The organism is Syntrophomonas wolfei subsp. methylbutyratica (assembly GCF_001570625.1).
Taxonomy (GTDB): domain Bacteria; phylum Bacillota; class Syntrophomonadia; order Syntrophomonadales; family Syntrophomonadaceae; genus Syntrophomonas; species Syntrophomonas methylbutyratica.
This window is the reverse complement of record NZ_BBQT01000002.1, coordinates 1-115343: the sequence shown is the minus strand read 5'-3', so window position 1 is coordinate 115343 and position 115343 is coordinate 1. Positions and strand designations below refer to the sequence as shown.

General features: G+C 45.3%; 105 protein-coding genes, 9 tRNA genes, 1 rRNA gene, 1 other RNA gene and 1 other annotated feature (1 of these 117 running past the window's edge). Of the genes, 56 read left to right on the top strand and 60 right to left on the bottom strand.

From position 1 onward, the window contains the following. The 9 genes from AWB54_RS02205 to AWB54_RS02175 all read right to left on the bottom strand — a co-directional run. Positions 1–340: the 5' end (the start) of a peptidase MA family metallohydrolase gene (locus AWB54_RS02205; protein ID WP_061213009.1), read on the bottom strand. It extends 500 nt beyond the left edge of the window; the window shows 340 of its 840 coding nt (coding positions 1–340); its start codon is at positions 338–340; its stop codon lies beyond the left edge, outside the window. A gap of 70 nt (positions 341–410) precedes the next feature. Then, complete coding sequence (trxB, locus tag AWB54_RS02200) at positions 411–1319, bottom strand: thioredoxin-disulfide reductase (RefSeq protein WP_061213008.1); 909 nt, start codon at positions 1317–1319, stop codon at positions 411–413. A gap of 61 nt (positions 1320–1380) precedes the next feature. Further along, on the bottom strand, positions 1381–2721 hold the full coding sequence (locus AWB54_RS02195; RefSeq protein WP_061213007.1) for a M23 family metallopeptidase: 1341 nt from the start codon (positions 2719–2721) through the stop codon (positions 1381–1383). A gap of 211 nt (positions 2722–2932) precedes the next feature. Next, entirely contained in the window at positions 2933–4309 is a 1377-nt protein-coding gene (gene scfB, locus AWB54_RS02190; RefSeq protein WP_061213006.1) for a thioether cross-link-forming SCIFF peptide maturase, read from the bottom strand. Between the two features lie 71 nt (positions 4310–4380). Next, positions 4381–4524, bottom strand: coding sequence for a six-cysteine ranthipeptide SCIFF (gene scfA / locus AWB54_RS15170; RefSeq protein WP_081424864.1), 144 nt, complete (start codon positions 4522–4524; stop codon positions 4381–4383). Between the two features lie 66 nt (positions 4525–4590). Next, a tRNA-Gly gene (locus AWB54_RS02185) sits at positions 4591–4665 on the bottom strand. Between the two features lie 10 nt (positions 4666–4675). Then, entirely contained in the window at positions 4676–4942 is a 267-nt protein-coding gene (locus AWB54_RS15165; RefSeq protein ID WP_082735969.1) for a tyrosine-type recombinase/integrase, read from the bottom strand. A 9-nt stretch (positions 4943–4951) separates the two neighbouring features. Next, positions 4952–5377 carry a type II toxin-antitoxin system VapC family toxin gene (locus AWB54_RS02180; protein ID WP_011641845.1) on the bottom strand — a complete coding sequence of 142 codons (426 nt, stop codon included), beginning with the start codon at positions 5375–5377 and terminating at the stop codon, positions 4952–4954. Further along, entirely contained in the window at positions 5370–5618 is a 249-nt protein-coding gene (locus AWB54_RS02175; protein ID WP_235811061.1) for an AbrB/MazE/SpoVT family DNA-binding domain-containing protein, read from the bottom strand. The genes AWB54_RS02180 and AWB54_RS02175 overlap by 8 nt, the downstream gene beginning before the upstream one ends. A 369-nt stretch (positions 5619–5987) precedes the next feature. Between AWB54_RS02175 and AWB54_RS02170 the strand changes: the two genes are divergently transcribed. From AWB54_RS02170 to AWB54_RS02130, 10 genes are all read left to right on the top strand, one after another. Then, positions 5988–6452, top strand: coding sequence for a PstC family ABC transporter permease (locus AWB54_RS02170; protein WP_268873629.1), 465 nt, complete (start codon positions 5988–5990; stop codon positions 6450–6452). 44 nt (positions 6453–6496) lie between these two features. After that, positions 6497–6589, top strand: a complete 93-nt coding sequence (locus AWB54_RS16200) for a hypothetical protein (protein ID WP_235811070.1) — start codon at positions 6497–6499, stop codon at positions 6587–6589. Between the two features lie 170 nt (positions 6590–6759). Next, positions 6760–7854 (top strand): ABC transporter substrate-binding protein, encoded by a 1095-nt coding sequence (locus AWB54_RS02165; protein ID WP_061213003.1) that lies wholly within the window; start codon positions 6760–6762, stop codon positions 7852–7854. A gap of 388 nt (positions 7855–8242) precedes the next feature. Further along, positions 8243–9937: an ABC transporter permease gene (locus AWB54_RS02160; RefSeq protein ID WP_061213002.1), complete on the top strand. Its 1695-nt coding sequence runs from the start codon at positions 8243–8245 to the stop codon at positions 9935–9937. After that, a complete protein-coding gene (locus AWB54_RS02155; RefSeq protein ID WP_061213001.1) occupies positions 9913–10968 on the top strand; it encodes an ABC transporter ATP-binding protein in 1056 nt (351 codons plus the stop codon). Before AWB54_RS02160 ends, AWB54_RS02155 begins: the two co-directional genes overlap by 25 nt. Positions 10969–11222: 254 nt before the next feature. Then, on the top strand, positions 11223–12266 hold the full coding sequence (locus AWB54_RS02150; RefSeq protein ID WP_082735966.1) for an ABC transporter substrate-binding protein: 1044 nt from the start codon (positions 11223–11225) through the stop codon (positions 12264–12266). Positions 12267–12392: 126 nt separating this feature from the next. Then, positions 12393–14081: an ABC transporter permease gene (locus tag AWB54_RS02145; RefSeq protein ID WP_160328892.1), complete on the top strand. Its 1689-nt coding sequence runs from the start codon at positions 12393–12395 to the stop codon at positions 14079–14081. Next, positions 14071–15057, top strand: a complete 987-nt coding sequence (locus AWB54_RS02140; protein ID WP_061213000.1) for an ABC transporter ATP-binding protein — start codon at positions 14071–14073, stop codon at positions 15055–15057. The genes AWB54_RS02145 and AWB54_RS02140 overlap by 11 nt, the downstream gene beginning before the upstream one ends. 124 nt (positions 15058–15181) lie before the next feature. Continuing rightward, a complete protein-coding gene (locus AWB54_RS02135) occupies positions 15182–15820 on the top strand; it encodes a PHP domain-containing protein (RefSeq protein ID WP_061212999.1) in 639 nt (212 codons plus the stop codon). Between the two features lie 542 nt (positions 15821–16362). After that, complete coding sequence (locus AWB54_RS02130; protein ID WP_061212998.1) at positions 16363–18675, top strand: PAS domain S-box protein; 2313 nt, start codon at positions 16363–16365, stop codon at positions 18673–18675. Positions 18676–18777: 102 nt separating this feature from the next. Here the strand turns inward: AWB54_RS02130 and AWB54_RS02125 are convergent, their stop codons facing one another. From AWB54_RS02125 to AWB54_RS02110, 4 genes are all read right to left on the bottom strand, one after another. Continuing rightward, on the bottom strand, positions 18778–19518 hold the full coding sequence (locus AWB54_RS02125) for a hypothetical protein (RefSeq protein ID WP_061212997.1): 741 nt from the start codon (positions 19516–19518) through the stop codon (positions 18778–18780). 36 nt (positions 19519–19554) lie between these two features. Next, positions 19555–20283 (bottom strand): hypothetical protein, encoded by a 729-nt coding sequence (locus AWB54_RS02120; RefSeq protein WP_061212996.1) that lies wholly within the window; start codon positions 20281–20283, stop codon positions 19555–19557. A 97-nt stretch (positions 20284–20380) separates the two neighbouring features. After that, entirely contained in the window at positions 20381–21493 is a 1113-nt protein-coding gene (locus tag AWB54_RS02115) for an ABC transporter substrate-binding protein (protein WP_061212995.1), read from the bottom strand. A gap of 27 nt (positions 21494–21520) precedes the next feature. Continuing rightward, a complete protein-coding gene (locus tag AWB54_RS02110; RefSeq protein ID WP_061212994.1) occupies positions 21521–22414 on the bottom strand; it encodes an Ig-like domain-containing protein in 894 nt (297 codons plus the stop codon). 605 nt (positions 22415–23019) lie between these two features. Between AWB54_RS02110 and AWB54_RS02105 the strand changes: the two genes are divergently transcribed. Together AWB54_RS02105 and AWB54_RS02100 are read left to right on the top strand one after the other, a co-directional pair. Next, a complete protein-coding gene (locus tag AWB54_RS02105; RefSeq protein WP_061212993.1) occupies positions 23020–26511 on the top strand; it encodes an alpha/beta fold hydrolase in 3492 nt (1163 codons plus the stop codon). A gap of 152 nt (positions 26512–26663) precedes the next feature. After that, the gene (locus AWB54_RS02100; protein WP_061212992.1) at positions 26664–30719 is read left to right on the top strand and encodes an NHL domain-containing protein; all 4056 of its coding nucleotides are present in this window, start codon (positions 26664–26666) and stop codon (positions 30717–30719) included. A 240-nt stretch (positions 30720–30959) separates the two neighbouring features. Here AWB54_RS02100 and AWB54_RS02095 read toward each other — a convergent pair whose 3' ends face one another. From AWB54_RS02095 to AWB54_RS02025, 15 genes are all read right to left on the bottom strand, one after another. Then, on the bottom strand, positions 30960–33491 hold the full coding sequence (locus AWB54_RS02095; protein WP_061212991.1) for an Ig-like domain-containing protein: 2532 nt from the start codon (positions 33489–33491) through the stop codon (positions 30960–30962). 825 nt (positions 33492–34316) lie between these two features. Beyond that, positions 34317–34391, bottom strand: a tRNA-Val gene (locus AWB54_RS02090). 41 nt (positions 34392–34432) lie between these two features. After that, a complete protein-coding gene (locus tag AWB54_RS02085; RefSeq protein WP_061212990.1) occupies positions 34433–35713 on the bottom strand; it encodes an adenylosuccinate synthase in 1281 nt (426 codons plus the stop codon). A gap of 131 nt (positions 35714–35844) precedes the next feature. Next, a complete protein-coding gene (gene lonC / locus AWB54_RS02080) occupies positions 35845–37812 on the bottom strand; it encodes a Lon family ATP-dependent protease (RefSeq protein ID WP_061212989.1) in 1968 nt (655 codons plus the stop codon). Next, a complete protein-coding gene (gene rplI / locus AWB54_RS02075) occupies positions 37809–38255 on the bottom strand; it encodes a 50S ribosomal protein L9 (protein WP_061212988.1) in 447 nt (148 codons plus the stop codon). Before rplI ends, lonC begins: the two co-directional genes overlap by 4 nt. A gap of 2 nt (positions 38256–38257) precedes the next feature. Next, entirely contained in the window at positions 38258–39217 is a 960-nt protein-coding gene (locus tag AWB54_RS02070) for a DUF2232 domain-containing protein (RefSeq protein ID WP_061212987.1), read from the bottom strand. A 1-nt stretch (position 39218) separates the two neighbouring features. Next, complete coding sequence (locus AWB54_RS02065; RefSeq protein WP_061212986.1) at positions 39219–39539, bottom strand: MazG-like family protein; 321 nt, start codon at positions 39537–39539, stop codon at positions 39219–39221. Between the two features lie 158 nt (positions 39540–39697). Further along, positions 39698–39922: a 30S ribosomal protein S18 gene (gene rpsR / locus AWB54_RS02060; protein WP_011641906.1), complete on the bottom strand. Its 225-nt coding sequence runs from the start codon at positions 39920–39922 to the stop codon at positions 39698–39700. 18 nt (positions 39923–39940) lie between these two features. Further along, entirely contained in the window at positions 39941–40393 is a 453-nt protein-coding gene (locus AWB54_RS02055) for a single-stranded DNA-binding protein (protein ID WP_061212985.1), read from the bottom strand. A gap of 43 nt (positions 40394–40436) precedes the next feature. Beyond that, positions 40437–40730: a 30S ribosomal protein S6 gene (gene rpsF / locus AWB54_RS02050; protein WP_061212984.1), complete on the bottom strand. Its 294-nt coding sequence runs from the start codon at positions 40728–40730 to the stop codon at positions 40437–40439. A 281-nt stretch (positions 40731–41011) separates the two neighbouring features. Beyond that, a complete protein-coding gene (locus AWB54_RS02045; RefSeq protein ID WP_061212983.1) occupies positions 41012–41227 on the bottom strand; it encodes a hypothetical protein in 216 nt (71 codons plus the stop codon). Positions 41228–41289: 62 nt separating this feature from the next. Beyond that, on the bottom strand, positions 41290–41484 hold the full coding sequence (locus tag AWB54_RS02040) for a DUF951 domain-containing protein (protein ID WP_011641909.1): 195 nt from the start codon (positions 41482–41484) through the stop codon (positions 41290–41292). 83 nt (positions 41485–41567) lie between these two features. Further along, positions 41568–42605, bottom strand: coding sequence for a selenide, water dikinase SelD (gene selD / locus AWB54_RS02035; protein ID WP_082735962.1), 1038 nt, complete (start codon positions 42603–42605; stop codon positions 41568–41570). 51 nt (positions 42606–42656) lie between these two features. Further along, positions 42657–44051 carry an aminopeptidase gene (locus AWB54_RS02030; protein WP_061212981.1) on the bottom strand — a complete coding sequence of 465 codons (1395 nt, stop codon included), beginning with the start codon at positions 44049–44051 and terminating at the stop codon, positions 42657–42659. Positions 44052–44544: 493 nt separating this feature from the next. Continuing rightward, positions 44545–45186, bottom strand: coding sequence for a CvpA family protein (locus AWB54_RS02025; RefSeq protein ID WP_061212980.1), 642 nt, complete (start codon positions 45184–45186; stop codon positions 44545–44547). Between the two features lie 282 nt (positions 45187–45468). Between AWB54_RS02025 and AWB54_RS02020 the strand changes: the two genes are divergently transcribed. From AWB54_RS02020 to AWB54_RS02000, 5 genes are all read left to right on the top strand, one after another. Next, entirely contained in the window at positions 45469–46050 is a 582-nt protein-coding gene (locus AWB54_RS02020; protein ID WP_061212979.1) for a TVP38/TMEM64 family protein, read from the top strand. Between the two features lie 195 nt (positions 46051–46245). Continuing rightward, positions 46246–48294 carry a PAS domain-containing sensor histidine kinase gene (locus tag AWB54_RS02015; RefSeq protein ID WP_061212978.1) on the top strand — a complete coding sequence of 683 codons (2049 nt, stop codon included), beginning with the start codon at positions 46246–46248 and terminating at the stop codon, positions 48292–48294. Between the two features lie 17 nt (positions 48295–48311). Then, positions 48312–49499 (top strand): HD domain-containing phosphohydrolase, encoded by a 1188-nt coding sequence (locus AWB54_RS02010; RefSeq protein WP_061212977.1) that lies wholly within the window; start codon positions 48312–48314, stop codon positions 49497–49499. Beyond that, positions 49486–49752, top strand: coding sequence for a hypothetical protein (locus AWB54_RS02005; protein ID WP_061212976.1), 267 nt, complete (start codon positions 49486–49488; stop codon positions 49750–49752). The genes AWB54_RS02010 and AWB54_RS02005 overlap by 14 nt, the downstream gene beginning before the upstream one ends. Positions 49753–49897: 145 nt before the next feature. Beyond that, complete coding sequence (locus AWB54_RS02000; RefSeq protein ID WP_061212975.1) at positions 49898–50290, top strand: hypothetical protein; 393 nt, start codon at positions 49898–49900, stop codon at positions 50288–50290. Positions 50291–50321: 31 nt separating this feature from the next. On the opposite strand, the gene AWB54_RS15580 is transcribed toward AWB54_RS02000, so the two are convergent. From AWB54_RS15580 to AWB54_RS01940, 13 genes are all read right to left on the bottom strand, one after another. Then, positions 50322–50420: transfer RNA gene (locus AWB54_RS15580), tRNA-Sec, on the bottom strand. Between the two features lie 178 nt (positions 50421–50598). Further along, positions 50599–51261: a CBS and ACT domain-containing protein gene (locus AWB54_RS01995; protein WP_061212974.1), complete on the bottom strand. Its 663-nt coding sequence runs from the start codon at positions 51259–51261 to the stop codon at positions 50599–50601. A 127-nt stretch (positions 51262–51388) separates the two neighbouring features. Next, complete coding sequence (locus AWB54_RS01990) at positions 51389–52093, bottom strand: ABC transporter ATP-binding protein (RefSeq protein ID WP_061212973.1); 705 nt, start codon at positions 52091–52093, stop codon at positions 51389–51391. A 3-nt stretch (positions 52094–52096) separates the two neighbouring features. Further along, positions 52097–52864 carry an ABC transporter ATP-binding protein gene (locus tag AWB54_RS01985; RefSeq protein WP_061212972.1) on the bottom strand — a complete coding sequence of 256 codons (768 nt, stop codon included), beginning with the start codon at positions 52862–52864 and terminating at the stop codon, positions 52097–52099. After that, positions 52842–53810 (bottom strand): branched-chain amino acid ABC transporter permease, encoded by a 969-nt coding sequence (locus AWB54_RS01980; protein ID WP_061212971.1) that lies wholly within the window; start codon positions 53808–53810, stop codon positions 52842–52844. The genes AWB54_RS01985 and AWB54_RS01980 overlap by 23 nt, the downstream gene beginning before the upstream one ends. A gap of 8 nt (positions 53811–53818) precedes the next feature. Further along, positions 53819–54700: a branched-chain amino acid ABC transporter permease gene (locus AWB54_RS01975; protein WP_061212970.1), complete on the bottom strand. Its 882-nt coding sequence runs from the start codon at positions 54698–54700 to the stop codon at positions 53819–53821. Positions 54701–55073: 373 nt separating this feature from the next. Further along, entirely contained in the window at positions 55074–56252 is a 1179-nt protein-coding gene (locus tag AWB54_RS01970) for an ABC transporter substrate-binding protein (RefSeq protein WP_061212969.1), read from the bottom strand. A gap of 70 nt (positions 56253–56322) precedes the next feature. After that, a complete protein-coding gene (locus AWB54_RS01965; RefSeq protein ID WP_061212968.1) occupies positions 56323–57285 on the bottom strand; it encodes an acyl-CoA dehydratase activase in 963 nt (320 codons plus the stop codon). Beyond that, positions 57282–58382 (bottom strand): acyl-CoA dehydratase activase-related protein, encoded by a 1101-nt coding sequence (locus AWB54_RS01960; protein ID WP_061212967.1) that lies wholly within the window; start codon positions 58380–58382, stop codon positions 57282–57284. Before AWB54_RS01960 ends, AWB54_RS01965 begins: the two co-directional genes overlap by 4 nt. Beyond that, complete coding sequence (locus tag AWB54_RS01955; protein WP_061212966.1) at positions 58379–59380, bottom strand: acyl-CoA dehydratase activase-related protein; 1002 nt, start codon at positions 59378–59380, stop codon at positions 58379–58381. Before AWB54_RS01955 ends, AWB54_RS01960 begins: the two co-directional genes overlap by 4 nt. A gap of 45 nt (positions 59381–59425) precedes the next feature. Next, positions 59426–61321 carry a selenocysteine-specific translation elongation factor gene (gene selB, locus AWB54_RS01950; RefSeq protein ID WP_061212965.1) on the bottom strand — a complete coding sequence of 632 codons (1896 nt, stop codon included), beginning with the start codon at positions 61319–61321 and terminating at the stop codon, positions 59426–59428. Next, positions 61322–62734, bottom strand: coding sequence for an L-seryl-tRNA(Sec) selenium transferase (gene selA, locus AWB54_RS01945; RefSeq protein WP_061212964.1), 1413 nt, complete (start codon positions 62732–62734; stop codon positions 61322–61324). It abuts the gene before it with no gap. A gap of 60 nt (positions 62735–62794) precedes the next feature. Beyond that, complete coding sequence (locus AWB54_RS01940; RefSeq protein WP_061212963.1) at positions 62795–63835, bottom strand: YkvI family membrane protein; 1041 nt, start codon at positions 63833–63835, stop codon at positions 62795–62797. 143 nt (positions 63836–63978) lie between these two features. Between AWB54_RS01940 and yyaC the strand changes: the two genes are divergently transcribed. Then, a complete protein-coding gene (gene yyaC / locus AWB54_RS01935; protein WP_082735960.1) occupies positions 63979–64590 on the top strand; it encodes a spore protease YyaC in 612 nt (203 codons plus the stop codon). 8 nt (positions 64591–64598) lie between these two features. Here yyaC and AWB54_RS01930 read toward each other — a convergent pair whose 3' ends face one another. Both AWB54_RS01930 and AWB54_RS01925 read right to left on the bottom strand, forming a co-directional pair. Beyond that, a complete protein-coding gene (locus tag AWB54_RS01930; protein ID WP_235811059.1) occupies positions 64599–65012 on the bottom strand; it encodes a bactofilin family protein in 414 nt (137 codons plus the stop codon). Positions 65013–65044: 32 nt separating this feature from the next. Next, positions 65045–65959, bottom strand: a complete 915-nt coding sequence (locus AWB54_RS01925) for a M23 family metallopeptidase (RefSeq protein WP_061212961.1) — start codon at positions 65957–65959, stop codon at positions 65045–65047. A 434-nt stretch (positions 65960–66393) separates the two neighbouring features. Here AWB54_RS01925 and AWB54_RS01920 point away from each other — a divergent pair, with 434 nt between their 5' ends. Further along, on the top strand, positions 66394–67158 hold the full coding sequence (locus AWB54_RS01920; RefSeq protein WP_061212960.1) for an enoyl-CoA hydratase/isomerase family protein: 765 nt from the start codon (positions 66394–66396) through the stop codon (positions 67156–67158). Positions 67159–67397: 239 nt separating this feature from the next. Here the strand turns inward: AWB54_RS01920 and AWB54_RS01915 are convergent, their stop codons facing one another. The 11 genes from AWB54_RS01915 to rpmH form a co-directional block, all read right to left on the bottom strand. After that, positions 67398–68240: a ParB/RepB/Spo0J family partition protein gene (locus AWB54_RS01915; RefSeq protein ID WP_061212959.1), complete on the bottom strand. Its 843-nt coding sequence runs from the start codon at positions 68238–68240 to the stop codon at positions 67398–67400. Then, positions 68212–68994, bottom strand: a complete 783-nt coding sequence (locus tag AWB54_RS01910; RefSeq protein ID WP_061212958.1) for a ParA family protein — start codon at positions 68992–68994, stop codon at positions 68212–68214. The genes AWB54_RS01915 and AWB54_RS01910 overlap by 29 nt, the downstream gene beginning before the upstream one ends. A gap of 310 nt (positions 68995–69304) precedes the next feature. Then, entirely contained in the window at positions 69305–70159 is an 855-nt protein-coding gene (noc, locus tag AWB54_RS01905; RefSeq protein WP_061212957.1) for a nucleoid occlusion protein, read from the bottom strand. Positions 70160–70173: 14 nt separating this feature from the next. Continuing rightward, a complete protein-coding gene (gene rsmG / locus AWB54_RS01900) occupies positions 70174–70818 on the bottom strand; it encodes a 16S rRNA (guanine(527)-N(7))-methyltransferase RsmG (protein WP_061212956.1) in 645 nt (214 codons plus the stop codon). 9 nt (positions 70819–70827) lie between these two features. Further along, positions 70828–72702 (bottom strand): tRNA uridine-5-carboxymethylaminomethyl(34) synthesis enzyme MnmG, encoded by a 1875-nt coding sequence (gene mnmG / locus AWB54_RS01895; RefSeq protein ID WP_061212955.1) that lies wholly within the window; start codon positions 72700–72702, stop codon positions 70828–70830. A gap of 111 nt (positions 72703–72813) precedes the next feature. Next, on the bottom strand, positions 72814–74193 hold the full coding sequence (mnmE, locus tag AWB54_RS01890) for a tRNA uridine-5-carboxymethylaminomethyl(34) synthesis GTPase MnmE (protein WP_061212954.1): 1380 nt from the start codon (positions 74191–74193) through the stop codon (positions 72814–72816). Between the two features lie 241 nt (positions 74194–74434). Next, positions 74435–75064, bottom strand: coding sequence for an RNA-binding cell elongation regulator Jag/EloR (jag, locus tag AWB54_RS01885; protein ID WP_061212953.1), 630 nt, complete (start codon positions 75062–75064; stop codon positions 74435–74437). Next, positions 75021–75836 carry a membrane protein insertase YidC gene (locus AWB54_RS01880; protein WP_061212952.1) on the bottom strand — a complete coding sequence of 272 codons (816 nt, stop codon included), beginning with the start codon at positions 75834–75836 and terminating at the stop codon, positions 75021–75023. The genes jag and AWB54_RS01880 overlap by 44 nt, the downstream gene beginning before the upstream one ends. 89 nt (positions 75837–75925) lie before the next feature. Further along, a complete protein-coding gene (gene yidD / locus AWB54_RS01875) occupies positions 75926–76123 on the bottom strand; it encodes a membrane protein insertion efficiency factor YidD (RefSeq protein ID WP_338064089.1) in 198 nt (65 codons plus the stop codon). Next, the gene (rnpA, locus tag AWB54_RS01870) at positions 76104–76463 is read right to left on the bottom strand and encodes a ribonuclease P protein component (RefSeq protein WP_061212950.1); all 360 of its coding nucleotides are present in this window, start codon (positions 76461–76463) and stop codon (positions 76104–76106) included. The genes yidD and rnpA overlap by 20 nt, the downstream gene beginning before the upstream one ends. A gap of 41 nt (positions 76464–76504) precedes the next feature. Then, positions 76505–76639 (bottom strand): 50S ribosomal protein L34, encoded by a 135-nt coding sequence (gene rpmH / locus AWB54_RS01865; RefSeq protein ID WP_011641943.1) that lies wholly within the window; start codon positions 76637–76639, stop codon positions 76505–76507. Positions 76640–76947: 308 nt separating this feature from the next. On the opposite strand from rpmH, the gene dnaA reads away from it, so the two are divergent. The 13 genes from dnaA to AWB54_RS01800 all read left to right on the top strand — a co-directional run bounded on the left by dnaA (position 76948) and on the right by AWB54_RS01800 (position 91248). After that, positions 76948–78258, top strand: coding sequence for a chromosomal replication initiator protein DnaA (gene dnaA, locus AWB54_RS01860; RefSeq protein ID WP_061212949.1), 1311 nt, complete (start codon positions 76948–76950; stop codon positions 78256–78258). A gap of 144 nt (positions 78259–78402) precedes the next feature. Then, on the top strand, positions 78403–79545 hold the full coding sequence (gene dnaN, locus AWB54_RS01855; RefSeq protein ID WP_061212948.1) for a DNA polymerase III subunit beta: 1143 nt from the start codon (positions 78403–78405) through the stop codon (positions 79543–79545). 19 nt (positions 79546–79564) lie between these two features. Beyond that, positions 79565–80662, top strand: coding sequence for a DNA replication/repair protein RecF (gene recF / locus AWB54_RS01850; protein WP_061212947.1), 1098 nt, complete (start codon positions 79565–79567; stop codon positions 80660–80662). Positions 80663–80668: 6 nt separating this feature from the next. Beyond that, the gene (gene remB / locus AWB54_RS01845; RefSeq protein ID WP_061212946.1) at positions 80669–80908 is read left to right on the top strand and encodes an extracellular matrix regulator RemB; all 240 of its coding nucleotides are present in this window, start codon (positions 80669–80671) and stop codon (positions 80906–80908) included. A 14-nt stretch (positions 80909–80922) separates the two neighbouring features. Next, positions 80923–82824, top strand: coding sequence for a DNA topoisomerase (ATP-hydrolyzing) subunit B (gene gyrB / locus AWB54_RS01840; RefSeq protein ID WP_061212945.1), 1902 nt, complete (start codon positions 80923–80925; stop codon positions 82822–82824). Between the two features lie 15 nt (positions 82825–82839). Then, positions 82840–85278, top strand: coding sequence for a DNA gyrase subunit A (gene gyrA / locus AWB54_RS01835; protein ID WP_061212944.1), 2439 nt, complete (start codon positions 82840–82842; stop codon positions 85276–85278). Positions 85279–85327: 49 nt separating this feature from the next. Then, positions 85328–86212, top strand: a complete 885-nt coding sequence (gene pdxS, locus AWB54_RS01830; protein ID WP_061212943.1) for a pyridoxal 5'-phosphate synthase lyase subunit PdxS — start codon at positions 85328–85330, stop codon at positions 86210–86212. A gap of 74 nt (positions 86213–86286) precedes the next feature. Continuing rightward, positions 86287–86481: a binding site (T-box leader), on the top strand. A 120-nt stretch (positions 86482–86601) separates the two neighbouring features. Further along, positions 86602–87753 carry a pyridoxal-phosphate-dependent aminotransferase family protein gene (locus tag AWB54_RS01825; RefSeq protein ID WP_061212942.1) on the top strand — a complete coding sequence of 384 codons (1152 nt, stop codon included), beginning with the start codon at positions 86602–86604 and terminating at the stop codon, positions 87751–87753. 109 nt (positions 87754–87862) lie between these two features. Next, on the top strand, positions 87863–89455 hold the full coding sequence (serA, locus tag AWB54_RS01820) for a phosphoglycerate dehydrogenase (protein ID WP_061212941.1): 1593 nt from the start codon (positions 87863–87865) through the stop codon (positions 89453–89455). A 140-nt stretch (positions 89456–89595) separates the two neighbouring features. After that, complete coding sequence (gene serS / locus AWB54_RS01815; RefSeq protein WP_061212940.1) at positions 89596–90879, top strand: serine--tRNA ligase; 1284 nt, start codon at positions 89596–89598, stop codon at positions 90877–90879. Positions 90880–90951: 72 nt separating this feature from the next. Further along, positions 90952–91041, top strand: a tRNA-Ser gene (locus AWB54_RS01810). A 30-nt stretch (positions 91042–91071) separates the two neighbouring features. Continuing rightward, positions 91072–91165, top strand: a tRNA-Ser gene (locus tag AWB54_RS01805). Between the two features lie 6 nt (positions 91166–91171). Beyond that, positions 91172–91248, top strand: a tRNA-Arg gene (locus AWB54_RS01800). Positions 91249–91322: 74 nt separating this feature from the next. Here AWB54_RS01800 and AWB54_RS01795 read toward each other — a convergent pair. Then, positions 91323–91610 carry a type II toxin-antitoxin system Phd/YefM family antitoxin gene (locus AWB54_RS01795; RefSeq protein WP_061212939.1) on the bottom strand — a complete coding sequence of 96 codons (288 nt, stop codon included), beginning with the start codon at positions 91608–91610 and terminating at the stop codon, positions 91323–91325. Positions 91611–92047: 437 nt separating this feature from the next. On the opposite strand from AWB54_RS01795, the gene AWB54_RS16620 reads away from it, so the two are divergent. From AWB54_RS16620 to AWB54_RS01780, 3 genes are all read left to right on the top strand, one after another. Continuing rightward, complete coding sequence (locus AWB54_RS16620; RefSeq protein ID WP_201785606.1) at positions 92048–92164, top strand: MIT C-terminal domain-containing protein; 117 nt, start codon at positions 92048–92050, stop codon at positions 92162–92164. A 700-nt stretch (positions 92165–92864) separates the two neighbouring features. Beyond that, entirely contained in the window at positions 92865–93191 is a 327-nt protein-coding gene (locus AWB54_RS01785; RefSeq protein ID WP_061212937.1) for a DUF4258 domain-containing protein, read from the top strand. Beyond that, a complete protein-coding gene (locus AWB54_RS01780) occupies positions 93188–93622 on the top strand; it encodes a helix-turn-helix domain-containing protein (protein WP_061212936.1) in 435 nt (144 codons plus the stop codon). The genes AWB54_RS01785 and AWB54_RS01780 overlap by 4 nt, the downstream gene beginning before the upstream one ends. 284 nt (positions 93623–93906) lie before the next feature. On the opposite strand, the gene AWB54_RS01775 is transcribed toward AWB54_RS01780, so the two are convergent. Continuing rightward, on the bottom strand, positions 93907–95478 hold the full coding sequence (locus AWB54_RS01775; protein WP_235811069.1) for a diguanylate cyclase: 1572 nt from the start codon (positions 95476–95478) through the stop codon (positions 93907–93909). Positions 95479–95491: 13 nt separating this feature from the next. Next, on the bottom strand, positions 95492–96625 hold the full coding sequence (locus tag AWB54_RS01770) for an FIST signal transduction protein (RefSeq protein ID WP_061212934.1): 1134 nt from the start codon (positions 96623–96625) through the stop codon (positions 95492–95494). Positions 96626–97147: 522 nt separating this feature from the next. On the opposite strand from AWB54_RS01770, the gene AWB54_RS01765 reads away from it, so the two are divergent. From AWB54_RS01765 to AWB54_RS01750, 4 genes are all read left to right on the top strand, one after another. Beyond that, positions 97148–97224, top strand: a tRNA-Arg gene (locus AWB54_RS01765). Positions 97225–97268: 44 nt separating this feature from the next. Beyond that, a complete protein-coding gene (tadA, locus tag AWB54_RS01760) occupies positions 97269–97724 on the top strand; it encodes a tRNA adenosine(34) deaminase TadA (protein ID WP_061212933.1) in 456 nt (151 codons plus the stop codon). Next, positions 97711–97805 (top strand) — tRNA-Ser (locus tag AWB54_RS01755). The genes tadA and AWB54_RS01755 overlap by 14 nt, the downstream gene beginning before the upstream one ends. Positions 97806–97925: 120 nt before the next feature. Beyond that, positions 97926–99278 carry a DNA recombination protein RmuC gene (locus AWB54_RS01750; RefSeq protein ID WP_061212932.1) on the top strand — a complete coding sequence of 451 codons (1353 nt, stop codon included), beginning with the start codon at positions 97926–97928 and terminating at the stop codon, positions 99276–99278. A 2-nt stretch (positions 99279–99280) separates the two neighbouring features. Here AWB54_RS01750 and pgeF read toward each other — a convergent pair whose 3' ends face one another. Further along, positions 99281–100093, bottom strand: coding sequence for a peptidoglycan editing factor PgeF (gene pgeF, locus AWB54_RS01745; RefSeq protein WP_061212931.1), 813 nt, complete (start codon positions 100091–100093; stop codon positions 99281–99283). A gap of 488 nt (positions 100094–100581) precedes the next feature. Between pgeF and AWB54_RS01740 the strand changes: the two genes are divergently transcribed. Together AWB54_RS01740 and AWB54_RS01735 are read left to right on the top strand one after the other, a co-directional pair. Further along, on the top strand, positions 100582–101433 hold the full coding sequence (locus tag AWB54_RS01740) for a hypothetical protein (RefSeq protein WP_153014639.1): 852 nt from the start codon (positions 100582–100584) through the stop codon (positions 101431–101433). Positions 101434–101854: 421 nt separating this feature from the next. After that, positions 101855–101949, top strand: a tRNA-Ser gene (locus AWB54_RS01735). Between the two features lie 208 nt (positions 101950–102157). On the opposite strand, the gene AWB54_RS01730 is transcribed toward AWB54_RS01735, so the two are convergent. Both AWB54_RS01730 and AWB54_RS01725 read right to left on the bottom strand, forming a co-directional pair. Continuing rightward, on the bottom strand, positions 102158–102988 hold the full coding sequence (locus tag AWB54_RS01730) for a flavodoxin family protein (protein WP_061212929.1): 831 nt from the start codon (positions 102986–102988) through the stop codon (positions 102158–102160). A 195-nt stretch (positions 102989–103183) separates the two neighbouring features. Next, positions 103184–103789, bottom strand: coding sequence for a TetR/AcrR family transcriptional regulator (locus AWB54_RS01725; RefSeq protein ID WP_061212928.1), 606 nt, complete (start codon positions 103787–103789; stop codon positions 103184–103186). A 370-nt stretch (positions 103790–104159) separates the two neighbouring features. On the opposite strand from AWB54_RS01725, the gene AWB54_RS01715 reads away from it, so the two are divergent. From AWB54_RS01715 to AWB54_RS01640, 15 genes are all read left to right on the top strand, one after another. After that, on the top strand, positions 104160–104747 hold the full coding sequence (locus AWB54_RS01715) for a DUF4143 domain-containing protein (protein WP_061212926.1): 588 nt from the start codon (positions 104160–104162) through the stop codon (positions 104745–104747). 40 nt (positions 104748–104787) lie between these two features. Next, positions 104788–105960: a THUMP domain-containing class I SAM-dependent RNA methyltransferase gene (locus tag AWB54_RS01710; RefSeq protein ID WP_061212925.1), complete on the top strand. Its 1173-nt coding sequence runs from the start codon at positions 104788–104790 to the stop codon at positions 105958–105960. An 89-nt stretch (positions 105961–106049) separates the two neighbouring features. After that, positions 106050–106859, top strand: coding sequence for an XdhC family protein (locus tag AWB54_RS01705; protein ID WP_235811058.1), 810 nt, complete (start codon positions 106050–106052; stop codon positions 106857–106859). A 317-nt stretch (positions 106860–107176) separates the two neighbouring features. After that, an RNA gene (gene ffs, locus AWB54_RS01700) (signal recognition particle sRNA large type) lies at positions 107177–107442 on the top strand. Between the two features lie 138 nt (positions 107443–107580). Beyond that, a complete protein-coding gene (gene dnaX / locus AWB54_RS01695; RefSeq protein WP_061212924.1) occupies positions 107581–109080 on the top strand; it encodes a DNA polymerase III subunit gamma/tau in 1500 nt (499 codons plus the stop codon). A 14-nt stretch (positions 109081–109094) separates the two neighbouring features. Then, on the top strand, positions 109095–109421 hold the full coding sequence (locus AWB54_RS01690; RefSeq protein WP_061212923.1) for a YbaB/EbfC family nucleoid-associated protein: 327 nt from the start codon (positions 109095–109097) through the stop codon (positions 109419–109421). Positions 109422–109458: 37 nt separating this feature from the next. Then, entirely contained in the window at positions 109459–110052 is a 594-nt protein-coding gene (recR, locus tag AWB54_RS01685) for a recombination mediator RecR (protein ID WP_061212922.1), read from the top strand. 69 nt (positions 110053–110121) lie between these two features. Beyond that, positions 110122–110391, top strand: coding sequence for a DUF2508 family protein (locus tag AWB54_RS01680; RefSeq protein ID WP_061212921.1), 270 nt, complete (start codon positions 110122–110124; stop codon positions 110389–110391). A gap of 44 nt (positions 110392–110435) precedes the next feature. Continuing rightward, positions 110436–110702 (top strand): pro-sigmaK processing inhibitor BofA family protein, encoded by a 267-nt coding sequence (locus AWB54_RS01675; protein ID WP_061212920.1) that lies wholly within the window; start codon positions 110436–110438, stop codon positions 110700–110702. Between the two features lie 455 nt (positions 110703–111157). Beyond that, complete coding sequence (locus tag AWB54_RS01665; protein WP_061212918.1) at positions 111158–111838, top strand: hypothetical protein; 681 nt, start codon at positions 111158–111160, stop codon at positions 111836–111838. A 78-nt stretch (positions 111839–111916) separates the two neighbouring features. Further along, complete coding sequence (locus AWB54_RS01660) at positions 111917–113005, top strand: ferredoxin oxidoreductase (protein WP_061212917.1); 1089 nt, start codon at positions 111917–111919, stop codon at positions 113003–113005. Positions 113006–113025: 20 nt separating this feature from the next. After that, positions 113026–113781 (top strand): thiamine pyrophosphate-dependent enzyme, encoded by a 756-nt coding sequence (locus AWB54_RS01655; RefSeq protein ID WP_011639507.1) that lies wholly within the window; start codon positions 113026–113028, stop codon positions 113779–113781. Further along, a complete protein-coding gene (locus AWB54_RS01650; protein WP_061212916.1) occupies positions 113782–114369 on the top strand; it encodes a 2-oxoacid:acceptor oxidoreductase family protein in 588 nt (195 codons plus the stop codon). Next, on the top strand, positions 114362–114628 hold the full coding sequence (locus AWB54_RS01645; RefSeq protein WP_061212915.1) for a 4Fe-4S dicluster domain-containing protein: 267 nt from the start codon (positions 114362–114364) through the stop codon (positions 114626–114628). The genes AWB54_RS01650 and AWB54_RS01645 overlap by 8 nt, the downstream gene beginning before the upstream one ends. A gap of 286 nt (positions 114629–114914) precedes the next feature. After that, positions 114915–115343, top strand: a 16S ribosomal RNA gene (locus tag AWB54_RS01640); the annotation flags it as partial.

The window sequence follows — 115343 nt, the reverse complement described above, 5'->3', positions numbered from 1 at the left end:
TCCAGCCAATACTGCCGGCCAGGCTGGCGGTATCAGGATAAACCACCACTACGGTTTTCCCGGCCGGTTCCCGCCCAAATCTTTCCGCTACAGCCGAATAGGCTTCTTCTGATACCTGGACAATCATTTCTATATAAGCACTATCTTGGGCCATATATCTGATATCAAAATGTTCGCTTTGCATCCTTTCAAAACCGGCGGTCTTTAAATTTACTTCTTGTCCTACCATTACGCGCATGATGCTGTAGCCGTGCTTGTTTATCAGCAGCGTAAGCAGCAAGACCAGCAGGAGAAGCAAAATAAGACCCTTGCCGGCATCAAGCGACTTTATTCCCCACATTTCCCCCTCTCCTCTCTGAGCCTCATTATACTATGGGCTTGATGGCAGAGGGGCAAGCAAATAGTGGGTTCTATTCCTGCAAATATTCACTTGCGGCTATTCCTGCCAAAGCTCCTTCCCCAACGGCAGTTGCCACCTGTCGTTCCTTTTTGGCACGCACATCACCTGCGGCAAAAATTCCGGGAATAGAGCTCATCATATTATCATCGGTTACTATGTACCCCTCCCTGCTCTCCAGCATGCCGCCAAGCAGATCAGTTCCCGCTACCAGTCCTATGCTAACGAAAAGCCCTTCTACCTCCAGCCTTTCTTCTTCCCCGGTTTTTAGATTCTTCAGCAGCAGGCTTTTCATCAGGGCATCACCTTCTACCCGTTTTACTACCTGGTTTAATCTGAGTTCTATCTTCTCGTGATTCATCATTTTCTCCAGGGCTGTCTGGTTGGCCCTAAAACCTTCTCTACGGTGAATAAGGTAAACCTTGTCCGCAATTCCGGCCAGATAGAGTGCTTCTTTTACTGCCGAGTCACCGCCCCCTACTACTGCTACCGAAGTCCCTTGAAAAAAAGCTCCATCGCAGGTAGCACAATAAGAAACGCCGCGCCCCAGGTATTCCTTCTCTCCGTCTACCTCCAGTTCCCGACGCTTCGCCCCCATAGCTATAATTACGCTTTTGGCCTGGTACTCTTGCATATTTGTTACCAGCGTTTTTATTGCTCCAGACGCATTTTTTAAACCTATAACTTCCTCCATGCGGAGTTCAGCCCCGAATCTTTCCGCCTGAAGCCGAAAGCTCTCCATTAAATCCGCCCCACTTACACCAAAGGGAAATCCCGGATAATTATCAATATGATCAATCAAGGCTGCATTGCCGCCAAAGACCGATGATTCCAATACCAGGGTTTTTAATTTGGCCCGGCTGGTATAAATGGCTGCCGTTAAACCGGCGGGGCCGCTGCCAATTATCACCACATCATACATAGCTATTACCCCCTCTAAAAAATAAAAACCCCGACCCTTACGGTCAGGGTACATGCCTTTCTTAAGGCAAGTAGTTTAACGGATTTTGAAAAGACCCGCCGGACAATACTTCAAAATGCAGGTGGGGACCGGAACTCCTGCCGGTGGAACCCACTGTGCCAATCACTTCTCCCCGGGAAACACTCTGTCCTTCAGATACTGCTATACTGGAACAATGAGCGTAACGAGTAACCAGGCCATTATTGTGATTGATAACAATGAACTTACCATAATTGCCTTGATAGCAGGCCGAAGCGACATAACCGGCATCCGCGGCTCTTATACTGGTCCCACTGCGGGCTCCTATATCTAATCCCGTATGGCCTCTCCCTTTATAATACTGGTTAATAGGGCCATAAGTGGGCCATTCCAGGTTTCCTGAGCCGGAACGGGAAGCGACTTGCACTACCCGGTTGCCTTTGACGATTATCTTATCCACTGCTTCCCGCAAAATCTTCTCGTTTTTTACATCTTTTTCTTGAAGTACGCCATTGAGCTTGGTGGCCTGGTAAACCACTTGTTTTTCCCCGTTTTTACCCTCCTGTTTGACCCGCACCGAAGTACCGGCTGAAGTATCCACTACCACCTTGGTCTGGAAAGGAATGGCTTCCACTCTTTCCCCTTTAACCTGAGTCATTACCGTTATATAGGGCTTGCTTTTAACCAGCAGTAATTCCTGTCCCAGAGATAGCTTGTCGGAATTCAGGTTGTTGGCCACCACAATATCATTCACATACATATCATTGCGCCGGGCTATCAGCCAGAGGGAATCCCCCTCTTTAACCAGGTATTTCTCCGGATTATTAGTGCCAATCTTAATCAATTGATAAGCCTGTGGGGGTTCAATTATCTCCTGGGAAGGCACTTTGGTATCTCGCAATTCTACCTTTTCCGCAAAGGTAACTTCCAGCAGTTCTTCCCCCTCATCCAGCCAGGAATATTCTCTTTTTAAATTGTTCAATATTTTTTCCGCCAGTTCCCGATTTTTAACTGAAGCTACGGCCTTTCCATCTACCACAATGGAGGTGGCCAGGGATTCAAATTGCAGGTTTTTGCGAAGCTCTTTTTCCACTTCTTCCGCCGGAATAATATTCTCCCGCTTGGCAAAAACCTTTTCTATTTCCACCTGGTTAACCAGGTCTATGTCCTGCTGGCATCGTTTTCTTTCCTGAGCTATTATGCGTTGTAGCGCCAGATTAACCGCCTCGGGGTCATCGGTTTGGAACTTTTCCTGCTGGTCAATAAAGACTGAATAAGCTGGCATCTGTACTCCCAGTGAGGACATCACAAAAAGGAAAATAAGTCCACCTAAAATCAGTCCCAAGGGCGTGTAGCGGCGGTGTTGCTGCAATAAATTCAACATTTTTAGTCTCCATTTTAGTATTTTTTCATTTTTATCTTGCTATTGCTTCGACCAACCGGCCAGAAATTCCTGCTTTTTTACCCTTTTTTTCTCCCGGCGGGATTTACTGGCCTGATTTCCAGGGCTCCCTTCCACAATATATTGTATGCAGCCATTGCATCTTACGCAGATTTTGTTGTCCGAGAGAAGATGTCGAAATATTTAAAAATATTTATCGTGGGGGCAAATGCTTAAGCAGGTCTAGATAAATAGCTCCTTCGATTCTTTTTTTATGCATAGTACAGCTAACTGCATGCGGTTTACTTATATCTCCCTGGAAGTAGGCTCCGGCATGGCAGCCACCTCCACAGAAATACCGAGCCCAGCAACGCCGACACTCTTTGTTAACCAGCTGGTTTTCTTCGAAAACGCGGCGAACGGCGTAGTCTATTTCACCATTTTCTACATTACCCATGTAAAATCGAGCTTCCCCCACAAACTGGTGACAGGGATAGAGATCCCCTTCCGGAGTTACTGCCAGATACTCGATTCCTGCGCCGCAACCGGTGACTCGTTTAGCCAGGCAAGGGCCTTTCTGCAGGTCCAGGTTATAATGGAAAAAATGAATGTCCTGCCCTGATTCCCGGTATTCCAGCAAGATATCCGTCAGGCGGTCGTACTCCTTTAGTACCCGGGGCAAATCGTCACGGCTAATAGCCAGAGGGTTGTCCGCTCCCACCGCCGGTTCCAGCGAAACACAGGTAAAACCCAGTTCCAGCATATGGCGCAAGTCCTCGCTAAAATCCAGGTTGTCCCGGGTGAAAGTACCGCGCACATAATAGCTGACCGGTTCTTTCGTCAGCATTTCTTGTATTTTAGGTAAAACCAGCTCATAGCTCCCCTGCCCGTTATTAAGAAGCCGGTGCCGGTCATGGGTTTCTTTCCGGCCATCCAGGCTCATTATTACCCCGATTCCATGGTCAATAACAAAATCCTGAACCTCTTCATTAAGCAAAAGACAATTGGTGGTCAGGGTAAAGCTAAATCTTTTACCGGTTTCCTTTTCCCTTTCCCGGGCATAGGCCACCAAATCCTTAATAACCGGGAAAACCAGTAAAGGCTCACCGCCAAAAAAGTCTACCTCCAGGTTTTGTCTTTCCCCACTTTGCTCCAATAAAAAATCCAGGGCCTTTTGGGCCGTTTCCAGCGACATCAATGCTGGTCGCAAGCCAAAATTGCCCTGGCTGGCAAAACAATAGCTGCACTTCATATTACAGGAGTGAGCCATATTAAGACATAAAGCTTTTACGGATAACCGGGAAAGCTCTACTACGGGAACAGCAAATTCACTGAACAGGCTGCCGTTTCTCCAGGCATCTTCAATTTCCTGGGCAGCCTCAGCAATCTCTTCTGCCGGAAACTCCGCTTCCAGTTCGGCTAAAGCCCTCTCCCAATCACCCTGAAGAACGGCCAGTTTTTCCACCAAGTGATAGGCCAGCTCATCCAGCAAGTGAATAGCCCCCGTGTTTACATCCAACAGAATATTCTGTTCTTTATAGCGGTACAAATGAATACCCGCCGCAAAATCATATTCCCTCAAACCCCGCAAGCGTTTTCCTCCCCCATGCCATCTCCCGTTTCCGGGCATAAAAAAAGGGGCTGTTGCCCCTTTTGTCAGGACTAGTGTTTCTTACAATGCTGATTACCTACTGTACAAGATGTCTTACAGGCCGACTGGCAGGAAGTAGCACATTCGCGGCAATTTGTTTCCTGCCCATCCCGGAATAAAACCGGCTTTACCACCGTCACCAGATGCTTCTTCATAGTTCTAACCTCCCCCTATGTAAAAAAAATATCAGGCAGCAGAAATCATCGCTTGAGTTAAATAATTGGAGCGGGAAAAGGGGTTCGAACCCTCGACACCCGGCTTGGGAAGCCGGTGCTCTACCACTGAGCTACTCCCGCATCAACGTCATTATACACTATTGAAATTAAATTTGACAGAATTTTTGATAGAAGTTTTAGATATTATCGGGCATATTTGTTTCGGAGTCGGGGTTATGTGTTGGGAGAACATTACTGATATTCCATTTAGGTTTTCTGCACAATCTACCTTCCTTTTATTAATCACATGGGCATAAATTCTAAGTGTAGTAGCAGGATCAGCATAACCCAATAATTCCTGAATCGTCTTAACATCTTCGCCTTTTTCAAGTAAAAGCGTAGCAACTTCAAGCTGAATCCCTCATCTCTATAATCCTTTTTGGTTATCTATCCAGTATAAAATGAAACCTAGTTTTTGACTGGCCATCTTTATTTCAGGGTCACCCGTGACCAGTTCAGCTTGTTTTAATATGGCAGCTCCTATCGCAAAGGCATCCGCATATGCAAGTTTATTTTGCGCCTTAACAGCAGCGGCCGCTATAGTTAACTCAGAATCGGCAACAAGTATCTCAAGCGGCCAAGCAGAGAGAATATCCAAAACACGCTCGGCTTCTATTTTTCCATATTCTCGCCATACCCGATAATACACTTCCCCAACATTAATCCAGGTCATGTAAAGCTTGATCTTTTCATCCTGAGCCTGCCGCAATAATGCGAAAATTTCATCTGCGCAAGGTTCATCCTGCAGATAAGACAGTACAGCATAAGAATCGAAGATATAACTCTTACTCATTGTCTTCACCTTCCAGCATCATTTCCTCTTTTTTGAAGGCTGCACAGCTTACTGCAAGGGGCTGTTTCGGCTTCAGCATCCCCCTGGCTCCCGCAACGGGATCATCCGGCATAGGCATAATTACGAGGTGCCCTTCCCGTTCTGCAAGCAAAACATGGCCAGGTGCTTTGATACCGTATTTTTTACGAAACTCAGCCGGAATAACAACCTGCCCTTTCTGAGTTACCTTTATAGCTCCCATAACCGTTAACATCCCCTTTTACCTTTTTATGTTATTATATCGCATCTAACTTATGTGTGCTACAATATTATTATATGAAACAATATTTACTATATGACATACATTGATAAATTGCGGGATACTTATTAAGTTATTATTGCACTATTACTAAATATTTATGCCTTTTTATCGCTGTAGCTGTCAGTTCATTACTTTTCATATATCTGTATAACGCCTTCCTTTCTTGCTCCACAAAAAAACAGCCTATAAACGGCATCTATATCGGACCATAATGATCACTTCCTCTGGTTAGATTAAAGCTATTTCTTATTCACGTTAAAGCATATCCGGATAATCAGTAAAAGTCGTCGCCGGCAACCATCTTCGCTTTTGAATCATGTTATCCCAGATCTATTTCCTGTTTTTTCATCAATAAGCTCCTTATGTAATGCCTCGGCAAGGATATTCCTGGCGGAATTTGCTCCCGCCCCGTTGGCCGCAGTGCTGCGTCCGGTTTTAAACATGCTTGCCGGTATACCTTCAGTTGTTTATGGGTTCCTGGGGGCCGCAGTGCTCATTAAGTTTTTTGAACTAAAATTTGACCTGGCCAGCGGAGAATCCCTTTTTGCCGCTTCTTTGATTCTGGCCATCATGATCCTGCCCTTTATAACCTCTAACTCCGAGGCCGCCCTGCGTTCAGTAGCTCCTGAATACCGCCAGGCAGGTATGGCCCTGGGAGTATCGCGGGAATACCTGGCTCTGCGCGTTGTGGTTCCTCTGGCTCGAAAAGGTATGATGGGGGCACTGGTACTGGCATTTGGCCGAGCTATGGGTACGGGTACAAAAATGTTTTGAAAAATGTAAATGCTGGGTTTAATTCTGATTCTATCACTGCTGTTATGGGGCCGTCAGGTTGTGGCAAAACTACCCTGCTGCGCAGCATTAATCGTACGGCCGAGATGGAAGCAGGTTTTAAATGTGAGGGCCTTTAACACCATCTTGCAATATAACCGTTTGTATGATAGCGTATAATAAATAATCATTTAAACTAAATTAAACGGGCAACTGATTAAAAACCTTATAGGAGGGAGTGGTGCGCTCCGTCTTGATTAAGGATAGGGTTATATAAATAATTTTTATAAAAAAGGGGAATGGGTTAACAGTGAAAAAATTTGTAAGTTTGATGTTGTCATTGGTTTTGGTATTTAGTCTGGCTGGTTGTGGAGCCAAAACAGATACAAATAAAGATAATGGTGATGTTAAATCGACTGCTTATGTGGGACAGGATTGGTCATCCGAATATTATGATGAGTCAATGAAGGGAACGACTTTAAATCTTTATGGTGTAACCGATAATGTAAGACCAATTGTTGATGTTTTTCAGGAAGATACCGGTATAAAAGTTGAACATCTTACGATGCAAAATGGAGAGATTCTGCAGAGATTGGAGAACGAAGGCAAATCAGGTGTTTCCATTGCTGATTTGTGGTTTACAGGTGGCGCGGATACATTTATCAATGCATCCCAGAAAGACCTTTTGCTTCCTTATAAATCTCCCAGCGGAGAAGTTCTGGATGCTGCCATGAAAGATGCTGATGGATACTGGCATGGTACCTCCCTTACTCTCGTTAACTGGGTAGTTAATAAAGATCTGATTGCCCAAAAAGGCTTGAAAATGCCGGAAACCTGGGATGATTTGCTGCAGTCCGGCCTGAAAGGTGAAGTATCCATGCCCAATCCCGCTTCTTCAGGTACGGCTTATAATGTGGTTACCGCCATGCTGGAGGTTAAAGGAGAAGACGGGGGATGGAAATATCTGGACGAACTGATTGACCAGGTTCCATTCTTTACCCCGCGTGGCAGTGATCCCGCGAATCTAGTGGTACAGGGAGAAGCAATAGTAGGGATAAATGCCAGCAATGGAGATAGAGACCTGGAAGCAAATAATCCTCATGTTGCCCTGGTATATCCCACAGACGGAACAGGTTGGTGGCCGCAGCCGGTAGCTATTGTTAAAGGTACCAAGAACGAAGATGCGGCTAAAGTGTTTATTGACTGGATACTTTCCAAAAGAGGCATGGAAACCATTGCTAAAGAAAGAAATGCAGCCGTAGCCAGAACCGATGTGGAGCGACCGGAAGGTATTATAGATATTAATACAGTTAAGCTTTTTGCGACAGATTTTAAAGCAAATGCTGAAAATAGGGACATTATACTGGCCAAGTGGTCTGAATACGTCACTGCAGCCGGTAAATAGTCGGTAATATTTTGATAAAGAGTCAGAGTAGCGTAGTTATTCTGGCTCTTTATTTTTATTTGGTATCTGGTTGATTCTACTGCAAAAAGTTATTAATATTCATTGGCTTGTATAAATATACCGCTCGCAGTCTTCGCATGGGCAACACCTGCGGCTTGTCTCGCGGCTCAAGGGGTACACGCTAACCTCCCATCCATGGTCGTATAGCGCTCTCGCGACGTCCTGTCGCTCGCCCCCTTTCGCCTGCTCGCCTTCGCCGGGCGTTGCAACCATGCTTCGCCAACGCTCGCTTTGTATATTTATGCAACCCTTATGCAACAAAAGGGGTTTTCGCAGTGGAGTCATCTGGTTGAATTAGAAAAACGCCGTAAATTGAGGATTTTTGATAATGCAAAGCAGGCAAAGTTTTATATTCAAGCTTTTTTATATATTGATATCGCTTACTATCATCTATTTCGTACTATTGCCCATAGTAAGTGTGTTTGTTTATGGACTGTTATCGGGCAGCGGTACCGATTTGTCCAATCAAATACTACCACGGATATGGAAATATATGAAGAATAGCCTGCAGGTGGCCTTGTTTGTAACGGTAATTGCGACTTCATTCGGTCTGCTGGCATCTATTACTTTATGGCGCGTGAATTTCTGGGGCCGTAAGCTGATGCAGGTATTAGTGCTTATGCCCTTGATCAGCCCGCCCTTTGTAGGAACGGTGGCCTTTATCATGTTATTTGGCAAAAGGGGCCTTATTACTCATTCACTCCTGGGCCTGGAGATTAGCCCCTATGGGTTCCATGGGATTGTAACCATGCAATCCATCGGACTGGCTACTTTGGCTTATTTGCTTATATCCAGTGCAATCAGGAAAACGGATGTTTCCCCGGAAGAAGCTGCAAGGAATCTGGGGGCACCGGAAAAGAAGGTTTTTTTGACTATAACCTTGCCGTTAATGATACCTGAAATAACCGTAGCAGCCATGCTGGTTTTTTTGACTTCAATGGCGGATTTTGCAACGCCGATAATTATTGGGGGCGCCTACCAAACTCTGGCCTCGGATTTATATATTCAGATTACCGGCTTGTATAATGTGCAGATGGCTTCAATTACCGGCATCTTTCTCTTTATTCCCTGTTTTGCCGCTTTTTTTATTCAGCGTCATTATTCCGGTAAAAATCTGGTCTACAGCCAGTACGTTTCTCCTGAAAGGATCGAATACCAGCAGGTGAAACCGGTTGTGAAATTCATGCTGATCGGATTAAGCAGTCTGTTTGTTATATTTGTGGTTTTTCAATATGCATTTATTGTTATAGGTGCATTTACCGAACATTGGGGCTACAATTATGCCTTTAGCCTGCGGCATTTGGAGAATATTCTAAGCAAAAACCTGGCTTCATTTGTTAATAGTGTTAAATTGGCGGTTACAGTCGGTTTTATTTCCTCTTTGTTGGGAGTTTTGCTGGCTTATATTATAAAAACGAAGGATTATCCCCTGACCAGGCAGCTCGATTTGGTGGTAACTTTACCGGCTGCTACGCCAGGAATACTGCTGGGTATCGGTTATCTGGTGACTTTCAGATATCCCCTGCTGGGTATCGGCAAATATGTTTTACCCGGCTTTGAACCGGTAATTCTGCTTGGTACCGGCATTATAATTTATTTAATTTGTATTTACCGCTACATATATATTGGGATGAAAGCAGGCTACGCTTTGATGGAACATGTAAATCCCAATCTGGAACTGGCCGCGATTAATCTGGGTGCGAGTGAGCGCAGAGTCTTTTTCGATATCATGTTCCCCCTGCTGAAACCGGCATTTAATACCGCCTTTTTGAAAAATTTCACTTCCACCATGACAACATTGGGGGCAATCGTTTTTTTGTTATTGCCCAAGAATAAAGTAGCGGTGCAGCAAATCTTTCAAATAATGACCAGCAGTGAAATCGGTGCAGCCGCCATGATGGCCTTATTGCTTTCATTGCTGTCACTTGTTTTCCTGGCTGCATTTCAACTGCTCCTTAATTATGAAGAAATATTCAAACGTTTAAGGGAGGGCCGGCAATGGGTATCGAGCTTAAGGAAATAACTCAGAAATACGGTGATTTAATCGCAGTCAATAATGCCAATTTATTTATTGAAGATGGGGAAATGATTTCTCTCCTGGGACCTTCCGGGTGTGGCAAAACAACTTTGCTGAAAACAATTGCCGGGCTGCTTCCATTGCATCAGGGGTCAATCTTGTCCAATGAGAAGGATATAAGCAATCTGCCGCCTCAGGCCAGAAATGCAGCTATGGTTTTTCAAAACTACGCTTTATTTCCGCATATGACAGTAGCAGAAAATGTTGCTTACGGGCTCAAAATAAACAAATGCGCACTATCACTAATTAAAAAAAAGGTTGAAGAAATACTGGATATAGTTGAGCTGCCGGGATTAAATCAACGAAAAATCAGTGAGTTAAGCGGGGGGCAGCAACAACGAGTTGCTTTAGCCCGAGCCCTGGTTATTGAGCCTGCCATGCTGCTGTTTGATGAGCCGTTAAGCAATCTGGATCAGAATTTACGGGTTTCAATGCGGCGAATGATACGCAAGATTCAACAGGAATACAGAATTACCAGTATATACGTTACCCATGATCAAGAAGAAGCCATGTCCATTTCAGACCGAATTGTGGTAATGAAAGATGGTGTTATCCAGCAAATAGGCCTGCCCGGTGAAGTCTATCTGAACCCCCGGAACAGATTTGTGGCGGAATTTATGGGAACGGCCAACCTTTTGGAATTGAATGAAGACGATGAAATTATTCAGCTGCTGGAATGCGGAAAGTGGGCAAGTTCCAGAGATAATTGTCCGGGTGGTGAGTCAAATAACAGGCAAAAGCGCTATCTGATGTTCAGGCCGGAAGATGTTGAAGTTGGCGCAGAGGGCAATTTCGAAGGGACTGTCATCTGGCATGAAACGATCGGCTCCGTAACCAGGGTAAGCATAGACTTTGCAGGCAACGAGATCATTGCCGAAATCAGAAATTACTATAAAAGCGGCATCAATTGCACAATCGGAGAAAAAATCCGTTTTAATATCGATTTAGCTGGTGACGGCCACATTGTCCCGGATTAGGGGGCAGATTGGGACATGGAGAAAGGTTCATTGTCCCGGAATTTATTCCAGGTTTTGGATAGTATATGACTTTACTCTGGCTATGTTCTTTATACAAAACTGGTTGAGTTTAAAAATATGCGCAAGGCTAGAACGTTCCCGCTTGTGCTTAGGAAAGGGTGTGATAATTATGAGATGCGGTTAATACCTGTAAATACAGCAGGTACACAGAAACAGGTGAGATTGCAGAAAAAAGTATTGGAGAGGGGAATATAATGATGAAAAATTGGAAGCCGTTAATACTGGCAATGATCCTGGTAATGGCTCTTGCCCTGACCGCGTGCGGCAAGACCGAGCCCACAGAGCAGGGAAAAACGGATGAAAAACCCTTTGCCGGAACAACCCTGGAGCTATTGGTAGCCTATGGGGGAGCAGACAAGTCGTTTGATGCCTTTACAGAAGCCACCGGTATCAAGATAGAGTGGCTGGAGATGTCAACCGGTTCTGCTTTGGCCAAGCTGCAGGCTGAAGATGGAAAAACTACTGCAGACATTTGGTTTGGCGGCGGGGTAGACAGCTATCTTAATGCCAGGGATTTAGGATATCTGGAAGCATATAAATCACCTGAACTTTCCGCGATTGATCCGCAATATGTGGATAAAGACGGGTATTTTTCAGGTTTAGCCCTTGTTCCAGCTGGTTTTATTGTTAACGAAGATATTCTAAAAGAAAAGGGCCTGGAAGCACCCAAGACCTGGGAGGACCTGGCTGATCCTAAATATCGCGGCGAAATAAGCATGCCCAATCCAGCTATTTCAGGTACCAGCTACGCTATTGTAAGCGGCTTGATTCAAGCCTGGGGTGAAGAAAAAGCTTGGAAGTATTTCGAAGCATTTGACAGTAATATTGATTTTTATGCCAAAGGCGGCGGGGAACCTCTTGAAAAGGTAGGGGCCGGCGAATTCGCCGTTGGTGTTGTAGCCATTACTGGCGGAACCTTCAATGTGGGAGAAACCAGACCAACCAGGGTGGTATATCCGCAAGATTTAATTCCTTGGACACCGGCACCTATTGCTATATTTAAAAATACGGAAAATCTCGATGCTGCCAAGGCTCTTATCGACTGGTACCTTTCCTATGACGGACAAAATATTTTAAGGGAAGCCGATGCCAGAATAATGGCCAGAAGTGATGTGGATGCGCCTGAAATCATGAGCGGTTTGGATAAAAGCAAACTGGTTAAATTTGATCTGGAGCGCATGGGAAAAGAACGGGAAGTAATTCTGGAAAAATGGAAAGACCTTGTTGGCGAAAAATAATCAGGGAGATTCCAGAATGGTCTGGAAAGGAAATCCACTGGAGTTGATTTCAGAAATACCGGCTGTTTATTATATTGTGGAGTACAGGGGAAGAGAGATTAGTCATTCATGCAATATTCAAGGAATATGGCGTTACTGAAAAATAAAATCATATGGAAGGAAAGAGGGAATAAAAGCCCTCTTTCCTTCGATGTATTAATCGATAGGATTATGCTTTTTCTGGTAGTAGGGAGTCTGCTCCTCTTTATCCTGTATCCTATTTTCATGGTTATTTCCACCAGTGTTTATCGGCATGGTGTTTTTTCGCTCGATAATTATCGGGATTTATTAAGTCCGGTGAATTTGAAATTAATCAAGAACAGTCTTTTCGTTTCCACATTATCCTCGGTACTGGGGACTTTTTTGGCGCTATGTATTGCGCTTTATACCTTCCTGCAAAAAGAAAGGATAGGAGCATTAATTTATCGTCTCTTGATGACTACATTGATTTCCCCTCCTTTTGTGTCAGCTCTGGCACTTATAATGCTGTTTGGCAGGAGGGGGCTTATAACTTACAATCTTTTAGGATTAAGTGTTAATCCTTATGGATGGCAGGGAATTGTTCTTCTCCAAACCCTGGGTTTGATTTCTCTGGCTGCAATTATGTTGATATCTGCCTTGAACGCAATTGACAAACGCTTGCTTCTGGCCTCCAGAGACCTTGGTGCAAGTGCGCTTCAAACCCTGCATAGGGTTATTCTTCCGTCTATCTATCCCGCTATCTTGTCAGTTTTATTTTTGCTGTTTACGATAAATATGGCGGATTTCGGGACACCTATTATTATTGGCGGAAAATTCAAGGTTCTGGCCACTGAAGCCTATATGACGATTTTTTCCGCAGCAGATTTGGGCAAGGCAGCAGCCATGTCAGTGCTGTTGATTCCTCCGGCTATTATTGCCTTCTATTTTTATCGCAAAAATTTGGAGAAAAACAATTCCCTGGCAGATGGAGTAAAAGCTTTGGGAGGAGAAGGCTTGGATTTTAGATTGCCGCTTTTTATCAGGATTGCTCTGGGGACAATAACCGGCCTGTTTTTTTTCCTCATGCTATTAAAATATGGAAATATCTTTTTGTCAGCAGTAACCATAAATGTTTCAGGAAAATTGACCTTTACCTGGAAGCATATAGAAGCATTCCAATTTGCTTATCTGCCGGCGGTTTACCGCAGTTTAAGCATGGCGGTTATAGCAGGAATACTGGCTTCTGTTATTGGAATTCTTTTGTCCTATTACACTCATAGGCGGCAACTGCCGCTGATGAAACCTATAGAATTTATCGCTTCTTTGCCCTATATAATACCAGGGATTTTTTTTGGCTTGGGTTATATTGTTGGATTTAATAATCATCCCCTGTTATTGACTGGAACAACCGCTATTCTGGTGCTTAACTGTACCTTCAGACATATTTCGGTAGGTAATAAGGCAGCCAATGCAGCTTTCGAGAATCTCGACCGGCGCCTGGAAATGGCTGCCCGGGATTTAGGGGCATCGCCGGTAAGAATTTTAACCACGGTTATTTTCCCGCTGCTCAAATCAACCTTCCTGCTAAGTTTTATCAATACCTTTACCGCTTGTATGACCACGGTGGGGGCCATTATTTTCCTGGTTTCACCCCGAAATGTAGTTGCCAGTGTATTGATGTTTAAAGATATAACTAATGGACATTACGGTTTAGGTGCTGTTGTAGCCAGTGTTTTGATTATTGTTACGGTAGCGGTTAATTTAGTAGCCATAAAATATCTGGGCCGGGAAGGGGGCAAACCATATGTTGCTTGAACTCAAAGGAATAACCAAATTATTTGATAAAGACAATGGCGTAAGGGATTTTAATTTAACAGTATCGGAAGGAGAATTCATCACCCTGTTAGGACCATCAGGTTGTGGAAAAACTACCACCCTGAATCTTATCGGAGGTTTTCTGCAGCCAGGCCGAGGAGAAATCCGGATCGAGGGGAGAGATATTACTCATTTGCCGCCGGAGAAGCGGCCTGTTTCCACCGTGTTTCAAAGCTATGCCCTTTTTCCTCACCTAAATGTACTGGAAAACGTGGCCTATGGAATTCGTTTTTATAGAAAAGAAAAAAAGAAACAGGCATTAAGCCTGGCCCGGGAGTATATAAACATTGTTCGCCTGGAGGGATATGAAAAAAGCAAAGTTGGCAATCTCAGCGGCGGTCAGCAGCAGAGGGTGGCTCTGGCCAGGGCGATGGCCACGAATCCTAAGATAATGTTATTGGATGAGCCATTAAGTAATTTGGATGCCAGTTTACGTCATAGTCTCCGCGAAGAGTTAAAAAGTTTGCAGCGGCAATTGGGTATTACGATGATTTTCGTAACACACGACCAATCTGAAGCATTAAGTCTTTCGGATAGAATAGTCGTAATGGATAAAGGATATGCCATCCAGATTGGAACCCCGCGGGAGATATATTTCTACCCCATAAGTGATTATGTGGCCGGTTTTATAGGAAAATCGAACATTTTAACCCGGGTAGGGGAGACTATTATGGTTCGACCGGAAGATATTAAAATGGCAAAAAATGCTCAAGGCGATTATACCATATCATCTATTGTCTTCATGGGTCAGCATACCGAATACATCATTTCAGCTGAAGATACCACCCTGGAGGTAGTTGTCGTGGGCAAAGAAAACAATAACTTCATGCAGGGTGATCGCGTCAATGTGACCATCTCCCATCAGTTGGGACAGATGGGGAATGAGGACATCTCCCTTGTCCCAGAATTGAAATAGGAGCTTAAAAAGTCTCATGACAAGAAAACCAGCTTTTATTGCGGCATTTACATTTTTTTAAAAGTCAAAAACCGTCCCTGCTTGATGGGGAGGATTATTCTGTAAGGAAGGAAGGACGATAATAATGATTATTGATACTCATATTCACGCCTATCCAACTTCGGACGATAGTAAGATGACATTGGAGGAAATCGTTGCCCAGGCCAGGATTATTGGTCTGGATGGCATCTGCATAACCGATCATGATAGCCAGGAAATAATGGCCCGGGCGCATGAGTACAGGAAACAGATGGGTTATCCAATCTTTGTTGGTGCGGAGGTTTTTACTTGGGAAGGTGATGTGATTGTATTTGGTCTGGAACGCCTTCCCGAAGAAAGAGTATCGGCCCGTTATCTGCTGGATTTGGTTAATAAAGCAAACGGAGTAGCAATAAGTGCTCATCCGTTCAGACAGAACAACCGGGGTATGGGCAATTCTATCCGGGAGCATAAAGACCTTCATGGGGTGGAAGCCTTTAATGGCAGTACCGACCATGCCAACAATATGAAAGCCCGTGATTTGGCCATGGAACTGGGCATCCCGGTTTTTGGAGCCAGTGATGCTCATAACACGGAGGCACTGGGCAAGTTTGCCACCGTATTCCCGAACGGACTAAGAGATGAAAAAGATTTGATTGAGGCTATCAAAATGGGCAAAGTATACCCTGTAGCCTATAACCATTCCGCGGATGTGAAATGGACAGTTATCCCGCCAATTGGATAGGAGAGCCGAGGGGCTCTTAATCACCAATATTTAGGCAAAGCCTCCCCCAAAAAGTCGCATTATAAAAAATATTTTGATAGAAAAAAATTAAACTCGTAAGGATGAGGCATTGCGGAGTTGGAGATTTTTTAAGCAAGGCCCTTCCACAAAACATAACTTAAACTAATTGACTCCACTGCATGCAACCCTATTTGTTGCATAAGGGTTGCATGAATATACAAAACGAGCGTTGGCGAAGGTGAAAGCAGGCAGTTACATCAACTAATTATATTTTTTTATTTTTGCAGGAAAGAGCTCGTTTTTCGTGGAATAAGACAATTATCAGATAAAATAATGGGCAATTTGTCCTGTTTTTCCCGGATGGTTCTATTACAAATACCGCGCTTAGCCTTTTTGTAATATTATAATAGCATTTATCATTACTTTTCATCATTACTTTTCATCATTGCTTTTCATCGCCAAGCTTCTATTAAAAACCCCATCCCGGTGCAATATTCTATCAAAAACCAATCATCCTTAAAGAAGTAAAACGGGGGTTACGTATGGGAAATAAAGATAAACCATCGACAGCTTTGCCAAATGAGATTAAGCAATTGCAAGAAGAATTGGCTCAGGCCAGGGAATACTGCCAAGCCTTGCTGTGGGAACAGGCCCAGTACCAGGAGCTAGAAAAAACCCTGCAGGATTCCAGGCAACAATTTAGAAACATAATAAATTTGCTGCCTGATGCCACCTTTGTGGTAGATAAACAGGGGAAAGTAATTTCCTGGAATCGAGCCATGGAGGATTTAACTGGTGTTAAAGCAGAAGACATTGCCGTAAAAGGGAATTATGCCTACAGCCTTCCCTTTTACGGTGAACGCAGACCTGTCCTAATTGATCTGATTCTAAACCCTGATATTACCCTTCCCAGGCAATATGATTGCCTGATTAAAAAGGAAGAAACCCTGACGGCGGAAGCCTTTTGCCCTAAAATAGGGAAGGAGGGTATTTTTGTACGTATTTCCGCCTCCCCGCTCTATGATTTTACCGGTGCCAAAGCCGGAGCTATCGAGTCTTTTCATGATATAAGTGATTTCCGCCAAACCCTGGAGGCATTGCGGGACAGCGAAGCCCGTTTTCGCGGGCTGGCCGAATCATCTCCCGCCTTGATATTTGTCCTGCAAAACAACCGCTTGCGTTATGTAAATGCCCGATTTTCCCCCCTAACGGAATATGATGAGGAAGAATACTATTATATGGATTTTTGGGATTTTATTCATCCTGATTTCCGCGATCCGGTTAAAAGTAAAGCCCTGGCCTGGCAAAGAGGGGAAAACCTATTTGAAAAGTATGAAATGAAGCTTCTAACCCGAAGCGGTAAAGAGTTCTGGGTGGAGATATATGCCAACCCTATTCAATATGAAGGACAACCGGCCCTTATCGGGTCCCTCTTTGATATCAGCGAACGCAAGCACTTTGAGGAGGCTCTTCGCCAGTCCGAAGTGCTTTATCGAACCATTTTTGAAACCACGGGAACGGCCATGATGATTTTTGATAAAGATTTAATGACATCCCTGGTTAACAGTGAGTTTGAAGTGCTTTCCGGTTATAGCAAAGAAGAGATTGAAAATAAAACGAAATGGCCTATTTTCGTACACCCGGACGACCGGGAACGAATGAAAAGATATCATCAACAACGGAGAATCGACCCGGGGCTTGCTCCCTCCCACTATGAATTTAAACTGCTGGACAAAGAGCAGAAAATCAAAGATATCTTCATAACGGTAGATTTGATTCCTGGAACCAGCGACTCCGTAGTTTCCTTCATGGACATCACCGAGCGCAAAAAAGCCGAAGCGCAAGTCAAGTATTTGAGCTTTAATGATAAGCTGACCGGGCTTTATAACCGGGCCTTTTTCGAAGAAGAATTAAGCCGGCTCGATACAGAAAGGCAATTGCCCCTGAGCCTGATTATAGGCGATGTCAACGGTTTGAAGCTAATCAACGACGCCCTGGGACACGAAAGTGGCGACCGGCTATTGCGAAAGGCCGCGGAAATACTTAGAAATTCCTGTCGCAAAGAGGATATAATAGCTCGCTGGGGGGGGGACGAGTTTATAATACTGCTGCCTAAAACCAAACCCCATTGCGCGGAAAGAATATGCGAGCGAATTCAAGAAAAATCCCGAAGCAGCAGCGATTTTCCCATTCCCATAAGTATCTCCCTGGGTACTGCCAGCAAAAATGAGAGCCTGCAGGATGTACAGGCTATCATTAAGGAAGCAGAAGATAAGATGTACCGCAATAAATTACTGGAGAGCAAGAGTGCCCGCAGTTCCTTCCTACTTTCCTTACAGCAGACCCTCTGGGCCAAAAGCCACGAAACGAAAGAACATTGCCAGAATGTAAAAGAGCTGGCAGAGCAATTAGGTAGCAGGCTGGGCTTGCCCGAAAGCGAGTTAGACGATCTCAGGCTTCTGGCCGTCTTGCATGATGTGGGTAATATAGCCATACCCAATGAAATCCTGGATAAGCCTGCCCCGCTTTCCCCCAATGAATGGGAAATAGTAAAGAAGCATCCCGAAACCGGTTATCGCATTGCTTTAACCCTGCCCGAACTCGCACCCATCGCCGGAGCCATCCTGGCCCATCATGAACGCTGGGATGGCAAGGGTTACCCCCTGGGCTTAAAAGCAGAAGAAATACCCCTTATCTCTCGCATCCTGGCCATAATTGATGCCTTTGATGTTATGACTTCGGGTCGTCCTTATAAAAAAGCCATGAGTATTGCCGAAGCCCGCAGCGAAATAAGAAAATGTGCCGGCACTCAATTCGACCCCGAGTTGGTTAAAACCTTTTGCAAACTGATGTAATTCTGCTCCCTGCAGTCGCTCACTTTTCATTGGTGGTTGTGGCCCCTGGGCCATGGGGGGTTAGTACGGCTATGGAGGGGAGGTGCTATTTGCAGGCAACCGTTAGAATACCCGCAACATGTGGGTGGTGCTGGTCTGCCACTTCGGGTGTTCAATTCCGGTAGGAAACACCATTAAGGTGTATTTGTTATCCAGCAAGACTACTTTTACTTTTTCCCCCATGCGAACATATTCACTATCGCTGATATTTTCAAAATCCATATTTTTAATTTGTTCTACATAGCTTTTATCTATAATTTCCTTTACTGAGGCTATATAGTCTTCCCCCGTACCTATTTGCAATTTTCCCCGAAACTGCCCATCATTCCCGGTGATGCGAAGTCCTGCTGCAGCCAGCGCTCCGATTATTCCTCGTCCACTACCATTTAATTCGAATAGATATAGGCCTGGCTTATTCTTGAATTTGAGTGCTTCATCCTGGCTTACCAATCCTTCTTTAACCCGGTAGGCATATTCGATCAGCTCATCAAGATTTTCCATCAGCTCCGGGATAGCCACCACCAATCCGGCATTTGAATCAGGGGTGCCAGTTGATCTTACCAGTTTGCAGGCATAATCAATAAAATCTTTCAGGTATTGCTCGTCAATGTCTGCCGAAAAACTGCGAGCGGTATTATGTTTTTTACAAGCGGTATCAGGATGAGGGTAAAGCCGGTGCCGGCTGGGAATGCTGCATTTGCCCCAGCCATTCTCTTCTATGAATTTACCTAATAAAGAAGCGGTTTCTCCCGCTTTACCTCCATCAAGCTGGCGAGAGTCATCAATAGCTGCAAATATTTTCATAAGCGGCAACCTCCGGTTAAAATGCTTGTTTCTAATCTAATAATTCTTCAGTTGTTTATTATTACAGCTATGCCAGGCTCCTCCCTCACGATAAACCAGGAGTATCCTTTTACCCTCAAGCAGAACGGTTTTAATCTTCTCACCTATTACCATTGTTTCATCGTTAGCCAGTGCCTGCCCGTCCATCGATTGTACTTCATCTATTTCTGTTTGCGCAATGATTTCCCCTACAGCAATTGTTTCGCCACTATTCCCCAACTGAACTCTCCCCTGGAATCTTCCATCATTTCCGGTTATCCGCAATCCAATACCGGCTAAGGCCCCGATTATGCCCAGTCCGGTGCCTCCGTGTTCAGAAAGATGAAGGCCACAGTTTTCCGCCGTCTTATAGGCTTCTGCCTTGCTCAATACTTCGACTTTGGCCTTGTGTCCAAAGCTCAACAGTTCTTCCAGGTTTTTTATCCGTTCTTTCACAGCCACGCACAATCCCGGATCTGAGCCTGCTGCACTGGTCTCCCGGAGAAATTTGGCCGCAGAAGTGATGAATTCATCCAAATTGTGGCCCCCAATTACTGCCTTAAAACACATGGAGCTATTATGGGATGTATATGGTATATCCGGATGCAATAATAATTGATGCCGGGTTACCGCTTCGCTTTTCCCCCAGCCCTTGTCTTCAATGAGCCTGCGCAGTTCATTGGCAGATTGACCGGTAGCCCCGAATTCCAGGCTGTCCGTGTCGTCTATAGCAACATATATTTCCACTTAAGTAATTCCTCCCTGTCTTCCAGGGCCAGGTGTGAGCATCACCCTGCCGTTTTTATGACCAGGCCTAATCTGACGCTATATCTCACCCCATATTTTACTGGGGGCGAGCTATACGCATCCCTTCCCCGGCAATAATTCTGTCAACTACTTCCTCCGATAGTTCCAGCCCGAAGAAATCCTTATAAAATGATCTGGTTTCTGCCGCCATATCCAGGTCAAGAAACTTTTCCGGATATAAGGTCTGGGCCGTCCACAAAATTGCCAGGGGGGTTTCGGGCGAAGAGGGATGACCCCAGCGGGATATACCATTGGGTAACTGCCAGACCTTCTTGTTTTTCACCGCTTGCAAGGGTGCCCATTGATTATTGGTCAAGATATAATTGGCTACTCCCGTTTCATTTACCAATATTACCTCAGGATTCCATAATAAAATCTGTTCCAGGCTGGCGAAATACTTTCCCTCCAAGGTCTTTAAATCCTTATTGATCGAAACATTGTCAGCTCCAGCCGCCTCAAGCCAGTCCGCCGAAAGACTCCCTTTTATATCCGTACGGGTAGCTTCGTTAATAGCGTGGTAAACCTTTACCCTTTCCCCCTGGGGAATAAGCTCTACCCGTTTTTGCACACGCTCAACGCAATTTTGATAATAGTTATTGTATTTTTGGGCTTTATCATCTGCACCTAATACCAAGCCCATCATTTCTATCGCGTACTGTTGTTCTTTCATACTGTTAAAATCTACTACCAGAAAGGAAAGCTTGCTTTTATTTAGCTTCTGAACCTCGGCTTCGCTGCTGAAGCTATCTTTCTTAACAAAAACTACATCGGGGTCAGTTTTTACCAATTCCTCAATATTTATTACTGCACTGCTCTTTGGTACTGGCAAGTCTTTTATCCCGGGATACATTTCCGTAAGGATAAGATCTCTCTTAACCCCACCTACCACCGCCACCATTTTATCCCCCTGGCCAAACATGGCCATAGTGTATGCTGATTCCGGGCAGAGACAGGCGACCCGGCTTATCTGGGCCGGGACTTTTACTTCTCGCCCTATACAATCCGTAATCGTCCTGGTATTTGCAGAGGGTGCTGTTTCCCTGTTTTCCTCTTTACTGCAAGCACTGGATAGCAGCAGGCTCAACAGTAGGAATACGGTCAATAAGCTACGCAAAATAGCTTTAGTATTATATTTCATTAACATCTTCATTATGTTCCCTTCTTCTATTCCGCTTCTCTATTTCATCTTTCCTTTTCTAAGAAAGATATATCCCACTCCTGCTACCAATACTACTCCGGCTATAACTGCATAAACTGGAAAAGGACTCTGTTCAGCTTCCTCCGCTTCCTTAAGCGGCGCTTTTTCTGCGGATGCTGTTGGCTCCTTTACTGTCCTCGACTCTTCACTTTTTACCTCTTTATTATCCTCGCTTCCCGTCTTGCTGTTATTTTCTGCTGCTGCTTTATTCTCAGTCTCCCCCGCCGCTTCTGTCACTGCCTGGCTATCTCCAGAGCTTACTCCAGAAGCATTATCTGTCAGATTGGCAGCTGGTTTTTTTACCTCATTGTCTGGCAGATTTGTTACTGGTTTTTTAACCTCAGCAGGATTTTTTTCAACTACCGGTTCGCTAACCGGCTTTTCGACAGCAGCAGCCTTTCCTGCGGTAACGAAATTAACCGTAACCTCATGACCCAAACTGCTACCATTTTTCGCCTGCAACTGAGGTGATATCCTTACCACATAGGCCGTTCCCGGCTTAAGTTCTTCTAATGGTCGCAGCGCAATATCCCTTCTTTTTTCGAATTCCAGCTGGTCATCAGCCATTATCACTTCAATCGGCACCTGGCTGCCATCAGCAGCAGACAGTGAAAAACAGGTTTTATTGGCATCCCTTATCCCTAAAAATATTACATTCTTATTAAAAGTAAGTTGTATGTCTCCCTTTACAGGAACATCCTTCTGACCATCCGCAGGATTAGATGAGGTCAGTCCCAGCGGGACACCCTTGCCTCCGCCGCTACCATCGCCATCACCTTCTGCCATTGCCGGCAGCACCAATAGTGCGCAAGCCAGCACTGCCAGCACTATAATGGCCCATAGGCTTGACTTGTTCTTCATTTTACTAAACACTATAGCAACCCCCTTTAAATCTCTATTGTCAAATTTACCAAAAATGCCGTAAATCAGATTAAGTTTTGATGTCACTGCAAAAAGTTATAAATATGCATTAGCGTGCATAAATATACCGCTCAGCTACCTTAAAAGCGACCAACGGGTGTGTAGAGAACGACCCCCGTGTCGTTCCGAATCAGGCTTTGTATATTTATGCAACCCTTATGCAAGAAAAAGGGTTTTTGCAGTAGAGTCAGTTTTTATTATCCATAGAAAAAATTATAATCCCCTATCTATAATACCCCGGATTATAAAAGGGTCAATGGATAAATCATACCACAACTTGAAATAACTCTATTTCCCATTCCCGTATTCTACTCATAAAAAAAGGCGGCTTACGCCGCCAAACTATTTTCGCTTGAGTATTGGCTGGGAACAAGGTAATAGCTATCAACCTCGTTTTATGATTGCAGCAACCCCCAGCAGCATAGGTAGGATTGTTTGTTTATCCTAATAAATTATAATCTTCGTAGCAGGATTATCTCTTTAAGGAAAGAATAAAGTTTATCACAGGAATTGTTCGGATATAGATGCAAATATCACATTTAGAAAGGATATGTATAATGCCAAGATCACTGAAGAACATTTTTATCTGCAGTTTTACTTTCTTGCTCCTGTTGATATTAACCGGAATTGCTGCAGCTGCTCCGCAGCAAGAGGCAATCGTCACAGCATTCTATGATGTTAGCAGTAGTGATGCCAATCTTGTATATATAAACTATATGGCCAAACGGGGCATTATCAGCGGCTTCCCCGATGGCAGTTTTCATCCAAGTGAGGGTTTAACCCGAGCTCAAGCAGCAGTATTAGTAAGCAAGCTGTCAGGGCAAAAAGCTAACCCTGGCAACAGCAGCTTTAGTGATATAGACTCATCCCACTGGGCAGCAAATTATATTAATTCCGCAGCAGCAGCAAAATACATAGCTGGTTTTCCGGATGGCAGCTTTCATCCCGATGAAATCCTGACCAGGGCTCAAGGGATAAGCCTTCTTTTGCGTTTAAGCGAGCAGAGCCTAACTGAGGCCGAATTACCCCAATTACAGGATGTAGACCCCAACCATTGGGCGGCAGCCGCTATAGCCACTGCCCTGGCAGCAGGCATGATAGATACCGAAAACAACACCTTTAAACCCGACCAGGCATTTAACCGGGGAGACCTGACCCGGTCCTTGAGCCTCCTCTTAACCAAAGCCCCCGACTTGAACCGGCAGGAACTCATAGGACACTTAATAATAAAAACCGGAAGCGTGAAACATAAAAGAGATGGCAGTGAAAAAACTCAACCCATAAACACAACTACTACGGTAAGAGCAGGAGATACTTTAATAACCGCCAATGATGGAGAAGCCGAAATAAACTATCCCGACGGAAGCGGTATACTATTGAAGCCTAACAGTCAGCTTATAATTAAAACTGCCAGCGGCCGCGCCTACATAGTAAAAGGTGGAAAACCCGGAACGGCAGTAGACCAGTTGGAAATAGAACTGAGCAGCGGCCAAGTATTTGGTGCCCTGGCCAGTAAGTATACCGCCAGCAATAAAGATACTGACGAAGAAACCATAGCCGATAATAAATTCAGCAAATTAGTCAGCCGGGATAATCACTCCAACCTGGCGGCAGCCCAATCAAGCCCCCAGCCCTGGTATAAAAGCGCGAAAAAGAAAAAAAACAAGATAAAAGTAGCTATGCCCTGGGGAGAAGTCGCTATCAACGGTAGCTTCTGGAGCAACTATTCGAGCAACAGCAGTAGTGGCATGAGCCTGCTGCAGGGAGAAGGAAGCTTAACCAGCGGCGGTGTAACCCGGAACCTGTCCCCCGGACAAAGTTCCGTGAGCAGTAGTGACGGCAGACCGCCATCGCTTCCCCACCTCATGAGCCCGTCTGAAGCCCGCGACTGGACTCAGCAGCGCAGTTGGTTAGGAGAGCGCGCCGCTGAGATGCAGGGCCAGCAGGAAGCAATCGAACCCGGTAGTGGGAGCCAAGAACCGGGGGCTGACCCCGGCAGTCACCTTCTGACCTATAAACTTGGCCAGGCCCTGGCCCAGACAGAACAAACCGCAGCTGCCACAGCTTCTGGAAGCAGTGGTGGGGGTGGTAAACAAACCCCAGACTCATTTATAGATATGGAAAGCTTTCTTAAGATGGCCATTCCTTATATTACATTTGAGCAGGGAGAAGACCCTGGTTATATTGCCAAAAAACAGGGCTTCATAAAAGATGAACTCCGGGGAGAAGTTTATCGGGATGATATTCTTTATTCGCTTTTGCGAATGACTTATGTCCCCATCCCCCCAGACGCTGATTTGCTACAACTGGCAAAAGAATATGGCATTATTTCTGAGAATGATAAAACCCTACAGGAAGAAAACATTAAAATCACTACAAAAACTGCTCTTCAGATGATGGTCAACGCGCGTAATGCCTGGTATGAAAGACTTGAGGCGGAAAAGCCGGCGGAACAGTTGAATTTGATAAATTACTATATTTCAAACTCCACTTATACCTATCCGCAATTTATGTTTTCTGATGACGGTCAGGTTCTATGGTATACAGTAAGAGGAGAGCTGAAAGCTATAAATGTATCAGACGCAAGCAAGTCTGATCGGATTCCGAGTAACGGTTCTCCCAAAGAGGAGTACCCTGCCCAGGGTGGCGAAAGCGCAATAAATATCTATGATAATTCCCAGGTTTTACGAGCTGTCTCCATTGAGGTTGCCCCACGCAGAAATTATGTTACTGATAAATATATTCTTTACCGGGAGAGCCCGGAAAAGCCGTGGAAGCGTTTGATAGAGTTTGACTTGTCTTTAACCCGGGATTATGAAATTATCGGCTTTAGCGCAGATAATACAAAACTGATTGTGAAAACCAATTTCTATGATAATTATGCCAGCCTCTATCAAGTTGACCCAGAAACCATGAGCAAAGAATTGATCTACCATAATCCTCATGCCGATGCAGCCGTAGAACTGGTCTCGGTGCTGGCGGGCATTCCTGTTTTTAGCTTGAAAAATCCGGAGACAGGTGAACTCTTAACTGCTATATATGTTGATGATAAAACCCGCTTGGTATGCTTAAGGGAGGAAATGGCCACTATCATGGATCATGTTCGGGCAGATTTAGGAGAAAACCATTTCCCGGTAGCTATTAGTCCGGACTTTGACTATTTGGTTTTGCTGCACCGGGATGACCGTGATTATGGCAGTTACAGGCTGTATAATGTTGAAAGCAGGAAGGATACCCTTCTTTTAGCGTCGGATATACCGGTAAAGGATGTTGGACATACCTATCCAGTATCTTTCAAAGCAAGTGATGGTCAAACCGTATTTGGATATCTGACCTTGCCACCTGGTAAAAGTCCACGCAATCTACCATTAATAGTAAATGTCCATGGCGGACCTCAGGCCAGATATGTGTGGACCCCAAACGAATATGCCTTGTTGGTTTCAAACCTCGACATAGGGGTATTGTCTGTTGATTTTCGATTTTCCATCGGATATGGTAACGAATACAGCGATTCAGCCAGTAAAAATATGCCACTGGCCCAACAAGATGTTTTCGAAAGTGTTAATTGGGCTATAAATAGCGGCATTGCAGATCCTGAATGCATTGGAATTATGGGACACTCCTACGGAGGATATATCTCCTTTTATCAAGCAGCCGTTCATCCAGATACCTACAAAGCGGTCATTTCTCTGATGGGCGTATGGGACTGGACGGATTTGGGGCTTGAATTAATAGAAGATGATCCTGTTCCAGATTATCATAGATGTTCTGCACCTGAACCTGGTACCGAGCTGGCCCAACTATTGTCTCCATCAAGCTATGCCGATAAACTCAAATCCCCTATTTTAATTATCTATGCCGGCCAAGATGATGCTGTATATCCCAGTCAGAATATAAGGGCCATTAAAGAGCTCACAGAAGCAGGGAATACGCCCCAGGCACTCTATCTGCCTGATAGCGGCCATACCCCGGATACATTAGAAAATATAACGGCCGTCTTTGAGGAAATAAAGAGTTTTTTAAATGAGCAAATGAAGGCCAATCCATAAACACTTTCAGATACGCCTGTATTATAAGGAAGTTGATAATATCATTGTATTAACAAAACTTAGTTCGAGTCGGGAGGTGATAGCAAAGTATTATCCACAGCCATTAAAAATATCAGTAAATACAAGACAAAGGGAATAGGGGATATTTTATTATGAAAAAGGGTTTTTGTCACAATTCAAAATTATTAATTTCAATCGTATTGGCTGTATCATTATTAATGACATCAGTACCTGATGCCTTTGCTGCAACGATAAATACTACCTCAATATCCGGTGTTGTTACTGGTCAGGGCGGTACTCCACTTCCTGGAATATTAGTGCTGTTATACAAAAACTATGAACGTATTTCAACCGCCAATACTGATACAAATGGCCAGTATTCTTTTGGCGGCCTTAGCTCTGGTTCATACAGAATGTTGTTCAGTCCGACTTCATATAATCAAAAAAATGGAACAACATATGCTTACCAGCGTTCTCCATATAGTTCCACGAGTTTATCGAGTCCGATTACACTTAGCGACAGGCAGTCGTTATCCATTAACACTCAATTAGAGAACGCCGGTTTTATTTCGGGCAAAGTATATGATCCAAACGGCAAACCGTTAACCGGAATAATGGTATGTGAAGTATATGAAGGCAGTACATATGGGAGGAATTATACAAATACAAGCGGAGAATATATTATAACCCAACTTCCGGCGGAGAATTACAAAGTGCATTTTGATCCGGCAGAACACAATGCCCAATACGGCACTGATTATTTGGAACAGTGGTATAACAATAAGCCTGGTTCTAACCTGGCCGATGAAGTAGCAGTTATCCAAGGACAAACTATAAATGCGGACGCTTACCTTCAAATCTCCTCCGGTACGGTATCGGGACTTAAGGCAGAGGCATGCGGCAACCAAATCAGTTTAAGCTGGTCAGCCTTTCCCGGAATCCAGAGTTACAGCATTTATCGTACCTCCCACTTTTTCGGAATTAACTACCAGAAAATAGATACTACAACCTCCCCTTCCTTCACGGATAGCAATTTGCCTCTATCTACTGGCTATTGGTACAAGGTAAAGCCGGTAACGGCCATAGGTGAGGGGAGTTTTTCGGCACCGGTCTGTACCAAGACGGGTGATACTATTATCACTGATCCGGGGGTAATAATAAGCACCGTAGCTGGGAATGGCACTGCGGGGTATTCAGGAGATGGCGGGCCCGCAACCTCCGCCCAATTAAGTACCCCCCGGGGAGTGGTATGTGATGGTGCTGGCAATTTGTACATTGTAGACGGTGGCAACCAGCGTATACGCAAGGTCGACACATCCGGGAAGATAAGCACCGTAGCTGGAAATGGTAACCACTGGTTTGAAGGAGATGGGGGACCCGCAACCGCTGCCGGATTATACGATCCTATAGGAGTAGCATGTGACAGTAGTGGGAATTTGTATATTGCAGAAAGTAACAGTAACTGCATACGCAAGGTGGACAGCTCCGGGAAGATAAGCGTTGTAGCTGGAATTGTTACACAAGGGTGGGCTACGTATGAAGGAGATGGAGGCCCCGCAACTTCAGCCAGATTGAATTATCCTTTTGGTGTAGCATGTGATGGTAGCGGGAATTTGTATATTGCAGATCGCGGCAATCACCGCATACGCAAGGTGAATACTTCGGGGATAATAAGCACCGTAGCTGGAAATGGCACTGCGGGGTATTCAGGAGATGGCGGGCTCGCCACCTCCGCCCAATTAAAGGATCCTGTTAGCGTAGCATGTGATAGAAATGGCAATTTATACATTGTAGATAAAGATAACAATCGCATACGCAAGGTAGACAATACCGGGAAGATAAGCACTGTAGCCGGAAATGGTACTGGTGGATATGCAGGGGATGGGAGCCCCGCAACCTCTGCTCAAATATGGGTTCCTTATGGAGTTACTTTTGACAACAATGGTAATATGTACATTGCAGATATGAATAACAAGCGTATCCGTAAAGTAGACCCTTTGGGGATAATCACCACGGTAGCTGGAAATGGAAGCTGGAAGTATTCCGGAGACGGGGGACCTGCAGAAGCTGCCGGATTATGTAATGCTGTTGGGGTGGCGTGTGATAGTAGCGGTAATTTGTACATAGCAGATAGTCATAGCAACTGCATCCGTAAGGTGGTTTTAGGTACAACACCAAACAATACTATCACTTTCCCCGACCCCAACCTGGAAGCGGCCATCAGAGAAACACTCGACAAACCGACTGAAGACATTCTAAAGACTGACATAGAAAACATTACCGAACTGGCATTAAACTTCAAAGGTATAGCTTCCCTGGAAGGGATACAATACTTTACCAGCCTACAAACGCTATACTTGGCCGGGAATGGCATAACAGATCTTACTCCATTGCAGTCACTCCGCAACCTGCAGCACTTGGATATTTCCAATAATGCTATAACTGACCTAGGCCCCTTGACTAAACTCAGCAATTTGCAGGGCCTGGATTTTTCGCACAACCAGCTAACTGATATTCAGGCATTGGCTAACCTTACCGACTTATGCTATCTTGATTTTTCTTACAATGATGGGGTGGGTGTGTTGGAGCCACTGCGCAACCTAATCGGCTTAACCGATTTGTTTATGGCCGGCATCAGAGATTCAAACCCCGCCCAAGTTGCCCTCTGCAGCGTTTCTAGCAACCAAAGCACTGATATTGGAGCAATACTGGCCGGTCTTAAGAACTTGGAGAACCTGGACATATCCAATAATGAGCTGCCCGACATCACCTTTGTCAACCAGCTGCCGAATTTAAAAACCATCGATGCATCGAACAATACCATAGTCGATACCACACCGCTGGAAACCCTGTCTAACCTCGAGAAAGTGAGCCTGTATAATAATAACATCACCAGCATCAGTTCTCTAGTCAAGATACCTTCATTACAGGAAATCAACATCTCTGGCAACCAGGTCGGGGGTATCAGTCAAATCGAACAGTTACCTAATCTAACTAAACTGGATCTGACCGCTAACCCTATATCCGACCTGACTCCTTTGACCCTTTTACAGGATACCGTAGAAGTAAACCATGAAGAATTCACCGAGCCCTACACTTCCTGGGAGGAAAGAACCGACATACCTATAAACAAAACCTGGAAAATAGAATTCAGCCATGCGGTCGATACAAGCACCATTAACCCGGATACCATTGTGGTGAAAGAGCAAAATAACCAACCGGTTACCGTTAATATAAGCAGAGGAGATACTGACAACACAATATTGCTCGAACCACCCGCCGATGGATACAAGGCAGGTCAATGCTACTACCTTTTTATCAAAAAAGGCATTGGTTCAAGCGATGGCAAAGTTCTACAAAACAGTATCAGGATGAAATTCACTATAGCAGGCACTGACAGTCTCGCTGGTCATAAACTCCAGTCATTGCCAATAGTGATCCAACTGGTTGGAGGGGTACTGACCCTGAGGGACTTCTGTATTTTCACCAACAACATATTAAAAATTTGTGACCAAAACAAGTTTATCGAACATTTCATTCACAAAACCAACTTTACAGATGATCTCCCGCTGGCCAAGGCCATCGATAATCCAACGATGTTAAATACTGCACGCAACAGCCCACACATGTTCAGACAAACCCTTAAGGTATTGAATCTCGAGGACAAGGTGCCTGCCAGCGCAACCAATGACTATTTGCAAGATATAGCAAAAGAAATCGGCAGGTTCAAGCTGTGCAGCTTTCCTACTGAAACTCAGATCATGGGCGCGATTTCCGACACCGTAGAGGAACTAAAACAGGGTTTCGTAAGTAGGAACACACTGACTGAATACCAGGATGAAAAGAATAATGTGAATTACCTGGTCAAGAACAGGTGGGTAATCCTACCGGGGTTGCGAATCGAAGGCACCAAAACCGTCAAAGTAGGACAAACGACCAAACTAAGCGCCCTGGCCAACGTACATTATTCAATGAAGGACAATCAGAATAAATGGCGAACCGTAAAAACGAACATCGATGCTTCGGATCTTACTGACAGCCTTTGGGCTGCATACAATAACTTGAAGGCAGACAATTACAATCCTTCGGACATAATCGCCACCGTTACCCAGGATGGTACTGTAACCGGCTACAATCCGGGCAAAGCCAAGATAGCGGTTATGTATGGCGGCAAGCTTGCCATCTGTACTATCAAAGTAGTTAAATAGGAGGGATGAGGGGACAATCGGGTAGGAGGCTACCCATTAATCGGATAGCCGTTCTCCCACAGCACCGTACGTACCGGTCGGTATACGGCGGTTCCAAATCAGGCAAAAACATAAAACTAGCGGGGGCTTGTACCCCCGCTATATCCGCTTGGGATCTCCCGGCTGCTCTACTTCAGGTGGGAGGATTCAGAAGGACACAGAAGAATCGTCCCCTTATGCCCTCCTCTGTGTCGTCCTTTGCTAGTTATTTAACGTAAAGTTATAAGATACATTTGTGCTATACTTTCCTGATTTATCAGTTATTGTAGGATTGTCGCCCCAATACTCTTTCCCCAGGTTGATTTCGTGAAACTGAAGCTTTGAAAAGCCTACGCGTTCATGACCGAGCTGTCCCGACATGATGACGACATGATCTTCTTTACGAAGATTCAAATCTCCAGTAACCGCATCCGTATATTCATACGTGGTCACATATTCCTTCACATCATCCGGATTAGCCGGTTGAAGAGGACTTATATCCTTTCTGAAGTAAAACGAGTTGAAACTAACGGTAGCCGTGCCGGTGCCTAGAAAGTCATCAAAAGTGCCTGAGAGTTCAAAATTATTAACCTGGATTTTGTTTGATCTATTTACAGCCTGCCGCCCATCATCGGCAAATGCCACCAATGCCGAAAAGCTACCATCCGGCTTAAGCTCTATGCTGCCGATTTGCTTCAGCGCCGTAGCCATAGCCCAATCGACAATTTTGCTTTCACTGCCATTCACGAAGGTAAAATTGCCGTCAGGTCCGCCGAGCCTCACCTCAGTTTGCGGTGCTTTCAAAGTAAAGCCTATCCGAAGTTTCGGTTCATCCTCACCGGGCTTATCGCCGGGTGCATAGAGCGCTATCGTATTTGGACAACCTGCCTGAATAAAGCCTAGCATCGTAAAGCGAGTGGAAATTGCGCCGTCCTTATTAAGGATCCCCGTCCAGTTCTTTTTAACCGCCGCATCCGAAAGCGGCTCAAAACGCACTACATAGCCAGCATATTTCGGCTGTGCGCCTTTGGCAACATCTTCAACAATCGTAAAATCAATGTATTGGTTATAAAATGCCCGCATATCATTTAAGCTTTTGACATATTCCGCATGTGCCTTTTGCTGCATATAATTTCGCACCGATGTGGAAACAGGGTAAAGGCGATTATATAGATTGGCCTTGTAGTCCGCTACTAAGGCCTCGATTTCCGCACTGGTGGGATAGCTCATACGTATAATACCCAGTTCGGAGGCAACTTCTGCCTGTGTATCGGCACCAATGTCCCAAAATACACGAGCATAGCGATCAACTTCTGCTTCGATGGCTGCCTTGATCGCGGCTTCGTCGTTCGGATTATCCTCTACGATCTTAATGAGCACCTGCCGCCAGTCTTTAAGCGTCCGCGCCTGGTAAGGGCCGCTTCTGAAATCATCGTTAAAATGCTTATAAACCATCCCGATGTTTTCCATCTTGATCTCCATGCCCTGCTCAAACATGGTACTTATCGTATAGTCGAACACCCATATGCCGGACATCGCCAAGCCCAAAGCGGCACTTTCAGAAAAGCCCAGAGCAAAAGTGGCAACATCCTTATACAGATTAAGTATATCCGCCTTTGAAGCATCGCTTTTGAGCATGGTGCTGCCTATTTTAACCACGGCAACGGCTTTGCCCAGGTTGCCCAGTTTCTTATATGCCTTATCTGCTAGTGCGGTGTCGAACACGGGATCGCCAAGAGAAGCTAAGGTTATAGGGTTTGTTACTATATCTAAGCCGGAGGAAAGACTTCCGGACAAATCAAAGACATCGGACACAAGGGATGCAGCAAGGCCAACAGCGATTTCTCCGTCGGCACCGCCTTTAGCCACATACTCTGACAGTGCGTTAGTGGCGGTCTCGGTGTCTACTTTCAAAAGATCTGCATAAACATCAGATATATAAGCATAACGCAGACCCTCATTCTTAACATGAAACACGCCATAGCGGGAAAGGTGGTCTGTGTAGATAACCAGTTCTTTCTTTGCTGCGTCCACCTCATACAGTACATCTTCCCATCGGCCAGTTGTCTCATTATAGTATTTTGCACCGACACAACGGCTTGCATCCTGCCCGGCCTCACAATAGCTGTCATCGTAGGGGATGCGTATGGTAATGAAGTCGTCAAGCTGGGTCATGTCCCCAAGATTGATATCATAGGGCTCAATTTTATAGCCTGTTTCAACATTCTCCTCCGTCTGTTTCGGTGTTACGACAAGTTCGGTCTCTTTTTCCAGTACATAGTCACCAAGTGATACAGTGATACCACTGTCCGTGGTAACGGATGTGTTTTCCGGAGACAGGGTTGATTGCGGTGATGCTGCGGTAACAAACTCCTTCTTCACCGGCTGTGCCAGTACTTTCCCTTGTTGTGATTTTACTCCTTCAACAACCAAGGTGTATGCGGTATTGTATTCGTAGCCGCCCGCAGGTGGTTTCAACTTGACGGATGCCCCATCAGGCTGAATCTCGGGTGCCGGATTGGGCACGGTTTGTCCGTCACTGTTCTTAATGACTTTAATTTCTTTAATCTGACCCATATTTAGTGGTTCTTGAGCCAGAGGCTTGTTAAATTTAATCGTCCATTCCTTGTTAATCTCGATGTTGTATTCCCGTAAAAAAGTTTTGTATTCGGTTGAGGCAGCTAATGTGCTAGTTGAGATAAAGAGTGTAAAAAACAGTACCAAGCAAAATACTTTGAATCTAATAGTAGACATTTTGATCCCTGATTCCTAAAACATATCATTTTTTTCCATGATGCTGCCAAGAAACCAGGTTCTTCACCTCCCTTTAAGTTTTTTCTGGGCAATTACAGGGACAGATTACCTAGTTGAGAGTATTCATTATTCTCCATTCCCTGGGTTTCTGATCCTGCTGAAGGAAGCAACTGATTGTTTCGCCTGCCGCTACCTACGATACTATTAATTAGGTTCTCTCCACTACATTGCATTTCTTGACGATGGCATCCTGAGCATATGCAGGTAAAACTAGCCCGATACTCCGGAGCAGACAAAAAACAACACCAGGATAACAATTTAGCAGCCATTTTTATCCCCTTTGCATTTAAATATAATTCCTTTCCTTACGCAAAAAAGATAGATGTACTATACTATATAATAAAAATCACTCTATGCAAAACAAATAATTCCTGCAATTGCTATTAATATTTGGGATGGCCTGACCCCTTAATTCTAGAGAAAACTCCTGTGGTTCATAAGCTAACATAAAAAACCTCAATAATCCGGTATTCTACGACCTCTTTGATGATACGGGGCTAATTCCTTCGTACCTTTAACTAAAACGCTTGCCCGCGGCACCTTCTCTGGAGCGCAATAGTCCCAATAGTTTTGCTTCAATATTGAACCCAGGGACATAGGCAGCGATATTATATGCTCCTTTATCCAGTAAATTCGCCCCAATGTATCTCCTTGGGCATCAGGATTTGGTATCTTTGTATCTATCAGGTACGAGGCATATCCGGCGGATGCCACTAAAACAAAAACTAGCGGGGCCTAAAAACCCCCGCTATTGCTATCTTCTTATGGTGGGCGCGGAGGGTTTCGAACCCACGACTTCTACCGTGTGAAGGTAGCACTCTCCCGCTGAGTTACGCGCCCTTTATGTGATGAATTTTATCATTTTTTTCTTAGCAGTTCAATCAAGTGAAAAGCGGACTATTAACAATCGTCTGTTTCCTTTTCGGCCCAACGGCTATAATGGCTGCCTTCACCCCGGTCAACTCTTCGATTTTGGCTACATAGGCCCGGGCGTTAGGGGGTAATTCCTCGATAGAGGAGGCTGCAGATATATCTTCCTGCCAACCGGGCAGTTCGATATATTCGGGCTCGCAATCATCCAGAATCGCAATGTTGTCAGGGAATTCTGTAAGCAATTGCCCTTTATAGCGATAGGCCACACATATTTTTATAGTGGAGAAGCTATCCAAGACATCCAGTTTAGTTATGGCCAGATCGGTCAAGCCATTTATCCGTACGGCATAGCGTAAAATAACCGTATCCAACCAGCCACAACGCCTGGGCCTGCCGGTAGTGGTACCGTATTCCTGGCCTTTGTCCCGCAGGATTTCTCCCTGGAAATCGTTCAACTCGGTAGGGAAAGGGCCTTCCCCCACACGGGTAGTGTAGGCCTTGGCTACCCCCAGTACTTTGCTTATATTAGTAGGTCCGATACCGGTGCCGACACAAGCTCCTCCAGCAATGGGATGAGAAGAGGTAACATAGGGATAGGTCCCATGGTCAATATCCAGCAAAGTGCCCTGGGCCCCTTCAAAAAGAACCTTCTTGCCCTCTTTTATCGCTGTGTACACCAGATACGAAGTATCGGCCAGGTATTTCTTCAGATGCTCCGCCTGCCCGAGAACCTCATTAAGCATTTGCTGGCAGTCAAAACCATCCTCCTGATATATTTCCTCCATAATCCGATTTTTGTATTCAATTTGAGCCTTGAATCTCTCCCGGAAACATTCCCCACCGGTAAGAATATCGCCCATACGAAAACCTATGCGATTTATTTTATCGGCATAGGTCGGTCCAATTCCTCTTTTAGTGGTCCCTATCCTGGTATAGCGATCTTCCAACTCATCAATTCTTTTATGATAGGGCATTACCACCGGGCTTCTGAGACTAATCCTCAGATTGCTGGTGTCAATACCTCTTTTTTGCAGACCATCTATTTCTTCTATGAGTTTGCCCATATCGACAACTACGCCATTTCCTATAACGCAAAGGGTTTCCGGATAGAGAATACCAGAGGGTATCAAGTGCAACATGAATTTTTCCTGGCTCACTTCTACGGTATGGCCGGCATTGCTTCCTCCCTGGTACCTGACCACACAGTTGGCTTTCTCCGCCAGAAAATCAGTTATTTTCCCTTTGCCTTCGTCACCCCACTGGGCTCCCACCAAAACTATGGCTGACATTACTCCACCCCCTGCTTTGTTACCTGGTACTTTTGGTTTATGCCAAACTAATAGTAGCAGAAGCACCAGGGTGTGTCAACTTAAGGCATATCCCCATAAGACGGTATCTTCGGCCCCAAAGAAAGGGGGAACTAATCCCCCATGCCCGCAAGTTTACATATGGGTAATTCGCCGCCGGATTCTGCCTGGCTGGGGCTAAAAACATGAGGGTATGCTTCCTTTATGTAACTAATAGGTACAATCTTCAAAGCCTTTATATCATCAGGAACATCCTTCAGGTTGTCCCGGGGAATGAGCAGCTTTTTTATACCGGCCTGGCGGGCACCGTAAATTTTTTCACAAATCCCCCCCACGGCTTTTACGCGTCCCTGTATGGATACTTCACCGGTAATGGCTAGATCCTGACGCAGAGCCCTGCCTTTTATCGCACTCAGTATGGCCAGGTAAATGGCGGCTCCGGCTGAAGGCCCGTCCACATTACCTCCGCCCACTATGTTTATATGCAGGTCATAATTCTTCAAGTTTTCCCCGGTTTCTTTTCTAAACAAAGAAGTGGCATTAAAAAGCGAATCCCGGGCCATGGAACCAGCAGTGTCATTGAAACGGATATTGCCTTTCCCTTGCTCCTCAGCCGGGAAGGCTATGGCCTCCAGTTCAATCAAGCTGGCCTGGTAGCCGGAAACCCCTACGCCAAAGATCTTGCCAACTTCGTTGCTGTCAGAGGCCCGGCTTAGTATCCGGGGGGTGATGCGGCTGTTGCGAATGGCCTGGTATATATGCTGGCAGCGGACTTCCAGCGGGGTTTCCTCTCCACCATTTTCGTTAACTGCCAGGGCATAAGCGTCAACCAGTATCTTATTGGCCCCGCGTCCTTCCGTGGTATATTCAGCAATAATCCCGGCTACCCCATCTTCCATGTTTATATTAAGTTTTTTTGCCGAGTTTACTACCATCTGTCGAATATGCTCCGCTCTGAGCGGTTCAAAAAAAACTTCCATACAGCGTGATCGGAAAGCCGGGTTAATTTCTTCCTTGCTTTTGGTGGTAGCTCCTATCAATATGAAATCTGCCGGCACCCCTTTTTCAAAAAGCTGTTTTATGTACTGGGGAATCCTCTCATTATGGGGGTCATAATAGGAGGACTCAAAAAATACCCGCTTATCTTCCAGGACTTTCAATAGTTTGTTTTGCAGCAATGGATCCATTTCCCCCAATTCATCAATAAAGAGAATACCGCCATGGGCATCGGAAACCAGTCCCAGCTTGGGTTCCGGTATGCCTTCTTCCGCCAGTTCTCTTTTTGCTCCCTGATATATAGGGTCGTGTACTGATCCTAACAGGGGATTGGTGGATTCGCGCGGGTCCCAGCGCAGGGTGGTTCCATCCACTTCAATAAAGGGGGCATCTTCTTTAAATGGGTTCCCTTTCCGGCCTTTGACCATTTCCAGAGCCAGACGGGCACAGCTGGTTTTGCCCACCCCGGGAGGGCCATAGAGCAGGATGTGTTGCGGGTAAGGATTGTTTAACTTGGATATTATGGAACTGAGAGCTTTCCCTTGCCCAATTATATCCTCCCGGCAGGATGGCCGGAGAATTTCCAGAGCCGAGCGACTGAGATTGCTTCGCTCCATTTTCTCCAGCCTGCCCAATTTTTTTAGGGTCTGAGCATTCTCCGGACTGCTGTTTTGTTCCTTTAAAACCTCTAATTTCAAATCCCGGATATACTCGCTGTATTTTTCATCCATCTTTTCCTGAATACGCTGTTGAATCTGCTCTTCAATGCTCTTCCGAGCGAAAACCTCGGCTACCTTTTCTCCCAGACGATCCAGGGCCAGGCCCAAATTGCCCAAGGGGTCCACTTCATTTATGGTCGGGTCTTCTTGCAGGATCCTCTGCAAGGCTACTACTCTTTCCTCCAGCTTTTGCGAACCCATCAAATCGATAGCATCCAACTTGCTGGCCCTCAATATGAGTCCCTGGGTACCGTAAATAAGCCCCAGGTTTTTATATAAGCATTCTATCCTCCAGTGTAATTGGGTTTCCTGGCTTTGCTCTGTTGTGACTGAATACTGCTTCACCTTTATGCCTCCTAGAATCATTCTGCGGCAACTATTACCTTTATTTCCGCTTGTATGGAGGGGTATACTTTCACTTTGACCTTGTATTCTCCCAGTTGTTTAATGGGTTGGGGCAGTTCAATTTTCTTTTTATCAATGACTATTCCCCACTCCTGCTGTAAAACCTCGGAAATCTCCCGTGAAGTCACCGCGCCAAACAGGCGGTCAGCACCACCGGCCCGGGCTTTAATGCTAATGGTTTTACCCTGAAGCCGTTCTTTGAGCTTTTCAGCCTCACTTAATTCCTTTTCCTTTTTCCGTTGCATCTTCAACTTTTTCTCTTCGCTTTCCTTGACCTTGCCTTTGGTGGCTTCTTCGGCCAAACCCCGGGGCATCAGGAAATTCCTGGCATAACCATCAGATACCTCTTTAATTTCCCCGGCTTTTCCCAGGTTCTTTACCTCCTGAATCAATATAACTTTCATTTTTAAACCTCCCGTTCCAAAGCTATTTTTCTAAAATTAAGCAAGGAGTCGAATAATCCCATCAGGCTTAAGAATATTATGGCTGATAGCGGAAAAAACAGGGATAGAATGATAAGCAATGTGGCAAATAGCTTGCGTTTAGAAGGTAAAATTCGTTTAAATTCAAATAAAAGTACGGCCAGGCCGTAATAAACTGCTATTGGCGTCATAACAACCATAATATTTGAGCCTAAATAATACAGGGACCCCATCTCATCCCGGCCCCATAACCACAATGCCAAACCCACGATTAATACCCACACCAATGGCCAGGGCATCATTTCTTCCGTATAGGCTTTCCTTTTTAGACGCTCATCCGGGCTTTTTCGGCTTAAGAAAGAGGCCAGCAGAAGCATGAAAAATACTTCCATAATAGCCTGAACATAGTACAAGGCCGGTAGATGCCGGACTATACTCCGGGTCATAGCCTTAAAGCTCTTTTCGAGCTCGGCCCGGCTTAATCCCTGGGACTCATAGAAGCCAATAAATCCAGAATCTTCATAGGCTTTTAATGATTCTTGCACATAATTGTTTATCTGTGATTCCATTTGCTCCATGCCAATTTGCCCGTTATTCCAGTAGAGAAGGCCCAGAAATAATGAAACTCCCAATACGGCAGCAACTACTCCCCATCTCTGAATGCTATAATAGCCTTGATGGCGGTTTAATAGCAAGCTCATAAGCAGGGCGGGCAATCCAAAAAAGGCCGCATAAAAAAGCAGGGTGCCGGCTCCGGCAAGCCCATATAGAAGGGAGAAATTGAGCAGATAAATCAAGCCTATATGGCGCTGTGAGAGAGTCAAACTCCCCCTGATAAGCAGAGCACCCCAGCCAATAGCTATAATAAAAGCCAGGGGTGGGAGCAGGACAGTCAAGCACAAAAGCAGAGAACTGATAAGGGAAAGCTTGATAAATGCCGACAAATTACCACCTCTTCTTGCTCTCAAGGTACTTATATAGTTCGGAAAGGTCACCCGACCAACTACCTATTTCTTCTGACTCCTTTATGCTGGTCCTTAATTTCTCCTTAATGGCTTGATCCAAAACGGAGAAAGTAACTCCTACCCGGCGTGCCAACAGGTAGGTAATAATAACAAGGCTGCTGGCTGCATCCTGAATAGCATCATTTCCCTTCTGCAGTAGAGCTTTAAAGAGTGCTGCCACTGAATCCACCAGTTCCGCCTTGAGCCATTCGATAGTTTTTAAATTCTGGGCAATGTCCAGTTCTTTGACCTTTCCCTTCAAGTTATTACACCTCCTGCAGTACTTTTCTTCATCAAGCCGATTTTTTCCTGCAAGCCGGCCAGAACACAGCAGTCATCCCCATATAACATCGTTTACCTCTTGCGCCTTATTATCCTATTAAAAGAAAAAGCCCTCCGGCGAGGGCGTTTTTTCTTTGCTTATTCAGAAGTATAGGGAAGAAGAGCCATGATCCGTGCCCTCTTTATGGCTACGGTCAACTGTCTCTGGTGATGGGCACAATTGCCGGTTATTCTGCGAGGTAAAATTTTCCCTCTTTCTGTAATATAGCGGCGGAGCCTGGGAATCTCCTTGTAATCAACAACTTCAATTTTATCAGCACACCAATTGCATTGGCGTCTTTTTTTGCGTCGATCCTTTTTCAATTAATCTGCCTCCTCTGACTAGAAAGGTATATCCTCATCTTCGTGCTGATCAACCAGATCGATGTTATCCATGTTTACTTCTCGTCCCAAATCGCTCCAGTTGTCATCAAAATTTTTGCTGGAATTTTTATCAGCGTAATCAGGAGTTGAGCTTCTGCTTCCTGCCGGTTTCCCCATGAAACGGACATCTTCCGCCACTACTTCGGTAACCCAGCGTCTTTGTCCTTCTTGATTGTCATAAGTTCTAACCTGTATCCTTCCATCAATCGCTACCAGACTACCCTTGTTCAGGTAGTTGGCACAGTTTTCCGCCTGCTTGGCCCAAACCACGATAGGAATAAAGTCAGTTTCCTCCCGTTTGAACTTACGGTCAACCGCCAGTGTAAAAGTGGCCACCGCAGTCCCGTTCTGGGTGTAGCGAAGTTCCGGATCTTTTGTCAATCGACCAATCAAGATAACCCGATTAAGCATGGCTTTCCCCCCTGTTCCCCTAATAATATTTAATAATCATGCGTTATTTTTCATCCTGGCGAATAATGATGTGGCGCAAAAAGTTCTCCGAAATTTTGATAATCCTGTCCAATTCATCGACAGTTTCCGGCTTGCCTTTGAAATACCACAGGCTGTAAATACCTTCTACATAATCGTCAATGGCATAGGCAAGTCGTTTTTTGCCCCACCCGTCTGCTGCATTGATGAATTCACCGCCAAAATCAGCTATGATCTTCTGCAGTCTTTCTTTGGTTTCCGAAACTTGTTCTTCTTCCAAATCAGGTCTGAGGACAAACATCATTTCGTATGTGCGCATCGTTACACCTCCTCCCTACGGACTAATCCATGGCATGGATTTCGGCCCCGTTCTTACCCGGGGCAGGGACTTCAATTGATTATACCAGTATTGTAAATTTGTTGCAAGAAAAAAGCACCCGTGAAAAAACAGAAGTGACCGGGTCTTTCCCCTGGCCATTAGCGGCACTTTAAGAAAGCCCGGTCACCTTACGGGCACCTGGCGGCAAAACCGTTTTATTATCCTTTTTTATTGGCAGGAATAATGCTGTAAAACCTTAGGATTTACCCCCTTGAAGAAGGTTATAGTATTCCTTTTATTAATAGGGTTTGCAGCAAGGACAGGGGTTTCTCAATAATATAGGTATCGTTAAATAATGCTTTCAAAATGGCCATTTTCTCGCCGGCAGCACTTTCCTTAAAACCAATTATACAAAAGCGTTCGTCCTGGGGCATGCTTTTTACCGTTACCAAATCACCTGCTGTGAAGCCCTGGTTGCCAGGATTTTTAGCATCCACCTGGCTTCACCTCCTTTAAGGCAAATTATGTAGTTTATTATATGCCCATAAGGAAGAAAGTGTTAGTGAGCTTCTTTTTCCACCCGGATCATGCGTTTTTCAAATTGCAGCCGGGGCAGCATTACTATCCGGCCACAACCCTGGCATTTAATTTTTATATCCGCCCCCATACGGGTAACCTCCCAGTTGAAACTGCCACAGGGATGTTGTTTTTTCATACGGACAATATCCCCCAGGCCAAAGCTCTTTCTTTCCATACATCTCTCCTCCCCTCAAGGTGTCAAGGGGACGGTCCTTTTGTCACCCCTCGCCCCTCACTTTACCTGCTAAATAAAATAGGTCAAGGGTGCACTCTAATCGGGCTAAAATGCTCACTCCGTACCCTGCCTATAAGATTACAAAACGAGCCCCTCTTTTCCATAACCCTAAGGAGTTCACCCGCCTTTTTCTCCGCAACGGCTATCAGCAGGCCTCCGGCAGTCTCTGGTGAAAAAAGCAAATCGCGAATCAAAGGATCAATATCCCCGGCATACTCCACTTTATCTTTCAGATAATCCCGGTTGTTATAGGCACCGCCTGGTATCAGCCCCAGACCGGCATATTCCAGGGTTCCTTCCATAAACGGAATTTGCTCGGCGAAAACTTCCACTTGAACATCGCTGCCCCAGGCCATTTCATAGAGGTGTCCCATCAGCCCAAACCCGGTAATATCCGTGGCTGCATTTACCCCTACTTCTATCATGGCCTGGCTGCCTTCCCGGTTCAGCATGGACATCCATTTTATCGCTTCTTTGTATGCTTCGCCTGAGGCCATCTCCGCTTTGATGCTGGTAGCAATCACGCCATTTCCCAGGGGTTTGGTCAAAAATAAGAGGTCTCCCGGTTGGGCCCCGTTGTTAGCTATAATTTTCTGGGGATGTACCAACCCGGATACCGCCAAACCATATTTAGGTTCGTTGTCATCCACCGTATGCCCCCCCACCAGCAAAGCTCCTGCTTCCAATACTTTACTAAGGCCTCCATCCAGTATGCTTCGGAGAACTTGCAAATCCGCACATTCGGGAAAACATACTACATTCAAAGCAAGAATAGGGGTGCCCCCCATGGCATATACATCATTCAAGGCGTTAGTAGCGGCTATCTGTCCAAAGATGAAGGGATCATCAACCATAGGCGTAAAAAAATCAATGGTCTGAATCAAGGCCTTCTCCTCATCCAATTTTAAAACGGCCGCATCATCCCTGCTCTCTATTCCTATCAAGAGGTCAGGATGAACCGGTAAAGGAAAATCCTTGAGAATCGACTCCAGGGCCCCCGGCCCTATCTTGGCTGCTCAGCCGGCCGCCCTTACCATCTCGGTTAGTCTGGTCTGCTTCATCCATTTCCCCCCTTCCCGTTTGGCTGATTATGCCGCTCTTTCAGTTCAGCGTTACTGGTTACAAAAGCTCTGCATAAAAACCCGGTAGGCTTTGTAGGCTAAAAATACATCCACCTTGCTGGAGACCTCAAAAGGTGAATGCATGCCCAGCAAGGCCACCCCCAAATCTACCACTTCCATACCATAACGCGCCATGTAATGGGCTACGGTTCCTCCCCCTCCTATGTCCACTTTCCCTAATTCGCCCACCTGCCAGAATACTTCATTATCATCAAAAAGCCGCCGAATCCTGGCTAAAAACTCGGGATTGGCATCGTTGGAATTACTCTTTCCCCGGGAGCCGGTATACTTGGTTAACACCACTCCCCGCGAAAGAAAACTACAATTCATCTTCTCGAATACTTCGGGATAATTGGGGTCAACCGCCGCATTTACATCAGCGGACAGGGAACAAGAATTGGCCAGACTCTTACGCAGGGTCAAATAATTGTTGTACCCGGCTTTACTCATTAACTCAGCCATGAGGTTTTCTATGATAAGTGATTGCAGTCCGGTATTGCCGTTGCTTCCAATTTCTTCCTTGTCCGCAAAGAGGCAGATCGCCGTTCTCTTGGGTGCTTCCAGCTCCAGCGCAGCCCTTAATGAAGTATAGGCACAAACCCGGTCATCCTGCCCATAGGCTCCGATCATACTGCGGTCAAAACCAATATCCCGGGCCTGAAAAGCGGGAACCGCCTGCAGTTCTGCACTGCTGAAATCCTCTTCTTCTATGGCATATTTTTCTTGCAGAATCTGCAAGACTTTTTTCTTAATAGGGTTATCTGCCGTATCTCCCAGCGGTTGACTACCTACCAAGAGGTTCAGGTTCTCCGCTGGAATCGCTTCGGACATCTTTTTTTCCATCTGTTCTTTAGCCAAATGAGGCAAGAGATCCGCAATGCTCAAAACAAAATCATCATTTTCCTCGCCAATAACAACACTCACCACTTGTCCATCCTTTTTAATTACCACACCGTGTAAAGCCAGAGGGATAGCCAGCCACTGGTATTTTTTTATCCCTCCGTAATAATGGGTTTTGAACAGGGCCAGGCCATCTGCTTCATATAAAGGATTAGCTTTAAGATCCAGGCGGGGGGAGTCGATATGGGATACCACCATGTTGACCCCATTCTCCATAGCTTCCTGGCCAATAACCACCAGGGCACATATTTTCCCTTTTTGCTGGAAAAAGAGCTTTTGCCCGGGCTCAAGAGAAGCAACCCTATCCAGGTCAACAAAACCATGCCCCTGGGCTGCCTGCTTTATGTAAGCAACCGCCTCTCTCTCCGTTTTTACCTGATTGAGAAAATCCCGGTAACCCTGGTTGAAATCGTGAACCGCCGGTAAATCCGCCGGTTTTATTCGTAGCCAGGCATTCTTTTTTAGATTTTCCTTTTGTTCGCTCAAAATATTTCCTCCTTTTTATAAATAAATCTGTTGATTTCGCTGTAAAAAAGTTGTAATTATGCATTAGCTTGCATAAATATTCCGCTCCAGCGTCCTTAATAGCGACCGAAGGGAGCATCAGTTGTGCCCGACAGGGCGCTACGCATGGGCAACACCTGCGGCTTGTCTTGCGGCTCAAGGGGTACCGCGCCAATCTCCCGTCCATGGGAGGCAACCTTAATAGTGACACCCGTAGGGTGGAACACTAGGCGTACCCGAAGGGTGAGGCGCTCTCGCGACATCCTGTCGCTCGTCCCCTTTCGCCCGCTCGTCTTCGCCGGATGTTGCATCCATGCTTCGCCAACGCTCGCTTTGTATATTTATGCAACCCTATGCAACAAAAAGGGGTTTTTGCAATTGAGTCATTGTTGCATATCTTAAAATCCCTGACTTTAGCTTTTGCCGCATCCACGCTCCCTATACTTTAAGCATCGGAAGAAACTGTGAAGCAGTTTCAACACAGCGCTGCAATTCCCAATAAAGTCTTACCGTAGGTGAAGAGCTCCAGGAACCAGGGAGCCAGTAATGACATGCTAAGACTATTGTTTATACTGACAGCCCAGGCCGAACCCATCCGGGCCGCCAGGTTGATGGCCGGATAGAGCAGCCCGGTCAAGAAAATCATAATTATAATATTTTTCGCCGTTACCAGCAGCAAGCCCAAAACGCGGTTGAGCCAGTCCAGCCCTCCGCAAGAGAGCAGTCGGTTAAAGGCGGCAAAAACCAATTTTATTATAAAACTGCTGGTAAATAGTATTAGCAAAAAACACAACAGCGAGAGCAAGAGCTGGGCCAGGAAGGCAGTTGGATCAAGCAGTATCTCAGGTAGACCCAATCCCTTCCCCACTGCTCCCCATTCGGGGGAACAAACCGGGGCGGGCATTCGCTCTGCCAATAAATCGCCCAGGGCCTGCGTAAAACCATAGTGTCTATCGAGGTAAAATGCCAGTTCTTCTCGATATAGAACGGCTAGTATTAAGCCGCCCAGCGTACCCAGCAGTCCCCCTATCGCATCCACCAGCCCCTGGCGATAACCAGCCCAGGCGCTTAATAATATAATGCCTATAAATAAATAATCCAGCAGATTAAAATGCATAATAATACCGCTTCTTAAAATTTTTAATTACCGTGCAGCTCCGATACTTATTTTACCATACTATTTTAATCACCAGCATCATAAGACTGATTCCATAGAACTAACCTTGAATCTAGCCGAGTTTCTGCAAATTTATTTTCCTTTATTTTCAGCATAAGTATAAAAACTATAGCATTTAGCCTGACCCTACCCATTTTTTCTTGACCTTGTCTCTGGTTTTCGGTATTTTAAAATAATTAAGGGCCTATTGGCCTGTTGATATCGAAGAAGGTGGTAGACTTAATGGATCTTCATTCTCTGGATAGCATTACCGCCATCAGCTCTTTTCTTAAATCATATGGCCTGCTGGCTCCGGCAGTGGCTTCTGCTCTATTTATTATTCAGGCGGTATTCCCGGTTTTTCCTTATGTAATTCTAGCCGCGGCGGGAGGGCTTTTGTTTGGTTTTAAACTGGGCTTTTTCCTGGCCTGGTCCGGTGCTCTGGCCGGGGCCTGCCTGGCCTACTGGATTTGCCGACTGGCTGGCTCAGAATGGGTAATTAAAACCATACAGTCTCGCTTTTCCTATGATATACGGGAAATAGATACCCGCCTGGCTTTTTGGAGTATCTTAATTGCCCGGGTGTTGCCGGTGGTTCCTACCCCGATAATAAATGCCGCCGCCGCCCTGGCCGGCGTTCCTTTTTGGACCTTTTTCTTTTCCTCCGCCATCGGCAAGCTTCCCACCGCCTTGCTCTATACCGGTCTGGGGCTTTGCCTGTTCCAGGTCAAGGATATTCGCCTGACCCTCCTGTTGCTGGGTCTTATTCTCCTTCTCCTGGTCGCTGGTCGCTACCTGGGGAAAAAACATCTGCTTTCCCCCTAATCCCCTATTCCTCATCCCCTACCCACATTGTCCCTGGTTTTTAATTGCTACCGACAGAAGTCCTATATTGTATTGACAAAGCGGACAATTTCGATTAGATTTAAATTAGCCAATTTTCTGACAAATTCGGGAAGCATCTCTTTTAAACCATGATCTACTTGCAGGCAGTACCTGATAATTTAACCAGGGGAGGTGTTGATTTTCAGCAAATCTTCAGAATATATAAAAAAACCTTTTTTTATATCATCCGAATTATCCGGAAAATTCCTGGCTTCAATAATTGACTCTCTTCCCGATGCGGTATTGGTCATTGATATCGATCAAAAAATTATAGCCTGGAACCGTGCCCTGGAAAAAATGACCGGGATTACCGCTGCACAAATGCTTCCATCCCCTACTCCTTTTCTCAAATATAATCCCGAAGAACTAATGGGAAAACCCATCTATAACCTGCTGCATTCCTATGATATCATGCTTTTGACTACTGCTTTTAAGAAGATAATAAAAAACAAAGAATCCGAATCGCTTGAAATTCGCATTAAAGATAGTGCGGGAGATTATCATTGGGTGGAACTTGTGGGCAATCCGCGATTTAATGATAACAGCGAAGTGGATGGAGCCATCTTTGTAGGACGAGTGGTAACAGAACGCAAACTCGTCGAGGAGGCTCTGAAAGCCAGTGAGGAAAGGTACCGCGAGCTTTTTGAGAATGCCAATGATATTGTTTATATTCAAGACCCTGGAGGGCAATACCTGGACTTCAACAAGGCGGCGCAAGCTATTACTGGTTATAGCAGGGAGGAACTCCTGAATATTAGTATGGAGCACTTGGTGGCTCCTGAGTACCTGGATTTGAGCAAAAAGATGATGAAGCAAAAGATTAATCAAGGGGGAACAACATGTTATGAGCTTGAAATAATCGGGAAAAACCGGAATAAAATCCCTGTCGAAGTAAGCAGCCGTTTAATTAGATATAGTGATCAAAGCATAGCCATACAGGGTACAGCTCGCGACAACACCAAACGCCGGCAAGCAGAAAAAGCTCTGGCAGCGGAAAAAGAGCGGCTGGCGCTGATCCTCAGCAGTATCGGTCATGGGGTAATTACTACGGATAATTACGGAATCATCACCTTTATCAATACGGAAGCGGAACGCTTTTTCGAATGGAAGAATGAATACGCCCGGGGTAAACGCTTGCTGGAAGTGGTGCCTCTGGTTGAAGGTTATACTCATCTAAACCACAGCCTCTTTTTTGCCAGCAAAGATGAACCGCACCCGGTGGATATACGCATCATAAACAACCTGGGACAAATCAGCCTTTTGTCTACTACGGTCACCCATATTCCGGGGAATGACGGAAATGATCATGGTATGGTTTTCGTTTTTCGGGATGTTACCGAATTGCGCAAAGCCGAGTCCCAGTTGGCTCTTTCTCAAAAATTAGAATCTATCGGCCAGCTGGCCGCCGGCATTGCCCATGAGATAAACAACCCCATGCAGTATATCGGGGATAACCTGTCCTTTTTAAACGAAGCTTTTGCCAGTACTTTCTCCATATTAGATCAAGTCAAAGCACTTGCCAGTTTCGAAGATATATCGTCATGCATCCTGGGTTTAGAAAAACTGTTGGAAAAATCCCAAAGGGAACTTGATTTCTTTCGAAATGAGATTCCCCAGGCTATTCAACAATCCCTCGAAGGAGTAACAGGCGTTTCAGATATTGTGACCGCTCTAAGGAATTTTGCTCACCCCGGATCCGGTGAAAAACAAATAGCCAATGTTAACCATGCCATAATGGGAACGGTCTCTATTGCTAAAAATGAATGGAAACACCTGGCGGATCTGGAGTTGAATCTGGGCAACGATCTTCCTGCTGTTAAAATGGTGGTTAATCAGATTAATCAGGTACTATTGAATATGATTGTTAATTCCTCCCATAGTATACAAAACGCAATTGAAAAGGGCCTTTATCCAAAGGGAAGAATTGTTATTAGCAGCCAAAAAAATGGCTCTTATGTTGAGATACGAATTTCCGATAACGGTATGGGTATTCCCGATACAATAATAAATAAAGTATTTGATCCTTTTTTTACTACCAAAGAGGTGGGCAAAGGCACCGGTCAGGGCCTGGCCATTTCCCATGATATCATAGTAAACAAGCATAATGGGTTGATTGAGCTAGAATCCGAAGTTGGCCGGGGCACCACTTTCTATATTAGATTGCCCATCAAGGGTCCGATTTAGGTTTGGGGGGTTAGCTGATGAATAAAAAGATTTTACTGGTCGATGATGATGAAAAGATCCTGGCATCTTATAGAAGGCAATTGGGCTTGCGCTTGGAGCTTTTTACCGCCAACAATGCGGAAAAAGGTTGGGAAACTTTGCAAAAGCATGGTCCTATGGCCGTGGTCATATCTGACTACAAGATGCCGGGTGTGGATGGCATCGCCTTTCTGGAAAGAGTAAAAGAAATAGCACCCGATACGGTTAGAATCATGTTAACCGGCTATGCCGATATAGATATGGCCATAAACGCCGTTAACCAGGGTAATATATTCCGCTTTCTGACCAAGCCCTGCCCGATTAAAGATTTCATTTATGCCATAGCCGCCGCCCTGGAACAATACCGGCTTATATGCTCCGAGCGCGAACTGCTGGAACAGACCTTGAAGGGAAGCATAAAGCTGCTTATTGATATACTATCCATATCCAAGCCCCAGGAATTCAATCAGCTCTCCCGTCTGCGCAATCTGGCCAAAAGAACAGCTCTGCACCTTAATGTGGAAAAACCCTGGGAAGTGGATTTGGCCTTGATGTTATCCCCCATCGGTCTCATTACCATTCCCGAGTATATCCTGCAAAAACAAGAATCCGGAGAGTACTTATCACCCGATGAATATAAAATGTACCGGTCCCATCCTGCTACAGCCCAGGATCTATTGGCCAACATCCCTCGCCTGGAGAATGTGGCCGAGGCTATTGCTTGCCAAATGAAAAACTATCCGAAACAGGATGCCCATTCTGGACTCGCAGAGAAAGAGATACCTCTGCTGGGGCGTATTCTTAAGATAGTATTGGACTTTAATGCGCTGATTAAAAAAAGCTGGTCAGCCACCTATGCCCTGGAGTACCTGCAAAAATATGCGGAGAATTATGACCCCGAGGTTCTCTCCGCTTTGATTATTGAAGTCCAAAACCTCAAGGAATGGTCGCAAGAAGATGCTGATGGCCGCCTGGTAAAAATCAAGGATATTGAAGTAGGTATGGTATTGCTGAATGATTTGCAGGATGATAAGGGTTTGGTTCTTCTTCCTCAAGGCCAGGAGATTACCCCCGTTTTGCAGAAACGCCTTTTAAATTTTGCTGAGAAATCCCGTATCCGTGAAACAGTCCGGGTGCTGGAACCCCTTGGCGATAAAGCAGCAGGAAATCCCTTTGGCGAAAACTAGCGACCTGATATCTAATTTTTATTCCATTTCTTCACCTGACAAAAAGTGGTCGATGATAAAAGACTTCACCCGGGCAAAATATAGTGCAGGACTTTTTTGGGAGGTGAAGAGTTTGGTTAAAAAAGCAAAAAGTGTTGCCCGGAACAGAATGCTAGACCCCAGCGTTCTGGAAGACATCCCTGCTAAAGATCCCCATGCGGAGTATGCCAAGAAAGATGCCCTTTTCAAACAACGCCGAGGAGCCCAAAGATAGTCCCAATAAAAACGGGGGCCATATTGGCCCCCGTTTTATGCTTTTCCTTTAATACCCGCGAGGACCAAATCCCGTTGAAGGTTTCCCTTGTCTGCCTCTACCAGTGATTACTGCCGCCAGCAGTAGCGGCGGAATGGAGGTTATTATGTGTTATTTTATAGGAATTCGAAGCAATTTTCTGCTGGAAAATTACAGGTTTATAGAAGATACTCTGGTATTAGTTACTTATGCTAAACATCAACTTCAAAAAGAGCACGATAAATATTACTATCTGTTAACATTAGGGGGATGTTCCTGTGATATGGTAAAGTCAAAAGACAATGCTTTAAATCAAAGAATCAGGTCTTTTTTATCTAAATTTCCAGGAAACCAGGAATCGGAAGTTATGTTACATTGGGAAGGCGGCGAGGTCATTTACGAAATAGGCAACAATTATGAAAAGCTGAGACCTCTAATGAAACAACATATAATATCAAAAGAAGACTTTTTAAACTTATATCCTTCTTTAGAAAGAGATTCCCTATATGTTTTAACTTAAGGAATAGCTTAAAAGCCTGTATTTAGTAATTTGGCGGAAGCGTGTGAGAATCGAACTCACCCACGACGGGACCACCGCCGCGCAGACTGGATTTGAAGTCCAGGCGGCCCACCAGGACCGATCCGCTTCCTTGATTAAAATATCCATAAACTGTTGTAGTTATGGGAAACTGCTTCATGATAAAGAGCAACTTTATGGTGCTGCGTAGATGAGTATATATCCTGAAAAGTATTTTGTCAAATCAGCGGTGGCAAAGCTTTCCTGGCAGACCTGGATAAGCTGCTCTGCCGGGAGAGCTGAAGCTCTGTCTATTCTTCACCGCTTTCTCTTACTATTACTGACTCAATTTCATATCCCCGTTTTTGAAGCTCTTCCAGCAGTGGTTCATATTTCAAGTCTTCGATGCGAAGAATCATTTTGTAGCGCTGGCTTTTATTATCAAAATAAACCACCGCATTCAAAATATTTATGCTTTTTTCCGCAATCAGTCCGGTTACTTCCGCCAGGCTGCCGGGGCGATCCTTGACAAAGCAGTCTATACGGCTATGAGCTCTATTAACCCCCAAAATATCAATCAAAGCATCAAAAATGTCGGTTTCCGTTACTATGCCAACCAGCTTATCCTGCTCCAGAACCGGCAAGCCGCTAACTTTATTCTCCCGCATTATTTTAGCTGCGGTTTCGATGTAGTTTTCTGGCCCAATGGTGAGGACTTTTTGTTTTTTTGGTACTATGTCTTTTATTTTAGTCCTGGCCAGGAGGTAATTCAGTTCATGGATGCTTAAAGAAGTAGCAGAGGAAGGCGCGGCCTGGTTAAGATCGGTCAGGGTTATAATCCCGGTCAGGCGGCCTTTGTCCACCACCGGTAAGCGCCGGATGTTATTCTCTTTCATTAGACGAAAGGCTTCGGTGAGACTGGTATTCATCTCCACCGTTATAACATCCTCGGACATACGGTCTTTTACTTTCATAATCTTACCTCCTCATATAATATGGCTGTTAGACAAAGTTATTCGATAGTCAGCTTAAGCATGACTCCAACGCCAGAAGACCATTCCGCCTTCCCTCTTCCGTCCTCCGTCCTCCGTCTTCCGTCTTCTATCCCCCCAGGTAAGCCTTCTTTACTTCCTCACTGTTTATCAACTGTTCGGCCGTCCCCTCCAGGACTATTTCTCCGGTTTCAATGACATAGGCCCGGTTGGCAATTGACAGGGCCATATTGGCATTCTGCTCCACCAACAGTATGGTGGTTCCCCGGGCGTTGATGTCTTTTATTATTTCAAAAATCTCCTTTACTAACAAAGGCGCCAGGCCCATGGAAGGCTCATCCATCAGCATCAACTCGGGTCGGGCCATCAAGGCCCGGCCAATAGCCAGCATCTGCTGTTCGCCTCCACTCAAGGTTCCGGCGGTTTGTTTTCTCCTTTCCTTGAGCCGGGGAAAGCGGGTAAAAACATTCTCCAGGTCGCTTTCTATCCCTTTCTTGTCTTTGCGCAAGTAGGCCCCCATTTCCAGGTTCTCCAGAACAGTCATGGTGGAAAAAACCCTTCGACCCTCCGGTACCTGGGATATGCCCAGTCCCACAATTTTTTCCGGAGCCACTTTGCTGATATCGCTTCCTTTAAACATAATTGCACCATTCCTGAGCCGCAGCAAACCGGAAATGCTTTTTAGCGTAGTGGTCTTCCCGGCTCCATTGGCTCCAATCAGGGTTACTATACTGCCCTCTTCCACTTCCAGGGACAGTCCTTTGAGGGCGTGTATGGCGCCGTAATATACATCGATTCCTTTAACCTCAAGCACCGGCTATCCGACTTCCTCTCCCAGGTAAGCTTCGATTACCCGTTTATTTCGCCTTATTTCTTCCGGCAGGCCTTCAGCAATAACCTGCCCATAGTCCAAAACATAGATGCGCTCGCAAACTCCCATGACCAAAGACATATCGTGTTCAATCAATAGTATGCTAAGGCCAAAGTCTTTCCTGATCCAACGTATCAAGTCCATCAATTCCCGGGTTTCATTGGGATTCATTCCCGCAGCCGGCTCATCCAGTATCAATAGGGTTGGTTTGGTGGCCAGGGCCCGGGCTATTTCTAACCTTCTCTGTTCCCCATAAGGCAAGCTGGAAGCTATTTCGCCGGCTTTATCCTCCAGGTTGAATATCTGCAAATATTCGCGAGCCTTTTTATTTATCTCTATTTCGCCCTGGAAAAATCCCGGGGTTCTAAGCAAAGTTTTCAGCAAGCCATAGGGTGCATCTTTATGCAAAGCAATGCGGACATTGTCCAAAACGCTGATGTCTTTAAAAAGCCGGATGTTTTGGAAGGTGCGGGCGATTCCCTGCTGGCAAATAGTATAGGGCGCTAAACCGGTGATATCTCGTCCCGAAAAAATAATATTACCCTCATCCGGCTTGTATACCCCGGTAATCAGATTAAATACCGTGGTTTTACCGGCTCCATTGGGTCCAATCAGACCCAGCAGTTCACCGTCTTCCAGGTGGAAGTTGAAATCCAGCACTGCGCTGAGCCCGCCAAAGGATTTGTTTAAATTATTTATTTGCAAGAGGCTCATTTTTCTCACCCCAAATCCTGCCCCAAGTCCGCCGGCCCCATTCCTTATTGCCCATCAAGCCCTGAGGCCGGTAAACCATAACCACCACCAGAGTAACTGCGTAAAGAACCATGCGAATAGCCGGGAAAGTCTGCAAGGCGGCCGTAAGCATGGTAACGAAAATAGCGGCTATAACCGCCCCGGTGGTACTGCCCAGCCCGCCCAGAACCACCATGACCAGGATGTCAAAAGACTTTAAGAAATTGAAAGTTGAGGGTTTGATAATATAGAAATAATGGGCGTAGAGCGCTCCGGCCAGCCCGGCAAACAATGCGCCAATAACGAAAGCCAGTACTTTGTAATTGGTGGTATTTATGCCCATTAATTCTGAAGCCACTTCATCTTCACGCACGGATATTATTGCCCGGCCATAACTGGAATTAATAAGATTTACAATAATTACTATAGTGAAGATGGTTAAGCCAAACAACCAGGGCCAGGTGCTGTAACGGGGTATTCCCAAAATTCCAGCCGGACCGCCAATGAAATCGATGTTTTGTAAAATTACCCGGATGATTTCCCCAAAACCCAGGGTGGCAATGGCCAGATAATCCCCCTTTAACCTGAGGGTAGGTACCCCTATAATAAGACCGGCCAGTCCTGCGGCCAGGCAGGCGGCTAGCAGACCCAGTATAAAGGGCTGGCTGTAAATAGTAGTAACTACTACCGCCGCATAGGCACCCACAGCCATAAACCCGGCATGACCCAGGGATAATTGCCCGGTAAAACCGTTAATCAAATTCAAGCTTACCGCCAAAATTATATTTATACACATAGAGGATAAATTTATCTGGTAGTATTCATTTAACAAACCCGATACTATCAGGTACTGCACCAGGGTAAAAATGCCTGCCAAAACCAGTACTTCAATTAGAAAGCTTCGTGGAACAAATCGCTTTTTCTCCATCTTCTCACCTACACTTTTTCCCCGGTATCCTTGCCAAACAAACCGGTGGGTTTAACCAGGAGAATCAATATTAAAACACCAAAGGCTACCGCATCACGGTAGAGGGTACTGCCATAACCGCTGACCATGGTTTCCAGAATCCCCATGAGGAATCCCCCGACCATGGCCCCGGGGATTATGCCAATTCCTCCCAAAACAGCCGCTACGAATGCTTTCAATCCGGGAATTATGCCCATCAGCGGGTTAATGGTGTTATAGTAAATTCCTATCATCACCCCGGCGGCAGCGGCCAGGGAGGAGCCAATAGCAAAGGTTATGGAAATGGTTCTATCTACACTGATACCCATCAAAATTGCGGCCTCACGATCCAGCGAAACCGCTCGCATAGCCTTGCCGGTTCTGGTCCTTTTAATAATATACTGCAGGGCGATCATAAGAATAACGGCCAGGGCAAAAATAAAAATATCCTTATTGGATATCAACAATCCTCCGATTTGATATTTATGGAGGGGAAATGCGGCTTCGGGGAATACCCTTTGTTGGGGCGTTAAAAGAAAGAGGGTAAAATATTCTAAAAACAAGGATACCCCGATAGCGGTGATAAGGGCCGCAATACGAGAGGAATTCCGTAATGGTTTATAGGCAATCTTTTCTATCAGCACTCCCAGGACAGCACAACTAAGCATAGCAAATATCAGTGCTGCAAAAATATTGCTACCCAGAACTGCTATAGAAAAAAACCCTACATAGGCTCCCACCATCATTATGTCTCCGTGGGCAAAGTTTATCAGCATTATTATTCCGTAAACCATGGTGTAGCCCAGGGCAATCAGGGCATATATCGCCCCTAATGACAAGCCATTTATCAATTGTTGCAAAAATTCCAGCAATACTGCCACTCCCAACTAGAACTATAGCTTTATTATCTTTTATTCAACTGAGGATGTCACTGCAAAAAGTAATAAATATGCATTAGTGTGCATAAATATACCGCTCAGCTCCCTTAATAGCGACTGCAAGGCATTGTAAGGGCGGTCTTCGACCGCCCGCTTTCACCTTCACCAGCGTTTTGTATATTCATGCAACCCTTATGCAACAAAAAGGGGTTTTTGCAGGAGAATCATTCATTATTATATATGGAATTTCTTTGTGAGAGATGGTGTTGGGACAGCTCAACTCTCCTCTCACCGTACATTAATCTAAATCCAGGCAGCATAGGTTAAAGAGAGGGTTGCCCCTCCCTTTGACCATGGGCATATGCTATTATCGTGATACCAGTTTGCCGTCTTTATATTCGATTACCACTATCTTCTTAACCGGATTATGTTTTTCGTTAATACTCATGGTACCGGTTATTCCCGGGAAGTCCTTTATCTGCGCCAGAGCCTGCGCTACCTTGGCAGAATCAGCTTCGCCAGCATCTTTTATAGCCTGAGCCAGTATTTTGGCGGAATCATAACCCAGAGCCGCAAATGAATCGGGAAGCTTTTTATATTTAGCTTCATATGCCTTAACAAATGAAGAGATCGCCGGCGAGGGGTCCTCTACTGAGTAGTGATTAGCAAAATAAGTATTATTCAAGGCTTCTACTCCCGCCACCTTTACCATATCTGGTGAATCCCAGCCATCGCCGCCGCCGATGGGAACCTTGATATCCAAATCACGAGCCTGTTTGATCAGCAATGCCACTTCGGTGTAGTAGCCGGGCACATAAATAAATTCCGGGTTTTTGCTTCTCAGTTTGGTCAGGGTAGCCTTAAAATCCTTGTCCCCATTGACATAACCTTCTTTAGCCACAATTTTTCCACCACCGGCTATGAAGGCTTCCTCGAAATACTTGGCCAGTCCTTTGGCATAATCATCAGAAGTGCTGCCAAAGATGGCGGCATTCTTTACCTTGAGGTCGTTTAAAGCAAATTCAGCCATACGCTTGGCCTGGTCGGCATCCAGGTAACAGACCCGGAAAATATAATCCAAGGTCTTGCCGGTTTTTTCTTCTACAGTAACATTTTCGGCGGTCGCGGCCGGAGCAATAAGCGCTATCTTATTCTGCATCATAACCGGGGTACTCCCTGCTACAGCTCCACTGGTCAGAGGCCCCAGCTGGGCTATAATCTTTTCTCCCGCCAGGGCCGCGCTATTATTCATAGCTTCATCCGGTTTGGACTGGCAATCTCTCTCAATGTACTTCAGTTCTTTTCCCAGCACTCCCCCGGCCTGGTTGATTTCTTCAATAGCCAGAACCATACCATTTCTGGAATTGGAGCCATAACTGGCCAGGTCACCGGAAAGCTCTACATTAATTCCTACCGGTATGGTTTCGACTGCCGTTTTATCTCCTCCGGCTTTATCGCCACCTTCCTGCTTGCTGCCACAGCCGGCCAGAACTCCCAGCGCGAACAACATCAGCACCAACAACACTAGCCTCTTGCTCACTCTCATTCTTCTACCTCCCCTTTTTTTATGTAATCATGACCTGCTGTCCTCCGGTCATGAAAACAGATAACAAATTCTAGACCGCCTGCAGTTCCCATTTGCCGCAGCGATCGCCCCAGCGGGCTATCAAATCATCATTCTCAAAAAACTGTACCACTTCGCAAGCGTTGGAACAACCCTGACATTCAAAACTACGGGTCTTAAAAGTAATCTCCCGGATATTAAAGCCTTTAAAACTGCTCTTTTGCTTCTTATCCACCGCCCTCCGGGCCAGCAGGGCTGCTCCGATGGCTCCCATAACATCATACCACGGCGGTACGATAACATCCATTTCCAGGTATTTCTTAAAAGCTTCTACCAGACCCTGGTTAGCGGCAACTCCTCCCTGAAATAAAACCGGAGGCAGAATCTCTTTGCCTTTACCTACATTATTCATGTAGTTCCTGACCAGGGCTTCACATAGCCCCGCAATGATATCCTCATTATTATATCCCAGCTGCTGCTTATGTATCATGTCTGATTCGGCAAAAACCGCACAACGTCCTGCTATGCGAACCGGATTTTTTGCTTGCAGAGCCAGGTTGCCAAAGTCTTCGATCGCTATGGTCAAGCGGCTGGCCTGCTGATCTAGAAATGAGCCGGTTCCGGCCGCACATACGGTGTTCATAGCGAAATCGGTTACCACTCCCTCACGCAGTATAATTATTTTAGAATCCTGCCCGCCGATTTCAATAATGGTATTGACCCCCGGCACCACCGAAGAAGCCGCAATAGCATGGGCAGTGATTTCATTCTTCACAATGTCAGCGCCTATTATCATGCTGCTGAGATAACGGGCGCTACCCGTAGTTCCGACCCCGGCTATCTCCAACTGGCCTTTTAGCTTCTGGCCTATGGAGTAGAGTCCCTTCTGTACGGTGGCAATAGGCTGCCCGCTGGTACGCAAATATTCCGCCGCCACCACCTCATTGCTCTCGTCCAAAACTACCAGGTTGGTGCTTACCGAGCCCACATCAACACCAAGATATGCCTTCTTCATATTGCCCATCTCTCCCTTTGGCGTTTGAGCTCCCGCCGCTTTTCCAGCAGGTCCACAAAAGCCTCCAGCCGGGTCTGCACTCCAGCCTTTCCCGTTTGCTCGTCAATAAACAAGGTTAATACCGGTATATTAAAATCCCGGCTTACCGCAGGTATAATACTTTTGGCCACTATTTCCGGAATACAGGCAAAGGGAGCCAGTTGCACCACTCCATCGAAGCCATGCCGGGCGTATAATATGGTTTCCCCTATACTGTTAACCCCGTGTCCGCCAATAGGTGCTTCATTTAAATAGGGCCGGGCCACCTGGAAAATATCCCCCTCCAGGTTTACTATGGTATTTTTGCGGGTGTAGGAACTGAGGTAAATGGAACGGTCCGTATAAACCCCCATCTCTCCCAGCATAATCTGCAAATAATGATTGGCAGCAGGTTCCAGAACCACATATATTTCCCCGATAATTCCAATCTTTACGGGGTCGCGGCTCTCATCCCGCCGGACTTCTTGCAGGACTCTCAGCCCTTCTTGCCGGGCTTCGTCTACCTCCTTCTCACTATTGGCTTCATCCACAAATTGCAGGGCTTCCCATAGGGCCCGGGTAGTATCCCCGCGTTTCTCTTCATAAGGCCGGATACTATGCGATTGCATCTCCATGTCATCAATGGCCTTAATTTTCTCCCACGCCACCTTTATGACCTGAATAAAGGCTTTCACTGATAAGCCCCCGCTCACCCGCAAGCGGTGCAACTTGCGCCAGAAGTCTCTCAAGTCACAGAGCGGTGGTTCAAAGGCGATTACCTTCACCTTTTTACCGATTTCATCCAGGAGGTACTGGTGCATTACCCAGTAATAACCGGCCCGGCAAGGCCCCATACCCCCGGAGGTCAGTATGATTTCCGCTCCTTTTTCCGCCACCTCCAGATAGGTCCCTGTCAAGATTTTAAACGGTATACAGGCGAATTCCGGGGAATAACGCACCCCCAAATCCAGCGTTTTCTTACTGGGCTCAGGGGGAACAATACACTCATGCCCCAGGTGGTTCACCAGCCATTTTAACGCAATATAGGAATAACCCATATGGGGGAAACTGATTTTCATTTCCTCTCCCTCCGGTAGCGCAACATATCTACAAAAGCCTCTATCCTGGTTCGGACTCCCGCTTCTCCCGTATGTTCATCAACGGCGATGGATAAGTAAGGCCGATTGCCTCTCCGCCGGCTTTCTATCTCCAACAGCCTGTCCACCATGGAATCAGGCCCACAGGCAAAAGCCGTAAGGTGAATAACTCCCTCTATCTCCGGGCGCTGCATAAAATGCAAAGCTCCGTAAATCACCCGGTTGGAAAAATACCAGAATGTACTCTTGGGCAAGGTTTTGGCCTGCCGGTTCATCTTCCGGTCACTTATCATATCCTGAGTATATACCTTGACCTTTTCTTTTTCCAGTATAGCCAGCAATCCCGCATTAATATAAGCATCATAAAGCAAGTAAGGATATCCTACTACCGCTACCTGCAAATCATAGTTATTGTTACTCTTTTCTTTTCTTGGAACCGGGATCTTTTTTTCTATAATCCTCAGAGCTTCCAGGGGAAGCATCTCCTGGCAAAGCAAGCTGTTGTATTGACGTTGCCGTTTACGAGCCCTGTTAAAGGCTCTTTTAACTTCTTCCCCGCTGTTTCCCAGGCTCTTCCCTATTTTTTGAGAAAGCTGCCAGAGCTCGTCTTTTCCTTGCTTAAGGTCAACCCTGATATCTATAATTTCCGGCAGATCATCCATAGCCAGGCGAAGCATATCCGGCAGACCCAAAAACTTGGGACAAAAAGTTTCGGTGCCAAAATCTCCATGACTGCGTACACTGACCAGGCGGGGGCAGAAAATATAATCGGCCTTCCCCGCCAGAGCAGCGGCATGTCCGTGATAAAGTTTTATGGGGATGCAGGCATCGTTTACCGCTTCTTTGACGCCTCGATCAAGAATGGCTTTACTGGTAGCTGGCGAAAGTACCACTTCATGGCCCAGTTCCTCAAAAAAGGTCTTCCATAGCGGAAAATAGATAAAATAGGCCAGGGTTCTTGGAATTCCTATCTTAGACATTTGCAAAATCCTCTCCCCTCTCCCTGCGGAAGCAAGGAGAAAAAGCTACGCTTTAACCCGTATATCCCCTATCCGCCGGGTAAAACGGGTCTTGTCGTAATGCTCCAACAATGGCAAGGTATACCGGCGTGAGGTGTTAAACAGGTCGCGGGCGGTGGCCAGGCTGAGCTCCTTTTCCCGGCCAAAATGTTCCTCCAGGATCTTCTTTCCTTCCTCCAGGGCCTGGGTAGAAAAATATATATCCCCGGAGAGCTTAATTAATAATCCCTGGTTGAGCAGGTAGGAAACCACTTCGCCAAAATCCTCTACATTAAGCTCTAACTGCTGCTGTAATTCCTCCAGAGAAGGAGGGGCAAATAACTCTTTATCCATCAGTTCCTGAATTTTTTCAATAGCATGCTTTTCTTTTACTCCCGGCTCAGGGCTGTAGCCCGCCAGCCGGAGCTGGTTGTTTTGGCTGTTTATGCTTCCCCTATCCTCCAGGTATTTTATTATGGCATTAAAGCTTCGGGGGTTAATGCTTTTGAAAAACCGGCTTCTCATCTCTTCCCGGGGATAACCCGCCCGCAGGGGATACTGCCGGTGGTATTCCTGCAAGCGCTTCACTATCTCATCGTTTATCTTTTCTAAGCTCCGGGTGCTCATATATTCCCCATTTTTTAAATCCCCCACTTTTTCGTCCAGGAGCAATTGTTCCAGCTCTTCTTTTATATGTTCTTCTTCATGGCCGGTTTTCCGTGCCAAGTCAGAGCTGGTAAATGTGGCCTCAGCCGCTTCCATCTCCTGTAGAATCAGGTCATAGAGGCTGCCCTCTTCTTTCATTACCAGTTGCTCCAGAACCTCTTCCCGGAAGCGTTTCTGTTTGGGGGCATGGGGGTCAATTATGCTTCCGCCGCCGATGGTGGCCACCGGCGAATAATACCTGATTACAAAAGGGTCCCCTTTCTGGCAAACCACCGCTTTTTCCATGACAATTTGCGCATAGCTTTCCTGTCCCGGCTGCAGTTCGTCCCGGTCCAGCAAAACCACCCGCCCTAAAGCCTCCTCGGTCCCCAGGTGGAATCTTATCCGGTTCCAATTCTTCAAGGTTCTTTTGCTGGAAGACAAGAGCCTTAACCTGGTATCAACCCGGTAACTGGGATGGAGATAATCCGGGGTGGACAAGAGGTAACCCCTTTTTATCTCCGCTACTTCAATACCCTGCAGGTTGACCGCTACCCTCTGTCCGGCCAGGGCTTCCGTAACCCTGGCTCCGTGTACCTGCAAGCTTCTGACTTTGACCGGTCGCTGCACCGGCATCAGTTCCAGGCTTTCACCGGTCTTTATTTGCCCCGACCACAGGGTACCGGTCACCACCGTGCCAAAGCCAGCTATAGTGAAAACCCGGTCTATGGGCAAACGAGCCTGCCCCATCACCGGTTTCTCTTCAACCTGTTCTGCCATATTTTCTATTTCCTCCAGCAATTGCTCTATACCTTCACCGCTGATGGCTGATACTGCTATCATTGGGCTGTTTTTTAAAGCTGTCCCGGCCAGGTATTCCTTTATTTCTTCCTCCATCAGCAGCAGCCACTCTTCGTCAACCAGATCTTTTTTAGTAATAGCCACTACCCCCTGTTTAACCCCCAGCAATTCAATTATATCTAAATGCTCCCGGGTCTGGGGCATGATTCCCTCATCAGCGGCAATAACAAAGACTACCATATCAATCCCGAAAGCCCCGGCCAGCATATGCCGGATAAAGCGCTCATGTCCCGGCACATCAACAATGGCCGCCTTCTGGCCACCAGGCAGCATAAAGGGGGCAAATCCCAGTTCAATAGAAATGCCCCGCTGCTTTTCTTCCTTCAAACGGTCGGTATCAACCCCGGTCAAGGCTCTCACCAGAGTGGTTTTGCCATGATCAATATGTCCTGCCGTTCCAATAATAAGCCGTTTCATCTATATATCCCCTTTTTGCCGGACAACTCCGGCAATCAAGTCCGCTGCCTTTATCTCATCACCAGGTAGAAGGGTGCGCACACTCAAAAGCATTCTATCCTCCTGGCGCCGGGTAAGCAGAGCAGGGTTTCCCAATCGCAGTATTTTGGCCGCCTTCTCCAGGCCGGGTTGGCTGAATTCGATTTCCACCCCGAAGCCGGGAATTTTATAGGTAGGATATGCTCCCCCGCCTACCATATCCTCGAGTTCCACCAGCTTAAGCCGTCTGATTCCCGATAAACCGTCAGTCCTCTTTTCCAGCAATTCCAACAGCCTTTCGGCCTTTTCCCTTAGCTCCTCCCGGCTTAAGGCCAGCATTTCTATTACCGGAATGTTTTTTTTCGGAGAACCCAGCAGGTATTCCAGCAAGGTTCCTTCCAGAGCAGCGATAGTGAGTTTATCCACCCGCAAAGCCCGGGTAAGCTGGTTTTTCTTCATGGCTTCCACCAGAGGCTTTTTCCCTATAATAATCCCCGCCTGGGGCCCTCCCAATAGTTTGTCCCCGCTGAAGGTAACGATGTCCGCCCCAGCCGCAACACAATTCTTCACCGCCGGTTCTTCCCGCAGTCCCCAATCCGCTTTATCATAAAAGATGCCACTGCCTAAATCCTGCATCACCGGCAGCTCTTTCTCCTGACCCAGCTTCACCAGTTCCTCCAAAGGGACCTCCTGGGCGAAACCCAGTATCTTGTAGTTGGAAGTGTGGGCCGCAAAAAGCAAGGCGGTTTCCTCATTGATAGCAGCTGCAAAATCGCTAATATAGGTTTTATTGGTTGTTCCTACTTCTACCAGCCTGGCCCCACTTAGTTTCATTACTTCCGGAATGCGGAAAGCTCCCCCTATCTCCACCAACTGTCCCCGGGAAACAATCACTTCCCGCTCCCGGGCCAGGGTGTTTAAGCCCAGCAGAACTGCGGCTGCATTGTTGTTAACCACCAGGGCCGCTTCGGCACCGGTCAGGCGGGTCAATACTTCTTCCACATGTCCGTAACGCTCTCCCCGCTCCCCCTTTTCCAGGTCAAACTCCAGGTTGTTATAGCTGCTGGCCATGCGCTTCATATAGTCTATGGCCCCTTTACCCAGCGGAGCTCGTCCCAGGTTGGTGTGCAGCACTACCCCGGTTCCATTTATCACTTCTTTCAGGCTCCCCCCGGCCAGGCGGGAAACCATATGCTCTACCTTCACCAATATCGCTTGCATCAGCTTCTCTTTCTTTATTTCCTCTTCTTTAAGAAAGAGTTCCCGGCGCAGTTCCTCAGTGGCACTGCGCACTACATCCACCACGAAATCGCGCTGGTAGACTTCTATTAGCTGTTTGATTCGCTCGTTCTTAAGCATTTCATCAATGGAGGGTATATTTTTCAAATTATTCATCTTAGCCTCCCTGGTTTATACCGTAGTTGAACGGTGGTTGAACCTCACTCCTCCAAGGGGTTAGTTTCTAATATTATAATACAAGAGCAGTGCCATGTCTTTTATACCCTGGTAAAACAATACGGAAATTATTATTATCCCCAGTAAACCAAAAACCGGATAAATCTTTCCTACCAAAGCTGAAAAGCTCTGCATGGCGAGGGGCAAAGACAGGGTCATACACCATAGCAGACAACTTCCGAAACTTAAACCGGAGAAGTCAGCTATACGTTGAGTAAAACCATACGCATTGGCTATGGCGGTAGTTAGTATACCTATCCATAGTATCAGGGTATAGAGCTGTTTGACCCCGGGCGATATTCTTCCCATGAGATAGAGCATGGGCACTTCATAGTGCATAACCGCCGGTAAAAATTTGCATAAAGACAGGTAGCTCAGTACCACCAGTATCCCCAGCACCAGCCCGCCCCATACGGCCCCGGCAATTCCTTCCCGGCAGTTGCTGAGGCTTTGGTATTCACTTAATACCACCATCGCTAAAGAAAAATTGTAAGCCACATAAAGTATGCCGGACATTATCCAAAGCCTGCTATCAACCGGGCAGAGGTATAAACTATAGCTTCCCAATGCCTGGCTTTCCATAAAAAAGGCTACATAGCTGGTGACGATCAATAAGAAAAGAATTTTTATGGGGACCAGCATGTTAAAAGAGAATATTAAGCCTTTTTTACCGGAGAACAAAAAAAATATGACCATCAAATATGTTAGCAAAATCCCCAGGCTTTTCGGTAAATAAAGGTGTTCTTCAAATACCGCCCCACTGGCAGACAACATGGTACTGATACCCAGAAACAAAAATAGGGCCAGGAGCCAGTCAATTAGCTTTCCGCCTTTATTACCCATAAGGCCGGCCAGTAAATCTTGATAATTGGATACCTGATGGCGATGGGCCAAATAAAGCAACATTCCCCCACATATAGCAAAAGCGAAGGTGGCCATAAGCGTACCTTTTAAACCATCATTGCCATAGACAACAAAAAACTGGATGATTTCTTGCCCCGAAGCAAAGCCGGCCCCAATTACCGCCCCCAGATAACCCATAACTAGTATTAATCTGGTTTTTATTTATAGCTTCCTCCTTGCTGATACCTTTTTATTCCATACTTATTCTTGTCATTTTAATTTACTGCATAAAAATTTTTCCAGATGTCAAGAATAAAGGTAAAAGCATAGGAGGAGAAGCAGTGGAATTACCCAGGCTGAACCGGATAAATTGTAAAGATTCTTTTCATTGTGACGACCCTCTATGTTTTAGTAAAATAGAGCGTAGTATCAGCTTTTTTTTAAAGGATTTAAACCAGGATTATAGCCGGGAAATAGTCTATCTTTGTATTGGTACCGACCGGGCAACCGGAGATTGCCTGGGTCCACTGGTTGGCACCCGCTTACAGTCCCTTCTTCGCTCAGCTCATATTTACGGCACCCTGGAAAAACCCGTACATGCTGCCAACCTGGATCATTTTCTTAATATTATTAACGCCGAGCACCAAAATCCACTGCTGGTTGCTATCGATGCTTGTTTGGGCAATGCCGATAGAATTGGTTATATAAATATAAAAAAAGGAAGTCTCAAGCCTGGAACGGCTTTGCGAAAGGTATTACCTGAGGTGGGGGATTTCCATATTTCGGGGGTAGTTAATATTGGCGGTTTCCTGGAACATATGGTTTTACAGAATACCCGGCTTTACACTGTCTATAAGATGGCCGATATAATTGCCAAAAGCCTGTGCCTGGCCCATTCCAGCTTTAAGCGCCATAGCCTGGCGGCCTGCCAGGCCAGTACCTTGCAAGAATAAGCTGGGGATTAACTCGAGACGCTCCTGGCTACTGATACTTTCTCTCCTTTTTTCATCTCAGCTTTTTCCTGTGGCCGAATCATCTTGGAGGTACCGTCAATAAAACCACCTTCTTCTATAGAAATCAAGCTGCAACTGGCATCTCCCATAATAGAACCGGTTGCGGTGATTTCCAATCTGCCTCTGGCCTCTATATTTCCCTCTATTCTCCCGGCCAGAATAAGGTTGTCCACCAGTATTTCTCCTTTGATTTTTCCCTTCTCTCCCACAATAAGATCACCTTTTACCTCCACTTTCCCCTCAACATTACCATCAATACGAATGGAACTGGAGGAACGGATCTCGCCCTTAACCTGTACTCCATGCGAGATTAAGCTTTCAATATTTTGCCGCCTGGCTTTTTTCCACAATCTGATCCACAACCTTTCTCGCTAATCCAACCCGGCTTCTTCCCTCAGGGCAGGTAGTTTTTCGGGTTTACGCTTTCATTGTTTTTCATTATAGTAAAGTGCAGGTGGGGACCGGTACTTTTACCGGTATTCCCCAGGCGAGCTATAGCTTCTCCCTTTTTGACTTTGTCGCCCTCATTGACCAGGATGGCGCTATTATGCCCGTAGCGGCTGATAAATCCATAACCATGATCAATCTCTACGGTTTTTCCATAAACAGCCTTCCATCCGGCAAAGATGACCTTCCCATCTCCCGCTGCCAGCACCTCTGTTCCCACAGCCTCTACAATGTCAATGCCGTCGTGAAAACTCGACTTACTGCTGCGGAAAGGGGATTTTCTCCAGCCATAGGGTGAAGATATCTCCCCTTTTACCGGCCACTGGTTGGGACGACTTCTATAATATGTTCCTCGCTGGCTAACCTCGGACAGCAAGCTGTTTATCTCGTTTTCCTGCCGGTTTATATCTCTTTTAATATCTCGGGTCGCTGCCAAAATGTTCTCGACTTCATTTTCCGCTCCCCCCATTCCACTTACCATTGTCCCTCGGGAGGGTTTTGCATTAACTTCCGCTTCCGGCATAATTCCCATCAGTTTTTTTATTTCATTTTGGGTTTGGCCTATACCTTCCTGCTGTTTTCGCATGTTTTGGATTTCTTCTCCCAGGATTTCTATGGTTTCATCTTTCTTCAGGCTTTCCATCTTAATCTTTTCCACCGAGCGAATCTCCGACTGGCTCTGAATAAACAGGTAAGTTATCATGACAGAAAGCAGTACAACACTGGATAAAAGCAAACTACCCGCCAAAATATATTTTCTGGCCAAGCCTAAATGAAGCGCCTTTCCGGTTTTTCCAGGGATTATTATAAAAGTAAAGTTATTATCAGTCTTTTTTCTTGGGCTTTTTTTTCGGATTTTCACAGTATACCTCGTTAAATCTGGGATGTTTTTTGTCTTACCATAATAGCAATATTTTTCTATCTTGTAAAACCGCCCAGGTTTTTAGTCCCAAAACACCTTGTTATTTTAGCAATTATCAATTGGCATAAGGAATCAGGGGGACAGGTACCTTGATTTCTGCAGTCGATTAATTTCTTTAAGAAATTCTTGCGATTTATGACCATAATTTTAATGGATCTGCTCATCCTCCGATTTTCTGTCGGTGATAAAGAGCAGGCAGATGAATGAGCTCGACTCTTCGCTTTCTTCTGTTTGCCAGAGCTTTTTATAAACCGAGACATCTATCCCCCCTGATTCATTTATTTAATCTGCAACAGTCCCTTGGATTTTGTTCCCGCCTAACTTAGAATGAATATAATAGAATGAGAATGGAGAGGAATAACGGGGGTGGTTCAATGTCAGATAGAAAGCTGGATTTGCTTACACTGGACATTGCGGACAGCATAGCTACTGTCACTCTGCATGCTCCGCCGGTAAATGCTCTTTCTCAATTAATGCTCGATGAGATATCCTCCTGCTTTTCTAATTTGTCCCAGAATAAACTCAAGGTCGTTGTTCTTACCGGTAATATGAACTGTGGCTTCTCTGCTGGAGCCAATATACGCGAACTTGTTAGTCAGAACCCGCAAGGCAACCGGCAGTTTTTCGCCAGCCTTTACCAGTTATTTAATCAACTTGAAGACATCCCCTTCCCGCTTATTGCTCCAATTAACCGATTTGCTATGGGTGCAGGTCTGGAGCTTGCTCTATGTGCTGATATTCGGGTTATGGATGATAATGCCAGGGTGGCAGCAGCTGGAGTAAATATGGGCCTGGTTTTCGGAACCCAGAGGCTTTCCCGGCTGGTTGGTTTGGGCCAGGCCAAAAACATGGTATTGACCGGTCGCCAGATAACTGCCCACGAGGCATATGATATCGGACTGGTCCAGTATTTGAGCCCGCCGGGGCAAGCACTAAACCAGGCTTGGAAATTGGCGGAACTTATAGCTCAAAAATCTTCTCTCTCTGTCCTCGGGGCCAAAAAGGTTCTAAACGCTGGTTTTGATATCCCCCTGGATAAAGGTCTGCACTTGGAATTTGAGCAGTTGGAAAAAATGCTGGCTAGCGAGGATTTCCAACAATGCACACGGGCTTTTTTGAATAAGACAGCTAAATTGTAAACACCGCAAAAACTTTGTTTTATATTTTTCGTGGGGACAACTTTCACGCTTTTAAAACTGACGCTCCCTAATTTAGGCATTTTTGTCTCTAACCGTCAAGCTCCAGCGCGTTTGCTTGGGCAGGTTTGAATTGTTCTATATATACATATACAAGAAGCAGAAATGTTTCACGTGAAACATTTCTGCTTCTTGTTCCGAGAATGGGCTATAGATTTTTTTATTTATCCGTTAATTGAACTTCAGTCCAAGCCTATTATCTCTACTATTCGTTCCAGATCTTCCAGGCTATAAAAGCTTATTTCAATGGTGCCTCCCCTACCCTTTTGCAACACTTTCGTCCGGGAGCTAAAAAAGCTCTCCATTCGCTCTTCCAATTCTAGTATTACCGGGTCCCTTTTTTTCTCTACCCGCTTTCTTTTTATAATTGACCTGGCTTTCTTTTCAGCCTCCCTTACCGACAGTCTCCCAGCAACTATCTCTTCTGCTGCTGCGATTTGTTCCGTCGAACCTGGCAGAGATAAAATAGCCCGGGCATGTCCTGCTGTTATCTCTTGACTCTCCAGCATCGTCAACACCTGCTCCGGGAGAGCAAGCATTCGCACCATGTTGGCTATATGGGAACGACTTTTTCCAAGCTTCTCCGCCAGTACTTCCTGGGTATAACCGTAATTATCCATCATATATTTATATGCCATGGCCTCTTCAATGGCGCTCAAATCATCTCGTTGAATATTTTCCACCAGGGAAACTTCGGCCGCCTGGACATCATCCATTTCCCTTAAGAGAGCCGGAACTTGTTTTAAACCAGCCATTTGAGCTGCTCGCCAGCGTCGCTCCCCCGCCACCAGTTCAAAGCCATCCTGCCTGGGCCGTACAATAAGTGGTTGTAGTAAACCATGCTCCTTGATCGAATCCGCCAACTCACGAAGGGACTTGTCATCAAATCTTTTACGCGGCTGCTCTTTGCGTAATACAATTTCGTCCACTTCGATCTGCGTCACTTCCTGGGTCTCATCAAAACCCAAATCGCTAGACAGTAGAGCTTCCAGTCCTCTACCAAGACCTCTTTCCTTTTTTTGCACGTTCCAACACCTCCATGGCCAGTTCCCTGTATTCCTCAGCCCCTCTGGATCGAGGGTCATAAATGACCGCCGGTTGTCCATGACTGGGGGCTTCGCTAAGCCTTACATTACGGGGAATAATGGTCTGGTATATTTCTTTAGGGAAATAGCGTTTTACTTCATCTACCACCTGTATGGCCAGATTGGTTCTTCCATCGAACATAGTCAGGGCTATTCCCTCCAGCTTCAAGCTGCGGTTTAATCTTTTTCTAACTAAAAGTATGGTATCCATCAGTTGGCTCAAGCCCTCCAGGGCATAGTACTCGCATTGCAGCGGAATCAGAACCGAATTACTGGCTGCCAGCGCATTAATGGTCAATAGTCCCAATGATGGTGGACAATCCAGGAATATATAATCATAAGCCTCCTTAATGGGCTTAAGCACATTTGCCATGTAGTGTTCCCGGTTTTCCCGTGTGGCCAGTTCCACCTCAGCCCCAGCCAGTTGAATGGTGGCTGGAATTATCTCCAATCCATCTACCTCAGTAGCAGCAATAACCTCTTTGGCCGGTAAACCTTCAACTAAGCAATTATAAACGCAATTTTTTAAACGTTTCCGGTTAATACCCAAACCGCTGCTGGCATTTCCCTGGGGATCACAATCCACAAGCAGCACCTTCTGCTCCCCCATGGCAATACTAGCCGCCAGATTTATGGCGGTAGTAGTCTTGCCCACACCCCCTTTTTGATTTGCGATTGCAATAATCTTTGCCATTAACCTTGTCCACCTTTCCCCAACCTGCAGTTCTTATTTCGCCTGTCTAAACCCTAATTCCTGCCCCAAAACAAAAAAAGCGGGTTTCCCCGCTTTTGAATCCTTGATTCCACTGCAAAAAGTAATAATTATGCATTAGCTTGCATAAATATTCCGCTCGCAGTCTACGCATGAGCAACACCAACGGCTTGTCTCGCGGCTCAAGGGGTACCCGAAGGGTGAAGCATCCATGCTTCGCCAACGCTCGCTTTGCATATTTATGCAACCCCATGCAACAAAAAGGGTTTTTTGCAGTAGAGTCATCCTTATTCTATAAAGCTAATTGTTGGTTTTTCCTATGTTTCCCAATCCTTATGGTAATCTCATATTCGCTATCGACATCCCTTTCCACCATAACAATATCAATCCCGGTCTGTCGCGCCCGTTTAACCGTCTCTCTAATAGTGTTTAAGAAGATACGAGCATCTCTTATTACCATGGATACACTCTGCCCTTTAGGTTTTCTTCCTATTTCCTGGGGAATGTTATTACGACTGATCCCTTCCACCAGTTCTTCTGTTTCCTTCACGGTTAATTCTTTCTCATAAATCTGTTTTACCACTTCCAGTTGCATCTCTGCCGAATTCAGTTTTAACAAAGCTCTGGCATGTCTCTCACTTATACGTTCGGGCAGAATAAGGCTTCTCACCGGCAACGGTAGCTTTAAGAGACGAATCTTGTTGGCAATAGCTGCCTGGCTCTTTCCAATCTTTCTTGCCAATTCCTCCTGGGTCAATCCAAAACCGTTAATTAGACGATTATAGGCATTGGCTTCTTCAAAATAATTTAATTCTCTTCTTTGCAGGTTCTCAATCAGCGAAACGGTGGCTACCCTTTCATCATCCATTTCCTGAATTATGGCCGGTATTTCTCTTATACCCAGCAGGCAACAGGCTCGAAATCTACGTTCTCCCGCTATTATTTGAAAGCCATCATCGCGTGGCCGGACGATAATGGGTTGTATTATGCCATAAGCTTCAATCGACTGAGCCAGTTCCATCATTTCCCTCTCATCAAAATCCTTACGGGGTTGAAAGGGGTTAGGGTAGAGTTTTTCCACCGGTATTCCTGTCACCTTCACCTCACTGCTTTTTCCCAGTAGTCTTTCCAGTTGTTTAAATACCATCGGTATATCCCTCCCTATAGTGGCCGTTTGGCCGGAATCCCCACCCTTCTTGGGTATTTCGCGGGGGTGTCACGCTCCTTTTCTACCACTACTATGGCCCTATCTCGTTCTGCCATCAAGCTATAGGTAAAAATGTCAACTACTTTTCCCCCCAGTATATCCAGGGCGTTGGCTGCCTGCTCAATTTCCCGTAAATAATTCTTGCCTTTCCACAACAAAAGCTTTCCCCCAGGGCGAAGCAAAGGCAGTCCATATTCCAGCACTACATTCATCATGGCCAGAGCCCGGCAGCTGCAAAAATTAAAACTGCTGCGCAACTCACTGCGCCCCACCTCTTCTATCCGCTTACGCAGCACCTGGCAGTTCTTCAATCCGCTGCGGTTGATAACCGCTTGCAAAAACTCTGTTTTTTTAAGATCTGATTCCAAGAGAAGGAACTCTCCCTCTGGGCAATAGATGGCCAGTACCAGTCCCGGAAAGCCAGCACCACTGCCGATATCAACAACCCTGCTTCCTTTTAAATCCATAAATTTCAATAAACTGCGGCTATCTTCAATATGTTTTTCTAATTCATCCGGCAGGCTTTTGCGACTTACCAGGTTCTGCCGGGAATTCTCCTCTATCAGCATTTCCTTAAAAGTCCTTACATTATATTCCACATCGACCTCTTATTTCCTTCTTTTCTTTTCCAAAAAAATTAAAAGAACATTTATATCTGCCGGATTAACCCCGGCAATCCTTGATGCCTGGCCAACAGAAGCGGGTAAAACTATTTTTAATTTTTGTACGGCTTCCTGGGACAAACCATAGACTTCATCATAATTAAGATCCGGAGGCAGCATTTTATTTTCCAGTTTTTCAAAGCGCTTAACCTGTTCCTTTTGCTTCTCAATATAGCCTTCATATTTAGCTTGTATCTCCAATTGCTCCAGTATATCCGGATCATTATCCCGCAGCCAGCCTTTTCCCACATAATCATATATACTTAATTCCGGGCGCCGTAGCAATTCCCAGAGAGAGACTCGATCCCTTATAGCTGCCGTGTTTTTATAAGATAAAAATTCCGCCATCTCCTCATCTGCCGGGGTAAAAGAACTGAATTTGAGTTCATTGCTCTCCACCTCCAGTATCTCTTCTTTTTGCTGATAGGCCATCCACCTGTTATCGTCTACCAGCCCAATCTGGCGGCCTTTTTCCGTTAATCTCAAATCAGCGTTATCCTGCCGCAAAAGCAAGCGGTACTCCGCTCGTGAAGTCAACAAACGATATGGTTCCTCTATTTCTTTATTAATCAGGTCATCAATCATCACGCCTATATAGGATTCACTCCGTTTTAATACCAGCGGCTCTCTATCCTTGACTTGCAAAGCAGCATTTATTCCCGCAATCAAGCCCTGGGCGGCAGCTTCTTCATAACCGGAAGTCCCGTTTATTTGACCGGCAGTAAACAAACCTTCCACAGTTTTGCACTCCAGGCTTAGTTTAAGCTGGGAAGGATAAATAATGTCATACTCTATGGCATAGCCGGTACGCATAATACGAACATTCTCCAGGCCAGGGATGCTTTTTAAGACCTCTATTTGTACATCTTCGGGCAAACTGGTATTTAAACCTTGCACATACATTTCGTCGGTGTCTCTTCCCTCCGGTTCAATAAAAAGCTGGTGAGAATCCTTATGGGAAAAACGAACTACTTTATCCTCAAAAGACGGGCAGTAGCGCGTACCAATACCTTTGATAATCCCGGTATACATGGGGGCGCGGTCCAGGTTATCCATTACAATCTGGTGGGTTTTTTTATTGCTATGGGTTAACCAGCAGGATAGCTGTGGCCGATTAATAAGGGGACTAATAAAAGAGAAGCGTAAAGGCCGTATATCCCCTGGCTGCTCAATCATTTCGGAGAAGTCTACACTCTTGCTGTCTATGCGCGGTGGGGTCCCGGTTTTAAATCGCCCCAGGCGCAGTCCCATCCTTTTAAGACTTTCCGAAAGCCGGGCTGCCGGAAACTGATTTCCTGGTCCTCCATCAAAAGAAATATCCCCGACTATTATTCTCCCCTTCAAATAGGTCCCGGTAGTGAGAACCAGCGCTTGACATTCGAACCTGGCTCCAGTTCTGGTAACTATTGCTTTCACCCGAGCAGCCGACAACTCTATATCCTCTACCTCGGCCATCAAAATATCCAGTTTTTTTTGATTAAAGAGGGTCTTCAACATTTCCAGGTGATACTGGCGTTTATCGGCTTGGGCTCTTAATGCTTGCACAGCGGGACCTTTGCCGGTGTTGATAGTACGGATCTGCAGATTGGCCTTGTCGATATTTAGCGCCATTTCCCCTCCCAGGGCATCGATTTCCCTTACTACTTGAGCCTTGGCCGGTCCTCCAATGGAAGGATTGCAAGGCATCAATGCAATGTGGTCTATACTCATGGTAACCAGCAGGGTTTGGCATCCCATGCGCGCCGAAGCCAGGGCCGCTTCACAGCCCGCATGTCCGGCCCCAATCACTATCACCTCATAGCTTCCTGCCTTATAAATCATAACTTCCCCCATTTAATAAAATTACTCTAATGCGAAACTCTTCGCAAAAGGGTTGCATAAATATATAAGCGAGCGTTGGCGAAGCATGGATGCAATCCTGCCTCCAGCCAGCTATTTCCCTATGCAAAAATCATGGAATATCCTTTCTATTACTTCCTCCTTCAAGTTTTTGCCGTTTATTTCCCCCAGAGCCTCCAAAGCTCCCCAGATATCCACTCCCAGGCAATCCAATGAAACCTTTCCCATTACCGCCAGGCTATCTTCTATATGTCTTTTTGCCGTTAATAAAGCATTTTTTTGCCGCAGGTTAATCATTACTTCCATGTCGTCACTCTGTAGTTGACCGGAGAGAACAGCTTTCTCCATGCTTTCCTCCAGTTCTTCCAAACCGGTTTCTTCAATAATACTTCCTCTGACTATCTTAACTCCGGGAAAGAGCTGTTCCAGCTCAGTTTCACTTATATTCTTTTCCTCCAGGTCTTCTTTGTTAACCAATACTATCTTATTCTTCTTCTCGATTTTTTCGTAAATCTCCCGGTCTTCCTGATCTATCCCGGTTCCCACATCTAATATAAAAAGCACCAGATCTGCTTCACTGATTACTTCCTGGCTTCTTTCTATCCCTATTCGCTCCACCAGGTCTTCCGTAAAGCGTATTCCTGCGGTATCCCTCAACTTTACCGGAATCCCTCTAATATTTATATAATCTTCGATTATATCCCGCGTAGTACCAGGAACACTGGTTACAATAGCTTTTTCCTTTCTGAGCAGGGCATTGAGCAAACTGGATTTGCCTACATTAGGCTTGCCGCAGATGGCAACGTTGATTCCCTCCCGGTATATCTCGGCCCTTTCACCTGCCAACAAAAGCTTGTCAATTCTATTTTTTACTTCCCGTAGCTTCCCCTGAGCAACGCTATAATCCAGGTCCCCCACCTCATCCGGGAAGTCCAGGCTGGCTTCCAGCATTGCATTTACTTCTATCAGCTGATCCTCCAGCAGGCTAATCTCCCGGCTGTTCCTCCCGGCCAATTGCTTTAAGGCCAAATTCATTCCCCGTTCGGTTTTGGCCCGGATAACTTCTATCACTGCCTCTGCCTGGCTTACATCCAGTCGTCCATTTAAAAAAGCTCTCCGGGTAAATTCCCCCGGTTGTGCCAGTCGTATCCCTTGCCGCATTACCGTCTCCAGGCAGCGCCTGGCCGGCAAAGTTCCTCCGTGACAGTTTATTTCCACCACATCTTCCCCGGTGTAGCTACGGGGAGCTCGCATTAATCCCAGCAGAACCTCATCAATAATCTCCATTTTCTCATCACACAACCAACCCAGGCTAAGTGAATAGCCTTCTTTATCCGAAAGCTTAATCCCCGCCCGGTAAGGTTGGAATATTTGTTCCACCTTTTCTATTACGCTATTTCCACTTAGCCTTACAATAGCTATTCCACCTTCCCCCGGTGCGGTGGAGATGGCCGCAATATCATCGCCGATCATTCTTTCCCCTCACTTTGAACCTGGCTGGTAATGCAAAACCCCTATTATTGCACAGGGTTTGCATAAATATACCAGCGGGCGTTGGCGAGCGGTATATTTATACAAGCCAATGACTACTACTAACATTTTGCAGTAACATTAACGGTTCTTTTAGATATATTACCAAAAGCGACTGGCAAATACACTTAAGTATAAAAATTAGAAAGGAGGCCCTTTCCCTGGGCCTCCATCACTGTCTTTTTTATTTCTTTAAAGAAATTACCACTTTTCTATTGGGCTCATCTCCCAGCGAAAAGGTAGTTATCTGGGGGTCAGTCTGAAGAATGGTATGTACTATTCTTCTTTCCTGGGAACTCATTGGCCTCATAACTACGTTTTTTTTGGTTTTCTTAACCTTGTCTGATAGTCTTAAAGCCAACGCTTCCAGTGATTCCTCTCTTTTCTTGCGATAGTCTTCCACATCTAACAAAACTCGAATTCTTTCCTCACGCTGCCGGTTAATTATTAAGCCGATAATGTATTGAACTGCATTTAATGTTTCGCCTTTACGTCCAATCAAAAGACCCATGTCCTTACCTATTATGTTTACTCTAACCCGGCCGCCTTCACATTCCACTTGATTAATCTGATAATCGATTTTCATCCGGTTTAGTAGATCTTCTACCACCTGGCGAACTTCTTCTTCCGGTTTCTTCACCAGGGAAACCCTTACTACAGCAGGTTTTTTCCCTACCAGGCCTAGTATTCCTTTACTGGGTTCTTCCAGTACTTCAATAGAAACATCCTCAATGGCACATTCCAGTTCATCCAGGGCCGCTTTAATAGCCTCATCCACGTTTTTTCCCTTTTTTTCTACTATTTGGACTTCCATTAACCTTCTTTCCTCCTTTTTCCCTCCCTGCTACCTTTTCCTTGGTCAAAGTATTATGACCACCATTTGATTCCTCCAGTGTTTCCTTTTCCATTTCCAACTGAAATCCTGTTCCAGTTGCAACAGCCAATTTCTCTTTTTTGCTGCTCCAATTGATATAAAGCTGCTGCAAAATACCTAAAATATTAAAAGTTACCCAGTATAAAGGTAAGCCTGCCGGCATGGTGGCTGCTATCCAGGCCATAAAAAGTGGCATTACATACAACATGGACTTTTGCGTGGGATCTTTGGTGTCTACCATAGAAACGCGTTGCTGTATAAAGGTGGTTGCCGCCGCTAAAACTGCTAGAATATACCAGGGGTCAGAACTACCAATGTTAGGTATCCATAAAAATCGCGCATGCTCCTCTACCGCAAATTTAAAGTTGAACAATGATTGATAAAAAGCAATAAATATCGGCATCTGTATGACGAGGGGCAAGCAGCCTCCCAGAGGATTAACCCCATGTTCTTTATACAGTTCCATTACTTTTAATTGCATGGTTTGCGGGTCATCTTTATATTTTTCCTGGATATATTTCATCCGCGGTTGAATTTCTTGCATAGCCCGCATGGATTTTAACTGTTTATGCGTTATCGGAAAAAGAACAATTTTTATTACTATGGTCATTAAAATAATAGCCAAACCATAATTAGCTACACCCAGGCTATCGGTAATGCCATACATAAACTGAATTACACTGGCAAACCACTGAACAAAAGAATGCCACAAATCTCCTCCTGCCTATCAAATCCTGCTTTCATTGATGACAGGTTCCACCTCCTTGCTAGCGAAGCAAATGTCCGCGAGGTAACCTAATATCAAGGTACCGGATCATAGCCACCCGGATTGTACGGATGACACCTGGCCAGTCTTTTTACAGTTAACCAGCCTCCTTTGACTATTCCGTATTTCTTTAAGGCCTGAATGGAATAGTTGGAACAGGAAGGATAGAAACGACATGAAGCAGGTTTGAAAAAGGTCGCCTTTTGATATATTTTAATTAATATTATTAGCATTTCTTGCAAAAAGCCCCGCCTTCTTCATGATGGAAATATAATCTTTTTCCATACCCTCAAAAGAACTTTTCCCAATACCGGCTCTAGCTACCAGGACAATATCATGCTTGGTCCTTACTTGTCCCTGATATTTACGCACTATGGCTCGCAATTGCCTTTTTATCCTATTCCTTATTACCGCTATACCTATTTTTTTGTTGGTAATAAAACCAAAACGATTATCGTTCAAGGCATTTTCTACATAATAAACTATTAAAAATCGCCCCGAAAACCTCTTTCCCTTTTCGAAAACATTCCGATATTCTCTACTAGTTCTGATTCTTGCCTTTTTATCCAGCATAAAAACCTTCCCTGGGGAAAATAAAAGGCCGCTTTTACGACCTAGGCGGAAATACTTTTTCTTCCCTTTTTTCTCCGGTTGGCCAATACTTTTCTTCCTCCTGCGCTGGCCATCCTGGCTCGGAAGCCATGTTCTCTTTTTCTTTGCCTATTCTTCGGCTGAAATGTTCTTTTCACTATATTACTTACCTCCTACTTGGTGAGCTATACTCTCAGTCCATAAAGCTCACCTATAAAATCATATAAATACCCTACCATTATATTGATTAAACCCCTTCAATGTCAAGAATTCAAGGAATTCTACTCACTTCTAATTTTGAAATTTTTCTGCTATGATTATACTATATTTGTGCTTTAATCCCAATTAGCCTGTATTAATATCTTTTTTTATCATTTTGAAAATTAAAGATTTTAATCTAAGTAAGACTTTTCCACAACTTATGTATTTCTTTATTGGCTTTTCCACAGCAAAGCGGAGGTAGCTTATGTCTAATTATAAAGATTATTCTCTTGTATGGAATGAAGTACTTGATTCTATGTATCAGGAAATTGGTTCTACCAGTTTTGAAATCTGGTTTTCCCGGGTAAAATTCTCCTCCTTTCATGACAATATCTTTTGTATAATCGTTCCTGATTCTCTAACCAAAGAATGGATTGAATCGCGCTATTTGGATATAATGCAGAATAAATTACGTAGATTAATCGACCCGAGAGTAGTCTTGAGCATCCGTACGGAAATCCTTTCCGGGATAAGCGATCCTGTTTCCGCTTTAAATCCTAAATATACTTTTGATACTTTTGTTGTGGGTAACAGTAATCGTTTCGCCCATGCTGCCTGTTATGCTGTCGGTGAATCTCCCTTTAAATCCTATAATCCTCTTTTCATATATGGGGGTGTTGGCCTGGGTAAAACTCATTTAATGCAAGCCATAGGCCATCACATTCTTTCTAAAAAACCCAACTATCTGGTTATGTATGTTTCCTCCGAACAATTTACTAACGATATGATAAGTTCCATCAAAGACGACACTACCTCTTTATTCAGGAATAAATACCGTAGTATTGATGTTCTACTCGTTGACGATATTCAATTTTTGGCCGGTAAGGAGCGTACCCAGGAAGAATTCTTCCATACTTTTAATACCCTCCATGAATCCAATAAACAAGTGGTTATTTCCAGCGACCGGCCTCCCCGCAACATCCCTACCTTGGAAGACCGTTTACGTTCCCGCTTTGAATGGGGTTTAATTACTGATATACAGCCTCCTGATCTAGAAACCAGAATTGCTATTTTACGCAAAAAAGCTCAAGGGGAAAACCTCAATATTCCTTATTCTGTTCTGGACTACATTGCCAATTACATTGATTCGAATATCCGGGAACTGGAGGGAGCGCTTATTAGACTGGTAGCCTTTGCTACTATTAACAACAAACCCCTGGACATGAATACCGCAGTTGAAGCATTGAAAGATATTATGCCTCCCCCTCGACCCCGAAAAATAACTATAGAAACCATTCAAAAAACGGTAGCTGCCCATTACCATTTAGAAATAAACGAAATTGTTTCAAAAAAAAGAAATAAACAACTGGTCTACCCCCGCCATATAGCTATGTATCTTTGTCGTAAATTGACCGATGCTTCTTTTCCCCAAATCGGAGAGCAATTCGGGGGACGAGACCATACCACAGTTATGCATGCCCATGAAAAATTAGTTAATGAACTGTTATCTGATCGTGAACTGGTTGCCGAAATAGAATTATTATGCAAAAAGATTGATCCAAATTATATTGTTTAAAAATATTTATCAACAATTTATCAACCGAAATATTTGCCCTTTTTCCGGGAATAGAGCTACTTATCCACAAAAACCAGGTCCCTACTACTATTACTACTAAATTGTTAATAAAAAAAAGAAAAAGAGAAGACGGAGGGTTTTTCTATGAAGTTCATGATTGAAAAAAGAGATTTACTTGCTATTACCAGTATGGTTTATAGAGCAGCATCCAATAAAAATACCATACCGGTTTTATCCGGCCTCCTGCTAGAATCTGATCCGGATACTGGTTTGACTATGACGGCAACCGATATGGAAATAGGTATAAGAGCCAGCACTGACAAAATTGAAGTTATGGAAAAAGGCAGTGTGCTGGTTAATGCTCACTATTTCTTTGATTTTGTAAGATTATTACCCGAATCACAGATATTTATTGAACTAAACCAGGAATCAGCACAATTAGATATAAAATACGGGCGTTCATCAGGTTTCATAAATACCTATAGAGACTACGAATATCCAGCACTTCCCCTTAAAAAAATAAAACCCTGCTTTTCCATTAGCCAGGAAGTGTTAAAAGAAGCTCTTAAAAAGACAGTTTTTGCCGCTGCCGGTACCCATTTTCGCCAGGTTTTTACCGGAGTGCTTTTTGATCTGGGAGAGGGCGGTAAATTAAACGTAGTTGCATCTGATACCCATCGCCTGGCTCGTTATTCTTGTAATATAAATCCAGATGCTCCAGAACCCTTAAGTTTCATTATTCCGACGCGAACAGCTAACGAAATTCTGCGACTGCTGGATGATAGCCCGGAAGAGATAAATATAGGCTTAAGCAACAATAATGTGAGTTTTTATCGAAAGAACTTCTTATTGCTTTCACGGCTTATAGAAGGACAATACCCCAACTATGAGCAGGTTATACCACGTTCTTTCAGTTATAAAGTAAAACTGGATACGCAAGTTCTGGCTGATACCCTGGAAAGAGCTCGGGTTATCCCTTCGGATGATAAACTAAAAATACAGTATACCCGCTTTAAGTTTGAAGAAAATGAGGTAGAAGTAAATAGCTATTCGGAAATAATGGGTGAAATCACTGAAGTAATAGAACTTAAAGATCCGGTTGAGGGTGAAGGTGAACTAAATATTTCATTTAATACCAATTACTTCTTTGATGTTGTTAAAATGCTGGAAGGAGAAGCTAAAGAACTGCTCATAAACCTATCCAGTATATTGGGTCCGGCCATGATTGTAAATCCGCAAAAAGACAACTATCTTTATGTATTGGTACCCTTGCGAACCAGCAACTAAAATGAAAGAAAGATAGATATTGAAAATCCTTAATTTTCAAATAAAAGATTTTCGTAATTTAAAAAAGATTGAATGCCAACCTTCACCCGGCTTAAATATATTCTATGGAGAAAATGCTCAGGGAAAAACCAATATCTTAGAAGCTTTATTCTACTTATCCACGGGTATTTCTTTTCGCAGTAATAAAGAAAAAACATTAATCAGTTATGACAGCTCAAGCCTTCAGGTTCAAGCTCGCTATAATCACCAGGAGAGAATAATTGATTCTAGCATTACTTATGGGCTGGATGCTAAGTTGTTAAGAATCAATAAGAAAAAAACCAGCTATAATCATTCCGACCGTTTGCGAATAAACCTTTTTACCCCGGATGACCTTTATTTGGTTAAAGGAGCCCCTTATAAGCGCCGGTTTTTTTTAGATTTCCTTTTGGGACAGATATCTAATGAGTATTTATTTAAACTAGATAATTATAGGAAAATTCTAAAAAAAAGGAATTTATTATTAAAAAAAGAAGAAGATAATAGCAGAAGTTCTGCTATAATTAATGATATTTTTATAGAAATAGCGGCCCAACTGCTTATATCAAGATTGAATCTGATTAATGTTCTCGATGAAGCCATACAGGAGATTTACCCACAGATTAACGATGATGGCGGGCAGTTAAAAATACGCTATGCTCTTTCTTTTCCTGTTAATAGTGGTAAAATTAATCTGGATATACTAAAGGACAGCTTAAGGAAGCAAGTGGAAAGTGAAAAGGAAAAGGAAAAGAAAAGAAAAATAACTCTGCTGGGTCCGCATCTGGATGACATGCATATTTATCTAAATGAACAGATGGCCCGCTTATTTGCCTCTCAAGGCCAGCAAAGAAATATAGCTATTTGTTTGAAACTGGCAGAAATAATGACTTTTAGAAAAATAAAAGGGTTTTTCCCCGTTTTTCTCTTGGATGAGGTTCTGGCTGAACTGGATGAAAGTAAAAGCAATAAATTATTAAAATATCTGGCGCAGTCCCCTTTTCAGAGTTTTCTTACCTCGGTGAAGTTGGAGAAATTTGAGGCATTGGATGCTTCGATTTCCCTGGTTAAGGATGGCTGTTTGCTAGGAAAGGAGTAGTTATTCGTGTATGTTCATCTGGGAAACAACTACATTATTTCTTATAGTGATATAATCGCCATTTTAAACATTGAACCTCTTATTTCCCATGATCTTAAAGATGTTATTGATATGGCCAGGATTGAAAAATGCCTGGTTAGTATCAGCGAAAAAGGAAAAGAGAAATCTTTAGTGATCTGTAACGACAAATTATACCTGTCGCCAATATCTTCGAATACCTTGTTCAAAAGGGCTGCAAACCGCTAAGGGGAGGGCTGAATTTGTTAGAAAAAGAATACAATGCTTCTGATATCCAGGTATTGGAAGGTTTAGAGGCAGTGCGTAAAAGACCGGGGATGTATATCGGTTCAACCGGGCCTAAAGGTTTACATCACCTGGTTTTTGAAATAGTGGACAACAGTATAGACGAAGCCGTAGCCGGATTCTGTAAAGAGATAGAAGTAACCATTAATCAGGACAATAGCATTACGGTTTGTGATGATGGTCGCGGTATTCCGGTAGACATTCACCCGGCTATGGGTATTCCCGCGCTGGAAGTTATTTTAACTACCCTTCATTCCGGGGGAAAGTTTGGGGGTAGTGGTTATAATATTTCCGGGGGCTTGCATGGAGTGGGATTGTCAGTAGTAAATGCCCTTTCCCGGCGAATGGAAGTCCGGGTAAAAAGGGATGGGCATATATACCAGCAGGATTATGAACGGGGAACCCCGGTGAATGAGATAAGGATAATAGGAGAGAGCCAAGAAACCGGAACAAGTATTCATTTTTTTGCGGATGAAGAAATATTTGAAGAAATAATTTTTGAAAGAGAAATCCTCTTGCAAAGATTGCGTGAACTGTCTTTTCTCAATCGCAATCTAAAAATAGCGCTGCGCGATGAGCGAGAAGAAGAGGTTTTTTCCCAGGAATTTCACTTTTACCATGGTCTTAAAGATTTTGTGGCTTATATTAATAAAAATAAAGAGGTTATTAATGATAACCCCATTTATTTCGAAAAGAAGAAAGATGATGTTATCGTTCAGGTGGCTATTCAATACAATAGCAGTTACAGTGAAAATCTTTATTCTTTTGCCAACAACATCCGTACTCAGGAAGGCGGTACCCATGAAATAGGCTTTAAAAATGCCTTAACCCGGGTGATTAACGATTATGCCAAAAAAAATAACATACTTAAAGAAAATGACAGCAATTTATCCGGCGAAGATATACGCGAGGGAATAGCCGCGATTATATCGGTCTTGGTAAAAGATCCTCAGTTTGAAGGACAGACCAAAACCAAGCTGGGCAACACCTATATTCGAGGAATAGTTGAAAGTATAGTTTTTGAACATGTGGAAGACTATCTTAACGAAAACCCGGCAGCAGCACGCAAATTGCTGGATAAGGCCATTTCCGCCCGTCGAGCCCGGGAAGCGGCCAAAAAAGCCCGGGAACTGACCCGGCGGAAAAATGCCCTGGAATCCACGGCCCTGCCTGGCAAGCTGGCCGATTGCAGCAACAAAAATCCGGCTGAATCGGAGTTGTTCATTGTAGAGGGGGAATCGGCCGGAGGCTCAGCTAAACAAGGAAGGGATCGCACCTACCAGGCCATATTGCCTTTGCGGGGTAAAATACTGAATGTAGAAAAAGCGCGTCTGGATCGGGTGCTTTCCAGTGAAGAAATTAGAAACCTTATTACCGCCATGGGTACAGGGATAGGCGAAGACTTTGATATCAAGAAAGCTCGCTACCACAAGCTTTTTATTATGACCGATGCTGATGTTGACGGGTCTCACATCCGGGTTTTATTACTTACCTTCTTTTATCGATATATGAAAGAGTTAATAGAAGAAGGATACCTTTATATAGCCCAGCCGCCCCTTTATGGCCTGAAAAGAGGAAAGGAGATAAAGTATTTTTATAATGATGCTGATTTGAATGCCTTCCTCAGCCAGACGGAACAGAAGTGGTCTATTCAAAGATATAAGGGCCTGGGGGAAATGGATCCGGAACAATTGTGGACTACCACCATGGATGCAGAAACCCGAACCGTATTGCAAGTTACAGTGGAAGACGCCATAAAAGCCAATGATATCTTTTCCGCCTTGATGGGGGATAATGTACAACCGAGGCGTGAATTTATTGAGAGCAATGCCAGGTACGTAGCTAACCTGGATATTTAGGAGGAGCTTAAGAAATTGGCACAGGATAGTCTATTTGAAAAAGTAATACCCATAGATATCGAAAAGGAAGTCAAGAAATCCTTTCTGGAATACTCCATGAGCGTTATAGTATCCCGGGCCTTGCCGGATGTAAGAGATGGGCTGAAACCGGTTCATCGTCGCATTCTATACGCCTTGCATGAACAGGGGATGACTCATGATAAACCGCATAAAAAATCAGCCAATATCGTGGGAGAAGTAATGGGTAAATACCATCCCCACGGGGATGCGGCCATATACCAGACCATAGTCAAGCTAGCCCAGGAATTTGCCATGCGTTATCCCCTGGTTGATGGACATGGGAACTTTGGTTCTGTTGATGGAGATGCCGCTGCCGCCATGAGATATACCGAATCCAGAATGTCCCGGATAGCGGCGGAGCTGCTTAAAGACATTGATAAGGATACAGTTGACTGGCGGCCCAATTATGATGAAAGCCGGGAAGAACCTCAGGTTTTACCGGCGCGGATCCCCAATCTTTTAATCAACGGATCAGCCGGGATAGCTGTAGGTATGGCCACTAATATTCCCCCGCATAATTTACGGGAAATAATAAAGGGAATAAAAGAATATATTGATAATCCTGATATCACTATCGAAGAACTGATGCAAAGTATTCCCGGCCCGGACTTTCCCACCGGGGGAATTTTGGAGGCCCGCGGCATCAGGCAAGCTTATGAGACCGGGCGCGGAACCATAAGAACCAGAGCTCGTTACGAAATAGAGGAAAAAAAGAGCGGCAAGTTTTCTATTGTGGTTAGCGAGATACCCTACCAGGTTAACAAAGCCCGGCTGGTGGAAAAAATTGCCGAACTGGTAAGAGACAAAAAGGTAGAAGGTATCGTTGACCTCAGGGACGAATCCGACCGCAAAGGAATCCGGATAGTTATTGAACTGCGCAAAGATGTGAATGTAAATGTAGTCTTGAACAAGCTCTTCCGGCATACTCAGATGGAAGATACTTTCGGCATTATCATGCTGAGCCTGGTTAACGGAGAGCCCCGGATTCTGAACCTGAAGGAAATGATAAAGTATTATGTGGAACACCGGCAGGAAGTTATTAACCGGAGAACAATATATGAACTGAATCTGGCTAAAAACCGCAAGCATATTTTGGAAGGCTTGAAAATAGCCCTGGATAATCTGGACGAAATCATAGATCTGATAAGGAAATCGCGCGACCGGGAAAACGCCAGGGGAGAATTACAATCCCGCTTTAACTTAAGTGAAATACAGGCCAACGCCATACTTGATATGCGGCTGGTGCAACTAACCGGCCTGGAAAGAAGTAAAGTAGAAAATGAATATGAGGAAGTGCTGCTAAGAATAGCCGACTATGAAGATATACTGGCCCGCCCGGAAAGAGTACTGGCCATGATAAAAGAAGACCTGGATGATATTGAAAAAAGATACGGCGATAATCGGCGGACAGAGATAAGCCAGGAAGAAAGCAGCTATGAAGAAGAAGATTTTATCGATGACCATGAAGTGGTTATAACCCTCAGTAACCGGGGATATGTCAAACGGCAACCCTTGGATACCTATCGTTCCCAGAAAAGAGGGGGAAAAGGTGTAAGTGCTACTACTATAAGGGCGGAGGATTTTGCCCATGATGTTCTGGTTACTTCTGCCCTGGCCACTTTGCTTTTCTTTACCAACCAGGGCCGGGTTTTCACCACCCGGGCTTTTCAGATACCCGAATCAACCAGGCAAGCCAAAGGCATGCCCCTGGTGAACTTTTTAGAATTACGCCCCGGGGAAAAGGTTACTACTATAGTGGGCGCGCGGGAATTTAATCGCGAACATCACCTGCTCATGGTAACCAAAAAAGGAATAATAAAGAAAACCGCTTTGAAGGCTTTCCAAAATGTAAGAAAAACAGGATTGATAGCGGTTAACCTGCGTGAGGGTGATGAACTGGTGGGAGTAATAAGGGTAAGGACCGGGAGCAAAGTAATGATAGCCAATTCCCGGGGAATATCGATTATGTTTGACGAAAAGCAGGTTAGAAGCATGGGCAGAACGGCTGCCGGGGTTAAAGCCATAGACCTGTCGAAAGATGATTATGTGGTAGGACTGGATCGCTACCGGGAAGGTGCCGATGTTTTGCTGGTAACCGAAAAAGGCTATGGCAAGAGAACCGCCTTAAGCGAGTTCAAGCTGCAGAATCGTGGAGGCAAAGGCCTAAAAGCTATCGAAATAACCAGGAAGAACGGAAAGCTGGTAGCCTTCCAAATCGTATCCAAGGAGGATGAACTGGTTATTCTAACGAGTGAAGGCAACATTATCCGGCTGGAAGTAGAGGATATATCGCAGCAGAAACGCTACTCCCGGGGAGTTTTATTGATGAGGTTGCCGGAAGAAGACCGTATTGTTGGTGTGGCTCGTTTTAAGATAGAAAAAGAAGAGGACTAGCAAACTCAAGGTGCTTTACCACAATTTGTTTTCGGGAGGGAAAAAGAAAATGGAAGAAAAGGCAAATTTCACACCCAAGACCGCTCTGGCCCAAAGGTTAAAAGGCGGCGTCATTATGGATGTTACTACTCCGGAGCAGGCCAAAATAGCAGAAGAAGCCGGAGCCTGTGCGGTGATGGCCCTGGAAAGGGTTCCGGCGGACATAAGAGCAGCCGGGGGTATTGCCCGGATGGCTGACCCCAGTGTTATCCTGCGGATTAAGGAGACAGTTGCTATACCGGTAATGGCTAAATGCCGGATAGGGCATTTTGTAGAAGCCCAGATTCTGGAGGCGCTGGGAATTGACTTCATAGATGAAAGTGAAGTTCTAACCCCGGCTGATGATAAACATCATGTAAACAAGAACGTTTTCCAGGTACCCTTTGTCTGCGGAGCCCGCAACCTGGGTGAAGCCCTTCGCCGTATTGCCGAAGGAGCGGCTATGATCAGAACCAAAGGAGAACCGGGTACCGGGAATGTAATTGAAGCGGTTCGGCATATTAGACAGGTCAATGAGCAGCTCAGGTGGGTCAGCAGCCTGCCAGTAGAAGAACTAATGGCTGCGGCTAAAGAGCTGGGAGCACCATATGAATTGTTACAGGAGGTAGCACGCCTAAAAGGGCTGCCGGTAGTAAATTTTGCCGCCGGGGGTATAGCTACTCCGGCTGATGCCGCTATGATGATGCAGCTGGGTTGTGATGGAATATTTGTGGGTTCCGGTATATTCAAATCAGGTGACCCTATGAAGAGAGCCCGGGCCATAGTAACCGCTACTGCCTATTATCAGGATCCGGTGGTTCTGGCAGAAGTATCCCGGGATTTGGGTGAAGCCATGGTGGGAATAGATATCAGTACTATAAGGCCGGAAGAAAGAATGCAGGAACGCGGCTGGTAAACGAGGGGGTTACGCTAAAAAGCACTTGCAAAAGCCCCCAGGCTGTAATATAATCAAGGCCAAACCTTAATAACCAGCTGTTGATGAAAGGAAAAAGTAAAGATTGTAAACTGGCTAAGAGAGCTGGTGGAAGCTGCGAACCAGCCCAGTGCAATTTTGAATCCAACCTGGAAACGATCTATATAAGCGGTGGTTCCGTTATAACCTTCAAGCGGGTGTTATAAACACCAACAAGGGTGGCAACGCGGGAAATACCTCTCGTCCCTGATGGGGCGAGGGGTTTTTTATGCAGTGTATACACGAATTACAAGGGGGAAAAGTTATAGCAGGCATCAAAATGGTTTTATGATAGAAATGTAGTTTCAATATTTAAGGAGGCTATTACAGGAATGATAGGTGAACAGTATTTGCTTCTGCCCGGGCCTACACCCGTTCCCGAAAGAGTTGTCCGTGCTATGAGCCGACCCATGGTTAATCATCGGGGAAGCGAGTTTAAGGAGATTCTAATTAATGTAACCGAAGGAATCAAACAAGTCTACCATACCAAGCATCAGGTTATAATTTATCCAGCATCGGGTACTGGTGCTCTGGAAGCGGCGGTAGTTAATTTTATTTCTCCCGGGGATAAAGTTTTGGCAGTTTCCATAGGCGTTTTTGGCGATCGTTTTGCCACCATTGCCCGGGAATTCGGAGCCCAGGTGGAGAAACTGGATTTCCCCTGGGGAGAGCCTGCCGATCCTCAGGTACTTAAGGAAAGACTGGCGCAGGATATAAATCAGGAAATAAAGGCGGTATTGATTACCCACAATGAAACTTCTACCGGGGTTTTCAATGATTTAGCCGCCATCAAGGCCGCCGTTGGCGAGCACCCGGCTCTTTTTATGGTTGATGCCGTAAGCGGGCTGGCGGCAGTGACTTTAAAAATGGATGAATGGAAACTGGATGTGGTAGTTAGCGGTTCGCAAAAAGCCTTCATGATTCCCCCGGGCTTAAGCTTCCTGGCCTTTAACGACCGGGCTTTAAGAGTACAGCAGGAAAACAAAAACCACAAATATTACTGGGATGTATCTGCTGGCCTTAAATATCTGGAAAAAGGGCAAAACCCCTATACGCCAGCCATCTCGCTATACCATGGCCTGGAAGAAGCCCTGAAAATGATGCTGGAAGAGGGTTTGGAAAATATTCTTTTAAGACACCTGAATTACCGGGAGATGGTGCGGGCCGCCTTAAAAGAAATGGGATTGAAGCTGCTGGCGGCAGATGATTATGCCTCCCCGGCCCTAACTTCGGTAATAGCACCGCAGGGAATAGGAGGCAATAAAATACGCCAATATATGAGAGAGCGATTTAATATAGTTTTGGCTGGAGGGCAGCAAAAGCTGGATGATGTTATTTTCCGGATAGGCCACCTGGGTTATGTGCGAGAACTAGATCTTTTGGCGGTCTTGGCCGCCCTGGAGATAGCTCTGCTCAATTGCGGTTACCCGATTGAACTGGGGAAGGGCTTGAAAAAAGCTCAGGAGTATATTTCTAGCATTTAATGATTTTAAGGGGTAGGAATTAAGGTTACATTGAGAAGTAACCGGCGAAGTCAGACCATGCTATAGAAACCCCTGATGCGAAACTATAACTATAGAAGGAGAGAAAATTATGGAAAGAAAAAAGGTTATAGTCAGTGAGCGCATAGCCGATGAAGGCATTGAACTGCTGAAGACTGAACTGGAGGTAGACTACCGGGATGGGATTTCCCGCGAAGAACTACTGGAGATTATTGACCAGTATGATGCTTTAATCGTAAGAAGTGTCACCCAGGTTGACGAAGAATTGATAAGCCGGGCTAAACGACTCAAGATAGTTGGCCGCGCCGGCAATGGAATAGACAACATTGATGTAGATGTCTGTACCCGTTATGGGGTGATAGTAGCCAACACCCCGGATAGCAACACCATTTCGGCGGCAGAACAAACCATAAGCCTCTTGTTATCCTCCATTCGCAATACGGCCTGGGCCAGCGAGTATCTCAAAGGGGGAACCTGGGACCGGAAACCCTTCCGGGGGGTGGAACTCTATGGCAAAACGGTTGGCATCGTAGGTCTGGGAAGGATTGGCTCCATGGTGGCTACCCGCTTAAAGGCCTTTAACATGAGAGTTATTGCCTATGATCCGTATATAACTGATGAACGCTTTACCCGCTTCGGAGCGGAAAAGATGGAGAGCCTGGAAGAGCTGGTTAATGAGGCTGATTTCATTACCGTGCATACCCCGCGAAACGAAGAAACCATGCATATGATTGATGAAAGAATACTGGGCCTGGCCAAAGAGGGAGTACGGGTAGTCAATTGTGCCCGGGGTGGCATCATCAAGGAAGAAGCCCTATTAAAAGGACTGGAGTCCAAAAAGGTATTGAGTGCCGGTCTGGATGTATTTGAGAAAGAACCGGCCATTGACAACCCGTTGTTCCAGTTCAAGAATGTGGTGGTTACACCCCATTTAGGCGCGGACACATTTGAAGCCCAGAAGCGGGTGGGAGAAAACATTGCTGAGCAGGTCATTAAAGCTCTGAAAGGCGAGATAGTGCCCAACCTGGTAAACTTGCCGGCCATGTTGAAAGACGAGCTGGAATACCTGAAACCCTATATTACTTTGGCGGAAAAGCTGGGCAATATCTATTACCAGATGGAAAAATCAGCGGTCAGCCGGGTGGAGTTAACCTATAGCGGTCCCATCAGCAGCAATGAGACCGAAATTTTAACGGTAGCTTTTCTTAAGGGCCTGCTGGAACCGGTCATGGGGGATAAGGTCAGCTATGTTAACGCCCGCTTAATGGCGGAAGACCGGGGAATCAAGGTTTTTGACCATAAAGAAGAACAGAGTCCGAAAAGATATAAAAATCTTATCACGGCCCGGGTATTCGATCATGAGCGCGAACTGGCTATAGAAGGAACCCTTTCCCGAGCGAGATTTCCTCTCCTGGTAGAAATAAACGGCTATGAAACCGAGAGCAACCTGGAAGGATACCTGCTGGTAGTGGAAAATGAAGATAGACCCCGAGTAATTGGACCTTTCGCTACGGCCCTGGGAGATGAAGGCATAAATATTGCCGGGATGAAGGTGGCGCGCAAGACCAAAGGGGAAAAGGCCATAATGATTATCAATGTGGATAATAAAGTGGAAGAGCCGGTTCTGGAGAAATTAAGCCAGCTGGATGGAATAGTCGGAAAACCTATACTGCTGCAACTGTAATAAGAAAAGTAAGGAGCAAGGGGTAAGTAGTCGTCGGTCGTCTTAAGACGGAAGACGGAGAGCGGAGGCCGGAAGCCTGCCCCCAAAAATATATTGAATTGACTTTAAGAGAATGAATTTCCCTGAAGGAGGGGAGTATTATGTTGGATGCCAAGCTTATCAGAACCAATGCAGCCCTGATAGAACAGCAGCTGGAAAAGAGGGGTCTTAGCGGCGTATTAAAGCCTTTCCTAGCACTGGATGAAGAGTGGAGGAAGATTCTGGTCCAGGTGGAAGAGCGCAAGAATTTCCGCAACAATTCATCCCAACAGATAGGCAAAATGAAAAAACAGGGACTAAACCCATCCGATTTAATGGAAGAGGTTCGGCAGGCAGGTCAGCAAATTAAGGAACTGGATGAAGAGCTGGCCCGGGTGGAGAAAGAGATAGAAAAGATTCTGCTCAACATTCCCAACCTGCCCCATGAATCGGTTCCGGTAGGGGAAGATGAGAAAAGCAACCAGGAAGTGCGGCGCTGGGGAGAACCCCGGCAGTTTGAGTTCGAGCCCCGGGCCCATTGGGATATAGGACCGGCGCTGGACATATTGGATTTTGAAAGAGCCGCCAAATTATCCGGGGCTCGCTTCACCGTCTATAAAGGAGCCGGTGCCCGTCTGGAAAGAGCGGTCATAAACTTTTACCTGGACATTCATTGTGGAGAACACGGCTACCGGGAGATTCTGCCTCCCTTCATGGTTATCGCCGATTGCATGGTAGGAACCGGGCAGTTGCCCAAATTCGCCGAGGATATGTTCAAGCTGGAAGGTAAGGAGATGTATCTGATTCCAACGGCCGAGGTTCCTCTGACCAATCTCTACCGGGAGGAAATCCTGGAAGCTAAAGATCTGCCGCTCTATTTAACTGCCTACACTCCTTGTTTCCGAGCGGAAGCTGGCTCTCATGGCCGGGATACCCGAGGAGTGATCCGGCAGCACCAGTTTAATAAAGTGGAACTGGTTAAATTATGTGAACCCCAGAATTCTTATGAAGAACTGGAAAAACTCACTCAGGATGCCGAGAGAGTATTGCAGCTTTTGGGACTTCCTTACCGGGTGGTAGTTTTAAGCACCGGGGATATGGGCTTTTCCGCTGCCAAAACCTATGATATTGAAGTATGGATGCCGGGTTATCAGGACTACCGGGAGATATCCTCCTGTTCCAATTGCGAAGATTTTCAGGCACGACGTGCCAATATCCGCTATCGCCCCGATCCCAAGGCCAGGTTACAGTATGTCCATACCCTCAATGGCTCAGGAGTAGCTATTGGCAGAACTGTTGCCGCCATTCTGGAGAACTACCAGCAGGCCGATGGCTCGGTAATAATCCCCGAGGCATTAAGGCCTTATATGGGCGGATTGGAAAGGATAAACCGGTCCGAAGCTTAAGCCTCGGCTTTATTGACAAGAAGAAAAGCCTGTGCTATACTTTCCTTTGCATTGCAGATGCAACCTCTATGTGGAGGGGTGTCCGAGCGGTTGAAGGAGGCGGTCTTGAAAACCGTTGAACCTTTACGGGTTCCGTGGGTTCGAATCCCACCTCCTCCGCCATTAGGAAAATTTAAAATTGAGTGTTTATGTGGAGAGATGGCCGAGATGGCTGAAGGCGCTCGCCTGCTAAGCGAGTAGACGGCTAATAACTGTCTCGAGGGTTCGAATCCCTCTCTCTCCGCCATAAAATGCGCCCGTAGCTCAGCTGGATAGAGTAACAGACTACGAATCTGGAGGTCGCAGGTTCGAATCCTGCCGGGCGCGCCATTTAAAGCTTGTAAAGCCCGATGTTTCGGGCTTTTTCTGTTGTGAGGGAAGATATTTTGGGTAGCATAACCACCTTACGCATTGGTTTGGCCCATCTTTTCCGTAAGCCTTTCACGCAGTGAGACGGAAACCTTGTCGAATTCTAGGCGGGTAGGGTCGGAGTCTGCTTGTTGCTGCGCCTCCAATAATGCGGAATCAATGTGCTTTGCCGTCCGGAAGGCTTCGTACTGCTCAATACTCATAACCACCATGTCGCCGTAGCCATTCTTCGTGAGGAAAACCGGCTCTTTGCCTTCATGAACGATACGGGAAATTTCGGTGAAGTTATTCCGAAGATCGGAGATTGGCCTGATCTGAGGCATCGGGAACACCCCCTTTTATTATCCAAACTTTATCATAATTATGATTTCGGTCAAGGGACGTTCTATTACAAGAAAGCAACAAGACCCAGGGAATCAGGGGTCTTAAATTTTATAAACCTGGACGTTCGTTTAGGTCTCTTGAAGAGCGCGGGAATAACTAATACCGGCTTCTTCGGCCATAATAGCCAACCACTGGGGTAGGCTAAGTGTTTTAATGGAACTTTGTATCCTTTTTGCACAAGTAATCATTCAGCTTTTTGCCCATAACCATAATGGGGATAAGAAATTTACTGACAATTATACTGCTGTTTATATGTGTCTTAAGGGAACTCATTTTTTTATTAAGATAGAATATTGCGTCTTTTTGCAGGAAATTTGGCAAGAATAGTAGAAATGTTTCTAAAACTACCCGGTTTTAGAATAACAGATAAAAAAAGATTGGTCGCGGCCTGGATTTCTATCAAAAACCCAACGGATGGTTTGAGATTGGCGCTAATGATTTGTCTTTGCGCAAATGCCTGGAAACCAAGGTGGATATATTTAAAGGGAAGTAGTGGGAAGTTAATATTAGTATATCTAATCAAATACCCAGTGGCTATCAACAAGTTTAAACCCTTTAACGTGGGGAGATTACTAAGGACAAGACCAAGGAAAACCAGGGATATTTATTAGTTCAAAATGCCCTAAAGGATTGCCCGAGGTCGTTAAGTACTGACATAAGCACGGAACGGGAAGAGCGCTTATAAAATCATTTTTTGATACATCTGCTCTGGTCAATTTTTAGGAGATGCAGGAATGTCACCCTGTCAAATTCCTTTCGGCATCGGAAGGACCAGTATAGCCGATCTCTCTTCTGCTAAGAGGGGCTATTTAAGGCAAAAAGTATATTGTGGGGAAAAAATACTAAAACCCAGCGTACAGACTGAGTTCTGCTTTATATTTTTTAGTTGAAACATAGAAAGAAAATACAAATACGCCAAAAAGGTGGTGTATAGCGAAAAATGTCGCAATGCAGGAATAATAAAAATATATAACGAAGTAAGTGTCAATTCAACAAGATTTGGTTGAAAAGAAGGTTATATCATGCCCAAAACCGCATTTCTTTGGAACCGCCGACCAACTGGCACTGTACTCAAGTGTTATGACTGGGCAGTTAGCAAGAATATGAGAGCATGATTAACCCATAAATTACCACAATTAATTGTTGTTATTTTATTTTAATTTATGTTATTTTATAAGAAGGAGAGGGATAACTTGTCGTTCCCTATTACCTGGGTAAAGGCACTGGCTAAAGCCAACCGTATTCATGTGTCTGCCCATGCCTTTGACCGCATGGGTGAAAGAATGATTCCATTAGATGATGTAATGCGGGCTATTGAATATGGAGAGGTTATCGAAATACAAGACGGCCCCTGGCATTTTGATGTTAAGGTATTGTTCCAAAAGGCAACCCCGGATAAACCTCAATTTTATGTCGTTGTAGCGGCCAGTTATCCTGAGGCAGAGATTGTGACTGTAATTTTACCAGATGATGATGAATGGGAACTATGTGGGACTATGCTAAGGAGGAAAAAACAATGAAATGTGTCTATTGTAATAAGGAAATGGATTCTGTCGTAACCGCGCATGAAGCAAAATGGGGAAAATATCGCCTATTATTAGATGGTATAAATCTATATAAATGCCCCGATTGTGGGCGGAAGGTATTTAGTCCCGAGGAAGCTGCTATGGTGCAGAATCTTACTAAGGCCTTGGCTGAAAATTTATCAGAAAATAAACCGGATTTCTTAAACATTCTGGAGGTAGCTGATGTTTTAAGAGTAAGCAAACAAACGGTTTATAACATGATTCGCGATGGAAGAATTAATGCATTTAAGTGTGGCCGGGAATGGCGGTTTAGAAAAGAAGATATTCTAGACTCCATAGAAGGTAATTATAATGTCGCTGCCCGGGGAGATACAGTTTCTACCAAAGATCCAGAGTTAGTCAGAGAATTATTAGGTCAAAAATAGAGGGTATACTATGAAGGAACCATTCTTAATCCCTCCCGAACAGTATGCTCGGGAGTTGTTACATACTGCAGCCGCCGGGTACCTGCAGACCGGATTATAATACGACGTTTTCGCCTAGTTTATATGAAGCTTAGGAATTTATAACGAGGTGAAAAATGTCCCCCGTTTCTTTAAGCGGTCGGGTTCCTATTAACAAAACAGGTGGTGGTTTCTAATCCCCCGCCTCGTTGCAGAGCTGTGTTGAAACTGCTCCTCAGTTTCTTCCAATGCTTAAATAAATGGCATCATGCTTTTGATCTGGGTGAAGGGAACTTTGTTTCTATTTTTGACAGAAATAAGCGGACTAATTCAGGGTCAAACTGGGTTCCGGCTTTACTTTTTATCTCCTCAATAGCCTCCTCATGACTCATGGCTTTACGGTAGGGGCGATTGCTGGTCATGGCATTATAGGCATCGACCAGGGCCAGAATGCGGCACTCCAGGGGGATATCCTCACCCGCCAGACCACAGGGATAACCCTGTCCATTCCACCACTCGTGATGTCTAAGTATCCAATCAGCTATCGGCAGCAGTTTCGGTGATAAACGGGCAATACGATAGCCTATTTCCGGATGCCTTTCAATTTGTAATCGCTCTTGAGAATTAAGTTTGCCTTTCTTAAAAAGAACAGCGTCAGATATCCCTACCTGGCCTATGTCGTGATATTGCGCTAGTAGTTTAATGCATGATATTTGACTTGGAGACATATCCAGAGCTTCAGCCATGATGCAAACCAACTCCTGCATGTGCTCAACATGGTCTTGATTGAAAAAATGCCTTTCATCCATAGAACTCATCAGGGTGCTGACCAGGTTAGCATTAAAATTCTTGCGATGGTCAAGCTTTTCCTTGTACATATTGTCATCGGCCTCCTTGAAGAGTTCGACCAAGCTCATTGAGGCATCGGTTCTCTCGGCGTAGCCCAGGGAAATACTTAAGGGGAGGGTCGGATTGCTAGAGTTTAAAAGGACAATATTATTTTTAATACGTGTAATAACGCCTTCAATTCCCTGAGTACTGCAATCGTAAAGAATAGCGGCGAATTCATCACCACCTATACGGGCTACAAAGTCACAATCACGCAGGGATTCTTTAAGAACATGAGCAGCTTTAATAAGCAGGTCATCGCCCGCTTCGTGGCCCAGAGTATCGTTAACCAGCTTCAGGCCATCAATATCGCCGACAATAAGACCAATCGGGCGATGGGATAGCTTTTCCAGATGGGCGGTCTCCAGCTTAAAATAGGAGCGGTTATACAAACCGGTCAGAGCATCATGCATACTAAGATAGCGCAATTGGTCTTCCATGATACGGCGTTCGGTGACATTACGGATGATAACGAAGACATGGTCCCCGGATACCGGCAGCAACCTGGCTTCAAAATAATGTTCCTGTTGGTTTAGCAACACGGGATACTCGAATGTGATAAGCTTTCTGCTTTGCTGAACCTGCTCAACTGCCATGGCAAAGGGCGAATTGATGGTGTCGGGATGAATAACTTCGATGTGATGGCCCAGTAGTTGCTCCGGGGACATATACAGTTCAGTGGAACTGCCGGCTTTTAGCTCAATAATAATACCCTGGGAGTCCAGCAACAAAAAAACATCGGGAAAAGCCTCTAATACAGCCCGGAGTTGCGAGTTGGTTTCCAGTAATTCCTGGGAACTTATTTCCAGGGCGCGTTCCAACATATTTCGATCGGCATCGAATTCCCGGTAAGCGTCATTCACCTGCTGAAGAAATGCATCCCAGCCGGGAATATCGGGAATATGGTTCCCGAATTGCTTGCGCAATTGCCGTCTTAGTAAACTATGCATGTTTTCCAAACTACTATACCTCCTTGAAAGTGGTTATAGTCATAGTCTGGTTATGGAATTCGGGTTTTTCTCCAGGCTTGAAGGGCGAAATTTCGCCATAGGAATAAAAACCGCAGAACATGCAGCCTGAACCTAAAACATCGCTAACGGCCTCCACTTCTTCCTCGGTTCTCTGCTTGAGTATCGAGCGGCGGCCAAAACAGCTTATGAGGATGGCCAACTCGGGTGAATTGTTGTTAGCTAGGCTACTGTCTGCGGCACTCATGGCGCCATCTATCAGGCGATCGAGGTTAGCCTTCATCATCCGAGCATAGGCTCCGGTAGGGACATCTCCCCCGAAGGTCAGGCTCTGCTCTTCTTCGTTTACGGCCAGAATGGTACGTACCAGGCTTCCAGCTACTTCCTGGCCAGAAATGGAGAGAGGGAAAAATACTCCCGTCGCGGGTAAACCTGCAGCATGTTCGCCCAGGTATTTCTTATATAATTCCAGGGCGGAACGACCGTCCATTTCATAAAGAACATTAGCAACAGAGCGGGTTATGAGACGCTGGGGGCCAAAAGGGTCAAAACCGCCCATAGAGCCATAGCCTACTTTTAAATGATTGCCATAAAAACCCAGCACAGCAATGGTATCCGGTGCTGGTGGGGCGTCCCAAAAGACCAGGGTTTCTTCAAAAGAGACTCCGTCACCGGCCATTCCTCCGGTAATGGCGATTCCTGGGGGCAGACTTGAAGTTAAACCTTGAAGCAATTCGCTTCCATTGACATGCAGGCCGTCGCTAAGTACCAGGACATGAGATAAATCCTTGTGGGTAAGCGAAGAGGCCAGGTATTCCCCGGCTTGGAAACTGTTCTGAACCTGGTTTAATTGTATTTGTTGGCCTTCAATTCGGGTGTGCTCAAATTCCAAAGCAGTAATGGCAATAGAATCTTCAAAGATGCTGGTAGCACAAATCTCGCCGGCAGTGGAACAGCCAAAGATATGGGCATCGGGATAAAAGCCCTTTATTTCTTCAAATATTACTTCTTCTTGCAGGCATTTGTGTGTTCCGAAGACTAAAAGCAGCTGAGGCATAAGACCATCGACCCTGGGACCATGGTCGGACCAGCCGACAGTTTTCCTCCAAAGCTTCTGTTCTATACGCAAGCACAGCCCCCCTTCCTACCGATAAAGCTTCTCTAAAGCCTTAATTTTACTTGATTTCTATAGATTATTAATCCTTAACTCTCCTTCAAACAATCGACAGACTATATAGTCAATAGTTCTTTCTTTTATATTATATTCCTTTATTTATCTATAAGATAATATCCAGGACTGGAGACCTATTTTATTGTAATCGGGAATTCGATGGAAGTTGTTGGATTACACTATAGGGGCTTGCAAAAGGTTCGCCGGCGTTTTAAAATATAACGAAGTGAAATATATCCCCCGCTAAGCGGTCGGATTCTTATTAACAAAACAGGCGGCGGGTTCTAATCCCCCACCTCGTTGCAAGCGCTGTGTTGAAACTGCTCCGCAGTTTCTTCCGATGCTTAAACGAGATATGAAATTGCAGTAAAGAAATGCCCGTGCATTTCTTTTAATTTTAGGATTTCCAACAGGAACAGGCAAGTGTAATATCTTAATTTGTTTTGGGGCATACGAGCCCTGGTTCTGTTTGAACAACTTGCGCCCGTAGCTCAGTAGGATAGAGCGACGGTTTCCTAAACCGCAGGTCGGGGGTTCGAGTCCCTCCGGGCGCACCATTTATACATTTATGCTATACAAATAACCCCCAGGGAGTTGACAAGTGCAGCACGAGGATTTCATGCGCCACGCGCTCGAAGAGGCCCGGGAGGCTTTTAAGAGGGGAGAAATCCCGGTAGGAGCAATTGTGGTGCATAATGGGAAAATAATTGCCCGGGCTCATAATGAAAAGGAGTTCTGCCAGGATGCCACAGCGCATGCTGAGCTTTTAGCCTTGCAGAGGGCTGCCCGGTACCTGGGACACTGGCGCTTAAATGAGTCCGTATTATATTGTACTCTGGAGCCCTGTACTATGTGTGCCGGAGCGATGGTCAATACTCGCCTGGGTCATCTGGTTTACGGGGTAACAGATCCGAAGGCGGGTTCAGCCGGTTCTATCTATGATATTGTGAGGTCCCCCGCCTTAAACCACCAGGTTGTAGTAGAAGGGGGAGTTTTAAAAGAGGAGTGCAGCGAGCTCCTAAAAAGATTTTTTGCCAGTCTACGGAGAGATGGCTGAGTCCGGTTGAAGGCGCTCGACTCGAAATCGAGTGAGCCGTTGATAGCGGCTCCGTGGGTTCGAATCCCACTCTCTCCGCCATATATGATGATTAGCAAGGGGTTTTAAACCCCTTATTTTTATTGGGGTAGTAATCGTTGTCCATTTGACATTAGGCCAGATGGGGGTATAGAATGGCAGCAAAAAGAACGGGGGTGGTTAATGATGGAGCAAGCGGCAATAATTGCAGTGTTTATAGGCTTGGCTTTGCTGTTTTTTTTGCTTTTTCAACTGCAGCAGCGAATGAATACCCTTCGTGAGCAACTGGATAAGCTGGGAGCCGGCAATCTTCTCCTGGAGAAAAACCAGGAAAGGATGGAGCAGCTGCTGAGAGAGGAAATCGGCCGCAACCGGGAAGAAATGAATGCGACGGCCCGACAGGGCAGGGAAGAGCTGAGCAATTCATTTAAGACTTTCAGCGATTCACTTTCAGCGCGTATGGCGGAAATGGGGAATTTGCAGCAATACCAGCTGGAGGGTTTCTCCCAACAGATGGCCCATTTGACCCAGAGCAATGAGCAGAAGCTGGAACAGATGAGGGGAACCATAGAAGAAAGGGTAAGGGAACTACAAAAGGAAAACGCCCAGAAGCTGGACCAGATGAGAACGGTGGTAGATGAAAAGCTGCATGCTACCCTGGAACAACGGCTGGGCGAATCCTTCAAATTGGTTAGTGAGCGTCTGGAACAGGTACATAAGGGCCTGGGTGAAATGCAAGCTCTGGCAAGCGGGGTAGGAGATCTCAAGAAAGTTCTTAGTAATGTTAAAAGCAGGGGAACCTGGGGAGAAGTGCAATTGGGCAATATACTGGAAGATATACTGGCTCCGGAACAGTATGGCAGCAATGTGGCAGTAAAAAAGGGGGTGGAGAGAGTGGAGTTTGCCGTAAAACTCCCCGGACCGGATAAAGAGGGTTCTCCCTTATGGCTGCCGATAGATGCCAAATTCCCGCTGGAGGATTATCACCGCCTCCTGGAGGCTTATGACGGGGCCGATTTGGCTGCTATAGAACAGGCGGGCAAAAACCTGGAAAATCGGATTAAGGCCCAGGCCAAAGAAATCTGCAGCAAATATATTGAACCACCCGCCACCACGGACTTTGCTATAATGTTTCTACCCACCGAAGGACTATATGCGGAAGTATTACGCCGGCCGGGGCTTTTTGAGAACCTGCGCCAGGATTACCGGATAACAGTTGCCGGGCCTACCACCCTGGCAGCGCTGCTGAATAGTTTATCCATGGGATTTCGCACTCTGGCCATTCAAAAGAGGTCGGGTGAAGTATGGGCCATATTGGGAGCTGTAAAGAGCGAGTTTGGCAAATTCGGCGCGGTATTGGAGAAAACCCGCAAGAAATTGCAGGAAGCCAGCAACAGTATTGAGGAGGCTGCCAGGAGATCGCGGGTAATGGAGCGGAAACTAAAAGATGTGGAAGAACTCCCCGAAAAACAGGCGAATGAATTATTAAGTGCTGAGGGCTTTGGGGAGGAAATAGCGGCCGGAAGTGATGGATGATTCTAATCCTCCAGACCGATAAAAGCCCCCATCCTTCCCGTCCGGCCCTTTTCGGCCCGGTAGGAGAAGAAAAGATGGCAATTGCAGGCGGTGCAGAGATGAGAGTCAATGATATGGGCTTCCTGAATACCGCTTTCCTGCAAGCTTTGCTTTATGCTTTCCCGTAAATCCCAGTAATAGCCATGGGCATTTTCGCGCAATATTGCCTGGTGATGGTGAAAGGCCGTCTTTACTCGAAGAACCAGCTCCGGCTGAATCTGAAAACAGCAGGGGCCGATGCCCGGCCCGAGAAAAACCTCGATGTCTCGTGGCAAACAACCCAGCTTTAACATTTCTTTTACGCTTTCGGCGGCAATTTTCCCCATGGTACCCTTCCAGCCGCTATGGGCCATAGCTACCACCCGTTTTTTCGGGTCAAAGAAGAAAAGGGGGATGCAGTCGGCGTAAAAGCTGCCCAGGATGATTCCCGGGCTATGTCCTACCATAGCATCAAAGCCGGGGAGAGCGCTTTCATAATCCCAGGCGCCGGAACCGGCCAGGCTTTTATCCACCCGCAGCACCCGCTGGCCATGAACCTGCTGGCAGCAAACCAGATTTTCGAGCTTTTGCCCCAGGCTAGCCAGGAAGCGGCTGCGGTTATCCAGTACCTTTTCCCGTTCATCTCCCACATGCAGCCCCAGGTTAAGCGAGGCAAAAGGAGGAGAACTGCTGCCGCCCCAGCGGGAAGAAAAGGCTATTTTTACTCCCGCCTCGCGCCAGTGAGGGATTGTTATGTAGGGTATTTCGCTGTCATCGGCCCATTGCCAGTGCGGCATTTGTCCATCCTCCACTTTTCGTTTAGAATAAAGAGTCAGGGATCAGTCAGGAGTGTTTTAAAGGACGGTTTCCTGACTTACTTTTGACTCCACTGCAAAAACCCCTTTTGTTGCATAAGGGTTGCATAAATATACAAAGCGAGCGTTGGCGAAGCATGGGATGCAACACCCGGCGAAGGCGAGCGGCGAAAGGGGGCGAGCGACAGGACGTCGCAAGAGCGCTTCTGACCAGGATGGGAGATTAGCGCGGTACCCCTTGAGCCACGAGACAAGCCGCAGGTGTTGCCCATGCGAAGCGCCCTGTCGGGCACAACTGATGCTCCCTACGGTCGCTATTAAGGACGCTGGAGCGGTATATTTATACAAGCCAATGAATATTAATAACTTTTTGCAGTAGAATCACTTTTGCATTAATTATATAATACACCAGATCCCCTATTAATTAAGCAATAGGGTTTAGAGCAGTTTTTGGAGAAGAGGGAAGCCAAGTGTTGACCATCAGCGAAGTGGCCGGCCGTTTTAATATCAGCAATCGCCAGGTGCATGAACTTATGGACTACGGTTATCTTACTGTAGCTCAGGTGGAGCGGAAAGATAATCGCGGCATCAGTTTTCTTTTTTCTGAGAAAGAAATTGAAACCCTGGATATCCCTTCACTATTAGCCGACATAAAGGAGAAAAGGGAGCGCAATGAAAAGCCCCGCTACCAGGGTTCATCAGACTTGAGGAAAATAATAAAGGCCTTCAATTATTATGATCGTTTTTTGGAGGAGATTGAAGAATACCCGGAAGCGGAGCTCCTGAAAGCCTGTTTTTATCTTTTTCATCTCAACCACTATGCAAAAACCTACCCGGAGATAAGCAAAAGCCTCTACCAGCTGAAGGCCAGAGTTCTAGAAAAAGTCTACCGGGAGAACCAGGCTAAATTCAAGGTAATCTATTTACTGGGAGCGGATAAAAAGAAAGTCTGGCTTTGTGAGGATTGCAAGGAGGCAGCCCACTCCCGAGGGCTTTCTTATAACCGTTTTATCAGAGAGGAAGCTTATTGCTCCAAGTGTTATATTCAGTCGGTGGAAAAGGAGTACTATTCCCTGATGGAATTTATACTGCGGGTGGGAGATTATCGCTTTATCTTCCATAGTCCCCGCTCGCTCGCTGCCGCCTGGGTGGATAATTTGCCGGAACTGCCCTGTGAAGTTCGCCGGGAGGGTTTTTATGAAGACAGAATGTACCTTTACGGGCGCCGGGTAACCGCGGTGGAAGAAAGGGTTTTCCCCCTGGAAATAATCAAAGGGAAATTAATGGAGTACCTGGGGAGAGAGCCGCAGATTAATGATTGATGTCACTGCAAAAAGTTATAAATATGCATTAGCGTGCATAAATATACCGCTCAGCTACATTAAAAGCGACCGAAGGGTGTGTAGGGAACGACCCCCGTGTCGTTCCGAATCAGGCTTCGCCAGCGCTTTGTATATTTATGCAACCCTTATGCAACAAGAGGGGTTTTTGCAGTGGAATCATGATTAAATGTTGTTATTTCTGTACATCAAAGCCTTCAAGCAGCCCCGGAGGTACTTTTCATAGCTGTTTGTGTCCTCGGGGTACAGGGGGATATGGCAAAATGATGATTAAGCTCCCTAATAAAAACTTGAGGGTTAAGACTCTTGCGATAGAGACGAAATCAATGTATAATGGCATAGTGCCAAAGGCTTAAGAGAAGTTGCCGGCAGCTTCGAAAAGCTAAAAAAGTTCATATCTGCTGGAGAGGTGGCTGAGTTTGGCTGAAGGCGCTCGATTGGAAATCGAGTAGGCGGCTAATACCTGTCTCGCGGGTTCGAATCCCGCCCTCTCCGCCATTAAAGAACTATCAAGGGGTTTCGGACTTTGTGCCGAAACCCCTTTTTGATAATTTTTACAATTGGGAGGGCGGGAGTAGCCGAATAGGACATTAGCATCATCAATCATAATATACACCTGGTATTTGTCCCCTTATATAGTATGATCCTTAAATACTGCCTCACACTCTGGTAACTTCTTTTCTATCTGCGAAATTAGTCTAATCAGTCATGGTTTAATCCACCAATTTTGATTCCGATAGCCTTTTTGCAGCTCTTTTAAGTGATTTTTTTCAACGGAAAAACGATCTTTCATCTCCAGCAACCAACCCTTAAAGTGTTCATCCATCTCATGGTCTGAAAAACGGTCGCAATCTGAATCGGAAAAATCTGGATTAAAATTATTTTTAAGGATGCCTCTTGAGCCACATATGGGGCATTCCACTTGGTTTTCATTAATCAGCCGGAAAAGATCAGATCCACAGATAGGACATTCCTTGCTTCCGGCATGATACTCACGTCCATTGAAGAGTTCCCGCCCCAGAGTCCTTGCATAGCAGATATTTTCAGGGTTCAATAGAGATTCTCCTGGCAGCGGAGCGTAAATCTGCCAACAGTCAACCAGTTTCATTCTGAGCAGCTTCGGCATAACCATGCAGGCAATTTTGCTATAACCCTCCCAGCCCTCAGATCCGTAAGGCATTACAATGATACAGGGTTTCCCCTGCGTATCTGGGGAATGATTCTGTATCCCCAGCAGGCGATCAGTCAGCATTTTATAATAGCCGTGTGGCCCCAGGAAATATACTGGAACTCCAATAATAAGCGCATCCGCCGCTCTTATTTTTTCAATTACAAAATTGAAATCGTCTCGGACTGGACAGGCTTTATCAGGCTGCAGACAGCGATAACAGGCCTTGCATGGTTTTATCTCCAGGTCAGTTAGGCGAATCAGTTCCCGCTTGCATTCCTCCGGGATATTACTCATGATTTCTTTCACTAAAATCTCACTGTTACCTAGTTTTCTATTGGAAACAACTAATCCTAGAACTTTTTTCATGATTAAAAATATATCCTCCCTTGAAATCTATGACCTGTATGTCCGGTCCAAGTCATCTGTAATAATAAACTTTGGTGGCAGAGATATGATCGGGATTAAGCAATCGCAAATAACTCCTACTTAAGGCGATTTCGCACGAACACTCTCGTTCACATAATGACAAACAAATATCCTGTAGAAGATACTTGGGGTAATTTAATCGTTGACGACTAACAACCCAACAGCCAATGTTTTGTGGAAAGAGAGGACCATTTCTATCATTTCCTCCTTTGTTATAGCCTTGAGAACTACCCATTTGTGTAACGAGAATTTTTCCATGGCTAATATGGAGTGTGCGATAGGAGAGACCGGGATATTTTTAAATATACCTTTTTTAATACCGTATTCAATATTTCTTGAGTAAAACTCTAGCAGCCTATCCTCGAATTGTTTTAAACATTGATCAATAGGAGTACTTGATCCAGCAACTCGACTATATATCTCCGACAAGGTTTCATTTTGAGCAAAAACCTCCATGGTTAATCGCTTAGTCTCGATAAATCGCTCATACAAGTCCTTTTCTACCAAATAGTACTCGCTTATACTCGAGATAATTTGTTTAGCAAAGTCCTCAAGAAGGTTTTTTAAAATATCTTCCTTGTCAACAAAATAATTGTAAAAAGTACCTGTTCCAACTCCTGACAGAGCGATAATATCGCGGATTGAGGTATTGTAATAGCCCTTTTCAATAAATAAATCTAAAGAACATTGTATTATTCTCTGTCGTCTTTCTTTATTTTGCTTTTCTAGTGATATGGGCATTTTGTTCCCCCCCGAACGAGCGTTCATTCGCCTTAAATCTTACAATATATTATCCCAAATGTAAATAGATTAGTATTGTTCATTAAAATTAAAAGGGGGAGAAACTTTATTGTTAATTTGCTGGGCTTATCCCGTGCGGGAATCATGGGCCAAAGCCATCATAGTGGATTTGTTCCTCAGAGTAACGAACTAAAAAGCATAAATAAACAGGCGATGCCCCTAAAAACGCTATATGAGGAGATCTACCGAGGCGGCATGCCGGCTGTTTTTGTTGATAAAATAATAAACCTGGAAGTCTTTCTTATGTGCAGACTTATTTGGAGTGTGATATAAAGGATTTAACCCAGGTAGGGGATGAACTGGTCTTTTTATGTTTTTTGACTGCGGCAGAGCGAGAACGGCTCAGGAAGCGAATTACGCATCATTAGCCGGTGATGTTGGGATCAGTGAGCCAGCAGCTAAACAATGGCTGTCGATTTTGGTATCATCGGGAATAGTCTACTTGCTGGAACCTTACTTTAAAAACACCTTAAAACGGCTTATAAAAAGACCTAAGATGTATTTTCTTGATACTGGTTTATGCGCCTATTTGACTAAGTGGACGAGTGCAGAAACATTAGAAGCGGGTGCAATGTCGGGGGTCTTTTTTGAGACCTGGGTAGTCACGGAAATAATAAAAAGCTATTATTATCAAGGTAAGAGACCGACGCTTTGTTATTATCAGGACAAGGATCAAAAGGAGATTGATTTATTAATTATTGAGGATAATAAGGTATATCCCCTGGATATTAAAAAAAGCGCCAATCCTGGTAGAGAGGCCATTAAGCATTTTGCAGTTCTTGCCAAAACCCCGCTAGAAATAGCTGGTGGAGGCATCATTTGTTTGTGCAATGACTTGATACCCATCAACGAACTGTATTGGTTTATACCGGTTAAAGTTTTGCAGCTATTAGGGTAAACATTTCTCTTAGATAAATGAAATTGAACGGAGTTTTGCCATGGATAAAATTGAACTTATTGCTACCGCTACTTTTGGGCTGGAAGCTATTGTAGCCCGGGAAGTGCGCAAACTGGGTTTTGACGAGGTGAAGGTAGAAAATGCCCGGGTTACTTTCAAGGCCTTCCTGGCAGATATCTGCCGGGCCAATCTCTGGCTGCGCAGTGCTGACCGGGTGCTGGTCAAGATGGGAGAATTCCCGGCCCGTTCATTTACTGAGCTTTTTGATCAGACCCGCGAATTACCCTGGTCTGATTGGCTGCCGGCCAATGCTAACTTCCCGGTGCAGGGAAAGTCCATCCGCTCCAAGTTGTTCAGTGTGCCTGATTGCCAGGCGATTGTCAAAAAGGCCGTAGTGGAGAGCTTGAAGGGCCGTTATCACCAGGAATGGTTTGAGGAAAGCGGGCCTCGTTATACTATAGAAGTGGCCTTGCTTAAAGACATAGCCACCCTGACTCTGGACAGCAGCGGGGCAGGACTGCACAAGCGCGGCTATCGCCAGTTGTCCAGCGCAGCCCCGCTCAAAGAAACCCTGGCCGCAGCCATGATAGACTTAAGTCGCTGGCACCCGGACCGGCTGATGTTCGACCCCTTCTGTGGTTCCGGCACCATCCCCATTGAAGCGGCGATGATAGCTTTAAACCGGGCACCAGGTCTTAAGCGAGAATTTGCAGCGGAGAAATGGCCGGTAATTCCCCAAAAACATTGGCTTGATGCCAGAAGTGAAGCCAATGACCTGCTTAAGCGGGATTTGACATTGAAGATTCGGGGGACCGATATAAATAAGGAGGTTCTAAGCCTGGCCCGCTATCATGCTCGCCAGGCCGGGTTGGAGGGGCATATTCATTTCCAGCAGATGCCGGTAGACCAGCTTCAAACCCGGGAAAAGTATGGATTTCTAATATGCAATCCGCCTTACGGTCAACGGCTGGAAGACCTGTCTTCGGTGGAAAAGCTGTACCGGGATATGGCCAGTGTTTTCAAAAAGAACCTGCAAACCTGGTCTTTCTATATACTAACTGCGCATAAAGATTTTGAACATATATTTGGACGCCGCGCGGATAAGAGAAGAAAACTGTATAACGGTCGGATAGAGACCCATTTCTACCAGTTCTTCGGTCCTAAACCACCCCGGCGCAAGCATGAAGCGGAGATGCTTGCAAATGATTATTGATAAAGCTGGGAGGGGAAAGGACTTATTTAGCGAATATTCCATATGAATAAATTATTCATAAGAATGTAAAAAAACGGGAAGGTGATGAATTGCAGTCAGAACTTATGCGTATTTTGGCGGAGAAGCAGGAACTCAAAGAAAACATAGCGCTGATTACCGTAATATCTTCCAATAGCCCGAGGGGTTGCCGAGCGGGGGAGATGATGCTGGTGGACCGTTTTGGCTATATAATTGGCGATGGCATCGGGGACAGCTTGTTGCAGGAAAACGCCCAAAGAGAAGCCCAGATTTGTATAAGCGAAGGAATTTCCCGTAGAGTGATTCTCCCCTCGGAAGAGGGTATGACCGAGGTCTTCATAAATGCTTTTTGTCATCGCGACCAGCTGATAATAGTAGGCTCGGGCAATGTTGCTTTAAATGTTTATAGAATTGCCTCTATTGTGGGCTACAGCATAACGGTCATTGACAATAGGGCGGAAACGCTTAGCCGGGAAAGATTTCCCGAGGCCAGGGAACTGCTGCTGGGAGATATTGTGGAGTTGCTCAAAGCCTATGATATTGACGAAAACACCAGTATCGTTTTGCTAAGTTACCACCATGAATTTGATGAAGCGGCTCTGCTTACGGTAGTCTATTCTCCAGCCAGGTATATTGGGATTCTGGGCAATAAACACAAGGTAACCGCTTATTTTAGCAAGTTAAATGAGTTGAATATTGCTGAGGAACTAATAAACCGGGTTCATGTACCGGTGGGTATTGACATAGGGGGAGAAAGAGCGTCTGAAATAGCGCTGGCGATAGTGGCGGAGATGCAGGCGATTAAATATGGACGTGCCGGGGGCTTTCGCATCCTGCAAAGTGAGATAACGGGTAAAGTAGAACGGGATGAGCTTTTTTAATACAGAGAGCGGAACTGAAGGATATATCTGGTTTTATGGGCAGAGGGTCGTAAAGGCTGCCGGTATTTGGATGTTTCCCTGGGCTATGAATTGTTTGCCTGAAGCAATATTTCATGCTATAATTCCGTTTAGGTAAAGTGTTTAATAATTTACGCCCTCCCTTTACGGAAGGGTTTTATTGTCTTTAGCATGATTTTCCCGGTAATACTGATAAAGCCCCATATTGGACTTAATTGCAGAATATTAGCGAAGACAGTCCAAAAAAAGGATATTGCTTAAGGTAGCCGGCTTTTTGCATTTTATCAAGTTAAGGTTTGCCGTGCTAGATGGGGAGGTAGCGGTGCCCTGTAACCTGCAACCCGCTATAGCAGGGTCGAATTCCTGAGCCGAGGGTCTATCTTGTGAGGTCCGGCTGGAAAAAGTGGCGTTGAAGTTCGGGTCCTTCGCAATGAGAACCTTTGAACCGTGTCAGGTCCGGAAGGAAGCAGCACTAAGAAGTAAATCTCATGTGACGAAGGGAAGCCTGGATGGAGCAAACTATTCCAGTAACGCTCGGAAGGTATTCTCGAGGCCAGGTGCACGGCTTAATATTTATCAAGGGCAGGTTTATAACCTGTCTTTTTGTTTTATGCTGGTGCAGGGAAAAAGGTTTCGAACGAGAAAAACTATATATAAGCTATGAAGTTATGATAGAAGCTAGGCAATGAGGAGGGATGAGTCAGTGGCTTATCTGGCATTATACCGGGCCTGGAGACCACGGCGTTTTGCCGAGGTGGTAGGACAGGAGAAAACTGTAACCGCGCTCAGAAACGCTGTTCGGGAGGGAAAGCTAAGCCATGCTTACCTTTTTTCAGGGCCCCGGGGAACAGGGAAGACCAGTATTGCTAAAATAATAGCCAAAGCGGTTAATTGTGAGAACCTGTCTGAGGGTGAACCCTGCAACCAGTGTTCCTCCTGTCAGGATATTAATAATGGCAACTTCATGGATGTAATCGAAATCGATGCGGCGTCTAACCGGGGGATAGACGAAATTCGCGATTTGCGGGAGAAAGTGCGGGTATTGCCGGCTCAAGGGAAAAACAAAGTTTACATTATAGATGAAGTCCATATGTTGACCACGGAAGCCTTTAATGCTTTGCTAAAAACTATCGAAGAACCACCAGACGCAGTTATTTTTATTTTGGCCACCACTGAATCCCACAAGATACCTGCTACCATTCGTTCCCGCTGCCAGGTATTTAATTTTCGGAGATTAACTACGGCCGAGATTATGGAGAGATTGAGCGATGTTGCCGCCAATGATGGAATAATGCTGGAACCGGAAGCGCTGCTCTTATTAGCTCGCCGCGCCAACGGTGGCATGAGAGATGCCTTGAGTATGCTGGATCAAATTTATTCCTACAAGGGTAATAATAAGATAAGTAAGCAAGATGTTCTGGAAGTAATGGGACTGGTGGACGATGCGTTCATGGCCCAACTTATTGCTGCCGTGCTTTCCCAGGATACGCCGTCAATAATCGGAATACTGGGGACGGCCTTCAGCCAGGGTAAGGAGGCTCAGCAGTTGGCGCGGGAAGCGGCTATGTTCCTGCGGGATTTTCTTCTCTATCTCGTAGCAGGGAAAGAAGCCGATTTAGTTGTGGCGGGGGAGGAAAGCCAGGCTTTTTTTGAACAAGAAAAAGGCCAAACCAACATGCAGAATCTGCTGCGGGCACTGCGTATAATGATGGATACCGCAGATAAACTAAGGTTTAGCGAAGGGCAGAAATACTTGCTGGAAATAGCTTTTATGGAGATAGCAACTTTATTTAGTGAAGAAAAAAGTGCTCAACCATCGTTTTTGGAGGAGAAAAAGCCCAAGAAAAAAGTTAGCCCGCGAGCAAAAGCTTCTTCAAACGAAGCCCAGGATGCTCTCTGGAACAAAATACTGGCAGCGGTAAAAGAAAAAAAGATTCCCACCCATGCCCTGTTAGTACAGGGAAAGCTGCTGGGAATAAAGGATGATACGGTATATATCGCATATAAAAAGGGGTATAAGTTCCACAAAGAACGTATGGAAGAGAGAGGCAACCGGGAAATTCTGGGCCAGGCACTTAAAGAAACCATGGGTCGGGATATGGAAAGCCAGTTTATTTTTCTGGACGATGACCAGTATAATGATATTATTGTTAAAAAGGCGCTAGAATTTTTTGGAGAAGAGCTGGTGGAGATTAAGGATTAAGGAGGAAGAAAATAATGAAGTTTAACCCAGGTGGCGGCTCCATGAACAAAATGATTAAACAGGCCAAACAAGTGCAGGAAAAGATAGTAAAGATGCAGGAGGAATTGCGCGAGAGAGAAATAGAGGCTTCATCCGGGGGAGGCGTAGTTACGGTCAAAGTTAATGGCAAGCAAGAATTAATATCCATTCAAATAAAACCCGAGGCAGTAGATCCGGAGGATCTGGAGATGCTGGAAGACCTGGTGCTGGCAGCGGTAAACGAAGGGATTCGTAAATCGCAGGAGATGGTTTCCGGTGAAATGGCAAAGATAACCGGGGGATTTAATATTCCCGGATTATAGGATATATCAGCCCAAATAGCATGCAGGAGGTTCAACCATGAGATTGGCTCGGCCCTTGGAAAATCTTATTGACCAGCTTTTGAAGCTCCCCGGCATTGGGCCCAAGACAGCCCAAAGGTTAGCTCTCTATATTCTCAAGCTGCCCGAAACGGAAGCCCGGCAGCTGGCCCAGGCTATTGTTGACTGCCGGCAAAAAGTCTTTCCCTGTAGCCGCTGCGGTTACCTTACAGATTCTGACCCTTGTATAATCTGTTCGGACGAAAGCCGGGATAAATCACTCATTTGTATAGGGGAAGAGAGCAGCGATGTTATTGCTATTGAGCGTACGGGCTTTAGAGGACAGTACTTTGTATTAAATAAGGATTTTAATCTTATGGAGGACAAAGGCCTGGAAGACTTGAATCTCCAACCCCTGGAAGAAAGATTGGCTAGCGGAGAGATTAAAGAAGTGGTTCTGGCCTTGAACCCCGACATGGATGGGGAGGTAATGTCCCGTTTCCTGGCGGCAGTTGCCGGCAGCTTCGGGGTAAAAGCAACCCGCCTGGCGCACGGTTTACCGGTAGGGGGAGATATCGAATTTGCTGATGAAATAACCCTGCGGCGAGCCTTGGAAGGGCGTAAAGAATTGTAAACATAAAAGACAGGCCCCCGGCATAAGATGCTTTAAACAAGTATCTGTTGTAGTTCAGGGGGCTTTTTAGTGAAAATCTGCTCAAGCATCTGGAACTGGGCCTGTAAGTATTTGGTTCTCAAAGAAGAGGACGAGAGCAAAAAGGAGGTCTCTCTAGAGGACATGCTCCAGGATGCCCATAGAGAAGTACAGGAAGCAGAAAACCTCTTTGACCGGGTGGAAGATGAGGAAATGATAGACTATGCTATATTAAATCTACAGGCAGCGGAAAAGCGCTATAACTACCTGCTAAAAACCATAAAACGGCAGGGGAAAGCTGAGGAGTTTCTGGAAAGCTAGTGAAAAGCCCTCCTTAAAGATAACCCTTCAAGAGAGGTGATAATATGGAGTGGGTTAATGTAATTATTGCGGCCCTCTTTTTCCTGGCGATATTTTACATAATACTGCAAGTTCTTTTCAAACCAGTGAAGCTATTATGGAAACTGGCCATCAACTCGCTGATTGGCCTGGTTTTATTGCTAATCTCCAATTACATCGGGGCCTATTTTCAATTTGATCTGCCGGTCAACATCATTACGGTCCTCGTTGCGGGTTTTCTGGGCTTGCCGGGGATTATCCTTCTAATATGCTTCCAGCTCCTGGTGAGATAAAAAGAATAGTAATTTTAAAAGGCCGTAAGTCGGCCTTTTATTTTTCAAATAATATTTTAAACAGAAGGGGAAAATACAATTTAAATGATATACTGCTTAAACTTGATGTCACTGCAAAAAGTTATAAATATGCATTAGCGTGCATAAATATACCGTTCAGCTACATTAAAAGCGACTAAAGGGTGTGTAGGGAACGACCCCCGTGTCGTTCCGAATCAGGCTTTGTATATTTATGCAACCCTTATGCAACAAAAAGGGTTTTTGCAGCAGAGTCAAACTTATTAATCTAACGATTCCACTGCAAAAACCCCGTTTTATCGCAGAGGATTGTATAAAGCACTATCGTTAATTATGAGTAACATTTAGCTTTAAAAAGATTAATATTGACGCATAATTCATCAATATCTTATACTTAATTAAACACTTTGCCCACTCTATTCTTTTTTTATCAGGAGGTGTTTTTTTTCACGCAGCAAAACACGGCCAGAATCGTGGAAGCATATGTGGGCGAATATGCCAGTGGCAAAAGCGAAGTGGCCATCAATAGAGCACTGGAATTGAAAAGACAGGGCCGGGAAGTAACCCTGGTAGATTTAGATACGGTTGAACCATTTTATACTTTAAGAACACTAAAAAACGATCTGGAGAAAAAAGGGCTTAAAGTGCTGGCTTTTACTCGGGCTCAATCCTTTGGACTGGGTGAAACAGGAGCAATGCTCAACCCGGCAGCCCGCTGGGCTCTGAAACAGGAAGGAGATATCATTCTGGATGTGGGTTACGGCGTATTTGGTGCCCAGACCCTCAATCTGGTAGAAGGAGCCTATGAATCTCCGGAACTTAAGATCATGGCCGTTATAAACTATTCTCGTCCCATGACAGGAAACCGGGAAAGAATAAGAAGTTATATTAAAAACTTGGGCCGGGTTGATGCTATCGTAGCCAATACCCACATGGGGGATGAAAGCACTATAGATATAATAAAAGCAGGAAACCAGGAGATATTTATAGTTGCTGCTGAACTGGGAATCCCGATAGCATATCAAGTGTTGGATGAAAAACTAAAAGATTCCGGGGAAAAAAACTGGGAGATACCAGTAAAATACATAAAAAGGTTTATGCCGACTGCAATTTGGTAAAGAACGATAACTCCGTTCAAGCTAATAGATATACCTTTTTGCAATCAGCTTTAATTGAACAGGAGGTGTCTTTAATAAATGCCCCAAATTTTTGAAGCAAGTAAAAAAGCATTTATTACTGGAAACGAAGCCATTGCCTGGGCCGCCCTGGCAGCCGGGGCTGAGATTATGTTTGGATACCCCATTACCCCGCAAAACGAAGTAATGCATTATTGGACCCGCCTGGCTCCCGAGTATGGGAAAGGCTTCCTGCAGACAGAAGATGAATTGTCGGCCGGCTTTACGGTATGCGGAGCCGTCCAAAGCGGCAAAAAAGCTTTTACCGCGACAGCCGGACCTGGTAATGTTTTGATGCAAGAACCCTTTGGCATGGCTGAAGCTATGCGTCTTCCGCTCTTTGCTGTAATCCAACAGCGAGGAGGTCCTTCCTCAGGTACCGTTGTTTATTCTCAGCAGGAAGTAACATTGACTACTTATGGTGGAAATGGCGAAGGGCACCGTATCGTATATTCAACCGCCACACACCAGGAGATTTATGACTACACCATAAAAGGATTCAATACCGCCTGGAAATACCGCTTTCCCACCTTCTTGCTGGGAGATGGTTACCAGGCTAAAATGCGTGAACCCCTGGAGATGTATAACCCGGAAGAACACGGGATAGAAATGGTTAAAACCTACCCGTTGGTCGGACTGCAGGGAAAAATTGGAGAGGACCGGGAACCCCAGCACCTCTGCAATATTTATAGTCTGGAAGAGGAACTGTATGAAGTGGTGTTGAAATTCGCCGCCGAATATGAAGCAATTACTCCGGAATTGGTTGAATACGAAGAAAAAGGATGCGAAGATGCCGAGATTATTATTCTCTCCCATGGAGTAGTTTCACGGGCGGCGGACGATGCCGTTAAGATCCTTAGAGCCCAGGGCATAAAAGCCGGCTATTTCCGGCCGATTACTTTAAGACCCTTCCCCCAAAAGCAATTGCGCGAAGCCATTAACCGTAAGCCGGCTCGTAAGCTGCTAATAGCTGAATCAGCTTACGGACAATTAGATAGACTTACCAAACAGGAAATTTACGGAGAAACCGTGGCTATAGAAAACCTCTTTATGCCCGGAGTAGGAATAATAGATTATGACATTATAAACAAGGTAAAAAGCATCATGTAGAAGAAGGAGGCCAAGCATAAATGGGAATGATAGCACCAGCAATACCTAAGTCCTGGTATCTGCCTTCAAAACCCCACAAATTTTGTCCCGGCTGTGGGCATGGGATTGTCTTGAAGGCCCTGGGTGAAACCATAGATGAATTAGAAATACAAGACCAGGTGGTTTTCGGCTGTGACATCGGCTGCTCGCTTTTGTCCTGGAACTTTTTTGCCTGTGATAGCACCCAAACCCATCACGGCAGAACCACCCCGGTTATGGTAGGAATAAAACGCTCCCGTCCGGAGTTGATAACTATAGGATATATGGGCGATGGGGGAGGATATTCCATAGGTTCGCAGCACCTGCTGAATTCGGCTGTCCGCAATGAAAAAGTAACCCTTATCCTGGTAAACAATACTAATTACGGCATGACCGGCGGACAGATGGCCCCTACCACCTTGCCCGGACAGAAAACAGAAACCAGTCCGTTTGGTCGCGATGTAGATTTAACGGGATACCCCACCAGGGGACCGGAGTTTATTGCCGAACTAACTCCCGATAGCGCTTATGTGGCCCGGGCTACTGTTTCCAAATACAAGCAATTGCGCCGCTTCTTAAGAAATGCATTAAGAAACCAGATGGAAGGAAACGGCTTCTCCTTTGTAGAGGTTCTTTCTACCTGTCCTACCAACTGGAGAACCAATGCCCAGCAGACCTGGCACTTCTTGGAGGATGAAATGGAGCAGTATTTCCCTATTGGGGAAATAAAAACCCCGTTTGGAAAGGGGGATAAATAGATGTCGCTGATTAAAATTGCCCTGGCTGGTGAAGGCGGGCAGGGAGTACAATCCGTTGCAGAGATTTTGGCGGAAGCAGCTTATAACGAAAACAAACAGACCATTTATATCCCCAACTTTGGCCTGGAGCAGCGAGGTGGCGTCTCTATAGCTTTCATACAGGTAAGTGATGAGAGAATAGGTGCTCCCAAGTTTAACAAAGCTGATGTAGTAGTAGCCTTGAGCGAACGGGCGATTGGAAGAACTTCAGGATATTCCGACATGAATACCCTGTTTGTTTACGATTCCGGTTTTATGGTAAAGCCGGAGGAATTACCCCGTGAAGCTAAGAAAATTATTGGTATTCCGGCAGTTGATACCGCCAACCGGCAATTGCATCCCAAGGTCTTCAACATTATAATAATGGGGGCAGTTATCGGGCTTACCAATGTCGTTAGTTTTGAAGCAGCAAAAGAAGCTCTGGAGAGCAAACTGGCTTATAAATTTGAGAAGAACCCTGATTTGAGAGAATTGAATTTCAAGGCTCTGGCTATTGGTAAGGAGATGGCGGAGCAGTCGCTTAAGGAAGGGGTGGGAAACAATGCCTAAAGAAATGGAAGCTATCTCAACCAGGATGGAGAAAGCAATATTTCATATATTCCCAGATTATTGTAAAGGCTGCGGGCTTTGTAAAGAAAAATGCCCTAATCAGACTTTAGTTTGGTCGGAGAAGCTAGGGGTTTATGGTACTCCTACAGTGAAACCCAAAGATGAAGATAGTTGCATAGCTTGCATGATATGTGAGATGGTCTGTCCTGACTGCGCCATATATATAGAAAGGCTCCGGAAGAAAAAAGCCGTAGGATAGCAAAGAACCTTGTCAGATATAAGCTGATATGCTAAAATTAATAAGTACTTCGGAAATAATCGAAGTACTTATTTTATGTCATGCCAAAAAGCCAACAATATTTCTTGACAGAGGAAAAGGGGCATGATATTATAATTCTTGCGCGCAAGCAGGCAGCTTGAAAGCGCAAAGCTCTTGATAAAACTGAACAGCAAGACTAGAAGTGCGAAAAAGTTAGATAAGTCTTAAGATGATTTAACTAACGGCTCTAACGAGAAAAAAGCCAGACGATGGCTAGGATAGACTTTTATTGGAGAGTTTGATCCTGGCTCAGGACGAACGCTGGCGGCGTGCCTAACACATGCAAGTCGAACGATTTAGAGGACGGAAGACGGAGGGCAGAAGGCGGAAAGAAAGAAGCAATTGGCTCGCCAATTGCTACAGATATTCCGACATCCGTTTTCCGACTTCCGACTTCTGAATAGTGGCGGACGGGTGAGTAACGCGTGGGCAACCTACCCATAAGCGGGGGATAACAGTTGGAAACGGCTGCTAATACCGCATAAGCTGTACAATACGCATGTTAAGTACAGTAAAGATGGCCTCTTAACAAAGCTATCACTTATGGATGGGCCCGCGTCTGATTAGCTAGTTGGCAGGGTAGCGGCCTACCAAGGCAACGATCAGTAGCCGGCCTGAGAGGGTGGACGGCCACACTGGGACTGAGACACGGCCC

Coding starts and splice junctions, on each gene's coding strand:
- trxB (WP_061213008.1), bottom strand. CDS start 1,319: ATGTATGATGTGGTGATAATTGGCAGCGGCCCCGCCGGTTTAACGGCA.
- AWB54_RS02195 (WP_061213007.1), bottom strand. CDS start 2,721: ATGTTGAATTTATTGCAGCAACACCGCCGCTACACGCCCTTGGGACTG.
- scfA (WP_081424864.1), bottom strand. CDS start 4,524: ATGAAGAAGCATCTGGTGACGGTGGTAAAGCCGGTTTTATTCCGGGAT.
- AWB54_RS02180 (WP_011641845.1), bottom strand. CDS start 5,377: ATGAGTAAGAGTTATATCTTCGATTCTTATGCTGTACTGTCTTATCTG.
- AWB54_RS02175 (WP_235811061.1), bottom strand. CDS start 5,618: ATGGGAGCTATAAAGGTAACTCAGAAAGGGCAGGTTGTTATTCCGGCT.
- AWB54_RS16200 (WP_235811070.1), top strand. CDS start 6,497: ATGGGGCCGTCAGGTTGTGGCAAAACTACCCTGCTGCGCAGCATTAAT.
- AWB54_RS02160 (WP_061213002.1), top strand. CDS start 8,243: ATGCAAAGCAGGCAAAGTTTTATATTCAAGCTTTTTTATATATTGATA.
- AWB54_RS02155 (WP_061213001.1), top strand. CDS start 9,913: ATGGGTATCGAGCTTAAGGAAATAACTCAGAAATACGGTGATTTAATC.
- AWB54_RS02150 (WP_082735966.1), top strand. CDS start 11,223: ATGATGAAAAATTGGAAGCCGTTAATACTGGCAATGATCCTGGTAATG.
- AWB54_RS02145 (WP_160328892.1), top strand. CDS start 12,393: ATGGCGTTACTGAAAAATAAAATCATATGGAAGGAAAGAGGGAATAAA.
- AWB54_RS02140 (WP_061213000.1), top strand. CDS start 14,071: ATGTTGCTTGAACTCAAAGGAATAACCAAATTATTTGATAAAGACAAT.
- AWB54_RS02135 (WP_061212999.1), top strand. CDS start 15,182: ATGATTATTGATACTCATATTCACGCCTATCCAACTTCGGACGATAGT.
- AWB54_RS02130 (WP_061212998.1), top strand. CDS start 16,363: ATGGGAAATAAAGATAAACCATCGACAGCTTTGCCAAATGAGATTAAG.
- AWB54_RS02125 (WP_061212997.1), bottom strand. CDS start 19,518: ATGAAAATATTTGCAGCTATTGATGACTCTCGCCAGCTTGATGGAGGT.
- AWB54_RS02115 (WP_061212995.1), bottom strand. CDS start 21,493: ATGAAGATGTTAATGAAATATAATACTAAAGCTATTTTGCGTAGCTTA.
- AWB54_RS02105 (WP_061212993.1), top strand. CDS start 23,020: ATGCCAAGATCACTGAAGAACATTTTTATCTGCAGTTTTACTTTCTTG.
- AWB54_RS02100 (WP_061212992.1), top strand. CDS start 26,664: ATGAAAAAGGGTTTTTGTCACAATTCAAAATTATTAATTTCAATCGTA.
- AWB54_RS02095 (WP_061212991.1), bottom strand. CDS start 33,491: ATGTCTACTATTAGATTCAAAGTATTTTGCTTGGTACTGTTTTTTACA.
- AWB54_RS02085 (WP_061212990.1), bottom strand. CDS start 35,713: ATGTCAGCCATAGTTTTGGTGGGAGCCCAGTGGGGTGACGAAGGCAAA.
- lonC (WP_061212989.1), bottom strand. CDS start 37,812: ATGATTCTAGGAGGCATAAAGGTGAAGCAGTATTCAGTCACAACAGAG.
- rplI (WP_061212988.1), bottom strand. CDS start 38,255: ATGAAAGTTATATTGATTCAGGAGGTAAAGAACCTGGGAAAAGCCGGG.
- AWB54_RS02055 (WP_061212985.1), bottom strand. CDS start 40,393: ATGCTTAATCGGGTTATCTTGATTGGTCGATTGACAAAAGATCCGGAA.
- rpsF (WP_061212984.1), bottom strand. CDS start 40,730: ATGCGCACATACGAAATGATGTTTGTCCTCAGACCTGATTTGGAAGAA.
- AWB54_RS02040 (WP_011641909.1), bottom strand. CDS start 41,484: ATGGAAAGAAAGAGCTTTGGCCTGGGGGATATTGTCCGTATGAAAAAA.
- AWB54_RS02025 (WP_061212980.1), bottom strand. CDS start 45,186: ATGCATTTTAATCTGCTGGATTATTTATTTATAGGCATTATATTATTA.
- AWB54_RS02020 (WP_061212979.1), top strand. CDS start 45,469: ATGGATCTTCATTCTCTGGATAGCATTACCGCCATCAGCTCTTTTCTT.
- AWB54_RS02010 (WP_061212977.1), top strand. CDS start 48,312: ATGAATAAAAAGATTTTACTGGTCGATGATGATGAAAAGATCCTGGCA.
- AWB54_RS02000 (WP_061212975.1), top strand. CDS start 49,898: ATGTGTTATTTTATAGGAATTCGAAGCAATTTTCTGCTGGAAAATTAC.
- AWB54_RS01995 (WP_061212974.1), bottom strand. CDS start 51,261: ATGAAAGTAAAAGACCGTATGTCCGAGGATGTTATAACGGTGGAGATG.
- AWB54_RS01985 (WP_061212972.1), bottom strand. CDS start 52,864: ATGAGCCTCTTGCAAATAAATAATTTAAACAAATCCTTTGGCGGGCTC.
- AWB54_RS01980 (WP_061212971.1), bottom strand. CDS start 53,810: ATGGAGAAAAAGCGATTTGTTCCACGAAGCTTTCTAATTGAAGTACTG.
- AWB54_RS01970 (WP_061212969.1), bottom strand. CDS start 56,252: ATGAGAGTGAGCAAGAGGCTAGTGTTGTTGGTGCTGATGTTGTTCGCG.
- AWB54_RS01965 (WP_061212968.1), bottom strand. CDS start 57,285: ATGAAGAAGGCATATCTTGGTGTTGATGTGGGCTCGGTAAGCACCAAC.
- AWB54_RS01960 (WP_061212967.1), bottom strand. CDS start 58,382: ATGAAAATCAGTTTCCCCCATATGGGTTATTCCTATATTGCGTTAAAA.
- AWB54_RS01955 (WP_061212966.1), bottom strand. CDS start 59,380: ATGTCTAAGATAGGAATTCCAAGAACCCTGGCCTATTTTATCTATTTT.
- selB (WP_061212965.1), bottom strand. CDS start 61,321: ATGAAACGGCTTATTATTGGAACGGCAGGACATATTGATCATGGCAAA.
- selA (WP_061212964.1), bottom strand. CDS start 62,734: ATGAATAATTTGAAAAATATACCCTCCATTGATGAAATGCTTAAGAAC.
- AWB54_RS01940 (WP_061212963.1), bottom strand. CDS start 63,835: ATGGGTTATCTGGGGGCGGTAATTGGGGCCGGCTTTGCTTCGGGGCAA.
- AWB54_RS01920 (WP_061212960.1), top strand. CDS start 66,394: ATGTCAGATAGAAAGCTGGATTTGCTTACACTGGACATTGCGGACAGC.
- AWB54_RS01910 (WP_061212958.1), bottom strand. CDS start 68,994: ATGGCAAAGATTATTGCAATCGCAAATCAAAAAGGGGGTGTGGGCAAG.
- noc (WP_061212957.1), bottom strand. CDS start 70,159: ATGGTATTTAAACAACTGGAAAGACTACTGGGAAAAAGCAGTGAGGTG.
- mnmG (WP_061212955.1), bottom strand. CDS start 72,702: ATGATTTATAAGGCAGGAAGCTATGAGGTGATAGTGATTGGGGCCGGA.
- mnmE (WP_061212954.1), bottom strand. CDS start 74,193: ATGATCGGCGATGATATTGCGGCCATCTCCACCGCACCGGGGGAAGGT.
- jag (WP_061212953.1), bottom strand. CDS start 75,064: ATGGAAGTCCAAATAGTAGAAAAAAAGGGAAAAAACGTGGATGAGGCT.
- yidD (WP_338064089.1), bottom strand. CDS start 76,123: ATGCTAATAATATTAATTAAAATATATCAAAAGGCGACCTTTTTCAAA.
- rnpA (WP_061212950.1), bottom strand. CDS start 76,463: ATGCTGGATAAAAAGGCAAGAATCAGAACTAGTAGAGAATATCGGAAT.
- dnaA (WP_061212949.1), top strand. CDS start 76,948: ATGTCTAATTATAAAGATTATTCTCTTGTATGGAATGAAGTACTTGAT.
- dnaN (WP_061212948.1), top strand. CDS start 78,403: ATGAAGTTCATGATTGAAAAAAGAGATTTACTTGCTATTACCAGTATG.
- pdxS (WP_061212943.1), top strand. CDS start 85,328: ATGGAAGAAAAGGCAAATTTCACACCCAAGACCGCTCTGGCCCAAAGG.
- AWB54_RS01825 (WP_061212942.1), top strand. CDS start 86,602: ATGATAGGTGAACAGTATTTGCTTCTGCCCGGGCCTACACCCGTTCCC.
- serA (WP_061212941.1), top strand. CDS start 87,863: ATGGAAAGAAAAAAGGTTATAGTCAGTGAGCGCATAGCCGATGAAGGC.
- serS (WP_061212940.1), top strand. CDS start 89,596: ATGTTGGATGCCAAGCTTATCAGAACCAATGCAGCCCTGATAGAACAG.
- AWB54_RS01795 (WP_061212939.1), bottom strand. CDS start 91,610: ATGCCTCAGATCAGGCCAATCTCCGATCTTCGGAATAACTTCACCGAA.
- AWB54_RS01780 (WP_061212936.1), top strand. CDS start 93,188: ATGAAATGTGTCTATTGTAATAAGGAAATGGATTCTGTCGTAACCGCG.
- AWB54_RS01775 (WP_235811069.1), bottom strand. CDS start 95,478: ATGCATAGTTTACTAAGACGGCAATTGCGCAAGCAATTCGGGAACCAT.
- AWB54_RS01750 (WP_061212932.1), top strand. CDS start 97,926: ATGATGGAGCAAGCGGCAATAATTGCAGTGTTTATAGGCTTGGCTTTG.
- pgeF (WP_061212931.1), bottom strand. CDS start 100,093: ATGCCGCACTGGCAATGGGCCGATGACAGCGAAATACCCTACATAACA.
- AWB54_RS01730 (WP_061212929.1), bottom strand. CDS start 102,988: ATGAAAAAAGTTCTAGGATTAGTTGTTTCCAATAGAAAACTAGGTAAC.
- AWB54_RS01725 (WP_061212928.1), bottom strand. CDS start 103,789: ATGCCCATATCACTAGAAAAGCAAAATAAAGAAAGACGACAGAGAATA.
- AWB54_RS01715 (WP_061212926.1), top strand. CDS start 104,160: ATGTTTTTTGACTGCGGCAGAGCGAGAACGGCTCAGGAAGCGAATTAC.
- AWB54_RS01710 (WP_061212925.1), top strand. CDS start 104,788: ATGGATAAAATTGAACTTATTGCTACCGCTACTTTTGGGCTGGAAGCT.
- AWB54_RS01690 (WP_061212923.1), top strand. CDS start 109,095: ATGAAGTTTAACCCAGGTGGCGGCTCCATGAACAAAATGATTAAACAG.
- recR (WP_061212922.1), top strand. CDS start 109,459: ATGAGATTGGCTCGGCCCTTGGAAAATCTTATTGACCAGCTTTTGAAG.
- AWB54_RS01675 (WP_061212920.1), top strand. CDS start 110,436: ATGGAGTGGGTTAATGTAATTATTGCGGCCCTCTTTTTCCTGGCGATA.
- AWB54_RS01660 (WP_061212917.1), top strand. CDS start 111,917: ATGCCCCAAATTTTTGAAGCAAGTAAAAAAGCATTTATTACTGGAAAC.
- AWB54_RS01655 (WP_011639507.1), top strand. CDS start 113,026: ATGGGAATGATAGCACCAGCAATACCTAAGTCCTGGTATCTGCCTTCA.
- AWB54_RS01650 (WP_061212916.1), top strand. CDS start 113,782: ATGTCGCTGATTAAAATTGCCCTGGCTGGTGAAGGCGGGCAGGGAGTA.
- AWB54_RS01645 (WP_061212915.1), top strand. CDS start 114,362: ATGCCTAAAGAAATGGAAGCTATCTCAACCAGGATGGAGAAAGCAATA.